The following is a 115343-nucleotide window of genomic DNA, read 5'->3' on the forward strand; positions in this document are numbered from 1 at the left end:
GCGTTGGCGCAAGACCTTTAGGTGTTTTGACAAACAAAGGATCATCGAACCAATGACGAAGTTTGTTGAGCGACTTACTTACGGTAGAGGGCGTAACGTTCAGCTTTTTCGAGGTTTTCGAGACGCTTTGCTCTTGCAACAATAATTGCAGAGTGAACAGTAAGTTTAAATCAAGTCGCGCTAGGGATTTCTTCATAATGGGTATCGTGAACAGGCTTTGGAATCAATAGTATTAGAGCAAGGCTGATTACGCTACCTAGCACTAAGATAAACACCAACATATTCAGTGCAGTAACGCCGATGAAACCCATAAACCAAATATAGAACGCGGAACTACAAACTTGAGCAATGCCCAGTAACGAGCTTGCCACGCCAGCTTGTTGAGAGAATGGGCTGAGCGCTTGGCTCATGGCCACGCCAAAGCCACAAGCGAAGCCTGCGCAAATCAGCCCAAGTCCGAACACATAGTAAAAAGGTTGTCCATCATGGAAATGGGCTGCACTGAGCACGATGGCTGAACAAACGAGCAATACTTGAGAGCTCATCATTAAGGTTCGCTGCTTGAAAATCCCCAATGCCAATGGCGCCGAGAACGAAATCAACATACTGATCGTCGCAGTCCCCGCCATGATGGAAGAATAGCCACCGCGATCAAAACCAAGCATACTCATCACAACAATTGGTGAAGCGTTAACAAAGGTCAGAATGGTGGTCACTCCAAGTGCAGTAATGATCAGCCTACTGATAAAAAATCGCTCGAAGAAAGTCTCTTGATGGCTCTCTGGCGCTGTCTGTTCTTCACCTTGTTGGCTGGGTAGTGATTCCTTGAGAACAAAAATGGCCAATACACTGACGAGAATGCCCATTCCTGCCATTGTGGTAAACAAACTCGGCCAAGGAAATTTCAGCATAATCAAGTGACCAATCACGGGTGCGATCACTGGAATGATACAGGTGATGCCATTGAGCATCGACAATACTTTCGCGCGGCGTTCATCGTCTAACGTGTCGCGTAAAATCGCGAATGCGACGACATAGCAAGATCCAGCCCCGATGCCTTGGCAAAAGCGAGCAATCAAGAAAGTGTTTGGTTGCTCAGCCATCCCGCCGAGAAAAGACGCGAGCACGAAGATCATCGCGCCGACGACGGCAACAGGCTTTCGTCCCACAGAGTCTGCAATTTTCCCCGCGAATAACATGGTGGTAGCCATGCCAGCTAAATAGATCGAAAACGCAATATGCAACTGAGATTCACTGGCGTTGAGATCTGACGCAATTTGAGGCAAACCAACAAGATACAAATCAATGGCAGTAGGGTAGAGTAAAACGAGTGCAAAACTACAAAGTAAAAAACGGGACATGGAAACCTCTCTATCGAATGGCGAGGATAATAGAGTGCTAAACGTTTGCCTGCGAGTGGGAAATACGACACTAGGTATTTCTATTTACGACATACCCTGTATGAATTGAGCATAAAAACAACAAGGAAGATTATGATTACTATTGAAAAGTATTCGCCTGAGCGACATGAACAAACTTGCGAACTTAGCGTGCTAGAAGAGCAATCGCAGTTTACGGTCGCGGATGTGGGTGAAATGCTTACGCGTCTTGAACCTACAGAACTTCCGCATCTGATTTTGACAGACGATGATGTGGTTGGCTTTTTTCTATTTGACGCAGCTTACAGTGAGAAATACGATTTTTGCCCGGAAAACAGTTTAGGCGTGCGGGCTTTGCTGGTGGATCTCCGTCATCAAGGCAAAGGCATCGCCAAGCAAGCCATTCAACAGTTTGCCGATTTCGCCAAACGCCATTATCCCGAGTTTGATGCGCTTTATCTCACTGTGAATTGCCGCAACATACCTGCTTATCAGTGCTATTTAAAATCAGGGTTTGAAGATACCAATGAGCTTTACCACGGCGGCCCAGTTGGACCGCAGCACATTATGAGACAGCCGCTTTAGCTATGAAAAACCAAGGATGGATATATGAGAATTGAAATCGACAATTTAGAACGGCCGCAAGTGATAGCGCTGTTGGAAGGACATTTACAGGACATGTACGCCACGTCACCACCAGAAAGCGTGCATGCGTTAGATTTAGATAAGCTCAAAGCGCCAGAAGTGACATTTTGGACAGGATGGAAAGGTGAGCAACTGCTTGGGTGTGCGGCGATTAAAGAGTTGGATGACCAACACGCGGAGCTGAAATCCATGCGCACCACGCCTACGGCAAGAAACCAAGGTGTGGCATCTCAATTATTGATTCATGTGATTGAGCAAGCGAAGCAAAAAGGTTTGCAGCGCTTGAGTTTAGAAACGGGCTCGATGGAGTTTTTTAAACCAGCGCGCCTGTTGTATGAAAAGCATGGCTTTGTGTACTGCGAGCCGTTCGGGGATTACGAACTCGATCCGAACAGTCAATTCATGACCCTAGAACTGAGCTAGGGCCATGAATTTTTAGAAGCTAAATCCAATCGATTTAGAAATTCAGATTCAAGTTGATGGTTGGCGACAAGAGGCTTGAACGCTCGTCAGCCAATCGCTTTCTCTTCTCTTTCAGTCTCTTGGCATTATCTTTGTCTGGATTGCCATCAAGCTGATTATCGATGACCGAGATTTCAGTATCGATTTGTTGGATGCGTTGCTGGCGTTGATATTCTTGATGACCTAACTGGTAGTTCTCAATAAACTCTTTGCTGCTGCATACACCGTAATATTCTTTGCCTTCGATACCGACAGTGTACCCATTGTCTGGTGAGCAATATTGGATAGTGCCTTTATCAAAGCCTTCTTTCCATTTCGCTCGGTCGGGTGTCACACCCGCTTCACCACAGTCTTCGGTATAGCTATTGATAATGTTTGGATCGTTGCCATCTCGGCCATCTTGATAACCTACGTTGTACCAGTTTGCCGTTTTGCACTCATCCGGAGACATGCTGGCGCAACCTGAGAGCAAAGTCAGTAAAGCCAGGGGGATTAGCGCTCTTTTCATCAGTGACTGTCCTTTAAATAAAATCGAATTGATAACTTGAGTTTAAAATGAACACTGTTCATATCAATGGTTGAAATCATTGTATTCACAATTGTGGTGACTCATTAATCTAAGTGATAAATTTATTATGCTGAATAGAAGTGTGTTTGATTAGTATTATCCATGAACTGCGCCTTTGCTGCATCAATCCACTAGCCTTGGCCCCAAATTAAGTGATAATACCAACATAAAGATAAACACCGTCAATGAGGCTAAGACATTGAGCGAACAACCCACCGTCCTTATTATCGAGGATGAATCTGCTATCGCAGAGAACCTGATTCATGTATTAGAGATGGATGGCTACCACGCAGAGTGGTTTGCAACAGCAGGAGAGGGCTTAGCTTTTTTGCAGCACAACTCCGCAGCGTTACTTGTCTTAGACGTAGGCTTACCGGATGGCAATGGTTTTGAATTATGCAAAACCATCCGTGAGTTTTCTGATATTCCCATTATCTTTCTCACAGCAAGAAGCGATGAAATTGACCGCGTCGTGGGCTTGGAGATTGGCGCGGATGATTACGTGACTAAGCCATTTAGCCCGCGCGAAATGCTGGCGCGCATTAAACTTCGAATCAAAGCTAAAGCGCCAATGATAGAGCACAAACCAGAGCCTGTAGCTGTTCCAGAACAGCCTCAATTGAACCAAGGTTTGGTTGCGCAAAACTTCGATTATGGTGTTGGCGGGCAAATGCTTGGGTTAACGGCGGTCGAATTTAAGATTCTCGATAAACTGATTTCCGTCTCTTCCAATGTATTGAGCCGAGAGCAGCTCATGGTCGCGGCAGACATGGCGCCAGAGGCTGCATACGAGCGCAATATCGATACCCACATCAAAGCCATTCGCCATAAGTTGAAGCCGTTTGAGATGTCTGAACGCATCTGTACCAAGCGTGGCTTTGGTTACTTTTACTGCATTAAAGGTGAATGATGAACCGCTGGCCGAAGATCCCTCTTGGACTCAGACTGTTTTTTCTCTACTTCATCTTAGTCGGAATGACGGCTTACATGGTGAGCAAAACGGTTGTCCAAGAACTTAAGCCAACCGTGCGTCAAACCACCGAAGAGACGCTGGTGGATATGGCGAACTTGCTTGCGGTATTGGCGGAAGAAGACGTTGCAAACGGAAAGTTGTCTGAGAGTCGCTTCTCCAAACTATTAACGGCTTATGGGCAGCGAGAACCTCAAGCGCGCATTTGGGAAATCGGTAAAAAAGCGATTAACCATCGAATTTACATCACCGATAAACAAGGGATTGTGATTGCGGATTCTTGGCAGCAAGACGTAGGCAAAGACTACTCGCAATGGAACGATGTTTATCTCACGTTGCGTGGTCAATACGGCGCGCGCAGTACCATCGAAGACCCGAAAGATCCGCTTTCAACCGTCATGCACGTTGCTGCGCCCATCTACCACAAAGGCGAAATCATTGGCAGCGTGACGGTGGCAAAATCCAATCGCTCAGTACAACCCTTCATCGATCTTTCTAAACGCAATGTGCTGTTTTGGATGGTATGGATGAGTGGTTTAGTGCTATTGGCAGGGGCATTGTTTGCTTGGCGAATTCACTCGGCATTGAACAAGCTAGAAGACTACGCGACCAAAATGGGTGAGGGCAAAAAGGTCTCTAAGCCGACATTTCGTATCTTTTATGAGTACGGCACGCTAAGTGATGCATTAGAGAAAATGCGCAATCAGCTCGATGGTAAGCAGTATGTGGAAGAGTACGTACAGACGCTGACTCATGAGCTGAAAAGCCCGTTATCAGCGATTAAAGGCGCGAGTGAAATATTGCAAATGCCGTTGCCTGAAGAAAAGGTCACGCGCTTTGCTGGCAACATTGAGCGAGAAAGCGACCGCATGCAGTCATTGATTGATAAGTTGCTCGAACTGGCTCGTCTTGAAAAGCGCCCCGAGTTAGAACAAGTCGAAGCTATCTCGCTAGAACAAATGGTCAATGAAGTGGTTGAGTCGGCGGATGCGCGTTTGAGTGCTAAGTCGGTCACTGCCAAAATCCAAATTGATGACCATCTCTCCGTACTTGGTGATGCCTTCTTACTGAAACAAGCCGTTTTTAACCTGATGGACAATGCGCTGGATTTTGTTCATTCAGAGGGATGCATTGAATGGAAAACTGAGGTCACGAAAGAAAAGGTGTGCCTGTCGATTTTCAATTCAGGTCCTCACATTCCCGACTATGCATTGCCTCGTTTAACCGAGCGCTTCTACTCCCTCGCTCGGGAAAATGGTGTTAAGAGCACTGGGCTCGGGCTGAATTTTGTTGAGCAAGTGATCAAGCTGCACAAAGGTCAGTTGCAAGTCGAAAACGTCGATGCTGGCGTGAAAGTGACCCTGATTTTACCAACTCCATAGAAACTCCACATTAGCTCCATTCGTTCTCCAAATTGCTGATTTAGATTACTTCCATCAGCAAATGGAGAATGAAACATGAAAAAGATCCTCAATAACCAACTCGGCACGAAGTTCGCCTTCGTGCTGTTTTTGTTTGTCTTACTGCAAATCCCGCTTTCAATGGTCACAGGACTGATCTCAGAACGCTCATATCGCCAAGATGAAGTCAGAAACGACATCGCACGCAGCAGCAGCGGCGAACAGCGCATCATTGGTCCATTCATCATGGTTAACTACACCGAAACCAGTTACCGAGATGACAAAGTACAGATTAAAGAGCGTCGTAAATTTCTTTTACCTAGCACTTTTGATATGAGCGCGAATCTGGACAGTTTTGAAAAGTACCGAGGCATTTACCGCGCGCGTTTATACAAAGCACAAGTGGCACTGAAAGGCGCTTTTGATGCAGACGATCTCGCGGCGTTGCAGGGGCTTGATATTGAAAACATGAGCCTAGTGGTTGGCATTGAAGACAGCCGTGGATTGATTCGTTTGGATGACATGACCATGGCGAGTGCTGACATCGAAGTCGCACCGGGAACGGGGTTAAATCAGTTGCCACAAGGCTTCCACAGTGATCTGACACTTGCAGACGTAAACGCAGAACAACCTTTGGCATTCGATCTTAACTTCTTGCTGCAAGGGATGGGTCAGCTTCAAGTCACACCAATCGGCAGTCAAACAACGGTTGAACTCTCTTCAACTTGGGCACATCCAAGCTTTATTGGTGATTACTTACCGGTGTCGTCAGAGGTATCTGAAGATGGATTTAACGCGCAATGGGCGAGCAACAACTTCTCAACCAATATCGCGCAGCTGTTCCAAAGCTGTTTGTCATCGAATCACGCTTGTCACGAGCTTGAACAGCGACAAATGGGCGTAGATTTGATTGACCCTGTTGATCACTATTTGAAGTCTCACCGAGCTGTGAACTATTCACTGTTGGTTATCACATTAGTGTTTGCGAGTTTTTTCTTACTGGAGCTGTTCCAAGCGCGTCCGGTTCACCCAGTGCAATACGGCTTTATTGGTCTGGCTTTAGCACTTTTCTATCTGTTGCTGATTTCGATGAGTGAACACCTCGGCTTTAACTGGGCATATGTGGTGTCGGCAGTTGCATCGACCTGGCTTTTAAGTGTGTACGTGAGCGGTATGTTGAGCAACACCAAACACGGCGCGATATTTGGAGCGTGTTTGCTCACTCTCTACGGATTACTGTTTGGCTTGCTACAAGCAGAAAGCTACGCATTGGTCATGGGGACATTACTGTGTTTCGCGATTTTGAGCTTCACTATGGTCATTACACGAAACATCGACTGGTACGCACGAAATAAGAAAGCGGAAGAAAGTGCAAAGGCGAATCATGAAGATGTTTAAACGAGCAATTCTCACTGAGCAGCCAAGCGATATGGTGGAAGAAACGTGTGCTATCCACCTGCGATTATCTGCAAAAAATGGACTGAAAAGCTTGGTGTGTTTTATCGCATTGGTCGTTATTGCGCTCTATGTTCGAGACAGCTTTATTCGTCCGACATTTGGTGATGTTCTGGTTGTGGTTTGGCTCTACTACTTTCTTGCAAGCTTGTTCTCCATGCCCGTTAACTGGATGGTTTCACTGGTGGTGTTGATTGCGTTTGCCGTCGAGTTGGGGCAATTGCTTCAGGTCGCAGCTTGGCTTGGTATCGAATCTTCATCGCCTCTGGCTGTAATTTTGGGCGCCACATTTGATTGGAAAGATCTGCTGGCTTACTGCATCGGAGGTCTACTGTGTTGGTGGATGGAAAAGAAATGAAAACCGAGATGAAAGCCATTGTGCTACCAAACCGACTACGCCATTCCAAACGAGGTATTCGTAAGAGGGTCAAAATCAGTTTACTCAAGCGCGTGTACCTTTGGTCACTGACCAATAGAGAACTTCTGTAAACCTCGCCTCTTTATATGAAATACAAAAAGGGAATCTTAACTCACCGGCGCACAGGGTGAGTTAAGATTCCCTTATTATTGACTAAGATATTGAGTTCTTACTTTTAATTAGCTTTCAAATGAAAGTTTCTCGCCGAACGTCTCTTTCCAGTCTTTATCGAACTGTTCAACCGCAGGTTTTACTGCTGGGTGAGCGAACATTTGCGCTGCCACATCGGTTGGCAATGTAATGGCTTCGATGCCCAGTTTCATCACCTCCATCGCTTGTTGAGTGTTCTTGAAGCTGGCTGCCAAAATCTTCGCTGGTAGTTGGTTTTGATCGAGCAACAATTGAAGATCCGCAACCACTTCAACACCGTTGCCGTTCATCGCATCAATGCGGTTTACGTAAGGTGCTAGGTAGTCTGCACCGCACAGTGCTGCAAGGAACCCTTGTTGAGCTGAATAGATAGCAGTAGCAAGAATCTGAATTCCCTCTTTTTTCATTAGCTTAATTGCTGCTAAGCCGGTTTCTGTTGCTGGCACTTTTACCACCATATCGTAAGGCAATTCATTCAGTTGGCGTGCTTCTGCCACCATGCCTTCGACGGTTGAACTCACGACTTGAGCGTGAAAGCGAGGTGTACCGCCAAGTGCTTCTTGCATGTCTGCTAGGGTTTCATTCAGTCCCTGCTTTGACTTCGCCAAAATGCTTGGGTTTGTCGTCACGCCTTTTAGCGGTAGGCACTGGTTAAAGCGTTTTACTTCTGCCACATCAGCAGTATCTAAATAAAGTTCAATCATGGTTTCTACCTTAAACAAAATCTTCGTTTTGATGATGGGATCACTATAGATCTGACAATCGAACGAGATCTTGATTTTGATCAATTGAAATTTCATTTGAAACTATAATAATTTCATTAAATGAAAGTTAAGTGAAACTTGTAAACGCTCAAATGAAGCTTTCAGTTCGAACAAAGAAAAGCTGTTCATAAGACTTAACCAGCAAGAAAGAAACGGATTAAGTACACAGCGGTAGCACAGACCAAGAGGCAAGCAGAGATGTATTTCAATATTCAACGATTCTCTACCCATGATGGCGATGGCATTCGTTCCATTCTTTTTCTTAAAGGATGCAGCTTGTCTTGCCCTTGGTGTCAAAACCCAGAAAGCCGCAGCGAAAAGCATTCACTGCTTTTTGATCAACGAAGCTGTATGGAAGGTTGCCAGCTGTGCGTTTCTGCTTATCAAGCCACAACTCAACCCACAGCGGGTAGCGAAACGGTGGGTGATGGTATTCAACGTATCGACAAACAAATCATCATCAATCGCAAAGCAATCAAAGAAGACCAACTGATCGCGCTGCGAAACGTCTGTCCTACGCAAGCACTGACCGTCTGCGGTGACGAAGCAAAATCAGACATGCTGTTCGACACCTTAATGAAAGACAAACCTTTCTATGACCAAAGCCAAGGTGGCGTGACCTTCTCCGGTGGTGAGCCACTAATGCAAGCGGATTTGGTGGCAGAACTCGCACAGCGTCTGCATGACAACCAAGTCTCGACTGCGATTGAATCGTGCATGCATGTGCCGTGGAAGAACGTTGAAAAAGCCGCGCCGCATATTGATTGCTGGTTGGCGGATTTAAAACACACTGATGAAGAAAAGTTTCTTAGCTGGGCGAAAGGTTCACTAAAACGCATCAAAGACAATTTCCGAAAACTGGCACCAATCGCGAAACGCATTGTGATTCGCGTTCCCGTGGTGCCGGGGTTCAATGACACCATCGAAGAATTGAAAGACATCATCGATTTTGCGGCTTCACTAGAAAGCTGCCAAGAACTTCACTTGCTGCCGTACCACACACTCGGCATCAATAAATACCGTTTGCTCGATATGCCTTACGAGTGTTCTGACAAGCCATTAAACAAACCAGAACTGCTAGAAAGCGCCATGCAATACGCAAGCGAAAACACCCAACTTAACGTGATTGTAAGAGGTTAACTATGGACCTGAATTACCTTCCTGAGCGTATCAAAGCGCACAAATCGGCACTGGTAAATATCGTAACGCCACCTGTCTGTACCGAGCGTGCAGAGGCATACACTCGTGCTTATCAAGCGAACGAAGACAAACCTGTAATTGTCCAACGTGCGCTAGCACTGCAAGAGCACTTACGCACTCGTACGATTTGGATTAAGCACGATGAGTTAATCGTCGGTAACCAAGCGAGCAAAGTGCGCGCTGCGCCTATTTTCCCAGAATACACTGTACGTTGGATTGAAGCGGAAATTGATGAGCTAGCCGACCGTCCTGGTGCAGGCTTTGCTGTTACTGAAGAAGATAAGCAAAGCATCCACAGCATCACACCGTATTGGCGTGGTAAAACCGTTCAAGACCGTTGTTATGGCTTGTTTACTGATGAGCAGCAAGAGATCTTAGCTAGCACCATCATTAAAGCCGAAGGCAACATGACTTCGGGTGACGCGCACCTTGCGGTGGATAACGAAAAAATCTTGAAGCTAGGCATGAACGGCTTGCTAGAGGATGTTCGTCAGCACCGTGCTAACAATGATGTTTCGACCTTTGAAGGCTTGAAGAAAGAGCAGTTCTACAAATCAGTCGAAATCGTGCTGCTTGCGATTCAAGATCACATGCTGAGCTACGCTGAATTGGCGGCAAAAATGGCGCTAGAAGAGACGCGTCCGCTACGCAAAGCTGAGTTAGAAAGCATTGCGGCAAACTGTCGTCATGTAGCAAGCCACGCACCAGAAAACTTCTGGCAAGCACTGCAATTGAGCTACTTCGTTCAGTTGATGTTACAAATCGAATCGAACGGTCACTCGGTTTCTTTCGGTCGTATGGACCAGTTCCTAAACGAATTTTATGTTCGCGATATCGAAAACGGCGCGATTGAAAAAGACTTTGCACTAGAGCTTTTACAAAGCTGCTGGTTGAAGCTGCTTGAAGTAAACAAGATTCGCTCTGGCGCGCACTCAAAAGCCTCCGCAGGTTCTCCGCTGTATCAAAACGTGTGTATCGGCGGTCAGAAGTTGAATGAAAAGGGTGAGCCTGAAGACGCAGTGAATCCCCTTTCTTGGGCGATTCTGGAATCTTGTGGCCAGTTACGTTCGACGCAACCTAACTTGAGTGTGCGCTACCACGAAGGTTTGAACCAAGAGTTCTTAATGGGTTGTATCGAAGTGATTAAATGCGGCTTCGGTATGCCTGCGTTCAACAACGATGAAATTGTCATCCCTGAATTCATCAAGCTTGGTGTAGAGAAAGAAGACGCTTACAACTACGCCTCTATCGGCTGTATCGAGACGGCGGTTCCGGGCAAATGGGGTTACCGTTGTACGGGCATGAGCTTCATTAACTTCGCTCGTATCCTGCTCGCTTCATTGAACGAAGGTGTGGATGCAACAACGGGTAAAGCCTTCTTGCCGCACGATAAGTCATTAGCAAAAGGTAACTTTGAGAACTTTGAGCAAGTGACGGCTTCTTGGGCAGAGCAAATCCGCTACTACATCCGTAAATCGATTGAGATTGATACGGTAGTTGACAGTGTGCTTGAACAGCAGGCACAAGACATCTTCTGTTCAACGCTGGTGGATGACTGTTTGGCTCGCGGTAAAACCGTGAAAGAAGGTGGCGCGAAATACGATTGGGTATCTGGCTTGCAAGTCGGTATCGCGAACTTGGGTAACAGCCTAGCCGCCATCAAGCACCTTGTTTTCGATGACGCGCAGATTACTCAGCCTGAGCTAGCAAAAGCATTGGCAGAAGATTTCGATGGCATGGAGAACGAACAGCTTCGCCAACGTCTTATCAACTTTGCACCAAAATACGGTAACGATGATGACGCGGTAGACCAACTCCTGGCAGACGCGTACCAAGTGTATATTGATGAGCTAGAGCAGTTCGTTAATACGCGTCATGGGCGTGGTCCAATTGGCGGCGGTTACTACGCAGGTACATCAAGTATCTCGGCAAACGTCCCATTCGGTGCTTCAACCATGGCAACGCCAGATGGTCGTAAAGCGAAAACGCCATTAGCAGAAGGTGCAAGCCCGTCGTCTGGCTCAGACCGTTTAGGTCCAACGGCTGTGTACAATTCGGTCGGTAAGATCCAAGCAAATAAGATCCTTGGTGGCGTACTGCTTAATCAGAAGTTAAGCCCGGCAGCGGTTGAGTCTGAAGGGGATAAACTCAAGCTTTCTATGTTGATTCGTACCTTCTTCAACCACCACAAAGGTTGGCACGTGCAGTACAACATCGTCTCTCGCGAGACCTTGTTAGCCGCGAAGAAGAACCCAGAGCAATATCGTGATCTCGTTGTGCGAGTTGCAGGCTACTCAGCTTTCTTCACCGCGTTATCACCAGATGCGCAAGACGACATCATCGCACGTACTGAGCACGAGCTGTAAGTACACTCACTAACTAAAACGAAAGGCACCGATTGGTGCCTTTGGTTTGAATACTTAATCCGCAAATGACTATACCTGAACGCATTAAAGCTTGTGCAAAATGGTCACGCATTTCTTCGTGATGTTGTCGTACTCTTTCGTCATGTAAGCGGTAGTGATCGCGCCCTCTTTCATGATGCAAATGGCATCGAGTAATGAAGCGTTTTCTGATTTGAGATAGCGTTGAATAAGCTCTCTGACTTGCTGTTTATGGTAGCGGCAATACGTTGCGATCTCGCCACTGTCGTCACTGAATTCCGCGGACGTATTGATGAAAAAGCAACCGCGAAACTCGCCCAACTTTTCTTCAGAGCCATGAAACCAGCCGTTGAGTGCTGTAAATAACTGATCGATCACCTCCGCGCACGTTTGTGCTGAAGAAAGCTTTTCCTCCAACCATTCCATAAATACTTGGTGGCGTTGTTCTAATGCGGCGATGATAAGCGCTTCTTTGCTCTCAAAATGGTTATATAGCGTGCGTTTAGCCACGCCGGAAACATTGAGGACTTCATTGATGCCAATAGAGTTGATGCCTTGTTTATAAAACAGTGACAAAGCTGTGTCGATCAATAACTGTTTCTTTTTGTTCATAACTATGTCCTCAAAAAGTTCCATAAACACATATTGACAAAGGTAGACAGGTTTGTCTATTTTATTTTGTAGACAATTCGGTCTACTTTGAGGTGTTTATGAATAATTTAATTTTATCGTTGGTTGCCGGGCTTGGCGCTACGTTGGCTATTGGCGTATTGTCCTACGCTGAGGTATCACTGACGGAGGTTGTACTCCTGATGGCACCATTTGGTGCTACCGCAGTACTGGTGTTTGGGGTGCCAGGAAGCCCTCTTGCTCAACCCAAAAACGTGATCATTGGTCACTTCATCACGGCCTCTATCGGTATTGCGTTTAGCCAGTATGTTGACGTCACGCCGGTCACGCTCGCGATTGCGACGGGGCTGGGTGTGTCTGCGATGCTGATTACGAAGACCACTCATCCACCTGCGGGTGCAAATCCAATTTTGATCATGGCGTCTGGGCAGGGATGGAGTTTTCTCTTCACGCCTGTCCTGATTGGCGCGATAGTGATTGTTCTGGTCGGTAAAGGGTTACAGTTGCTACAAAGTCAGTACTTAAACCCTCGACTGAATGGTCAGAAGACCTAGTCGGATTGTAGTTAGAGCCGCGAAAGGGAGTGATCTCTTTTGCGGTTTTATCTTTTGTCGGTTTGCAAAAACAAAATCTGATTCTCTCTTGGTATTCAGTCGTATACATCAACATGGTAGTTAAATTGGTACAATGCGATGAACAGAATCCACCCTAAGAAACTATTGCACAGTAAATGGACGGCAATTTCACCTAAAAACAAAGAGAAGCATTTTGTCGTGACGGAAATGGAACTAGATGAAGATGGTAACGTTGTGAGATGTGTCATCGAGGCAGTCATGAGTAAACGCGACCGAGAGATGAACTGGCAAGACCTAAAAGACTCTGAGCAATGGATGCAAGGGTGGAAGTGAGTGACGCTTCGTTGTTGGGCGAATCAAGCAGAAACGTGCGTTGCGAGTAGGCAAAAGTGGTGCTATCTGATACGTTGATAATTCGTTCTAACGCCCACTCAAAGGATTAATTATGATTGATTTCGACAATTCCTCTGTATTTAAGCTTAAGCCGATTGACGTTGCTAGTGCCAGAGAAGACTTCCTTAAGTTCTTGATTGATGGTGAGACTATTTTCGCTGCTTTTAAAACAGTTCGTGACCAAGTGGTGTTTACGAACAAGCGAGTGATAGCGGCAAATGTGCAAGGGATTACCGGCTCAAAAGTGGATTACACTTCTTTGCCTTACAGTAAGATCAATGCATTTTCTATCGAGACCTCTGGTACTTTTGATTTGGATTGTGAAATCGAGTTCTTCATGAGTGAGGTGGGAAGAGTGCGTTTTGAAATTAAAGGCTCGTTTGATTTGATTTCTTTCAACCGTATGGTTAGTGAGTATGTACTAGGTTAAGGGATTAGAAATGAGAGCTTCGCTGAGAGACAAAATTATAGAGATCTGTGACAAAAAGATCGCGAGTAAAGGTGAATTGGTTGGTCTCTCATTTTATGCGTTTTTCGCTAATAAAAATGACGACCCAGAGCTGTTGATGGAAGCGGCTACGTGGTGGATTCAGACTCATCAGCTCGACCACTTCGAAAAAGCAGTAAAAATAAAATCAATGGTCGAGTCGGGGAGCTAAATTAAAAAAAAGAAGTAAAGAAAGCAGACAAATGCTAATAACGTTGCGGACAAAACAGGGTAGATAATGTAAGAGTCCTGCTTGTTGGTTCGTTGAAAACATAGCGAAACAAGTAAGACGTTATAAACAACAAGTAACAAGCTGATCATGGTTCCGCTGTTTAGTGTCATACTTGATAGCTGAGTTAAGAAAAACGCCAATAAAAGGTAATCGAAGACAATGAGCCATAAAAAGGCTTTCTTCAGTAAGTCGCTTTTTCTTTTTTCGGATGATGTTATGTGCATATAGAACTCAACTAAAAAGTCACAGTAACAGAGGCTTTGGTTAGAGAGGTCACCATCAGAGTGGTGACCTTTTAAGATTATAATTCTTGAATTTTTACTTCGCTGGTGGCGGTATCGCCGGAGTAATTGATGACTTCTTGACGAATGACTGGTTGGTTAAATTCAGCCTTATCTTTCGCTTTTTGCAGTTCACTTTCTTGGTGGTTGCCAAAAAGGGTTTCAAGCACTTTAGCGGCAGGAGTCGTTAAAACAAACAGCTCAATACGACGGTTTTCGCTAGAATCTGGCTCATCAGGATTAAGCAGCGCTCTATCTGACATACCCGTTACCTGCATTACTCTATCGTCCGGCATACCGCCTTCAACTAACGTATTTCTTGCTACGTCTGCTCGAGAGGCTGATAACGCCCAGTTAGATTGACGACCAAAACGCTTTTTAAATGGAATTGCATCTGTGTGTCCGCTGATGATCAGAGGGTTGTTAACACGATGAAATACAGGTGCTAGTGCGAGCAGTAAATCTTCAAAAAAAGGAGTAAGTTCTGCACCACCACGGCTGAACATATGCTGTTTGTAATCATCTTGAAGGACGATACGCAAACCTTGTGGTGTCACCGTGACGTTTACATTTCCCTGCGCATTAATTTGGGCAGTCATTTGCTCAATTACTTTTGCTAGTGCGGCAAGTTGCTCTTGAGTATCGAAGTTACCAGGAATCAAAGAATCAATTTCTGGTCCATCCCCATCACCTTTAAAGTAAGAGCTTACCACATGGTTGGAGTTGTGTTTACTTGGCACAGAAGAGTCCTGTGCCAAGTCGATAGGAGAAATACTTTGTGACGTATCAAATGGGTTGCCGTAACTCTTGTCGAATACGCTTGAACTATGCAAGTGGGCAACAATCGCTTTACGCTCTTCTTTGTCTACCACCTGCATAACCCAAAGTACAAGAAACAGCGCCATTAGGGCGATCATGAAGTCAGCAAACGCGACTTTCCACGCGCCGCCATGAGACGACTCATCATGGCTGTATACTTTGGCACGTTTGAACACTACATGCTCTTGTTTTTGCATTATCCCTCCTGTTCAGCTAACCACTTCTCCATTTGGTTGAATGTTGGTTTGATGTCTAGCTGAATATGTTTACGACCAGCGTCAATGGCGAGCAATGTCGGCTTTTTCGCTACGTAGGCAACCAAGGTTGCACGAACGCACTCAAAAGCAGTCATATTACGTTTTACTCGCTGAGCCATGGCGTTACTTAGTGGATCTAAGCCACAGTAACAACCGAAAATACCAATGAATGTACCAACGAGAGCTGCCGCAACGTGATAACCAATCATAGCGATTGAGCCATCAATAGCTTGCATGGTGATAATGATGCCACCAACTGCTGCAAGAATACCGAAGCCAGGTAGTGCTTCAGCTGTACGCTGTAGTGAGCGTGAAGGTAAAAGCATTTCGTTCTGTATTGCTTCGATTTCTTGCTCTAGCAGTCCCTCTAATTCATGAGGCGACATCTGTCCCATTGCCATTAAACGTAAATTGTCAGTAATGAAAGAAATTAGGCGATGATCTTCTGCGATCGTCGGGTAAGCGAGGAACATAGAGCTTTGCTCCGGAGCCTCAATATGAGAATCCAGAAACTTGTATCCGCGGTTTCTCGCTGTCTCTAGCAAGTTGTTGAGTAGTGCCATTAATTCCATGTAGTACTCATGCTCTTCTGTTGGACCTTTAATGGTCGCTGGCACTTGGCGACGCATTTCTTTCAGTACATGAGGCGGATTACCGATGATCAAAGAACCAGCAGCGGCGCCAATAATGATAAGGAATTCGGCTGGCTGCCAGATAGCACCTAAGCTACCACCGGCCCACATATATCCACCGAAGACGCACACCAGGATAGTGAGCACTCCAAAAAACTTTTGCATCTTGTGACTCCTAAGAGGACATTAATTGGTTGAGTTGTTTCAGCGCTTGTTTGTGAAGCTGACATATACGAGGTGGTGTCAGATCCAATACCAGAGCTATTTCGTGTAAGTTGAGTTCATGTTGATAGAACAGAGTCAGGAGCAGTTGATCGCGCTTAGGTAATTTACCCAAAGCACTGTCTAAACTACGACGAATATGTTCATGTTCCATGCCATCGTATTGCCCGCCAATGTAGCTATCACCGCTGCTCTCCATCAGTTGGTCAAGGCTTTGCATCTCGCCTGCGAGAGCGGCATTTTGGCGGTTGTAATAATCTTGCTCATTCGTCCCTAAAGCCTGGATGATTTCGGCATCCGTTGGCATTCGACCTAACGTTCGAGTGAGATCTCGAGTCACGTCGTTGAGCTCGTGGGCTTGTTGACGAGTCTTACGTGAACGCCAATCTAGTCGGCGTAATTCGTCTAAAATAGCTCCCCGAACTCGACAAACGGCGAAAGCAGGAAAGTGAGGATCGTCAACATCGCCATATCGGCGTCCAGCCTCGACTAGAGCGATAAGGCCTATCTGCTGCATATCTTCAATACTACAGTGAGAAGTGGCATGAACGCGCAGCTGGTTAACTACGCGTTTTACCATGACCTGATGACGTTGTAGCAATGCGTTTTCATCAATTGGTCGTGACGGTGTTGTCACTTCCTCTTCTGTGGTGTAAGTGTCTTGTACATTCATGTCTAACATGGTTGTGCTCCGTTATTGCACAACATATTTAGTCAACAAAACATCGTCGATTTCTCGGACGATGTCTGTTTTAGCAAAAGCGAGTAGAAGCGTTTGCTTCACTTCGTCTTGCAGAATATCGATGGCACCCGCTTGCTGTAACTGATCAAACGTTTTGTCGCTAAACAGTTTTAATAGAGAGTTTTGTACCATAGGCATGTATTCATCGATCTCTTTGATACGCTCTGGGCGGCGTGTCTCAATTGCCAGTTCTAGCATCACAAAGTGAGTCTGTTTCTTGCCTTTAACGGTCAAAACGACTTTGTCCAAAGGATGGAAGCTAGGACCTTTACTTGTCGGTTGTTCTGTGACCAAAAAAGACAGTGGAGAGTCTTCGATCAGTGAACCAGAGTCAGGTGACTCTTGAGCGTGTTTGTTTAAGTACCAGATTCCGCCCATAATTGTGACGGCCGAAACGAGGGCACTGGTGATGATCATGGCGATAAACAGGGCGATCATTTGTTGTTTGGTCATAACCTTTTTCCTCGAAGATTCACTAAGCTTGAGTGCTTAGCCAGTGTTCTGAATAGTTAGTTGTTGTCGTGGTTTGGAATGCACCAGATTCTCGTGCGGCGAAAATATTGGCGTCTTCTTCGTTTGCATGTGGGTCATTTCGACCTTGGTTTTGATCAGAGCCAACATTGACATCGACATGAACGAAGTTTTGCTCTTGTAACTCAGTACGCAATCGTTCCGAAACTTGCATTAAAGCTTCTCGTGTTGCTGCGGCATTGGCGTTGATGTGGACACTCAATCGGTCACCTTCAACACGTACAAGTAAATCCAGTTTCCCCAAGTCTGGTGGGTCTAGGCGGATTTTTGCTTCTTGTACATTTTGTTGAGCTTGGAGCGTCACGCGATCATGTAAAACTTGCATCATTTGCTCCCCCCACTTTCCGGCAGTGGTATCAACACGCACCGCTGCCCACTCAGAGCCTTGAGCTTGAACATGACTCGTCGCAACCGGTGAATGTGCAGGTTGTGTTGTAGGAGCTTGTGCTTGAAGTAGAGATGCGGTTGGTTGGCCTTGAACAGGTTGATTCAAAAGAGTTTGAAACTCAGCACCGGAGATAGGCAAACGCGAACTCGATGAAGTCGGCAGACTTTGCTTCACATCTTGTTTTGATGATGTGTTTAACATAGCGTTAGACGAATCTTGAGTAACAGACTTAACTTCGCTCGCAGTCATTAAAGATGACGCTTTTCCTAGTTTCTCAGCCTGCTTCTCTGCCATGGTAATCATACCCTGGGTTAAAGCTTGAGCTTGCGCTGCAAGATCAGTCGATTCTGTTAACCCTGGTGTACTGGTCAAGTTGGCATCCGGATCTGAAGCTGAGCGGTCATCAGTATCAAAACCATGACTTTGTACTTTGTTTGCGCTGTTCAAAGTAGAGGCCGTAAGGTGAAAACTCGGTACCGCTGACGCAGAGTTAAAGTCTTGCTCACCATTCTGCTTGTTCCCTGATTTAAAACCATGAGAAAAGCCGTGTACCGAGTTCGCTTGCTTGATGTGACCCTCATTGTTAGCTGGTGAATTACCCGAGTGCTGAGTTGAAGAAGGTATGATCATTGAGTTAGCTCCATGGTCATTGCTAATTGATAGGCCATAGCGCGTTCTTGATGGTCATTGACCATGTTCATCTCTTTTTTCAACTCGTTGGTCGACTTCTCTAATACTGCGAAGGCATTAGCGTGCACTGTTTTCGCTCGCTGGATTTCAGGTGCAAGCTTAGGATCTTTCAAAAAAGGCTTGTGACTGATCAAAAGCTCACGCAACTGCAAGTCGTACCGCTTGAGCGCATGCCAATCGGCCGTTTTTGCGGCGAACTGGATGAGCTGAGATAAATGACGGAATCGCTCTGGCGATACTTTATGCTTGTTGTCCAAAATTCATCCAACCTTCACGAATGTTACCCATTACACGCTCAACGTTAACCAAGCGATTTGCATCGTTTTGCACGCTAGCGTAATAAAGTTCGACTTGGCAGAAGTCATACAGCTGGCGTAGGTTTTCCGCAATTTCACCGCCGTTTTCATCATCTAGAGCACTTGTTAGTCCAATCAAGATGTTCATGCATTTGTTGATTCCATTCCCTTTCTCGGCCAAACGATTTGCGGCTAGGTGGCCGCGAATACGTTCAACTTCATCGAGTAGGCCATCGATTAACATGATGACTAATTGGTGTGGATTTGCTGCTGCCGCTTGAGCGTCGAGATCGACTTGTTGGTACGAATCGTAACCAGAATCCATAAGCATGAATATTTCTCCTAAATTTGGAACCAAATGTCTTATTTTTGAGCATTAAACATGGACATGGTTTGGTTCATTTGGGTCATAATTGAATTCATTTGAGTGAATTGTTTGAGATAGCGGTTGTACGACATTTCGTACTTACGCTCTAAATTGGTTTGTTTATCTTTGATTCGGTCTAAGCTTGACTGTATTGCGTCTTTACGCGTGCTGAAGGTACCTGATGAGAACTTCAAGAAAGGCTCTACCATCGCGTCAAGAGAATCTAGCAAAGCGTCATCCCCATTAAACAACGCCTCTAAGCCTGCGCTGTTTGTTTGTTGAGCTTCTTTGAACTTTTCTTGATCAACTTTCATTTTACCGTTGCGGTCTAGGCTCACGCCGATTTCGCTTAGGCGCATACCATTGTGTTCACCTCGGATTAACCCCGTTAACTGACTCTCAATAGAACGCAATGTCGAGTCGCTAGCGAGCACGCCGCGTTTCTGATCTTCACCGCCAATTTGGGTGTACTGATCGATAGTCGAAACAAGGGCATTGTAGGTTTCCACAAACTTATCTAGTTGTTCTTTAGTGCCTTCGCTATCAGCTCCAATTTTTAAACCGATTGGCGAATCTCCCGCGGCTTGCGGTTTAGATACGGTAATGTCAACACCGTCGATGACACCTTCAAAAGTATTACTTGCGTTGGTTAGTTTCAGGCCTGAGTCTTTTGCACCTAGCCACATAACCGCATCTTGCGGAGCGTTGATTTGCTTGAGGTTGGTGAAGGCGTCTTCAAACCACGCTTGGCCAGTACCCGATGCAGATACGTTGATCTTATTTTCGACACCAGTCTCAGTGCTCGATAGCATAAAGTGTGTTTGACCATTCGAGCGAACTAGAGTGGCGTTAACGCCAGGGTTATCCGTGTGATTGTTAATCGCACTGGCTAAATCGCTGATCGTTGCAGTGCCGTCACCATTAACATCAACGGAGGACAAGTCTAGAGTCATTGTTTCACCGTTGATGGTGAATTCTAAAGATCCAGTTGTTGGTACTTCTGTCGTTGCCTCAAGGTCTGCAGGCATACCTGTAGATACTTGATGCGCCGTTGCCACTTTTTCTACAAAAATCTGATAGTTACCCGTTAGCGCTTTAGCATCCGCGTTTGCAGTAAAGTTACCTTCTTGAGAGAGTGTCGCACTGTTTTTGATGATGCTGTTTGTGCTGTTATTCATCTCTTTCATTGCAGTACGAAAATCACGTAGTGCGCTTTCAACTTTATTAAAAGCTGACAGTTGTGACTGGTACACATTAGCTTGCGCTTGGTAACGGTTTTTGAATGGGTTTGTGTCCAATTGTGCGAATTGGGTTGCCATTTTTACTGGGTCTAAAGAACTCATGAGGTGTGCTCCTCTCATCTCTTATTGGCTTGAATACTTTGAATGCTACGCCTTAGTTTAATTATCAGTGGCAAGATACGTGCCGTATATTAAATTCAATTAAAACAAAGGTTTAAAGCTATTTTGTTTTCTTGGGAGGAAGTGGTGTTTCCACCTTGTTTGTTCCGCCTTCCTCCATGGAAAAAGTAATTTCCTTATAAGAAAAGGCGACCTAAACAAAGAAAATATTTAATTGTATTGACGGTTCTAATTAGGAGAGATGTTTTAATTGGACGTTATATTCAGCCTTTACTTCAGCTTGATTCAGATAATTCTTACAGAGTGCATTAATTGCGTTCTGATATTATTTTTGATAGTGCGAAGTGCAAGTGTTCTCACTAAAAATTAAATTTTTTACGTTTCAAAGAATGTCAGTTATGAATGAATTTGCGTTGCGATTGATGAAATGTGCTCGTGCATATGAAGAGTTCATTAACAAAAAACTATTAAGTAAACAGAGCATCAATTCTGATGAGATAGCTAGTATCTTAAAGGAAGCTAAGTTCAATTTTCCTGAACTTAGAGATAGTAAAATAGGAAGCAAATTAGAGACGATAGAATTAGAACTGTTTAATAAGGTTTTATTTAATATTATGTTGAAATTCGGATTCAGAGTGCCTGAATCTCACAAAGATAATACGAGCTCTATTTATATTCGTAGATAAAAATAAAGCCTTCCATAGGAAGGCTTTATAATTAAGACGATTTAAATTAAGCGCACTATTAACTAAGTAATTAGCGTAGTAGTGACATTGCCATGCTTGGAAGCTGGTTAGTTTGAGACAGAACAGTTGTACCTGCTTGCATCAACATTTGGTTCTTAGTCATGTTTGAAGACTCTACTGCAAAGTCTGTATCCATGATACGACCTTTAGATGCTGTAACGTTTTCTACCATGTTACCAAGGTTAGCCATAGTGTGCTCAAGACGGTTGATGTTCGCACCGAAGTCTGCACGAGAGCTACCAATTTTTTCTACTAGACCGTCAGCGCCGCTGATTTTGTCTAGTGCTGCTTTTGCTTTAGTCGCGTCATCGATACCATCTGTAATTGCTGCATCAGCAAGGATAGTAGTGATTTCACCGATACCTGCGCTTGCGCTTACAGTCAATGTTTCAGCAGAAGATGCACCGATTTGGAATGTTACGTCACCTGCACCGAAGCCGCCGCCTTTAAGAAGGTTTTGACCACCGAACTTAGTGTTGTCTACGATGTTGTTTAGTTCTGCAGTAAGCTGTGTGAACTCTTTGTTAAGAGACGCACGGTCTGTTGCACTGTTTGAACCGTTCAACGATTGTGTAGCAAGGTCGTTCATACGGTAAACGATGTTTGTCATTTCATCCATCGCACCTTCAGCAGTTTGCATCATAGAGATGCCGTCTTGTGCGTTACGCATTGCTACTGACATGCCGCGTGTTTGCGCTTCTAGACGGTTAGCAATTTGAAGACCAGCAGCGTCATCAGCAGCTGAGTTCACACGGTAGCCTGTGCTTAGACGTTCCATTGCTGTATTTAGAAGTCCGCTTGTTGTGTTCATTGTGTTTTGAGTTACAAGCGAAGCGTAGTTAGTGTGCATTGATAAAGCCATCTTAGTCTCCTTAGTTAGTCACTATATCTTTCAGGCCTCGGGATATTCCCTTGTCACTAACTAGAGGCGGTCGGTCGGCTTTAATGATTAATTTGAAAATTAAAAAATTTCTAAAAAAGATAAAAATTGATGATTTTTAGTGATTTGTATTCCATGAAAACCGGGAAAATCATCATATAAGCCTAAATTTTTTAGTTAAGTTAAAGAAACTATTGCCCAATGATCTTGTGGTTATCCGTTATAAATAAAAAAACAGCACGAATAAATCGTGCTGTTTTAAATATAAATGGTTGAGTTTCAACTATTCCTCATCAAAAGACTGAAAGGAGAGAGAGGTTGGGATATCGCTGAAATAACCAAAATAATAACTGGCACCCAATAAACGATACCGGTTAAGTTCCGTTTGACTCGCTACACGTCCGGCAACCCAAGTATATTTATGCTTTCTTAAGAACTTAGCAATAGGTAGGAAAGCGTGTCTTTCTTCTTTATCTTCTAGTGTGACTGACAATTTGATCATATCGGGACTAAAGTCTGCGACGCGCTCGAAGTTCACTTGCGATGTCGCGACTTCAAACCAAAGTGAATATGCATTCTCTTTTAACTTTTTGGTGAGTGTGGCGACTTTATCACGATCACATAACGTTTCATCAGCTTGAAGAGAAGGAATCACATGTTGAAAAGCAGAAGAGTGGAATTGAATCGTCTGTTCGAGAAAATAAACCCCAGGCTCCCACAGTAATGCATCCACGCGAATCGGCACGACAACATTACTAATCAAGTCGTGATGAAAGGCTTCTAACTGAAATTGTGTTTGTCTTAGTGCAAGGTAAAGACTGAACAAATCCAGGCAGTACTGCATTTGTTCAGAGAGTTTGAATTGATAGACACTTTGTTCTCCACGCATACCAAATCTCAACGTCAGGTGTTGGAATTCTACTTCTCCTGATTGAGCTTCCCTAATTGCTTGGCATGCGTGTTGGACATCATTGTGTTTTAAAGCATCAAAGACTAATTGATCGTCATCCGTGACGATATGTTGTACTGCGAGACCAACCAAATGTTCGTACATCGCATGTGTTGAAATAAGATTAACCAAGGTTTCCTACCACATTGATTTGTTTGTTTTCTGGGATTTCGTTGTAAGACAATACTGCCAGCCCTTGCGTAAATGTGCGAGCGTAACGCGCTAGAAGAGGGCGCAGCTGTGGCATAACGAGAAGGATCGGAGGTAGCCCCTGTTGTTTAAGCTGTTGTCTAATCAATGGCAAGTTTTGTTGGAACTGACCAAGAATGTTTGGCTCAATTGGGAAGCTATCTAGTGTTACCGTACCAGAAGATTGTGCTTGTTGCAGTGAAGTTAGTAGCATTTGTTCTAACTCATCAGACAGTGCGTAGACATTTAATTCGTTCTTTTGTCCTGCAATTAAGTTAACAAGCGTACGCTTTAGTGCACAGCGTACATCAGATGCAAGTAGGATCGGGTCCTTTGTATTTTCCGCGGATTCCAACATTGTGTTGGCAATCGTGCGAATATCTTTTAGTGGCACTTGGTCCAATAAAAGCTGACGATATACTTTCAGCTGCTGTGCTGGATTAAGTGCTGCTGCTAATGCTTCTGCTAGTTTCGGGGCTTGTTGTGTCAAACGCTGGGTTATTGCTTCCACATCGTCGTGCGTAAACAATTCTGCAAGGTTTGTCTTCATGATTTTACTAATATGAGTGGCAATAACAGTGCCATCATCGACAACTTGGTAACCCATATTAAGTGCTTTTGCTTTATCTTGATGCTCAATCCACACAGCTGGCAACTGATAAGCAGGATCGCTACCCAAAATGCCATCTACCTCACCGTAAGTTTCGCCAACCGCTATCGCCATTAAACGTTCTGGTTCAATAAAGCCTTGCTCAATGACTTCGCCATTTAGAGAAATTGTGTATTGGTTTGGCTTGAGGCTCAGATTGTCACGAATACGAACTTCAGGTAATAAAAAGCCAACTTGTTCAGAAAGGTTTCGACGCACACCGCGAATTCGTTGTGATAAAGGTGCCCCTTGTTCTTTGTTGACTAGATGGACGAGTCGGTAACCAAGCGCAAGTGATAATGTTTGGACGTGAGGAATATCATCCCATGTCAGCGGTGTATCATCGTCTTGCATTGCTTGTGAAAGTGCTTCGACCTCTTCGATCTGGGAGTCTTGCACTGGCTTCTTGGTTTGACGCCACCCTGCGAACGCTAATGCGCCAGCAAACGCAAAAAAGGCTAGGTGTGGCATACCCGGTACCATACCGATTACCGCCATAATACCTGCGACAGTAAATAGCGTTGCAGGAGTTGCCAGTAATTGCTTTTGCATGGTTTCCGACATGCCATTATCGCTATCATTAATTCGCGTAACGATAATCGCGGCAGCCGTTGCCAATAGTAGTGAAGGAATTTGAGCAACTAGACCATCACCGATTGTGAGTAGGGCATAAGTTTTAAAGGCGTCAGACGCAGCGAGTCCATGCTCGAAGACACCAATACTGATACCACCAATGATATTGATAAACAGAATCAACAAACCTGCGATGGCATCGCCACGCACAAACTTTGATGCACCATCCATCGAACCATGAAAATCGGCTTCGTTGGCGACTTCTTTACGGCGTAAGCGAGCCGTTTCCTGATCGATAAGGCCAGCGTTTAAGTCGGCATCAATTGCCATTTGTTTGCCTGGTAAAGCATCCAACGTAAAGCGGGCTGAAACCTCAGAAATACGTTCACCACCTTTGGTGATTACGACGAAGTTGATGATCATCAAGATGACGAACACCACCATACCAACGACGTAGTTACCGCCAATGACGACTTCACCGAATGCTTGAATGACCTTACCCGCTGCGTCACCACCATTATGTCCTTCTAGGAGTACAATTCGCGTAGAAGCCACGTTCAATGTGAGACGTAATAATGTTGCGACCAGCAAAATAGTTGGAAAAACAGAGAAATCTAATGGTCGCTTTGCGGTTGTGCTGACCAGCAATACTAGGATTGCTAAGACGATATTAAAGGTAAACAGCGCATCCAGTAGCAGAGGAGGCAAAGGAAGAATCACCATTGCTAATATCATTAGCAAGACGATTGGAATGCCAACGTAGCCTTTGGTTGATGTTTGAAGTTGTTTTAACCGGTTAAGCATACTTTCGTGTCCTTGGATAAACGCGGGTTAATCAGTGCTGCAAATGTTTTGGAATCGAAAAATGAGGTAAAGGAATTGGCTCTTTTCCCTCACCTTTACGAAAGGCTTTCAATTGCAAAACGTAAGTAAGAATATGTGCCACTGCGATGTACAGTTGGCTTGGGATTGCTTGTTCAATCGCCGTCGTGTGATAAATCGAACGGGTAAGTGGCGGGGAGTTAATGATTTCCACTTTGTTTTCTCGGGCGATACGTTGAATGTGCATAGCAGTTTCGTCTACGCCTTTTGCGACGACAAAGGGCGCGTCAGAAAGCGAAGGCTCGTATTTCAGTGCGACTGCGTAGTGCGTTGGGTTTGTGATGATCACGTCAGCCGTCGGCACCATTTTATCGATCTTACGGCGCGCAAACTGTTGCTGTATTTGACGAATACGTTGTTTTACTTCCGGACGACCTTCATTATTTTTAAATTCCTCTTTCAATTCTTGTTTCGTCATGCGGAGTTCTTTTAGGTGTTCCCAACGCTGATAAGGAATGTCGATAACCCCAAATAACAACAAGGCGAAGCCCATTAAGAGTAAGCCTTCAAACAGAATGGACATTACTAGAGAAAAACCTTGGCTGAGTGGGAGGTTTTGCATGCCAAGTAATGGCTGTAAGTGGTTGTCTAAATAGCCATATAAGATGCTGAAGATCACGGCTACTTTGAACGTCGACTTTAAGAGCTCAACCACTGAGCGGGTCGAAAAAATGCGCTTTATCCCGCTCAAAGGATTAATTTTGCTGAGCTTTGGCATCACGTTCGCGGGACGGAACATCCAGCCGCCTAGCACAAGGCTACTACCACAGGTCACGATAATAATGACGGTAAACAATGGTAATAGCATGTCTATGATGACCGCTAAACTTTGTCCCAATTGCTCGACAAGTTGTTTAGGATTTTCTAGGTCGGCTCGCGTCAGCATCATGTTGTAGCGAAAGATCCCCGACATGCTTTCCCAAATACTATTAAGTTGAGAGTAAAAGTAGAGCGCCACCGCTAGAAATATAACCGCAGTAGTAAACTCTTTCGCGCGAGGAATTTGTCCTTCCTGGCGGGCTTTCTTTACCTTCTGCGGTGAGGCTTTTTCAGTTTTGTCTTGAGAAGATTGATCGCTCATGCTCCCCCCAACATAAAGTTACTCAAGTGTCTAATGGTGTCGTGAACGAGCGCCGTGTAGCGACCAGGAACACCAGAAACTGAGATTAATACGCTGAATAGACCCAGCAGCATCGTCATAGGAAAACCTAACGCATAGACATTAAGTGATGGTGCGGCTCGGTTCATTACACCAAAACTGATGTTGGCTAGAAGCATGGAAACAATAGCGGGCAAAGCCAAAGCTAGTGAAGAGGCAAACATCCAACCGAAAATATTGACAACACCTTGCAGAGAAAGCGATGTGATACCAGATCCGACTGGCCAAACAACAAAGCTTTGAATCACGATATCTATGACGAGTAAGTGTCCTTCTAGCGCAAGAAACAACAAGGTTGAGAAAATCAGAAATATGCGTCCCAAAATGGCGACAGAAAGCCCGTTAATAGGATCATTCATCATCGCCATACCTAAGCCCATTTGCAGAGAAATCACCTGACCAAGCATGGTGAAAACGTTAAAGAGCATGTGCAAAATTAACCCAAACATTACCCCCCAAATAGCTTGCTCAAAAGCAAGGAACAGGGAAGTCATAGAGAATAACTCGACTTGTGGCATGGGTGGCATTAACGGTCCAGTAATGACAACGATCGAGAGGGCCAGTAAAGTACGAACCCAAACAGGAATAATCGCATCACCAAAGAAAGGCATTGAAATAAATACGGCTCCCACACGAAAAAACGGCCACCAGAGTTGACCGAGTATCGCCGAGAGCTCTGCAAATGTGATGGCCATTAGCCAATCATCCCTGGTATGTTGTGGAACAAGAAATCAAACAGTTCCATGATCTTACGGAGCATCCAGTGACCTGCAAAAATCACCATTAATAAGGTAACGAGCAAACGTGGCAAAAAGCTGAGTGTTTGCTCGTTGATTTGTGTGGCAGCCTGAAATACGGCGATACACAAACCGACAATTAAGCCTGGAACAACCAATACGGCAACCATCAAAATGATCAGCCATACTGCATCGGAAAATAACGTTACGGTTAGTTCTGGGGTCATAACTGCTCCTAGTTAACCGAAGCTGGCAGATAAGGTGCCAACTGTCATTGCCCAACCATCCACGAGTACAAATACCACCAACTTAAAGGGAAGTGAGACAATTAAAGGTGATAGCATCATCATACCCATTGCCATCAGGACACTGGCGACAACCAAGTCGATGACCAAAAACGGGATGAAAAGCATAAAACCAATTTGGAAGGCGGTTTTTAGTTCACTAATGACAAATGCAGGCAAGACAACGGCAAATGAAATATCTTCAACGTTTTGGTCGAGAGGCTCATTGGCAATACGTAACATTTGTTCAAGAGAGCTTTGGTGCGTCTGTGCCAACATGAACTCTCTCACTGGTTTCTCTGCAACAGAAAAAGCCTGTATTAGCGTGATTTCGCCGTTGTCGTATGGCTGAAACGCATTTTCATAAATATCGCTCCAGACAGGGCGCATAATCAGTAACGTCAATGCGAGAGCGATCCCGACCAACACTCTGTTAGGTGGGCTTTGTTGAAGACCAAGAGCTTGGCGCAAAATCGCAAGGACAACGACAATTCGAGTAAAGCTCGTCGCCATCAAAATAAATGCTGGAAGAAAACTGAGCGCCGTCATCAACAACAGAATTTGCAGTTTAACGCTGTATTCTTGTTGTGTGTCGCCATCAGAAACGGACAAGATAGTTAAGCCGTTGTCAGCCGCCATTGTTGGGAAAGCAAACAAAAGTGACACCAATACCAAAAGAGGTAACCAACGGTGCCAAGCGCTCAGATTTTTCATTGTGATGCCTACCTAAGATTATTGACCAACGCCACTCAATGCAGAGTCATGTACATCGATCAGACGAAGTCCATACTTATCATTGACAACGACAACTTCAGCGTGGCCCATAAGAGAACCGTTTACTTTCACGTCTAAAGGCTCGCCATTGAGCTTTTCCAACTCGATAACCGTGCCTTCACCCGCTTTCATTAAGTCCCCAAGTGGGATCTCCTTACTCGCAACTTCCAGCGTGACTGTGACAGGAATGCTTTTGAAAAAGCTAAGGTCACGTTCCGCAGTGGCTGGTTCTTGTTGGAGCGTATCTTCGGCTTCAAAGTCTTCTAATTGAAAATCATCAAAGTTCAGTTCTTCTGCGTCGAATGCATTAGTTTCTAGCGCTTCGCTCATCGCTGCGGTTCCTTATCAGGGTTAAAGATCAAAACAAGTTGGCCGTCTTGCTCGGCAATACGACCTGTAAATAGAGATTGGTTGCCAATGCTTACTGGAACCGTGTTAAGAAGCTCAATAGGTAAAATATCGTTGGGTTGTAAGCCAACCACATCACTTAAAGGCATCTTCTTTTTACTTAGAACAACGTTCAGTCGAACGGGGGTCGTCTCTAAAGAACGACAGAAAGGTTGAAACAAATCGGTATCAGGCTGCAGTTCAAGCTGCTCGATTAGCGTTTGAATAAGATGACCATCTAGCTTGAGATGAATTGAGCCTTGATGATCGTCAAACGCAATGTTTAATTGAACGTTAATGCCAATACCTCTAGGGGTCTCATACTCACCCGTGTCCCACATTTCACCAGGAGCAAGCCAACCGATGATGATTCGACTGATGCGCTCTTGTAAACGTAAGTCACTGGCCGTCAGAGTAGCGGCTGAGCGCTCTGCACTTGCACCATAAAATCTATCAGCCAACTTTATTAGCGTGTGGGGGTTACCATGGATGAATACCATGCCGCCTTCCTGATGTTGATAGGTCGACGTTTGCTCTTTGTCCATCTCAACCGATGTAAAGCGGTGCAAGTCTACTGAGGTTAAGCTAGCTTCCACTTTTCCTGTGCTGAGCCAATTTTGTAATTCAGTCGTAAGGTTTGAGCAAGATTCTGAAATTAAATTATCGAGCTTCTCACGAATGATATGAATAGGTTTGCCTAATAATTCTACATCAAGTAGTTGACTATCAGAAATAGGCTCGCTAACTCTATTTTCCATTTATATTTTACCGTGCGTTAACAATCGAAAGTTTTTTAACTTAATGGCGTGTAGTCTACACAGAAATTTTAATGATCTTTTAGCTCCAAACTCTAAGATTGTGACTTTAGTTCACATGTTGCTTTGTTCATATAGTCATAATCTTTTAATGAAATTTAAAAAGAGTTAGTTTTCTTTATAAATCGCTTAATAAATAAAATAACAATGTTGAGCGTTTTAGTTGTTATAGATTTTTTAAATTGCCTTTATGGCGTAACAACAACTTCAAATAAATAAATTATAAGATACTGTTTTTTATGCTTAAAGCTTCCGTTGGAGGCTAAGCGTGCTCTCTTGAGCGTTTTGTAACCAATTTTAATATTCAGAATAGGTAATTAAAATGATTAGCTATGCCAGTTCTCTCGGCTTGGTGGCATATTTAATTAAACGGTTTAAGTCATGGGAATGTAAGATATACATGAATCATGTCCGTTTGATAATTTGTAACACAATTATTGTTATCAGTTTTATTTTTTCAAAAGTGTCATATTCAGAAGAAGTCTTAACAATCCCTATGGACCTCTCTAAATGGACATATGAGGGAAATAAATTCAAATGCAACTTGTTGCAATCAAATAAAGACTATGGGAAGTTTTATTTCCTAGCGGAACCTAATAATAAATTCTATTTTATTTCCGATATAGAATATGAAAACAATAAATGGAAAACGATTGCTTTAACAACTCAAAATGCTCCTTGGGGTGATGAGCTTTATAGAAAAGAATTTGGTTCCCTTGAATTTACTAAGCCGTCTCAGCGTTTCATCTTTAATAAAGGCGCTGAAGAATTCATGGATTCAATTGCTTCGGGTAGTTGGGTGACGCTGTCACTTAAAGGAAGTAATGCTTCCTCTGTTTCAGAGATTGTGATTCCTACTCTTCAAATTCAAAACGCATTGAAATCATTTAATGCGTGTCGCGCGCGATTGCCTAAATTGTCTTTTTCAGAGGCAAGGGATATGGCGCTCTCATTTGAGTTTGGTCAGAAGACGTTAAGTCGTGGACAGAAAGCAACACTAGAAGCGCTGTATAGCTATGTATCTGTGGATGATCGAGTGACCAAAATCCTCATCGACGGTCACACCGATAACGTTGGTTCAAGTTTAACGAACCTTTCTGTGTCACGTACTCGAGCAGAGCAAGTCACCAATGCTTTGATTGAGCTTGGGGTCGACGAGTCGATGATCGAAACACGAGCTCATGGTTCACGTTACCCAATTGCCAGCAATAACTCGGTTAATGGCCAAGCAAAAAACCGACGTGTCACCCTGCGTTTAGTGAGGGACAACGAGTATACGGCTACGAAACACCACCCAGATCTACAATCACAAAATCAACAAACGAAAGTTAAGGTTCAATGATGACGAAAACGAAAATTTTGTTGGTTGAGCCAAATGAAGCTCTTGCTCAACCAGTATTGGATGTGTTGCAAAATGCAGGTTACACCGCGAAACACACTCGTACTGGTCGAGGCGCTTTGCTTGAAGAGCGAGCAGAAATCACTTTAGTGAGCTCTACGCTGCCGGATATGTGTGTTCGTGAGTTTGTCGCGTGTCACCAAAAGCAGCGAAATTCGGGTGTTGTTATTGCGATTGTCGATCAAGAACAAGGCATCTTGGCTGCTGAGACGATGAAAGCGGGCGCTACTGATTATCTATTACGCCCATTTGAATCTAATCAGTTGGTTAATCTGCTTAAACGTGTTGAAGCGTTAGGTAAGCCAATGGCCAACATTGTTGCGGAGTCTTGGAGAAGCAAACAAGTTCTGCAATTGGCGCATCGTGCAGCATGTACTAACGCGAGTGTACTTATTACAGGTGAATCGGGAACGGGTAAAGAAGTGCTGGCGCGATATGTGCATGAGCACTCTCCGCGTATCAATGGTCCATTTGTGGCGGTTAACTGCGCCGCCATTCCAGAGTCAATGTTAGAGGCTGTGCTATTCGGTCATGTAAAAGGCGCGTTCACCGGAGCGACAAATTCTCAAAGCGGTAAGTTTGAAGAAGCAAATGGCGGGACGATTCTGCTTGACGAGATTGGTGAAATGTCACCTGCGGTTCAAGCGAAATTGTTACGCGTCCTTCAAGAGCGTGAAGTAGAACGTGTTGGTAGCCATAAAGCCGTTCAGCTCGATATTCGTGTTATTGCGGCAACCAACAAAGACTTACGTGAGGAAGTTCAAAAAGGCACGTTCCGTGAAGATCTTTATTATCGATTAGATGTGCTGCCTCTGCACTGGCCGCCTTTGCGTGAAAGAAAAGAGGACATTCTACCAATTAGCCAATTCTTTATTGAAAAGTATCAAGATAGCAGCCGCTGTCACCTATCCCAAGATGCGATTAGTGCGCTGAGTCAGTATCACTGGCCGGGCAATATTCGTGAGTTGGAAAATGTCATTCAACGCGCTTTGGTCATGCGTCATGGTGATTACATTACAGCCCATGACCTGATGCTGCCTATTGAGCTTGTCGCGTCAGTTCCTACAGCAGAGCCAACTGCAAGTTTTGGTCATGTAGAAGCGAAGAAGCAAGCTGAATATCAGTTTATTTTGGAAAAGTTACGTCAGTTTGGTGGAAACCGAACGAAAACCGCAAACGCGCTTGGAGTCTCTACTCGAGCGCTACGCTACAAGCTCGCAGCAATGCGAGAACATGGTATTGATTTACAGTCGGCACTAGGCTCGGCTGCCTAATAGGAGAAAAAATAGATGGCAAGTCAACCTACTCATGCGGTCTCGGCAGAGCAACTTATGTTGTCAAAAATGCAGGCGATGCAGGCACAAGTGCAGCCGCCAGAGTTTATCGTGAGTGCAAATCCTTTAGATCAACAATCACTAAACGCACCTTTATCGTTCTCACAAGCGATGACAAATGTGTTGGATACAGTGAATCAACATCAATCAGTGGCTAGTCAAAAAATGACGGCCGTAGAAACAGGAAAAAGTGATGACCTAGTTGGTGCAATGGTCGCGAGCCAAAAAGCCAGCTTGTCCTTTAATGCTTTGATGCAAGTGCGCAACAAAGTCGTGACCTCATTTGAAGATATTATGAAGATGCCGGTGTAATTCATGTCAGAACTAACCCCCCAAGTCGCCGGAAACACAGCTATGGCTACCGGCACAGCACAGACATTTTCTACTGCCAACGGCATGGACGATGTGACAACGAAGCTGAAGCAAATCTGGTCTAGCAGTCAGAGAAACTTAGTGCTATCTGCGGTGTTAGCTGCGATTGTTGCAGCGATTATTGTGGTTGCACTATGGAGTTCCTCGCAGAGCTTTCGTCCGCTATATAGCCAGCAAGAGCGTTTTGATATCGGCGAAATTGTGTCGGTATTAGAAAGCGAAGGCGTAAGCTACCGCATGCAAGAGCAAAATGGACAAGTTCTTGTACCAGAAGGTGAGGTTGCGAAGGTACGCATGTTGCTTGCATCAAAAGGTGTTAAAGCTAAGCTGCCGACAGGTTTGGATTCGCTCAAGGAAGATAGCTCTCTTGGTACGAGCCAATTTATGGAAACGGCGCGTTATCGTCATGGTTTAGAAGGTGAGTTAGTACGTACTATCATGTCTTTGAACTCAGTAGCGAACGCGCGTGTTCATTTAGCAATACCTCGTCAAACTCTATTCGTCCGCCAAAACAGTGAGAATCCTTCAGCATCTGTCATGCTTGAGCTCAAACCTGGTGAAGACTTAAAGCCTGAACAAGTTGAAGCGATCATTAACCTAGTGGTCGGCAGTGTCACGGCAATGAAGCCAGAATTTGTTTCTGTCATTGACCAGTATGGCCGTCTTCTTAGTGCGGATGTCGCTTCTGCGGAAGCTGGTAAAGTAAATGCGAAATATCTTGAATACCAGAAGAGTGTTGAAAAACAGATCATCCAACGCGCAGCAGATATGCTTACGCCGATTGTGGGGCCGAGTAACTTCCGAGTACAAGTCGCTGCCGATCTGGACTTTAGCCAAGTTGAAGAAACACAAGAAATTTTGGATAACGCACCGGTTGTGCGTAATGAGCACACCATTCATAACAACTCGGTTGATCAAATTGCGTTGGGTGTTCCTGGTTCTCTAAGTAACCAACCGCCAGTGACAGGATCTGGTGAAGTGGAAACGAACGATAGCCAAAACACGAATGCGCGATCTGAAGTGAATCGTCAATATGCTGTAGGGAGCAGTGTTCGTCGTACTCAATACCAACAAGGCCAAATAGAAAAGCTTAGTGTCTCGGTTCTGTTGAACTCCAAAGCTTCGCCAGATGGTGTGGCGTGGAGTGAAGCCGATAAAGAGCAAATCTCAAACATGATCATGGATGCTGTTGGTATCTCTGCCACACGTGGTGACAGCTTAAGTTTAATGAGTTTCAACTTCACCCCAATTGAAATTGATGCTCCTCCTGCACTGCCGTGGTGGCAAGACCCTACAGTACAGCAGCCAATACGCTACGTTATTGGTGGCTTGTTAGGCTTGGCGATGATCTTCTTCGTACTGCGTCCATTAATCATGCACCTAACTGGCGTTGATAAACCTGTGCCTGAGCTAAATTTTGCTGAGCCTCAGGAAGAGCCTGACTACGAAAACTTGCAAACGCGTGAAGAGCGCGAGCATGAAGAAGTACTTGATCGCCGCCTATCTGAAAAAGGCATCTCAGCCTCTTCAGGTTTAGATGTAAACAGCGACATGCTACCACCAGCAGGTTCGCCATTAGAAATTCAATTGAAACACCTACAGCTTATTGCTAACGAAGAGCCAGAGCGCGTAGCCGAAATACTGAAACAATGGGTAAACATCAATGAACACAGTTCTATCAAAGCAGACGCTTAGTTATGTTGAACAAACCGCGCTCGTGCTATTAGGCATGGGCGAGGATGCCGCAGCGAAGGTTTTGCAACACTTTAGCCGTGATGAAACCCAGCGTGTGACTCGTGCAATGGCGAAGTTAAATGGCATTAAGAGCGATTCTGCTCGTGGTGTTATTCAAACTTTCTTTGAAGATTTCCGTGAGCACAGCGGTATTCGAGGAGCCTCTAAGGAATACCTCTCTAATACATTGCGTAAAGCGTTGGGTAACGATTTGGCAAAAGGGTTATTGAATACGTTATATGGCGATGAAATTCGCAACAATATGCAGCGCTTACAGTGGGTGGAAGCAGAAACTCTCGCTCGTTTCATTGTGAACGAGCACCCACAAATGCAAGCAATTTTTCTAGCGTATTTGCCAGCGGACAGCTCTTCAACGGTATTGAAGCACTTGCCACAAGATTACCATGACGAAATTTTGTTCCGTATTGCTCAATTGCAAGATATCGATCATCAAGTTGCCGTTGATTTGCATGAACTCGTTGAGCGTTGCATCGAAAAAGTATCCGCGAGTCAAAGCACGCCGTTATCAGGTGTTAAGCAAGCAGCAGATATCATTAACCGCTTTGAAGGTGACCGTGGTTCATTGATGGAAATGCTGAAGTTGCATGATGAAGATGTTGTTAATGCAATCGAAGAAAACATGTTCGACTTTATGGTTCTTGGCCGACAACGCGAAGAAACCATGGACATGTTGGTGCAGCAGATTCCGCTAGAGTTGTGGGCAGTCGCGCTAAAAGGTTCCGATATTACCTTACAACAAGCTATTAAGCGTTCAATGCCGCAACGTATGGTGAAAGCGCTAGAAGATGACATGGACGCACGCGGCGCTGTTGCGTTAAGTCGAGTTCAAAAAGCACGTCAAGACATCATGCAAATGGTACGTGAGCTGGATGAATCTGGTGAAGTTCAGCTGCTTCTCTATGAAGAGCCAACGGTGGAGTAAGGTCATGCTAGAGACAAAATCAAGTACTATGCGATTGCCTCCGAGCGGGTATCGTTTACACCGTTTTCCGCCTTTAGCGCAACCTAAGACTATCGAAGACGAATTCGGGCTAGATAACCAAGGCTGGCAAGAACCTCAAATAGATATCCAACAGCAACTTGAAGAAGGTTTTCAACAAGGTTTGCAACAAGGACATGAGGAAGGCTTACGCCAAGGTATCGAACAGGGCAAGCAACAAGGTCTGTTGGAAGGCCAAAAAGAAGGTTTCCAAAAAGGCTTTGTTTCCGGTGAGCAGTCTGGAAAGCAAGGCTTTTTGGAGGCGGCGAAGCCTGTCAATGAACTTTTTCACGCCCTTTCTCGTTGGCAAGATGAAAAAGAACAGCAACAACGCCATATGATTTGTGAACTGGTACAAAAGGTAGCTCAGCAAGTGATTCGTGCCGAGCTCACTTTAATGCCTCAGCAGATCCTAGCTTTGGTGGACGAGACATTATCTGCCATGCCTGGTAAAGCGGAAACAGTAACTGTGCATTTAAATCCGCAAGATTTAGAGCGCATTACTCACATCAATGCTGATTTGCCGCAATCTTGGAAACTGGTCCCTAATACGGAGCTTCCTATTGGTGGCTGTCAGTTAGTGACTGATGACGCAGAAGCGGATGCGAGCTGCGACTCTCGTTTGGAAGCCTGTATGGACAATGTAAAGCAACACCTTTTGGATGAAGTCAGTATTCCACAGGTAGAGTCTGAGCATGAGTAATACCCTAAGCCATGAACTATTAAGTGAGCGTTTGAGCGAAGCCTTGGCTTCGCTCGATTCAATCCCTGTTGCTCGCGTAACAGGGCGATTGATAAAAGTAAACGGCTTAATGTTACAAGCCGTAGGGTGTCGGTTTAAGCTTGAGCAGCGTTGTCTCGTAGAAACCGCGGAAGGCGATATGATCGAAGCGCAAGTTGTGGGCTTTGAACACACCATTGCTTACCTCATGCCTATCCGCCGTTTAGGCGGTTTGTTTGCAGGTGCAAAAGTCATCCCTCTTGATGGTGACAGTACCGTGCAGCTAAGCTCTCAGTGGTTAGGACGCGTACTGAATGGTTTAGGTGAGCCGTTAGATGATGGGGCACCGCTTAAGGGGGGAGATCGAGTTTCACTTGAACCAAAACCGATTAACCCACTGAAGCGACGCCCAGTTGATACACCACTCAACGTAGGCGTGCGAGCGATTAATGGACTATTGACGGTAGGCAAAGGCCAACGTATTGGTTTGATGGCTGGCAGTGGCGTCGGTAAAAGTGTGTTAATGGGGATGATCACCAAAAACACGGAGGCCGATGTAATTGTGGTCGGGCTTATCGGTGAGCGAGGCAGAGAAGTACGTGAGTTCATCGAGAGAAACTTAACCCCAGAAGCGCGCAAGAAAGCGATCATTATCGCGGCTCCTGCTGATGAATCCCCGCTAATGAGGTTAAGAGCGACATTACTTTGTCATCGCGTTTCAGAGTATTTCCGAGACCAAGGCAAAGACGTTCTACTTCTGATGGACTCTCTAACCCGATACGCCATGGCACAGCGCGAAATCGCTCTTTCGCTCGGTGAGCCTCCAGCTTCTCGTGGTTATCCGCCCTCAGTCTTCAGCGTGTTACCTCAACTCTTAGAGCGAGCGGGTAACAGTGAAAATCAACATGGTAGCTTAACGGCAATTTACACCGTATTGGCAGAAGGGGACGACCAACAAGATCCTGTCGTGGATTCCGCGCGCGCCATCTTAGATGGGCATGTCGTTTTATCGCGTCAACTGGCTGAGCAAGGGCATTATCCCGCGATAGATATCAACGCGTCTATTAGCCGTTGTATGAATACTTGTACGCAGGACGCACACAGCACGATTGCGAATAACTTCCGTCAAATGTACTCCAACTACCTTCAGGTTAAAGAGTTACTGCCATTAGGGGGTTATCAACCAGGACAAGATCCTGAGTTAGATCAATCTGTTGCTATGTATCCAAATTTGCGTGCATATCTACAACAAGCTGCCAACGAGTCTGTAGATTACCCAACCAGTTTGACCGAGCTCGCGCAGCTTTTTCAAAGTGCTTAATCAAATGGGAGTGACAAGGCTGAAATGAAATCCAAGTTAAAAGCCGTAGGCAAGTTACAGCAAATGGAAGAAAAACAGCGTGACCGTGTGGGTCAACAACTTGATGCCATGCGTCAGCGTCACTCCCATCTTTCAATGCAATTGGAACAGTTGTCGGCGTTGAAAGGCCACGCTGGACAATCAACCCGAACCGGCCCGACGCTGACGAGCGCGGCTTTGATGAACTTTAATCGTGTTGACCAAATGCTACAAAGAATGCTTCGTCACCACGAGCAAGAGCAAGCCGTTATGCAAGCGGAATGTGCATCTGTACAGAAAACGCTAGAACACAAGCACGCACGCGTTCAAGGGTTAGAAAAAGTGCTTGATCGTTGGCGTACTAAGCAGAACTATGAAAAAGCGAAAAAAGAGCAAAAGATGATTGAAGACATCATTAACTCTCGCGTTAAGCGTAAGATATTATGATGTCTTGTTGACGCTACTAGGAGCGCGAATAATTTCTGCGGTGTCTTAGCCAACCAAACCAGCCTCCAAGCATGATCAACCCTGATCCGAGAGCACCGCCGCCACTGCTGCCGTTGTTACCAAAGCCAGATGTGTTGGTATCGACAGGCTCAAAGCCAGAGTCCCCTTCGCTATGATAATCTTCCGAACTTGCTAAGAGGGCGTTATAACTGGTTTTTACACCTGAGCTGGTTTGGGTCTCAATCCATGTTGCATAGTTCAAAATCTCGGTAAACACACTTGGAATCGCAGCGGATTCGCAAACTGAAGAACCGTAGCTCACAATGCCAATTTGCTGATACATGCCATTATTGTCTTGATAGGTGAGAGGACCGCCTGAGTCACCACGACAGATACCAGTGTAGCTTCGTTCAGGAAATCCATTCGCACATAAACTTTCCTGAGCGTTAAACCCTGTTACCAACGAAGCGCATTGGGTGTCGGTAAGGGGTTTTACTTCTGCCCAGCGTAAATAGTTAGGGGGGCTTTCATCATTGGTTGAGGTCTGACCTAAACCGAATATCTGATAAACTGACTTGCTGCTGTAGTCTCCAAAGTCTTGCGGTAAAGTGATGGATTGGACGTTATCGGTGATAGGTCTAGTCAATTCAAGGACAGCGATGTCATTAATCCATAAATCGCTAGGCACATAATCAGGATGAATCGTGATAGAGCGAACATCTTTGAATTCTTCAACAAACACGTCATTCATCGTAGGGTTTTTGACTAACACTCGTAGGTCGTTGATTGTCCAGCCGTCAGTAAAAACGCTTGGTTCTACGCAGTGAGCCGCAGTTAAAATGAAGCGGTCGTTTACAATGGTTCCCCCACAAATATTGGCAAACTGATTAGCGCCAGTTTTATGTAGAATAAGACGTGCAAAAAAAGGAAGTTGGTTTTGGGTAGCCTGCTGACCCCCAATAATTGCCGTGGAGATCCCTTGTTCTGAAAGGCGGTTATCATTTTCTACTTCAGCGGTCGTACTCAAAGATACTGCAAAACAGAGTGCGCTTAGCCATATTTGATACTGCTTCATAAACCATCCTTGGATGAAAAGTGCTCTTCTAACTTTATACTAGTTTTTCAGTGAATGTGCTTAACAAAAGTTTCTAATAGTTGAATGATTGTTGTAGCCAAGATCGCAACAGATGAAACGATTCAAGCTTTAGCTTGTGTGGCGGGCATACAAAGTAAAGCTGTTGATGAGGATTAATGACGGGTTCACCCAGCTCGATTAGCTGACCATATTTGATGTCATCCTTCACAAACAAGCGATGAGTGACCAATAACCCCAAACGACGAGTTGTGGCCTGGACGGCTTGTATCGACATGTTAAAAGTGATTGGTTTTTTATTTTTAGGTCGCTGGATACCCGTCGCGTCCAGCCACACGTTCCAGTCATTTTTCCGTCGTTCGTTAGTAACTTCAATGATGGGATACTGCTTTAAGAGTTGAGTGATGTTTGAGTCCTTGGTCTTCGCTATCAATTCAGGACTGCACACCAAAACCAGTTCATCTTCACTGAGCTTTTCGCAGTAGTAATCCTGCCATTCTTCGGGATTTCCATGCACCAAGGCCGCGTCGATACCTTCTTGTTCTAAATTGAATCTGCCAGACAGGTTTGATAAACGAACGTCTAATTGAGGAGCAAACCCTTGTAAATCTGACATTCGAGGAATCCACCAGTGAAGAGCCAATGAATTCACCATATTGAGCGTAACACGCTGCAAGTTCTGATCTTGGATGAGTGCTTCCGTTGCATCGACAATTTGCTCTAAAGCGGGTGCCACCTTCCTGTAATACTTTTTACCGTCCGCGTTGAGTTGAACTTGTCTGCCTATGCGATCAAATAGAGGCTTGTTGACTTGACTCTCCAGCGATTTAATTGCCTGACTTACGGCTGAGTGGCTCACACTTAATATCTGTGCTGCTTCTGTCATGCTGCCAGACTCAGCTACTGCAACAAATGCGTAGATGGACTTTAAGGGGACTAGTTTCCGCATAATTTAAAAACCGTAGCTGGTGATAGATAAGTTAAACTGTAAGTTTTTCTTACATCAATGGTTAATATTACTCGCTATTTACTATAAGTGATGTCTTTTAAAATGCTCCATATATTAAGGAGTATTGAATGAATGCTGTAAACAAATCTATCCTTTTCATGTTAATGTCTACGTTAAGCTTATCTGTTACTGGACTGTTAGCAAAGCAGTTGTCAGGCGAACTTTCCGTCACACTATTTAGCTTCTTACGTTTTTTGGTGCCTGCGCTTATCTTGCTTATCTTACTTCGTGTGAAAAACCTTACCTTTCCTAAAGCGGGCACGCTAAAGCCTATTTTATTGCGTGCTCTTTGTATCGGTTTGTCACAACTTTGCTTTATCGCGTCATTACAAACGTTAACGCTCGTTGAGGGGGTCGTTTTGTTTGCTACTGGCCCATTATTTATTCCCTTGGTTGAAAAGCTGTTCATGAGGGGGCGCATTCGTGTTTCAACATTGGCGGCTTTAGCAATGGCGTTCACTGGTGTGGTTATGTTGGCGGGCGGCGGAAGTGAGATCACATGGCGAGCGGATTTATTGCTCGGCTTGGCTGGTGGACTCTTCAATTCTGGTTCTCAGCTTACGTTATATAAAGTGAGTAAAACAAATATGTCGCCGCTAGAAATCAACTTTTGGGCGTTTGGTTTTGCTGCCGTATTTCTGTTGCCGCTAACTTTGTTTAACGACTTCGACGTGTTACTTAATATGAGTGTTATGGCGCCTGAGATTTCTTCAAATACGCTGTGGATCGGTATGATGTCTCTGATGATCATTAACACCCAAGTTTTTCGCTCCAAAGCATATAAACTGGCAAGCAGTGGCTCTCAACTTGCACCACTCATTTTTACTAACTTATTGTTCACTGCGGTTTGGCAGAGCCTGTTTTTTGAAGACCGAATGAGTCAAAGTCAAATTGTTGGGATGAGTTTAATAGTGCTCGCAATCATACTGAACACATGTTGGGTTCGCTTTAAGGCGCATCGCAGTGGCGGTTTACAAGCGAGAACTTCTTAGTCTGTCGGAAAATGAAGGGGGCAGGTAGATAAATTGGTCGTGTGGTTTGATTTTTCCTGAGTATGGGCTAGCGTCAAGAAAGGTTCAGGGAGAGAAATCATGCTTACGCTAAATTATTACGTCGAAATTTCGGCGACACCGCAACGAGTGTGGGAAGTGCTAACCGATGTTGAGTTGTATAAACGTTGGGCGCAAGCCTTTTCACCGCAGTCTCAATTTGAAGGAGCTTGGGAAGAAGGAGGTGGCATCACTTTTTTTGATCCAGATATGGGCGGGACAAGGGCGATCATAGATACGGTGCTACCGCTTCAAAAACTTGAATTTCATCATGTTGCCATTTTTAATCCGGATAATCGTCAACAACTCGATGCTGACCTAGCATCTAGGTGGATCGGATCGCGAGAGATCTACCAGATCGATACCAACAACGATCGTTTACTACTCAATGTTACCATTCATACTCACAATGACTTTGTTTCCATGTTTAATCACGGATGGGAAAAAGCCTTACCCTTGATAAAAGCCATTAGTGAAGAGCAAGCTTAGGGTTCTTGCCTATCTTGGGCTGACGATGCGTTGCCTGAAGGTATACAATAGCACGCAAGATAGCGCACCTTAGAGAGTGGATGATGGAATTTAAAGTTGATACCCATACACATACGTACGCAAGTGGTCACGCGTACAGTACCTTGATTGAAAATGCAAAGTTGGCAAAAGAGAACGGGCTGGATATGTTCTGCACGACCGATCACGCAGAATCAATGCCGGGTGCGCCTCATTACTGGTTCTTCTCTAACCAGAAAATTCTGCCTCGCTTTCTTGAAGGCGTTGCGATTATTCGCGGCGTTGAATCTAACATTATGAATACCGAAGGCGACATTGATATTCCACTGAGTGTGGACCGCAACTTAGATTGGGTGATCGCGAGTTTTCATGAACCCGTTTTTCGTCCTGCAAACAAGCAAACTCACACGGAAGCACTTGTTAATGTCATTCAGAGTGGCCGTATTGATGCGCTCGGTCATCTTGGTAATCCAAATTTCGACTTTGATTTTCAGACCGTTTTAGCGTGCGCGAAAGAGCACAATGTCGCGATTGAAATTAACAACACCACTCTGAAGGGCAATAGCCGAGTAGGCAGCGTAGACCGTTGCCACGAGATTGCACAAATCGGGAAAGATCTCGGTGTTTTCTTCACCACGGGCAGTGACGCGCATTTCTGTCACGATGTTGGTAATCTGGATTTGGTTGGAGAGTTAATGGACAAAGTGGGTATTGATAGCAAGAAAGTGATTACTCACACCGCTCAGCAGTTTTTGTCTTTCTTAGCTTTGAGAGGCCGTAAACCAATTGCAGAATATGACAGCATTCTCAACGCATAAACTTGATTACATTTAAGGTATGCACCCGACGCCAGATTGCTTTACACTGCGACCCGGAAATACTCAACTAAGCTAGTTTTTCGCCTCTTATGGCGTAGGTTATTTGGGTGAATAAAGCCGACACAGAATTCGGCACTATAAATGGAGAAGTGAAAAATGTTACGTCCTTTAGTCCTAGGGTGTGCGATTGCGTTTGGCTCAACATACGCAATGGCAGAAGCGGTTGATTTAAAACAAAACATGAAACAGATGAAGATGGAATTCAAACAGGCGGCAGAAGCATCTGATGTCGAAACCATGAAATCTGCGATTGATAGCTTGCAAGCTATTGTTGAACAATCTAAGCGTGGTAATTACCCACCAGAGAAGTTTGATACTTACTTAGAAGGCTTTAACAAGCTGACGGTAACGCTAGATAAGATTGAAGCGGATCTTGATGCGGGCAAGCTACAAGAAGCGAAAGACCAACTGCGTGAAATCGATAGTCTTCGTGAAGAGTACCACGACAAGCGCAATCCAAGCATTTGGAGCAAGTTGTTCGGCTAATTATCTACCGAGCGGAGCATTTGCTCGTGGCAGTGGATTACGTGTTATCTCTAAGTAATGAATGAACACATTATCAGCCTGCCATTTCGGCGGGCTTTTTTGCGCCTGTCAATCGATGCATTCAAGAAAACCTGTGAGGTAGCAACCACTTATTGATACTGTTTTTTGAGCTATCACTCAAAATTGGTTACGCTGTGTGAAATTTGTTAAGTCACCGTTATGCGTAGATTAATTCCTTTTTACCGCTCGATGTTATTTGCTAGTGCTCTCAGTTGGGTGCTAGTGACGCTGATGCCTGTTATCAATGCTCATGGTAACAGCATGGGCGTGTGGGCGACGCTATGTACGCTTAACGGATTTGAGTTGGTCCAAATAGAAGAGGGCGACAATTCGGTCAGCCACAAAGGCAAGCCTTGTCCGTTTAGCCACTTCTCGACTTTTCATCACGATACACTTCCAACGACACCGATACTTTCAAGACAGAGCTTGGTGACTTCTGACAGCTACGCTTATTTGGCTCTAAGTGTGCGATTTGAAACACCAGTTCCTAGAGCGCCGCCAGTTTCCCTTTTCTCATAACAAAAACAATTACACGATACCCAAGTAACCTCGAGATGCTTGGTTCAGCGAGAATGACTCGGTTTGTAGACGCGGCGGCGATTTAAAGGTCTAGTGGGTCTAAATCAAGATATCGACAACAAAGTATACAAGCCAAGGCAACTCGCCCTTCGGGAGCGTGTCATTGCTCCGATTGCTGCTTCAAACAACTTGGAAAGAGTTGTCTATTACACAGCGTTGTTTTCTTTGCACTCGAATCAATGACAACGCTCTGAATCCAGCATCTTGAAGTCACTTGGGTATATAGTCAGCAACACTGCCACTTCGAGCAGTGGTACTCCCAAATCTAAGTCAAATAACGCCGCATACGAATGCGTATGTGTAGGATGCGTTTGACTGAATTTGGGTGTTCAACAATGAAAAAAGGAAAATACACATGTTGAGAAACTCGGCAAAGCCTCAACTCAAGGAAGCCTCACGCGCAAAATCCATCTACTTTATGACGTGGCGATGGCACTTCTACGCAGGTTTGTTCGTCATTCCATTTATGCTGATGCTTTCCCTCACGGGATTGGTGATGTTGTTTGATGACGAAATCGAACTGGCTCGATACGAAGCGACATTACAAGTTTCACCACAAGAGCACATGATTCCTGTCTCTGCACAATTAGAAACCGTAAAGCAGACGTATCCCGATTTTAATGTCACTCAATTTGTACCTGCTAAAACGGCCGATATTGCCAACCGATTCTCGATTCAAAACCAAGAAGGCAGCTCGCTGATTGTTGCAGTAAATCCTTATACAGGAGACATACAGGGCACCATTAATCGTGGTGATAGCATCTATGAACTGATGAACAGCATTCACGGCACCTTGCTCATCGGCGACCTAGGCGACCGTTTAATTGAAATCGCCGCAAGTCTGGGGATTTTGCTGTTGGTGTCTGGTTTGTACCTTTGGTTACCGAGAGACAACGCCAGCCGCGCCGGCTTTTTGAAAATTCGCTTTAACAATGGCCCTCGGATTTTGATGCGTGACCTGCATGCGAATTTAGGTGGTGTGCTGTCGATTGTTCTGTTGTTCTTTTTGATTTCAGGTTTATCTTGGGCAGGGATCTGGGGTGCGAAAATGGTACAAGCTTGGAATACCTTCCCAACCTATTACACATGGGGTGAGAAACCGGAATCCACACTGACACACAAAGACCTGAATCATGGTGCATCAGAAGAGATGCCATGGAACTTAGAGCTTGCTGCTGTGCCTGAATCGAAAGACAAACCCGCTCATGATCATGCCAATATGAAAGAAGATATGGCATACGCAGGCAACCATGATGCGCTCTCTATTGATGATATTGTCCTCAAAGCTGAAATGATGGGCTTCACTGGCTATAAGCTGTTTTTGCCACGCTCTGAGACGGGCGTTTACACCGTTGCAGCTAACTCCATGGGTGGCGATATCTCCGACCCAAGACAAGATCGCACCAGCCACTTTGACCAGTATTCCGGTCGCTTGTTGGTGGATGTAACGTGGCAAGATTACAGCCTATTTGCCAAGTTCATGGCGGCAGGTGTGTCATTGCATCAAGGTGATGTGAGTATATTGAACAAAGTACTCAACGTAGTGTTCTGTTTGGCGTTCATCTTAATCTCAATCACAGGTGTGGTGATGTGGTGGATTCGTAGACCAAGTCGCAGTGCCGCATTGGGCGCGCCACCTAAGTTTCAACAAGACAGTATTTGGAAGCTTGGCTTAGTAACGTTAGTGATATTGTGTCTCGCGTTCCCGATGGGCGGTTTGGCAATTGTTACGGTTCTCGCACTGGATTGGCTGTTGTTCAACCGCGTTGAGAAACTGAAAACGGCGTTGAATTAGTAACAGACAAAGAATGGAATAATAAAAGAGCCTGCGAAGTCGAAGTGCTGGCTCTTTTTATTTCTGGTAAATCTCCAGTGGCAAGCCATCTGGGTCTTGGAAGAAGGTAAAGGCTTTGCCTGTAAATTCGTCAATACGAATTGGCTCAATTTCAACGTCATTCGATTCTAGGTAGACTTTCACTTGCTCAACATCATCAACCAAAAAAGCGAGATGTCGCAGGCCTTGCGCTTCGGGAAAGCTCGGTCTCTCAGGGGCGCCCGGAAAGCTAAACAGTTCAACTTGACTGCCGTCAGGTAAAGCGAGGCCAAGCTTGTAGGAGTCTCTGGCTTCACGATAGTTCTCGGCAATGACTTTCAGTCCTAACACTTCAGTGTAAAAGCGTTTTGACTTTGGGTAATCGCTGCAAATGATCGCGACGTGATGAATGGCATTAAACATGGTTAGCCTCTTCAAGCATGGTTAGTATCCTCGGAGACTAAATGCTCCTTAACGAAGTCGATAAACACACGCAGACGAGCGGGCATGTATTTGGTTTGCGCATACTGCATCGCGATAGCGCCATGATAGTTACTCTTGATCATCCAATCCGGCAGAACCTCCACCACTTCTCCTTGCTCTAAAGCGTCTTTGATCACGAAGTCATGGAAGATCCCAATTCCCAAGCCAGACTTAACCCCGTTCAAGCGCATTTGAGAATGGTTGACGGCGTAGCGTCCACTTACTGCAATCGAGTGGAACGCTTCCTCTTTAAAGAACGACCAGATGTTGTCTTTGTCGTTCTCGGCAAGGTAAATACAGTCGTGCTGCTCAAGTTCAGTGGGATGCTCAGGCATACCATGTTTGGCTAGGTAATCTGGAGAGGCGCACAAAACAAGGTTGGTCTTGCTGATCTCTTTGAGTACCAGATTTTCATCGGGTTTGTCGGTGAGCTTAAATGCGACATCAATGCCTTGGCGGAACAGATCGATCTCACCATCTGCTGCACGCAGCTTAAGCTGAATATTTGGATAACGTTCTAGGAATGGCAACACAAACGGTTGAAGCACCGAATTAAGAAATGCTTCAGGGGCTGCCACTGTGAGTGCGCCTGTTGGCTCGGCATGATCTTCCGCAGATAACTCAACGGCTTGCTGCGCGGCATTCACCATTGCGATGCTTTGGTCGTAAACCTTTTGCCCTGCTTGAGTGATGATCAATTTACGAGTCGTGCGCTCAAACAGCTTGACCGAGAGGGCTTGTTCCAACCGTGTGATCAACTTACTTAAAGCCGATGGCGTTACGCCGAGTTGTTTAGCAGCTGCGGTAAAACTGCCTTCGTTTACCACCAAGATAAACGAAGCAAGGTCAGGAAGTAGGGCAATGAGTTTTGGATTAACCATAATTGTTCAGTTCTGCGCAGCGGAATAACGATATTGTCTGGTACGGTTTCACGAGGTTCAAGTGTCACCGTCTCGCTTTAACGATATTTTGCCAAAAATGCATTGAGTGCAGGCAAGCCAGATTCACCAGCATGGTATTGCTGCCAACAGTGATAAATGGCCGTTTCGTGGTCTGCAATCAACTCGATAGCTTCTCGCTCAGCGATTGAATACTGCTGTGAAGCTTTCACTTCTTCATGCCACTCTCGATACTTGACCTCATAAGGTTCTACCCACTTCAGAAGAGTCGCCACCAACTCTTGCCATGGTAAACCAATCCACTTGGTTGCATCTGCCAAGCCTTTATCCAGCATCTCTTGGTGTCGACTTTCGATATCCATGCCATGTGTTAGCAGTACAGGTTTGAGCTTTTCTGCGGTGAGTTCTTCCACTTCAATCAAGGTTTGCCACAGTGTTTGTTGTTCACTTTGGGCGTAATGGCTCAAGTAGTGGTTGAAAAAAGCGATGCCGTAGATTTCGCCGTAGTAGGCAGACAGAACGTTATGAATCATGCTGAGAATCGTGATTTAAACAGAGAATACCGCATTGTAGGAGGGGAAAGCGCGACGTGTAAATACCTGATTAAGAGTAAAAAAGTGCTGCTGGCAGAATTCGAACAGAACTTGTGAGAATTTTATGAGAATTCGATGAAGTTGCTGATAGATTTGCTCGTCATTCTTAGAGGCAAGAACGCAAAACGTTCGAAACGTAATGCTTAACCTACTCAAGTCACGAACAAAGAAGTAAAGCCGTACACATGGGCTTGGGTAGTTCAACCCTCATTAAAGGATGGAATCACAATGAAAAAACGTACCCAACTCGGACTCGTCATGACTTCAGTCGCAACGGTATTAGGCTCTGCATCAGTGAATGCGGCGGAATTGGAAATCACCGTGACAAACGCAACCAAAGGCATCTACTTTACGCCACTTATTGTTGCTGCACATGGCTCTGACCTTCAAATGTTCAGAACGGGTCAAGCAGCAACGCCAGAACTAGAAGCAATGGCAGAAGGCGGTGATATCTCTGGTCTTGCTAGTGTGATTGGTAACGCTGGTGGTGCGGTGGTTGAGAACCCTGCTGGTGGCATTTTGAATCCGGGTGTTGCAACCACCTTCACCTTAGACAGTGGCGACCACGGATATCTTTCTCTGAGCGCGATGTTGTTGCCAACCAATGACGGTTTTGTCGGCCTAGATAGCTGGAAGATTCCAACGGAAGCGGGTACATACCGAGCAACGCTAAGAAGTTACGATGCCGGTACAGAAGCGAACGATGAACTTGCGTCTAGCATGCCAAACCCACCTTTCATTACGTTTGGTACTGGCGGCACAGGCGTTGAAGCAACGGTAACTAACGACAAAGTCCACGTGCATCCGGGTAACCTTGGTGATAGCGATCCAACCGGTGGCATCAGTGACCTAGACAGCAGTAGCCATCGTTGGTTAAACCCAGTTGCAACCATCACAATCGTTGTGAAGTAAGGGGGATGTATGAAATACAGAATCTTACTAGTAGCAGCTTCAGTCGGCTTGCTCGCCGGTTGCCCAAGCGATGATGATAATGACGTAGTGAAATCGTACCGCTACACCGTCAACGTGGCGAACTTGACTGCGAATCAACCAATGTCTCCGCTCGCGGTACTCACTCACAATGGTGACTACCAACTGTTTGAAATTGGACAAGCCGCATCTGTTGAACTTGAGCACCTTGCCGAAGGCGGCAGTAACGCTGAGCTGATTGAGTTGATGAACAGCAATGACAGTGTTTACCAAGGTATTTCGGGCAATGGATTGGTGTTGCCGGGTGCATCGGACGAAGTCACCATCACGGTTGACCCTAGTCGTTACGGTTACTTGTCTGTGGCGTCTATGTTTGTGAATACCAATGATGCCTTTGTTGGCGAAACGGGGCTATCGCTCAAATCGCTCGCAGTAGGTGAAAGCTACGAAATGAGCATGAACGTTTGGGATTCCGGTACAGAGCTAAACGATGAACTTGCTGCAACCATCCCGGGCCCAGCAGGTGGCGGTGAGGGCTTCAACGCCGCTCGTAATGACAGCAGTGACGCTGTTGCATTCCATGCGGGTGTTGTTAGCCAAGATGACGGATTAGCAAACTCAGCACTTTCTGCGAACCATCGTTTCTTGAACCCAGGTGCGAAAGTCACCATCACTCGAGTCGAGTAACACAGGCTCCGATGACGTCTCCTTTCCAAAGCGTTTGTAGCCGAGCGCTTTATCCCTCATGGCGTCATCGGAAACTTTTTTGAAAGATTTTCTAATTTGTTCCGGTCATGTGCAAAGTGAGGATACTCGAAGGCAAGGAAAGGACCATGGAACAACAGGCAATCAATTTAGTCGCGAACATCTTGTTGGTGGAAGATGACGATGATTTGGCAGAACTGGTTCAGATGCATCTCAAGTTTCAAGGACACCAAGTGTCGCGGGCCACAAATGTCGCCGATGCTAAAACGCAATACCAGCAACAACCCTTTGATTTATTGATCCTTGACCGAGGTTTACCAGATGGTGATGGTCTAGACATCTGTCATTATTTGCGTCAGCAACAAGATTGGAGTCCAGTGCTCATGCTGACAGCGAGAGACGGTGAAATGGACAAGGTTGACGGTTTAGAAGCGGGCGTTGATGACTACATCACTAAGCCATTTAGCGTATTAGAATTCCAAGCACGAGTGCGAAACGTGCTACGCAGAGTCAGCCAAACCGCAGAAGCAAAGGTGGCAAATGAAGTCCTCGACGATGCGATGGATTTTGGTCCGCTGAGAATCATTCCGGAGTTGCACCAAGTATCCCTAAACGACAAAGACGTCACTCTTACCGCGACAGAGTTTACTTTGCTGCAGTTTCTCGCGACTCGTCCGGGCAGAGTCTACAGTAAAGATGAATTGCTCGATCACGTTTGGAACACCAGTCATTCTGGTTATCACCATACGGTGTGTAGCACCATAAACCGTTTACGCAGCAAGTTGTCGTTGTCTGATTCTGATCATCACTTCATTCAAACCGTGTGGGGTGTTGGATATAAGTTTCAGCCAAGACTCTAATGTAAGAAAGTAAGTCAAAACATCAAGCCAAGACAGTAAGTCGGCAGTTGTTTTCACCGTCATTTTTCAATCATCACGGGTGTTGCAAAAACACCGCTGTTTAAGGAGGCGATAGGATGAGCTTCAAATCTCGCTTGGTAGTATTTACTAGCTTGTGGTTCTGCCTCGCGGCGGTGGTGATTGCACTGACTTACAATTGGCAAAAAGAAACCATTGAGTTACGCACCAAGCAAAGCTTGCATAAAGAGCTAGCCAGCCACATGCGTGATGATAACCCGCTGATGATCGGGACGGATTACAACCCTAAAGCGCTCAAGTCGATTTTTCACACGCTCATGCTGATCGGCCCTGACTTTGAAATCTACTTCCTCGATAGCCAAGGCAACATAACCACTCATGCAGCACCGGAAGGAGCGGAGATCATGGGGAAGGTGGATCTCAATCCCATTAAGCAATTCTTAAATGACCAGCCTTTTCCTATTTTGGGTGAAGACCCACGCAATCGTGGTGAGCACAAAGTCTTTTCTGTTGCGGCGATAGAGGAATTAGGCTCTACGGTCGGTTATCTCTACGTGGTGATTGGCAGTACCCGACATGACGCCATTGCCAACGCTCAAGTCGATACCCCTTACATCGCGCTGGCAGGATTGGTTTTAGTGTCCATTTTAGGCTTTGCCCTCGGGGCTTATGTGCTGGTCAAACGTAGTCTATTGAACCCGATTGAGCGTGTGACCAAGCAACTTCAACAGCAAGCTGAACATGATTTCCGCCTGCAACCTGATTTTACTCACCAAGTGCCGGAGCTCGTGCCGATTGCGCACTCTTATCAGATGATGGCAAAGCACATTCAGCAGCAGTTTTTACAGTTGGAGTATCAATCGTCTCATCGTCGTCAAAGCTTGTTGCAGCTTAGTCATGATTTAAAAACGCCGTTATCGAGCGTGCTGGGCTATTTGGAAACATGGCGTTTGCAACATCCGGAATCCGATCCTTTGATTGACGTCGCTTTCCGAAATTGTGAGAAGCTCTCAACTCAACTGCATTCTTTATTAGACGCCGCGCGCAAAGAAGCACCAATGCCAAACTACGAGTACCGCCCCGTGGATTTGGGAGCGTTGATGGCAGAATGTGCTGAAACGATGCAGAGCCAGTTTTCTCGTAAAGAAGTGGTGTTGAAAGTGGATATCGATAGTGAAATCCAAACCGTGGGTGATAAAGGACTCTTAGAGCGGTTGGTGTTGAACCTGCTTGAAAATGCATTGCGCCACAGCCCAATTGGCTCGGAAGTGCATTGCCAAGCGTATTTGAGTGAAGATAAGTCGCGCATCCACTTTACCTTCGTCAATCACATCGAGGAAGAAGCGGAGGGCGGTTCTTTGGGGATCGGGACGAAGATTGTCCAATCGATCTTAATGCTTCACCACAGCTACCTTGAGACCAATGCAACCTCCTCTCAGTATCAACAGAAGTTCACACTTCTCGCAATCTAAAGAGAAGTGTGAGACATAAAGTTAATGTTTATTCAATAACACCACATACGACGCGAGCGCCACCACCACCTAGCTTATTTGGGTGATCGGAGTGATTGTCACCACCTGCATGGATCATTAACGCTCGACCTTTTAAATCCGATAATTTTAGGCGAGGAGCGACAACGGGCTGATTGGCATTGCCGTCCATGTCCACATAGAGTGGAGGCAAGTCGCCTAAATGATTGTCATCGGTCCAAGGATAGCCATGCTTCCCTGTGTTGTTAGGATCATAATGGCCACCTGCTGCGCCGCCTAATACGGTTTTGTCATCCTTTTCTATGCTATCGCAAGATGGATTAGTGTGAACATGGAAACCGTGCACACCTGCTGACAAACCTGATAATTGAGGCGTAAAAACAACGCCATAATCACTTTGTGAAATCTCAATGGTACCAGCGCTCTCATTGGTGTTGAGAGCAGTCATTTCTACCGTTTTTGCTAGCGCGTTAGGGGCGGCGACAAGAGCGGATGCAACTGAAATGCATAGCAATCCTTTTAACATGGGACCTCCTTCTTTTAGGGTGTACGCTCAAGCACATATTAGTGAAAACCTGTTTTACTTATGTCTGTTGAGCGGTGAGTTTATGTCATAGAGTGATGTGTATCACTTTATAGTCTTAAACTGATATCTCGATCCGAAATCAGCTTTCTTTTATTTAGTCTTAACATGTTGAGATCGTTAAGATATAAAAAGAATAGACGCCAATCTTAAAATAGCCTGAATATTTTTAAATTAACGCAAAGTTAAATTTTTAATGACTTTATAACAAAGCTCATAATTGTTTTATAAAGAATTTGGTGGAATTGTCCGCAATAAAGAATAATCAAATTAACGAATATATTAATGTGAACATTGTTGTTTATAGATTTGTGGTCAAACTGTTGCTTATATCATCAAATAAGATAAAAAATTGGAACTAAAGTCACTTAATGGCAGAGGAAAAAATTAAACTCTGATTGTAATGGGTAATAATGTTTTAGTAACAGATAGTTACGCACTTAAAATTAATAATATGGCTAATTTCCGACAAGGATTGAAAAAGATGAAAGACAAGGAATCTATTCAGACTAATAGCAGCCGCCGTAATTTTCTGAAAGGCGCAACAGGAGCTGTTGTTGCTGGTGTGAGTGCTTCCGCTTTCTCAGGCGTAGCTCAAGCACGAGAACAGAAAATTGATTGGAGCAGCCGCGGGCTAGGTAGAAAACATGATAAGCGCTTCTGGCGTAAAGTGCGAAGACAGTTCGTTTTGGACAAACGAACCACTTACATGAACATTGGTACAACAGGTTCAATGCCAAAACATGTTCTTGAAGATTACGAGTATAACAACAAGCTGGTGGCTAAATATCCTTGGGACATGAAAGGCAAATTTGGCTCTTGGCCTTATGTTTCAGAGATGGTTAAAGACGTCGCACCAGGTTTTGGTGCTAACCCAGAAGAGATCATTCTCAGCCGCAACACTACTGATGGCTTATGCTCGATCATTAATGGCTTACACTTTGAACCAGGTGATGTGATTCTAACGACACACCATGAACATATTGCTGCAACATCACCTATGAACGTAGCGAAACATCGTTTTGGTGTGGATGTGGCAGAAATTCAACTACCAGTATTTACTGGTACCGAAAACGTTTCTGAGCAAGATTACATTCAAGCGTTCCGAGACGCGCTTGATGCGAATCAAAACGTTCGCCTAATTGTTTTCTCTCATATCACATACAAAACAGGAACCGCGCTACCAGCAAAAGCCATTTGTGCTTTAGCAAAAGAGTATGGTGTACCTACTCTTGTTGATGGCGCGCATACGGTCGGTATGTTTGACCTTGATTTCCACGATATGGATTGTGATTTCTATGCAGGATCTGGTCATAAGTGGCAGTGTGGTCCGGGCGCGACAGGTATTCTGTATGTTCGTGATAACGGTAACCGTTTGAATGAGTATTGGAGTGACCGAGAGAACCCGTTATGGTTGATCAACTCCTCACTTTCTCATGCTGATTACCTAGGTAAACAGCTGCAAATGCAATACATTGGTAACGATAACTATCCTGCGAAACAAGCACTAGTTGATAGTTGCAAAATGTGGGATGAGATTGGTCGAGACCGTATCGAAGAGCGAGTTGTAAGCCTTGGTAGTTTATGTAAAACCTTGCTTCAAGAGTACTTGCCACAAGCCAAAATGTATTCACCAAACGTGGAAGGCTTAACCAGTGGCTTAACGACGGTTAACCCGTTCTCCGATGTAACTAATGAAGAGATACTGACGGAATTCCGAGATCGTTTACGTGAAGAGTATGGTTACATCATCCGTACGACTAGCTTTAAGCTGCATAAGGATGATGACTTTGATACTTACGCGCTGCGTATCTCTACGCATTTGTTCCATGACGAACAAGATGTGGAAGGGCTCGTAGTGGCGATGACGAATTTGTATTACTCGTCGTTCTAACATCGTTGTTTATCACTCAAGCGCCCATTATTGGGCGCTTTGTGAAAGGTAAGGATATTATTATGTCAGTCATAACATTCAAAAGAACTTTAGCGACGGTGGCGCTCATGGTTACCTCTGTTGCGTCGTCTGCCGCTTGGTCAGACGATTTACAACAAATCCGTGAACGCGGTGTACTGCGTCACATTGGTGTCCCGTACGCTAACTTTGTCTCCTATATTGAACAAGGTGAAGTGGAAACTTTGACTGGCTTGGATGTAGAGATAATAAAAGGTTTTGCCAAGTCGTTAGGTGTTCAGTACCAGTATGTTCCAGCACAGTGGAGCGACGTGGTTGGTAAGTTGACAGGGCAAAATGTGCAATATCACAACAAGCAGGCTGTTGTCGGAGAAAGTGTTCCAATTGAAGGCGATTTGATCGCAAATGGCGTTACTATTCTTGATTGGCGTTCTGAGGTTGTCGATTTTTCACAAGATTATTTTCCTTCAGGTGTATGGTTGGTTTCCAGATCCGACTCTAGTCTGAGCCCGATTAAACCAAGTGGGTCGGTCGATGAAGATGTTAAAAACGTCAAGCAGCTGATCGATGGTCGCGAAGTGTTAGCTTTAGAACATTCTTGCTTGGATCCTAACCTTTATGACTTATATGACACAGGTGCAAAAGTTATATTACCTGATGGGGCGCGTCTCCTTAATGAGATGGTTCCAGCGATAATGAAAAATGATGCGGAAAGCACATTATTAGATGTTGCGGATACGCTAATTGCCCTCGAAAAATGGCCGGGTGAAATAAAAGTCATTGGCCCTATATCTGAGAATCAAAAAATGGCTGTTGCATTCCGTAAAAATTCCCCTGAATTACGCAAAGCATTTGATCGTTATTTAGACTCGATAAAACAAGACGGTTCATACGAAAAACTAGTAAAAAAATACTATCCATCTATTTACTACTTTTATAACGATTACTTTATAGAAGATAAAAAGAAACTCCGATGAATAAGGCCGTTAAAAAATTTTCCAGTAAAAGATTTATTACAATAAGCGCAATATTAGTTTCAATTTACTTAGCTATGCTTATTACTGTGACTAGCGTAGGTCAAAATAAGTTAAAAGAATCTCAATACAGAGAACTAGATTTAAAAGTAAAAAGTTATGCAAGCACACTCGATAATTTATTTACCATAGCGAGTGAAGATGTTGATAATCTAGCTACAGATAAAACAATACAAACATTCTTTGGTAATTTAGCTTCTGGCATGTCAATGGAGTATGGATTAGGAGCCAGTCTAATTAATTTAAAGCGTCGCTTCGATGAGAAGATAGACAGTAAGCTAATTAATAGCAGCCAAATCTATAAGAAGCTCACGCTGGTAGGCAGTGATGGAGTCACCATTGTCACCACTGGATCTGAAAACCTTGCCGAGCACAAAATGGACATACAAACCATAATGACTCAACACGGGCATCCCGAAGAGGTTTGTGCGACGCGATACAATGATGACGTTCGCATTCAAGTCATTAAGCAAGTTAAGTTCTCCGGAAAGCCTGTTGCTTTTTTAATTGCCGATCTTAATAAGAATATTGTTATTGACCAACTTACTAACCAAGAACACGAAGATAGTTATAGCCGAATGGTGCTAAAAATAAAAGACGTGGAAATGGTTGTATGGGATACCATAAATAAAACACCTTCTCACAATAAGGATGAGAACTATTTCGTTTCTGAGGCTGTAGACGGAAAAATTTACTTTGAAGTGCCTGTGGATAAACATCACTTTAAATTGATGGCGTGGTTCGAGCCTTTGAGTGAACGAGATATATTTACATCACGGCTCTTTATTATTGGTTTGAGTATTCTGGCCGTTATGATCGTCATTGCTTTATGTTATGCATTCATCACGAACAATAATAGGATTGAATTGAAAATTAAGCTTGAGGAAGAAAAAAAGCGTAAAGATATTCTTTCTCAACAGAATAAAAAATTAACGAACGAAATTGAACGTCGAAAAGCGTCTGAAAAAGAACTCGCCTTCCAAGCTAAATATGACACATTAACTAATTTGCCTAATCGTAGTTATGGTTCCGAGCGATTGGCTTTGGAGTTAATTAGGGCATCGCGTAGTGGGTCTAAAGTTTTGGTGATGTTCATCGACTTAGACCACTTCAAGCAGATTAACGATTCAATGGGACACTTTGTTGGGGATGAAATCCTTAAACTCAGTGCTCAGCGACTGTATCAAGTCGCGAGAAAAACAGACTTATTGGCGAGAATTGGTGGGGATGAGTTTTTACTCGTCATCCCTGATTTGCCTGATAATGATACTGCAAAGCGAGTTGCTTCAAGTGTACTTTCGGCGTTTAACGATCCGTTTGTTTGGAACAACCATGAATTCTTCTTGAGTAGTAGCGTCGGAATGTCTGTGTTCCCGGATGACGGAGACAACGCTGAGCAGCTTCTTGCATGTGCAGATATGGCAATGTATCGGGCGAAACAAGATGGGCGTGATGGCTTTTGTTTTTATAACCATAATATGAACCAAGATTTGCAACGCTATTTGGATCTGGAAAATCGTCTGAGAAGTGCGATCTCCAATCAGTTGTTAGAGCTGTATTATCAGCCAATTATTGAGCTGAGTAGTGGTAAAATCGTAGGGGCAGAAGCGCTAATGCGTTGGAATGATGACAAGTACGGATTCGTAAACCCTGAAGAGTTTATCTCTATTGCAGAGAAAAATGGTTTAATTCATCAAATTGGTGAGTTTGCTATTCAACAAGCGTGTCGACAAGCGGCACAATGGCAGAGTCTGACTCCGTTGTTTGTTTCTGTAAACTTTTCTAGTGTTCAATTTAGGTACTGCGAGCGCTTACTTACGTTTATTAAACACAGCGTTGAGGAGTCTGGTCTTCCGTCAGATAAGTTCGATATTGAAGTGACAGAAAGTCTCCTCTTCAATCACGATTCTGAGCTATTAGACATGCTTAATAACTTACGAGCGTTAGGCACCAAACTTACTATTGATGATTTTGGTACTGGTTATTCTGCGCTGAGTTACTTGCAGAAGTTTCCGTTCGACCGCTTAAAGATTGATCGTAGCTTTATGCAAAATATGTTCGAGAACGACTCAGACCGCGAGCTTGTGAACGTAATCATAGCAATGGCGAAAGCGCTGGATCTTAAGATCGTCGCAGAAGGCATCGAAGAACAGCGTCATGTGGATTACCTGAAAAACCTAAACTGTGAGTTCGGACAAGGTTTCCACTATAGCCGACCATTACCTGCTAAGGACTTTGAAGCACTTTTGGCTAAGCCTACCTGGCTATAATTCCTTTTATAACAAACTCATAGAAAAGCATTAATCGAATTTGTGCCTAGGATTCATTAATGCTTTTCCACCTTAAGGTATAATCCTTCCTCCTTCCTTGAATTACACTACAATTAATTGATGAGTGATAGCCCGTGACGCCCGTCACATAAAGGCTAAGCCTAATTCTAAACGAGTAAATACTCGCCAAAATAACTAGGAAGGAATTTCAAATGTCTTCTGCATTCTACCAACAGATTCAGCAGCAAATCGAAGAAGTAAAGGCGGAAGGCCTTTACAAATCAGAGCGTGTCATCACGTCTCAACAGCAAGCGGCTGTTAAAATCTCTACTGGTGAAGAAGTACTAAACTTCTGTGCGAACAACTACCTTGGTCTTGCTAACCACCCGGCACTTATCGAAGCGGGTAAAGCAGGCATGGACGAGCACGGCTTTGGTATGGCTTCAGTACGTTTTATCTGTGGTACGCAAGACATCCACAAAGAGCTTGAGCAGAAGCTTTCTAAGTTCCTAGGTAAAGAAGATACGATTCTTTACACATCATGTTTCGACGCAAACGCGGGCCTATTTGAAACTATTCTAGGCAAAGAAGACGCAATCATCTCTGACGCTTTAAACCACGCGTCAATCATCGACGGTGTTCGTCTATGTAAAGCAATGCGTTTCCGCTACTCAAACAACAACATGGAAGAGCTAGAGCAACAACTGATCGCTGCGAAAGAAGCAGGTGCTCGCCACATTCTTATCGTAACGGACGGTGTGTTCTCAATGGACGGCGTAGTAGCAAACCTTCCGGCTATCTGTGACCTAGCAGAGAAGTACGGCGCGTTGACTATGGTTGATGACTCTCACGCTGTTGGCTTCATGGGCAAAACAGGTGCAGGTACGCACGAGCACCACAACGTGGTTGACCGTATCGACATCATCACTGGTACGCTAGGCAAAGCAATGGGCGGCGCTTCAGGCGGTTACACATCTGGTAAAGCGGAAGTGATTGACTGGCTACGTCAGCGTTCTCGTCCATACCTATTCTCTAACTCTGTTGCACCAGCAATCGTAAGCGCTTCTCTCCGCGTTCTAGATCTACTAGAAGAGAGTGGTGACCTACGTGATCGTCTATGGGAAAACGCAGCACACTTCCGTACTCGTATGGAAGACGCGGGTTTCACAATGGGTGGTGCTGACCACGCAATCATCCCAATCATGCTTGGCGACGCAAAAGTAGCAGCAGAATTTGCAGAGCGTGCGCTGGAGAAAGGCATCTACGTAATCGGCTTCTCATTCCCTGTAGTACCAAAAGGTCAAGCACGTATCCGTACTCAAATGTCTGCGGCGCACTCTCGCGAGCAACTAGACCGTGCAATCGACGCGTTCATCCAAGTTGGTAAGGACATGGGTCTTATTTAAGATTCTAGGCCTTAGACAATAGGGCCTTTAATTAAGGTTACATTATGAAAATTAAAGCATTATCAAAGCTAAAGCCTGAAGAAGGCATCTGGATGACTGAGGTTGATAAACCAGAAGTTGGCCATAACGACATTCTGATCAAAATTAAAAAAACCGCTATCTGTGGTACAGACGTACACATCTACAACTGGGACGAATGGTCACAAAAAACCATTCCAGTGCCTATGGTTGTTGGGCACGAATACGTGGGGGAAGTGGTTGCGATTGGTCAGGAAGTTCGTGGCTTTGAAATCGGTGACCGCGTATCTGGCGAAGGTCACATCACGTGTGGTCACTGTCGTAACTGTCGTGGCGGCCGTACTCACCTATGTCGCAACACGATTGGTGTGGGCGTTAACCGTGAAGGTGCATTCGCAGAATACCTAGTGATCCCAGCGTTCAACGCGTTCAAGATCCCTGAAGGTATCTCTGACGATCTAGCGTCTATCTTTGACCCGTTTGGTAACGCAGTACACACAGCACTTTCTTTCGACCTAGTAGGCGAAGACGTGCTTATCACAGGTGCTGGCCCAATCGGTATCATGGCAGCGGCAGTAGCAAAGCACGTTGGTGCTCGTCACGTAGTGATCACGGATGTGAACGAATACCGTCTAGAACTTGCTCGTAAGATGGGTGTAACACGCGCAGTAAACGTGGCTGAAGAGAAGCTAGAAGACGTAATGTCTGAGCTAGGCATGACAGAAGGCTTCGACGTAGGTCTAGAAATGTCTGGTAACCCAGCAGCATTCAACTCAATGCTAACCACAATGAACCACGGTGGTCGTATTGCACTACTCGGTATTCCACCATCAGACATGGGTATCGACTGGAACCAAGTTATCTTCAAGGGCTTGGTGATCAAAGGTATCTACGGTCGCGAAATGTTCGAAACTTGGTACAAGATGGCTTCACTGATCCAATCTGGTCTGGATCTATCGCCAATCATCACGCACCACTACAAGATTGACGATTTCCAAGAAGGCTTCGACGTAATGCGCAGCGGCATGTCAGGTAAGGTTATTCTTGATTGGGAATAACTTATTCAAGTAAGAAATGCGCTCCTTTTTGGGGCGCATTTTTGTTTCATGAAGATTTTTGTTTCATGAAGATTTTTGTTTCATGAAGATTTTTGTTTCGGGAAGAAATGGTCGCCAATCTTTTCTAAACTTCTCGTATCGTTCTGCTACTTTTTTTAGATTTTTTCCACTCAACTTCACCCTACCTTCTAACTCATTGTCGATTCTGTATTTGGAATAAGATAATAACCATTTGTTTTTAGTGGTTATTTTTTAGCATTACATGCTTAAAAAACGTCATTTTTAAGTTTAATGTTTTTATTTTCCGTTCGTCTTTATCCTTATCCTGCTTCTTTTTATTGTTTTACATTTTATATGCATTTGGTTTGTCATAATTGAGCTATAACTAATAAAAAGGTTACCGATATACAGTGGAATGTAAAAATGGAGCTTTATATGAAAAGATTTTATCTGATGATGCCTCTGCTCTTAACCTCATTTAGTTGGCAAGCGAATGGAGCGTCAGTGAGCGGTACGATTGATGTTTCAATTAACCTTGTACAAGGTTGTGTGATTAATGGAAATAATGCGGTAGATGCAGCTTCTGGCGTTGGCTTTGGCTCACTTGCCTTTGGAGACGTGCCTGCAATCTTCAGTGAACAAGATGGTGTGGTAAATGGTGGTAGTGCGACGGGTATTGAAGTGCTTTGTAGTAACGGTGTGACACCGACGTTTACATTGGGCACCGGATTGTATGATGCAAGTGCGACCGTTGGTACCTACGCGATGTCAAATGGCGCGCAATTTATTGATTATACGTTGTTTACCGACTCAGACCGAAGCACACAAATTATACAAGGTGGGACGGTAGCTCTGTCTGAATTTACTAGTGCAACATCGCAAACTATTGAGCTTTTTGCGAAAGCTTACGGTACGAGCAGCATTGCCGGTACATACTCCGATACCATCAGTGTGACGCTAAGCTGGTAAAACGTGACGCTGGTTGTTAGGGGCTTTTCACTTGTCGCGATGAGTTTGTGCTCTTTAACTGTGCTGGCTGATGCGACACAAACTTTTCAGGTGTCTGCCACCGTAGATACAGGTTGTTTGATTAACGGCGCAGTACAAGAAGAAAGCGCAACCCAAGCCGGGCAAATAGGCACGTTAGATTTTGGTGAGCATTCTTCAGTTTACGCGACGGAAGTACAAGGCAGCATCACTTACAGTTCATCACTCACATTAAGCTGTACTCCGGGTATTACGATGAATGTTTCCGTAAATGGCGGGATGAATGCATCGGATGGTGTACGTAAGCTAAAGCACAGTGAAGAAGCGACAACGGTAGATTACTTTTTGTTCCAGGATCTAAATTACACGCAGGTGCTTGATATTGACACGCAATATTCCGTCGATACTGACCAAGACCCAGATAATATTCAGTTTCCTATCTGGGCAAAGGCGACAATAAATGGGAATGAAATGGCTGGAATTTATATGGATACGCTTACGCTGACATTAGAGTGGTAAGTGAACTTTGGAGGGGTGAAATGGAATTCATACTCAAAAAACTATTATTAATAGCCTTCCTTTTTGTTTTTTTCTCAAATGCCAACGCTAACTCATTATTAATTTGGCCGATTTACCCCAAAATATCAGAGGAGAGCAATGCAACATCACTTTGGATGGTAAATAAAGGCAGTGTTGATTCTTATTTACAGGTGAGAATTTTTAAGTGGGAACAAAACGAAGGAGAAGATAGTTATTCAAGTCAAAGCCAGTTAATTGCAACCCCTCCGTTTGTCAAAATTGAACCAGGTGAAAAGCAGTTAATCCGCATCATCAACCAAGATGAGGCCTCTGCGGGTAAGGAGTATGCATACCGAGTGATCATAGATGAATTACCGCCAACTCAAAACCCTCAAACAGAATTGACGGAAAATGAACTCGCTGTAAAAGTCCGAATGCGTTACTCGATACCTTTGTTTATTTACGGGAAAGGGCTGACTGATAATCAAAAACCAAACCGTGACAGTGAATTATGGGATGATTTACAGGCACAGTTTATTAAGAAAAATAATCAGCGTTTTGTTCACATTAAAAATTCAGGAAAACACCATGTTCGCTTAGTGAATTTACAGTTGAATCTACCAAATAAAGATCCTGTCGTTATTTCCGATGGACTAGCTGGCTATATTCTTCCTGAACAGTATAAGGTTTGGTCTATTCCCCATAGTAATGTCAGACCCTTGAGTTTGAGCGCGAATATTGGAGGTAAACGTTACCAAATACCATTGAAGCAATAATGAATAGATTTAATACAATGAATGCTTTCTTTTGGTTGGTATTACTTAGCGTAACGTGGAGCAGTATTGGTCTTTGTGCAAATTCAGCAAACCATTTCTCTGAGCTACCGAGTCCTGAAAATTTCTCATTAGAAAAGTTTGAGAATATTAGCCTCAATCTGGAGTTGGTGATCAATCAAAGAGCAACAGGGCTTGTTGCGAAAGTTGAGCGAGTTGGCGATCAGTTCTTTTTGCTCCGGGAGGACCTCATTTCAGTTGGGGTTACCGCCAAGTCGTTGCCTGGAACCGAAGAGAGACTTGAGGTTACGTCTATCCCAGGTGTTAACGTGCGTTACTTGCAATCGTCATTGCAACTCGCAATTGACGTACCGCCTAATTGGTTACCGATGCAGAATTTATCAGCGCAGGATATGGGGCGATTTTCCCCGGCTCAGTTTGGGCGTGGTGGCCTGCTTAACTACAACGTATTTGGTGTGTACGAGAACGAAAGCCAACAAAAGGAGGTTTCTATCAATCATGAAGTCAGAGCCTTTTCTGAGTTTGGCGTTTTTTCTACTACCGGGATATTTAAATCTAACTTTCATCTCGATGTTCAGTCCCAGCAAAGCAGCCAGTACACTCGTTTTGATACGAGTTACGAGTACGTCAATCAAGAGAAGCGAATTCGTATGGAGGTAGGGGACTATATTGTTCGCCCTTTATCTTGGAGCCAACCAGTAAGACTGGCGGGTATTCAGTTGTCACATGATTTCTCTATGCGTCCGGATGTCGTGACGACGCCGTTACCTGCATTTTATGGTGAGGTCACAGCGCCCACTACGTTAGATTTGTTTATCAATGGCTTTAAAACTGACTCAATGAATGTTGGGCCCGGTCCTTTCATTATTAACGATATTCCAATGCTCTCTGGTGCTGGGGAAGCAACGGTAATTGCAACGGATGCTCAAGGTAAGCAAACGGTCATGACCAGCCCATTTTTTCTCTCTTCCGATCTACTCAAGACCGGATTTACATCTTACAGTGCGAGTATTGGTGCGATCAGAGAAAATTTCGGTAATGCATCTAACGACTATGGAGACGGTGGCGTGGTTACCGCTCTGCGTCATGGCATGACTGATTGGTTAACACTAGAAGCTCAAGCTGAAGCAAAAGATGACCTGATCGTTGCGGGGCTGGGCTTTGTCACCAATGCTTTCAACTTGGGTACGGTGGATGCCTCGTTTCGTGTGAGTAATTTTCAGGATCAATCTACCTCATATGCGCTAGGTTATAGTTATCAGTCTCGGCTGTTTAGCTTCGCTGCTCGAACTCAAGTAGAACAAGCCGACTTTTATACCTTATCTCATTTACCAAATTACGAAATGCTCGATGAAGGCAAGGACGCTTCACTCGCGTCGCGTCATCTATCACAAATCAATATGGGAGTCCGTTTGGGAGATTGGGGCTCACTTTCTGGTGGGTACTTTGATATTCAACAATCCGACTCAGATTCACGTACCCTAAACCTTACTTATAGCTACGCTCTGCCTTTTAATATCAATATGTCCCTTTCTTACAACCATAGTATTGGTGGTCAGAGTGTTACGTTGGCGCAATTCTCTCTACCTTTCAGTTCTTTGGGGGGAAGTTCGGGGCTAACGCTGAAAAGAGAGGACGATGGCGATGTGCGAGGTCGAGTGGGTTACAGCCGCCTCGCGCCAATACGAGGTGGATGGGGCGTCAATTTAGCGCATGATATTAACGAAGAACCAGAAAACCGTAAACAGGCCGATTTGACCTACCGTGCGTCATGGGCGCAGTTCAGAGCTGGGTTAAATGGCACCAGTGGCGACTATGATTATTTTGCGGAAATGGCAGGTTCGGTCTCTACGTTGGATGGAGAAATATTCCCGGCGAATGAAGTGTATGACAGCTTCGCGGTGGTGAGCACCAGTGGTTTTGAAGGTATTCCGGTTAAATATGAAAATCAAATTGTCGGAGTGACAGACGATGAAGGTTACCTACTTGTTCCTTGGGCTACGGCGTATTACACCGCCAAATATGAAATCGATCCACTTAATTTACCAGCCAATGCTGCGTTTTCTGCGACAGAGCAGTTTGCTTCGATACATTCGGGCTACGGCTACCTGTTAGAGTTCCCAATAGAGCTACAAATTGCACTGAGCATGACGGTGGTAGACGAAAATCATTTGTTCCTTCCGATTGGTACATATGGCCGCTCAGAAACGGGCTTAACAAGCCAAATTGGTTGGGATGGTTTTACCTACTTTGAAGGCGTTGACCCAGGCCGCTACATTCAGTTTTATCCTCAAGGACAGCCGCCATGTAAAGTGTTTATTGAGGGGTTGTATCAGCGTGACAGTCAAAAAATACAAACATTGCCTGAGCAGGTTTGTATCAAAGCCGAAGAAGAGACCGCACTATGATTTTGCGCCGCTGGCTTGCTAGCCTACTTTTCTTTTTCTCGTGCTCGACAATGGCTTGTCAGCTCACGGCGGCAACACCTTTAATCTTGTTTGGCAATGTTTCTTCGTTTACTGTTTCAAGCTCTCAGCAGCAAAGCTCAGCTCAGCCTCATGCGGGGATTACGTGTGACTTTTCTACACTTGTGTCTTTGTTAAGTGGCGACTACGTATCAGCAACGTTTAACAGCATAAATAATGGTTTGCTATTAAATGAGGATGATCCGAGTTCGGAGCTCAGCTATCAGATTTTTGGCGATCCAGGTCTTTCAGAAGAGTATGTATTCGGCCAAACTTACAATTTTTTTGAAATCGGGTTACTCGATTTACTCGGGTTGTTTGGCACTCAAGCCGAGTTTCCGCTCTATGCTCGGACGGGAGTGGGTAGTAATCTTTCCGCTGGGACTTATAAAGACCAAATCACCGTATCCTGGATTTGGGATTACTGTAAGGGTATCGGGGTTCTAGGGGTATGCATTGGCCGCGCCAATGGCAGCGCTCAAAGCGTGATTACGGTTGAGTTGGAAGTGACCCCTGATTGTATGATCACGGCGCCAGATATTGATTTTGGTTCGTCCCCATTAGTGGCCGGTTTTGAGCCAGTCAGTCAGGTTATATCGTTAACTTGTACCAAGAATAGTTCCTTCTCCATTGGCTTGAATGACGGCCTAAATGCGTCCGGCGGTCAGCGGCGAATGATTTCTAGTGGTCACTATTTGGAGTATGAAATCTATAAGTCATCAACGATGGAGCGCTGGGGAGGAACCAGTTCTGAACGTCGTGAACACAGTGACGTCGATACTGGCGGCTCCATTCCGGATGGTATCACGCCACAGAATTATAATTATCGCGCGCAGATACTAACCAGCCAAACGACCCCTCCTGCAGGTACTTACACCGACTCAATAATCGTTGACGTTCAATTTTGAGCATCATGTCAATTACATCATTAGAGGCTTCTATTCCAAAAATCTTTTGTAATCATAGTTTTCACTCTGTCACTGCTTAATTTTGTGAGATTAGTATGGCTTTATTCTTACGGAATTTAACTTTCAGAAATAAGGAAAATGATGAAGAAGTCACTAACAACATTAGGTTTGGCACTGGTATTTACAGGAACAGCTTATGCAGCAAGCTGGGGCTACGAGGGAAACCATGGGCCAGCTCATTGGGGTGAGTTTGCATCTGAGTGCGCGAAAGGTCAAAACCAGAGCCCAATCAACATTGAATCGGCGACCGAAGCGAAGCTAGAAAAATTGAATTTCGACTACGAAGGTAAGGCAATTTCACTGCTGAACAACGGTCACACTTTACAGACTGGTTTAGAAGGTAAAAACACACTCACCATTGATGGTAAAGAGTTTATGTTGAAACAGTTCCACTTCCATACGCCATCTGAAAACCATGTGGATGGTAAAGAATACCCACTAGAAGTACACTTTGTGCATGCCGACAAAGTAGGTCATCTAGCTGTTGTCGCGGTGTTCTTTAAACTGGGTGACGCGAACCCAGATCTAGCTAAGATGCTAGCTAACATTCCAACTAAAGATCAAGATGTTACCATCAAGGTTCCATTTGATGCGGATGCCCTTATCCCAAGTGATAAAGACTACTACCGCTTTAACGGCTCACTAACGACACCACCATGCTCTGAAGGTGTGCGTTGGTTGGTGATGAAAGAAGCACAAACTATTTCTCCTGAGCAGATAAAATCTTTTTCGGAAGTAATGGGGAAAAACAATCGCCCAATCCAACCGCTGAATGCACGTATGGTGTTAACGCAACAATAACCACTTCATGCGAAGAAAAATAAAAAGCCCGCTTAAACACAGCGGGCTTGATTATTGGGGTATTGGTGAGAACTAGAAGCCGTGATCTTCTTGCTCTTCCGATTTTACCATTTGTATAGGGTCGAGCTTAAGCGTCTGAGTAGGAAACGCGATATCTGCATCGTGCTCTTTAATGATGTTGATTACCTTAAGCAGTATGTCCTGCTTAACCTCATGGTATCTCACCCAATTCACGGTTTTAGTAAAGGTATAGATAAAGAAGTGCAATGATGATGGACCGAATGTATCGAAATTAACGATAAGAGTTTGGCGTGCATCAATGTCTTTGTGATTTTTCAGCATTTCTTTTACCGCGGTGATAATTTGCGGCATTTTTTCAGCATCGTCGTAACGAAGTCCAATTTTTTCGTAGATACGTCGGTTCAGCATGCGAGATGGGTTTTCTACGACAATGCTGCTAAACACTGAGTTTGGTACATACAGTGGACGCTTATCGAAAGTTCGGATAATGGTCATGCGCCAGCCAATGCGTTCTACTGTCCCCTCTATTTGTCGGTCTGGAGAACGGATCCAATCGCCAACTTTAAATGGACGATCGAAGTAGATCATAAGACCTCCAAAAAAGTTAGACAGCAAATCCTTCGCCGCTAAACCGACGATCAAACCACCAACACCACCGAAGGTAAGTAGGCCCGATAGTGACAGACCAAATGCCTGCATTACGGTTAGAATTCCGACGGTAATAAAGAACAGGCGCGCGACCTTAGCTATCGCTTGTACTGTTGTTTCATCTCGGTTCTTTTGTTCGAGAACATGCTCTTCAACATTGGTAATGAGCCGCATAACGGTCCATACGAAGATGCTGATGATTAAAATCAGTTTCAGCGTACTCAACCAGTTTATTTTATCGTTGAGCTCGCTCTCTAATATGATGCCGATAGAGACGGTTGCTGGCCAACACCAAATGAGTGTACTGACTGGTGCTTTTAGCGCATCAAGCAACATGTCATCCCAGTGGAAGGGCGTTTTCTCTACGAGCGCAGCGAGGCGAGAGCGGATCAGCCGCCAAGCTATCCAAGCTATAAAGCTAGCGAGCGTAATGAAAAGGACGCTCCCACTCCAATTTTGATGAGACGTTTCAATGTAGCTTTGTAATTCGGTAAACCACTGTGGCATATGTAACTTATTTCTAGTGAACCATGGAAGGAAAGGTAGCAGATATTACTCCTTCACCCCAGTGATTTCCTTTAAATCATTTACTTATGTCTAAACCGTCCGAGATGGACTTTTCCTTCCGATGACAAGAGAGTCACCTCAATGTTCTGTTGAGCGACCGCTTCATGCATGTTCAGAGGTACGCTACCAATGATTGAGGGTTGATATTTGGACGATCAATTATAACTTCTCTGACTTATCGCTAACATTTATCTTAAGTAAGTGTGAGAGTGTATTGGCTCTTGAATTAGCGGAGGCAGATATGGAATTTACAGAGCTGGATCGAAACGCGCTCTACGACATCTGGATGTCACAAAAAGCCAAAATGCACATCACTCAAATGGAAATGGCGAAGCGCCTTGGTTTGAGTCTACACGAGTTTTCTGGCTTGTTACGTGGTAATTCTCCACTGACGCTAGGTTTTGTAAAACAGCTATGCGAGCAGCTACATGTACGTCCTGGTCAGGTGATTCCGTCTTTGACGGAGCGTGATCTATCTGCATCTGGTACCGTTTATTTACAAAATCGTGTGACGGTGGATGGCGATATCAGTAACGTGTTTATCGACGGAAACCAAGTCGTGATCGAGTACGTTCACCAAGTTAGCTAGCTTGCTCGTCAAATTATCGGGTTGAAGAGCAATAAAAAACGAGCCACTGTTGGCTCGTTTTTTCGTTTCTGTTTTGCTCGATTGCAAAGATTATGGGATTTTCACTAGCGAATCGCGTGAAAGATCCGCGATAGACTTAGCGCCAGTCAGCGTCATTGCTACACGCATTTCTTTATCGTACAGATCCAGTAGATTTTCAACGCCTGCTCCGCCTTGTGCTGCCAATGCGTACACAAATGAACGGCCAAGAAGCGTACAGTCTGCACCAAGTGCGAGCATACGAACGACATCAAGACCAGTACGAATACCAGAGTCTACGAAGATCTTAAGATCACCTTTTACCGCATCCGCAATGCTTGGCAGTGCTTTAGCACTTGAAAGTACGCCATCTAACTGACGGCCACCATGGTTAGATACCACAATGCCATCTGCGCCGAAACGTACCGCATCTTTCGCGTCTTCTTCATCTAGAATGCCTTTGATAACCATTGGGCCATCCCAAAAATCACGAATCCACTCAAGATCTTTCCAGGAGATAGAAGGGTCGAAGTTTGCGCCTAACCAGCCGATGTAATCTTCTAGCTTTGTTGGTTCGCCACGATAAGTTGAGATGTTACCTAAGTCGTGCGGTTTACCAAGTAGACCCACATCCAGCGCCCAGCTTGGGTGGCGCATCGCCTGGAATACACGACGCATGGCCGCGTTAGGGCCACTCATACCTGAGTGCATGTCACGGTAACGTGCGCCAGGAACTGGCATATCAACGGTAAACACCAGCGTTGTTACGCCTGCTGCTTTTGCACGCTCAAGTACGTTTTTCATAAAGCCACGGTCTTTAAGAACGTAAAGCTGGAACCACATTGGACGTTCAATTGCAGGTGCGACTTCTTCAATCGGACAAACCGAAACAGTCGACATAGTAAATGGGATGCCTTTTTTCTCGGCTGCTTTTGCTGCTTGCACCTCGCCTCGGCGCGCGTACATACCAGTTAGACCAACAGGAGCTAGCGCGATTGGCATTGCCAGTTTCTCACCGAAGATCTCGGTTTCGAGGCTCAAATCTGTCATATCGCGTAGGACGCGTTGGCGAAGAGCGACATCACCTAAATCGTCAGTATTACGCTTCAGCGTGCGTTCGTCGTAAGAGCCGCCATCAATATAATGGAATAGAAACGGGGGAAGCTTGGCTTTCGCGGCAGCGCGGTAGTCAGTAGAAGCTGAGATAATCATAATGGTGTCCTAGCGGTTATTCTAAGCAAAGTTGTGGAGCAATTTGCTCTTTCGTTGAGTCTTCATCGCAAAGCAGTGAAGACATCAAAATGAGTATAGTTACCTATGGTTCACTTACGTTTGAATCGGTGATGTTGGTAACCCATTTACATAATTGGTTGAAAAATTTTATTAAATCACTCAATCAGTTATGCAAACTGGAAAGGGTGACACAGCTGTCGGGGGAATTGATGTAGCAAGCTAAATCAACATGTCGGGGTAGTAGTGCAGACAGCTGTGTCAAATTAGGCAGGGCTGTAAACCCTGCATTTCGCGTTACTTCATTAAGACATCTGTCATTTGGAAGCCATAAATCAGCACCAATCCAATAATGCCTGTCATTACAATGTAGTAGAACGTAGGGATAATCGTCTTACGCAATGTTGCGCCTTCTCGACCAAGCAAACCTACCGTGGCTGATGCGGCAACAACGTTGTGAATCGCAATCATGTTACCTGCGGCAGCACCGACGGCTTGGAGTGATACAACAATCACACTCGAAATAGACAACGTTTGTGCCACTTCGAATTGGAACTGGCTGAACATCATATTTGATACCGTGTTTGAGCCAGCGATGAACGCACCCAGTGCACCAACGGTGGCACTCAGCGCTGGGAACGCAGAACCAACAAGGTCAGAGGCGAAGTTTGCGGTTGTGACGGGCATACTTGCTAGGTCAGCACCGTTGATGCCTGAGTTTATAAAGATACGAACCATCGGAATGGTAAACACCAAGACAAAACCCGCCCCAATCAGTGTTTTGCTTGACTCGCCAAACGCTTCACGCAATGGCTTTACACTACCGCTTTGTAACATTGCAGCAAGTAGTGCGACAAACACCAGAATGCCACCAGGAAGGTATAACGGCTGAATCGCAGCGCTAACGCCAGTCTCACCAAGAATGTTGCTGAACGACAAACTTACGCTTTGTACAAAGCCTTTCAGCTCAGGGCTTACGCGGCTTGCGACGAGAATAACTGCCAGCATTACATATGGAACCCAAGCTTTTACGATGCTCATTGGCTTGCCCGGATTGTCGTTTAGATCGACTTTTAGCGAACCTAACCACTCTGCAGGCCATTTGTCTTCGCTTTCGAAATCCCACTTAGTCTTTGGTACTAAAAAGCCTTTTTTCGCTGCGGTAACAACGATAGACAGACCAACCAAACCACCGATAAGTGAAGGAAACTCTGCGCCCAAGAATACGCCGGTTAACGCGTATGGAACGGTGAAAGAGACACCAGCGAATAGCGCAAATGGTAGAATATCCAGGCCTTCACTCCAGCTTCTGTTCTTGCCGAAAAAACGTGTTAACATCATCGCCATTAATACTGGGATCATCGTACCTACGACTGCGTGAATGACAGCAACGTGCGCTGTGATATCTTGCAGGTACATTTCCCACGTTGCACCTTGTGCGGCCAACGACTCACTGATGTTATGCGTGTCTAAACCTTTGTTTACACCTACGATGATAGGCGTGCCTACCGCGCCGAATGAAACAGGCGTAGACTGAATCATCATGCCCATTAGGACAGCGGCTAGCGCAGGGAAGCCGATTGCAACCAGCAGTGGTGCAGCGATTGCTGCCGGGGTACCGAACCCAGATGCGCCTTCAATGAACGAGCCAAAGCACCAAGCAATGATGATGGCTTGTACACGGCGGTCAGCCGAAATATCGGTAAATCCATTACGGATTGTGGTGATCGCTCCAGTGTGTTTTAAAGTGTTGAGCAAGAAGATGGCACCAAACACGATCCATAGAACAGAGACAGTAATGCCCAGTCCTTGGAATACGGAAGCCAGTACGCGATTGGCTGACATATCCCAAAACATAAGTGCGATAGCGACGGTTAGACCGAACGCAACAGGCATGGCTTTTTTAGCAGGCCAGTTGAGACCAACCAATAAGATGGCGGCAACAACAATTGGCGAAAATGCCACTAGGGCAAGTAGGGTTTCACTCATTTGTACATCCTTCGTACGCTGACTTCTCGAACGGTGTCAATCCGCTGTAGAGGTGACTTTTTGTTGTAATGGTTTTGTTAATTTGGCGTGAATTTACTCCTTTATTTTTTGTTGATATAGGGAAATAATGAAAATAATTAATTCCAAAAGTGACATAATGGTATGAGAGCAGACGACTTAATCCTATTTTCTCAAGTAATCGAACTTGGCAGCTTTAGTAAGGTTGCAGAGGCAAATAACCTTACAAATTCGGTAGTTAGCAAAAGAATGGCGAGGTTGGAGGAAGAAATAGGGGCTCAGCTATTATATCGAACAACGCGCAAATTAACCTTGACCGAGGCAGGTAAGGTGTTACTCCACAGTGCTAAAAATGTGAAGCAGGCCACTCAGGAGGCTATGGATGCTGTTGCAGGCTTTGGAGAGAATGTGAGCGGTCATATAAAAATGTCCGTGCCGTGTATCTCTGGAGATTTGATACTTGCTGATGCTGTTGCCGAGTTTTGTAACCTTCATCCGGGTCTGACCGTGGATATGTCATTGGATAATCGCTTTGTCGATTTAGTGGCTGATGGTTACGATTTAGTCATTCGAACTGGCTACCTAGCCGACTCTAGTTTGATCGCACGACATATTCTCGATTCCCAATGGGTGGTATGCGCGTCACCTTCTTATATTGCGAAAAATGGGAAACCGATCGAGCCGATTGATCTCACCACGCACAATTGTCTGCAATACGCTTACCAAACCACAGGTGCAACGGATTGGGAGTTTAAAGGAGAAGATGGCAATTACATCGTCAAAGTATCGGGCTGCTTTTCTACTGATAACGCGACCGCATTACGTAAAGCCGCTCTGGGCGGCCATGGTATTGCTTACGTCCCGCGCTGCTTGGTGTATCACGATATTCGTAACGGTCAACTGGTGGATATTTTTCCTGAATTAGTAGGTAAAAAGTTGGGTATCTACGCGGTGTATCCGTTTACTCGTCAACCACCGAACAAAGTGAAGTTGCTTATTGAGCACATTCGTGACCGATACTTAACGATATCTCATTATTTCTAGGTTCTTCATAGATTTAAAACAATGTCGTTGAAATCAAAATTGGGTGCTCTAAGGTAATCACCGCAATAAAACGATTGAAGATAAACAACTTAATAAAAACAACGGAGTAACACGGACGTTATGCATTACCCAAAAACACGTAAAGATTCTGTCGTGGACACTTATTTTGGTCACGACATTGCCGACCCTTATCGCTGGTTAGAAGATGATCGCAGTGAAGAAACCGCTCAATGGGCTTCGGGTCAAAATTCGGTCACCTTCGATTTCCTTGGTCAGATACCGTACCGCCAACAAATCCGTGACTTAGTGGCGAACAGTCAAAACTACGAAAAATATTCCCAGCCATTTGTACGTGGTGACTACACCTACTTCTACAAAAACGACGGTTTGCAAAACCAAAGCGTATTGTATCGACGTAAAGGCGAGGGAGAAGCCGAGGTTTTCCTTGATCCAAATACTTTCTCCGAAGAGGGCACGACCTCTCTTGGCGAAGTCAGCTTCTCTAAAGACTACCGTTTGGTCGCGTATTCCATCTCGGAAGGGGGCAGTGATTGGCGTAAGATCTTTGTCATTGATACGGAAACCAAAGAACAGTTAGAGCCTGAGATTGTTGATGCGAAGTTTACGTCGATTTCTTGGCTGGGCAGCAAAGGCTTCTATTACTCAAGCTACGATAAGCCGCAAGGCAGTGAGTTGTCTGCTCGAACTGAGCATCACAAGCTTTATTATCATGAACTTGGTACCCCTCAATCTGAAGATGAAGTGATTTTTGGTGAGTTGGATACGCAAGTTCATCGTTATGTGTCTGGTACGACGACGACAGATGATAGCTTCCTCATTATTTCTGGCGCAGAATCTACATCGGGTAATCGTCTGTTTTATATCGATTTACAGTCTGACTCCCAAGCAATTGTGACGCTGCGCGATACAACGCAAGGCGACACCTACTTAATTGATAGCCAAGACGCAACCTTGCTGCTTTACACCAACCTAGACGCGCCGAATGGCAAAGTTGTCAGCTACAACACTCAGACAGAACAATGGGCTGACGTGATTGCTGAACAAGAACAGCCGTTAGAAATCAGCAAAGGTGGCGGTTATCTGTTTGCGACTTATATGGTAGATGTGCTTTCTAAAGTGCAGCAGTTTAACTACCAAGGTGAGTGGATTCGAGATGTACAATTGCCGGGAGAAGGCACGGCTTATGGTCTGGCGGGTAAAAAAGAAGAAACCACACTTTATTACACATTCACTAACTACGTGACGCCTCCGACGATCTTCTCATTTGATGTCGAATCTGGTGGATCGACACTGTTTCAGGAATCAAAGGCACCGTTCGATCGTAATGAGTATGAATCAAAACAGGTGTTTTACACCTCAAAAGACGGCACGCAAGTTCCGATGATCATTTCATACAAGAAGGGCGTTGCACTTGATGGTAGAGCACCAACCATGTTGTATGGTTACGGCGGTTTTAACATCAGCCTTACTCCAATGTTTTCTGGCAATGTAGCCAACTGGCTAGAGTTGGGTGGTATATACGCTGTCGCCAACATGCGAGGCGGCGGTGAATACGGTAAAGCCTGGCACAACGCAGGCACTCAGCAGCAAAAGCAAAACGTGTTTGATGACTTTATTGCGGCGGCGGAATACCTGATTGAAAACGACTACACTAGCTCGGATCGCCTAGCGATTCGCGGTGGTTCTAATGGTGGTTTGTTAGTTGGAGCGTGTATGACGCAACGCCCTGAACTATTCAAAGTCGCGCTGCCTGCGGTTGGCGTGCTTGATATGCTGCGTTATCACACGTTTACTTCTGGAGAAGGCTGGAAGTATGACTATGGCACGTCGGAGCAAAGTGAAGCGATGTTCCAATACTTGCTTGGTTACTCTCCTGTTCACAATGTAAAAGAAGGCGTGCAATATCCTGCTACCTTGGTGACAACTGCTGATCACGACGACCGAGTTGTGCCAGCACATTCGTACAAATTTATTGCGGAGCTGCAAGACAAACAGCAAGGCGCTAATCCAGTATTAATACGCATTGATGTCAATGCAGGTCATGGTGCAGGAATGCCGCTGAGTAAGCAAATTGACCTCACCACAGACGTGTATGCATTTACGTTACATAATATGGGTATTGAGTCGATTTAATGCCCTAGTTGTTCGAAGCTTCTGAGAATAAAAAAATGCCGCGACAGTGTCGCGGCATTTTTCATGGTTGGGGGAACTCAATTCATACTGTTTGCCAGTATTTGAGCCAGGTTGACTAAGTCTGACTCTTGAACCAACCAGTCTCGGCGGCCAAACCGAAAGGCAGCTACGCCATTCTTAAGACAAGATGAATTTATCACCTTTTCTTAATCCTAGTTTATGAATATGAAACTGTGATGAACCTAAGCCGCATTGTGCTGATTTTCACTGTTTTCAAGATCAAATGAGGCATCTATCAGTTTTTTCGTGTAGTCATTTTTAGGGTTTTGGAAAATCTTTTCGGCCGTACCTTGTTCCATGACCTCGCCCTTTTGCATGACTAGAACACGATCAGAGAGTGCTTTAACTACTGATAGATCGTGGCTAATAAACAAGTAGCCAATATTGTGTTTTTTCTGCAAATCTTTCAGAAGGTCAATCACTGTCAGTTGCACCGAGCGGTCTAATGCAGAGGTTGGCTCATCAAGCAGAATAAACGAAGGTTCAAGGATCAGTGCTCGCGCGATAGCAATACGCTGACGCTGGCCTCCTGAAAACTCGTGCGGATAACGGTTGATGGACGCGGGATCTAAGCGGACCTCACGGAGCACGTCGCGCGCTTTCTGCATACGTTCTTTTTTACTCAACATTGGTTGGTGGACAGTTAATCCTTCTGTGATGATCTCGCCGATAGTCATACGAGGAGAAAGCGAACCATAAGGGTCTTGGAATACCATCTGAACGTCTTTTTTCAGCTCAAAACGTTCTTTGTTTGTCAGCAAGGCCATATCTTGGCCTTTATATTCTATTTTGCCAGTTGAGGGCAGTAGACCTATCAAAGCTCGGCCGAGTGTAGACTTACCTGAACCGGACTCCCCAACGATCCCGAGGGTCTCTCCTTGTTTAAGATCAAGAGAAATGCCTTTTACCGCTTCGAAGTACTCATTCTTGCTCGCAATAAAATGCGACTTTACCAAGAATTTGACTCGTATATCGTCGGCCTTTAAAAGCTGTGTAGCACTTTCGCTAATAGGCTCCTTACTGCCTTTAGGAATCGAGTTGATTAGCATACGTGTGTATTCGTGCTTTGGGTCCTCGAAGAGTGTTTGCGTTTCGCCTTCTTCGACGACTTCTCCTTTACACATCACAATGACACGGTCTGCAAAGTGTTTTACGACGCCTAAGTCATGAGTAATAAATAGGATTGCCATGCCCATCTGAGTCTGAATTTCTTTAATCAGGTGCAACACTTCTGCTTGAACCGTGACATCCAACGCTGTTGTAGGTTCGTCGGCGATCAAAATATCGGGCTCGTTAATCAGTGCCATCGCAATCATGATGCGTTGCAATTGACCACCAGAAAATTCGTGTGGGTACTTGTTGTACGCTTTTTCTGGGTTTGGCATATGAACCAATTCAAACAGCTCTAACACCTTTGCTTTTGCTGTTCGTCTGTCGACCGGGCGGTGACACATGATGGCCTCAGCGACTTGGATACCCACCCGCATGTACGGGTTTAGTGAGGTCATCGGCTCTTGAAAAATCATGCCAATGCGATCACCGCGAATACTTTGCATTTCACGCTCTGTTTTATCCAAGATGGAGCTACCCTCAAACATGATGGATGAGCTTTCATGCAAAATAGCGTTGTCTGGCAATAGTTTCATCAGTGCATTGGTTGATACTGACTTGCCAGAGCCAGATTCGCCAACGATGGACAGCGTCTCGCCTGCTTTTAAATCGAAGCTAACATTCTTTACTGCATCGACGATCCCATCGTTTGTCGTAAAGCTGACTGATAGGTTGCTCACCGAAAGAATGGTTTTAGAAGACATCACAGATCCTTGTGGTTGATAAAGCAAATGATACTCAAGCAATGGACAGCATAAATCTAGCTGGCCTCAATGCTTGAGCTTTAGATTAATTATACAGGTGAGAAGGCGAAGATTTTGCCGAACTCATTGCTTGCAAATGTAAGAACTGCTCATGCGCCCGCGTTACGTGCTCGAGTTCTATCATCCATTGAGCATTACGTTGGGCAGAGCAAAATGCCGCCATGTGAGCTAATAAGTCTTCGCTCTGTTGACCAAGTAGGTGACCTACGCGCTCAATCAGTTCATGGCTCTCTAGCTGCAAAAATTGAAATAGCGCGTAAGTTTGATTGAGTATTGAGAACGCATCATGTTGTAAGCCGAGTTTGTTGAGAATCTCTGATTGCGTCACGCTGGCATCTCTAAGCCCCGTAATGAGGCATGCAAACTGGCAAGGTTTAGTTTGTGCATTTTCTAGCGCTAAATGAATGTGGTTGGGTAGATTGTTGAGCACGTCGTCATATAAACGATGAGCTTCTGGCCAATGGCCTTGTTCCATCAGTTGCTCCGCTTTTAAGTAGCGCATCCAGCATTGCTCAATATTCATATCCATCTCCACAACATTTGATTTGTTTAGATATTAAATGAAATTGATTATCAATTGCAAGTGCGTGTTAATATCACTTATGTGTTCATAAAATGTCCAATCAATCTAGGGTGGAAGGTAAATCACTTAAAATTAAGCAAATAATCTCTACACTCAAATAACGAAAATAAGAAAAAAGGAAGTGGATATGGCAATACTAAGATTGGAAGCTAAGCAGCTATATTCTGTAGCAGATCTAGAGAATATGCCATGTAAGTCGACCAAGGAGTTACCTCCAATTGATGAAATCGTGGGCCAAGAGCGCGCGCAAAAAGCGGTCGAGTTTGCGATGTCCATCAAAGAGAAAGGGTATAACATCTACGCCATTGGTCAGAATGGGCTAGGTAAACGCACCATGATCTTGCGCTATCTGAATCGTCACCAACACGATGCAGCAGCCCTGTTTGATTGGTGTTACGTTGCGAACTTTGAGGATACCCGTACACCAAAGGTATTAAAGCTGCCTTGTGGTATCGGAAATAAGCTACGTGTTGATATTGAAGCTTTAATGGGCAAATTATTAAATGCTTTACCCCTAGCATTCGACAATGAAATGTACTTTAGCCGCGCTGAGCGATTAAAAAATCAATTGGCAGCTAAGCAACAAAACGAGCTGGATCGTATTAGTCGAGAGGCAAAAGAAAAGGGCATCAGCCTAACACTGACTACGCAGGGGGATTATCAGTTTGTCGCCATGAACGGTGATGAGCTTCATACGGAAGAGTCTTTTGATGTACTAAGCAAAAAAGAACAAGAGCAATTCAGCGATGCTATTGATGAACTCGAAGTGCGATTGCGCTCGATGGTTCGTGAGCTTACGGAGTGGGAAGAGACATACAGCGATAAAATCAAAAAGCTCAATGATGAAGTGACGCTTGATGTGATTACTCACTTCATCAAAAAACTCAAAGTGGATTACGCGCAATATTCCGAAATCAAAACCTACTTAACTGAGCTGCAAAAAGATATTGTTGAAAACGCAGATATCTTCCTTGACCAAAGTGGCGAGCAAGGCGAAATTGCGACGGCATCCTTGGATAAAAAATTGCCACGTCGTTATAAAGTGAACGTCTTGGTAAGCCGTAAAAGCAGCGACTTTCCTATCGTTGTTGAAGAAAATCCCAACTATCATTCACTCTTCGGGTCGATTGAGACTGCCACTTTCAAGGGAACGGTGTTTACCGACTTCTCGCTGATTCGCGCAGGGAGCTTGCATAAGGCGAATGGCGGCGTTCTATTAATGGATGCTCAGAAAGTACTTGAACAGCCTTACGTTTGGGATGGTTTGAAGCGCGCATTGCGTGCTCGTCAATTGAGTTTTACGTCTCTAGAAAAAGAAGTCACATTGACGGGGGCGGTATCACTCGATCCTGAACCGATTCCGCTTGATATCAAAATCATCTTGTTTGGTGATTACCGAACTTACCAATTACTCCAACATTACGATCCAGAGTTCAGCGAGTTGTTCCGTGTGACGGCAGATTTCGAAGACGAAATGAAACGTACGCCGGAGTCTGAGCTGCATTACGCGCGCTTTATCTCTAGCGTGGTGCATGACAACAATATGCTGCATTGCGATCGCAAAGCCATTGCTCGAATCATCGAATACAGCTCACGTTTGTCTGGCGACCAATCCAAGCTATCTCTACATTCGGCTAATATCGCCAACTTGCTTCGAGAGTCGAACTACGTGGCTCGTCAAGCCAACTCCAACATGATCCGTATTGGGCATGTTGAAGAGGCGCTCAATAACCAAGAAATGCGAGTAAGCCGATTACGCGATAACGTAATGGAAACCTTTATTAACGGCACAACGCTGATTCGCACCGAAGGAGAAGCCGTAGGCCAAGTGAACGCACTTTCGGTATTGAGCACTAGTGACTACATGTTTGGTGCACCGAATCGCATCACAGCGACGACGTGTTACGGTGATGGGGAGGTTATCGATATCGAGCGCAGCGTGGATTTGGGTGGCAGTATTCACTCTAAGGGCGTAATGATTTTGTCTGCCTACTTATCTTCCGTATTTGGTAAAACGGCACGAGTGCCATTAACGACAACCATTACCTTTGAGCAATCTTATGGTGGTGTTGATGGTGATAGTGCCAGCATGGCTGAGTTATGTGCGGTTGTGTCTGCTTTTTCAAAGCAACCAAACCGACAAGACATTGCGATAACAGGATCGATGAATCAATTTGGTCAAGCTCAGCCTATTGGTGGCGTAAACGAAAAGATCGAGGGCTTTTATGATGTGTGTGTAATTAAAGGTCGTCATGACGGGCAGGGGGTCATTATTCCGCGCTCTAATGTTCACAATCTAATGCTTCGTTCCGACATCGTGAAAGCAGTCGAAAAAGGCGAGTTTAATATTTGGGCGATTGACCATGTTACTGAAGCTATCGAATTGTTTACGGGGAAAGTTGCTGGTGAGCCAACCGATGAAGGCTCTTATCCAATCGATACCATTTTTGGCCTTGCTCAAGCTAAGCTCAATTCGTTGAGAAAATAGGCTGAAACCGTCCTAAATGTGAATGTATCTCATCATAAGTGATCATAATTTATCATAACGACAATATCCCGACGCCACTGTCGGGATATTGTCAATAACAGATTGAAAATGGAGAGTTTTTGTACTAGACAAAAGTGTGATCGACCTCTAATATTCGCCACTTGTTTATTCGTCTGGGATTTATCCCGTCGCAAGGAAGCATAGATATTCAAACTGCCGAAAAGTAACGTTGTTATAGGCACTGCTCGAGTTTGTTTGGATATAGACATCACGCATACAACTGAGGCCCTGTCATGCAGTTATCACTGAAAAATTTGTCAGTACGAACGCAAATTTTGGTTCCGGTATTATTTACCGCGATTGTTTTGTTTATTGCTCTTTGGATTACTAAAAACAATCTTCAAGCAGAGCAAGATGTTATTGCTTCCAACCAAGAATCTTTGGTTTTTCACAAAGACACATTGGCGAGTATTGACGACCAAATTTACCCTCTGCGCATAAGCGCGGTTTACGCTATTTACGATGCTTCTCGTCGTGAGAATTTTCTAACCGAATTGAAAGAAGGCTTAAAGCAAGTTGATGCCGATTTAAGCGCAATTGAAGCCCGAAACCTATTCCGTGACGATGCCGTTAAAGTTCGCCAAGCAATTGAATCCTATGTGCGATATTCAGAGCGCTCAGTTGCTTTCTTCAACCAATACGATCAAGGTTTGAAATCGGATAGCGAGTACCGTGCATTTGTCAAAGAGTATCGCAATGTTGGCCGAGAAATGGTCCAACAAATTAACACACTATCAAAGCATGTAAACGAGCAAGCTGAACAATCTACTATCAGAAGTCATCAGCAAAATGAACGTGTGCAAAATAACGCTATGTTGACGGTTTTAGCGGTATTTGCTTTCTCATTGATAGGCGCTTGGTTCCTATCTGGCATGATTGTTACACCAATCCAAAAGCTGCAAGAAGTGATGCGTCAGTTAGCAATGGGTAATCTATCAGTACGTGCAGATGTCGATGGGGACAATGAGATCTCTAAGCTGAGCAAAGATGTAAACCAAACCGCAGAGCAGTTATACAACACTGTGGACCAGTTAACCCGTATTAGTGAGGAAGTTGCATCTGCATCGACCGAATTAGCTGCGGTAATGACGCAAGCGGAAGCGAACGCTCAACAAGAGTTAGCGGAGATCGAGCAAGTTGCATCTGCGGTTAACGAGCTTGCAAGCACTGCGAATAATGTGAGTGATAACGCGACCTCTGCTGACGCAACCGCGCGTGAAGCTGATGGACTTGCTCAATCAGGTTTGGCTATCTTCCAAGAAAGTGCGGAAGCAAGTGCGCAAATGTCTCAAGCATTGAACGATGCAGCGCAAGTTGTTTTGCGTCTAAAAGAGCAATCTGTACAGATCAACGATGTTATTGAAGTGATTCGCGGCGTATCTGAGCAGACCAACTTGCTAGCATTGAATGCTGCGATTGAAGCGGCGCGAGCTGGTGAATCTGGTCGTGGTTTTGCGGTAGTAGCTGATGAAGTACGCATGCTAGCAGCGCGTACTCAAGACTCGACACAAGAGATCCAAACGATCATTGAAGAGCTTCAAGCGCAGTCTGGGCTTGCGAATGACAGTATGCAAGTCAGCCTTGATATGCTTAGCCGCAACAACGAGCTGACGCAACAAGCGAATGAGGCGTTGGTTGGAATTACCGAGTCGGTCGCCAACATCAACGATTCAAACACGCAAGTAGCAACCGCAGCCGAAGAGCAGTCTCAAGTTACTCAAGATATCAATCGCAACGTGGTTAACATGTCGGAGCTTGTAAACCAAAACGTAGCGGGCATCAGCCAGAGTGCAAGTGCGAGTACTGAGCTTTCATTACTTGCAGAGAAGCAGAAAGAGCAATTAAGTTTCTTTAAGCTTTAATTCATCATCTACTTATCAAATCTCTAAATCCCTGAGTGAATGCTCAGGGATTTTTTTGTTTGTAATAATCGGATTTATTATCAATAAGTCTATCTAAAACAGTTAGTTAACAAGATTTTTTTGCGGGCAATGTCACGTTTTGTGATATTGTTTTTACATTTTTTTCGTCAATTTTTTTTTGACGCGAACATTTTTTTTAACTCAACCGATAACTTGATGGTTGAGAGGTATTCATATCGTCATTTTAAGTGGTGTTTTCTTCTATAAGCGCTGTTTATTCAACACGTTGCGTGAAAAATAACAGCTGCTACTATGCCGCCAGTTTTCTCGTTGGTACAGAAAAGTCCTGTTTTTCTGGTGAGAAAACACATATAAAACAATGATATGGAAAATAACAATGAAATTAAAAACTTTAGCTGTAGCAGTGGCGCTAATGGCATCAGGATCTCAAGTTGTCGCTTCAGAACTATACAACCAAGATGGCACTTCTCTTGAGATGGGCGGTCGCGCTGAAGCGCGTCTTTCTATGATGGATGGTAAGGCAGAAGACCGTACTCGCATCCGTCTTAACTTCCTAGGCAAACAGGAAATCAATGAAAACCTATACGGCGTTGGTTTTTGGGAAGGTGAGTTTGTAACTAAAACTTATGATGTATTTGATTCTAAAGGTAACAAAGTTGGTGAGACAGATAGTCTTGAAACTCGTTACGCTTATGCGGGTCTGGGTGGCAAATACGGTGAAGTAACTTACGGTAAAAACGACGGCGCACTAGTGGTTCTTACTGACTTTACTGACATTATGGCTTACCACGGTAACACAGCAGCACTTAAACTGCCTGTTTCTGACCGTACAGATAACATGCTGTCTTACAAAGGCCAATTCGAGCAACTAGCTGTACGCGCTAGCTACCGTTTTGCTGATCGCACAACAGATGCACAAGGTTTTACAGACAACGAGGAAGATGGCTTCTCTCTATCTGGTGTTTACGCGTTTGCTAACACTGGTTTTGAACTAGGTGCTGGTTACGCAGATCAAAACGACAGCGATGAGTTCATGCTGGTAGCTGCATACTCTGTAGGTGACTTCTACTTCGCTGGTAACTACACTGGCGCGGATATGGATGTTGCAGGTAAGACTTTTGATTACAAAGGCTACGAACTAGCCGCTGCTTACACTATGGGTCAAACTGTATTCACTTCTACGTTCAACAAAGGTGAACTAGAAGACGCAGATACTGTAGAAAACCTAGCTGTTGATGTAACTTACTACTTCAAGCCTAACTTCCGTGGCTACGCATCATACAACTTCGATCTAATGGATAACGAAGGCGCGGCTGAAAAAGATGAGCTAGCGCTAGGTCTACGTTACGACTTCTAAGTCATGACTCTTATCTAAGATACTGCCTTATTCTTAGTAAATAAAAACCCCTTACTGAAAAGTAAGGGGTTTCTTGTTTTCTAGCACTTCAAAGCTTCTTGATAAGCGATAGGGGTTATCAAATCTATCTTTTTAGTGTGAGCTTAGTCCCATCAAATTTGAGGTGACTGAGGAGGTTTTTAGCGTTGTTTTTACCAACCTCATCAAACTCCATTCCGTAGCGAGCATAATGCGTTGATTTTTGTAAATTACAAATACGACCTCGCAACGGCGCTAGCATACGACTTTCTCCGGGCATCGTTAGATCCAATGAAACGTGGTCACCAACCTGAAGTGGTCGGCTCATTGGTGATGTTACAAAACGACAGCCACTACGAGATAAATCTCTTATTTCGCATTCAGTTCGATAGGCTTCTAAACAAACACGCGCTCTCAAATTTACTTCGTAACGCACTTCTTTGCGAAGCTGAAAGACCTGCATAGTGTTGGGTAGGTCTAGCACCAAAATTGGGTACGGATCGCCTAGTCGATGCTGTAATTGGGCCCGAAATGGGATAACGGCCCCTTCACCTCGATGAGAGTAGGCTTTTACATTGATCCAAAAGCCTTCTTGAAAATAGAACTTCAAGTCTTCATCGGAGATGTTCGGAACCTCTATCAATGCAGTATTATTTGAGTGACAGCCAACAAATGTGCTGGTTGTAATAAACTTTGTACCAACGGGGGTGGTGACGTTTAAGCTCACTTCACTGCCATGTTCGACCATTGCCATTGCATCGGTGCTATTTAATGTACTTGCCTGACGTTCTGGTGCCTTCTTGCTTTGCAGAGGTAGCTTGCCGTCTCTGGCAATTGGGCTCATATTTCTCATTATAATTGTCGTACCTGATGTAAGAACGTAATCGCGTGAGGCGAAGCAGCACTCTCGCATGGTATCGATTTTATTCAGTGATATAGTTTGATTCAATCAATCTGTAACAAAAATTAGAGAGCAAGATATGCATAAAGTAACTCATGAGACCACGAATAGTACATTCTGGGTTGATTTAGAGCAGGGTTATAAAGCCAAGGTGATTTATCAGCTTAAGGGTAATGTCATGCACATTACATCAACGGTTGTTCCTGAAGCACTGCGAGGTAAGGGGTACGGAAAAGTGATGATGGAAGCGGTGTTGCCAGAAATTGAGTCACTCGGTTATCAAATCAAACCAGTTTGCCCATATGTTATTCACTATATGGAGAAGAACCAAACGTGGTCACATCTGATCGCATGATGAGTAACAACCACCAATGCTACCAAAATATTGGCCAGGAACTCAATCTCGGTAATTACCGCTCTGTAGAAGTCATACAATCGCTATGGGGAGGCTATGGGGAGTTAGTCCGAGTTACTTATTCTACTCGTTCGGTGATCATTAAGCATGTAAAACTCCCTAAGCCTTCAGAGCATCCTAGAGGCTGGAATACGGACCGTTCTCATCAAAGAAAGTTGCACTCTTATCAGGTGGAAGTGAATTGGTATGAGTATTTTTCCGGAGGGGTGGATACTCGCTGCCGAGTACCGCAAGGTCTAAAAACGTTCCAATCGGAGAATGAATGGCTCATTGTGATGGAAGATCTCGCCGAGGTGGGCTTTCCAAAAGTCATCACAGATGCACAGCTAAAGCATCTACAAGCCTGCCTCACTTGGTTGGCGAACTTTCATGCGCGATACATCGATGTTCGTTCTGATAAGTTGTGGCATATCGGTACATACTGGCACTTAGCAACCAGACCCGACGAGCTTGAAGCATTGCAAGACACTGAGCTACAAAATGCGGCTCAATTGATTGATCAAACGCTTTCGCAAGCTAAGTTTAAAACACTAGTACACGGTGATGCCAAATTGGCGAACTTCTGTTTTGATGAAGAAGAATCAAACGTTGCTGCGGTTGACTTTCAATACGTTGGATGTGGGTGTGCCATGAAAGATGTGGCACTGTTTATGAGTAGTGCCGTTAAGCCAGAACGTTGTGCAGAGATGGAAGTTTGGGTTTTGGATACGTATTTTGCTCAGTTGCAACACGCGCTAATGGGCTATCAACCGAATCTTGACCCTAATGAAGTCGAGCGTGAATGGCGTCCTTTGTTTGCTGTGGCTTGGGCAGACTTTCAGCGCTTTGTGAAAGGTTGGAGTTCCGACCACTGGAAGATCAATCCCTACACAGAAGCATTGACTCGCAGAGCGTTGGCTTACTTACGAAAGTGAGTCGAAGTTTAAAAAGAAAAGCCTCCAATTAGTAGGAGGCTTTGTTTTATCTTTGGCCTGGTCTGATGCGCGCCATGTAATAGGTATTGATGAATTCACCATCACGGAAGGAACCGTCAATCGCCTCACCTTCAATTTGAAATCCATGCTTTTTATAAAGCCCAATGGCGGCGTCGTTATCGGCATTGACCTCTATCTGAATTCTTCTCACATTTAACCAGTTATCTGCTAGTTCAGTGACTGTTTCTATCAATTTGCTACCAATACCGAGTCCATGGAAACTATCATGTACTCCGATGCCAAACGATGCCGTGTGCATCGTTCTTGGACGTAGAGAGTGGTGAAAGCCAATATTTCCGACGACTTTACCATCAATTTCAGCGACATAGCTATAAACACCATCAGGTATGTTTGACAATCTTTCCACCCACATCGCGAGCGAAGGCTTTGGGAGTTGCAGGGTTTCACGTTGTGCTTTTGGTTGTGAATAGATTTCTACGAGTGCCGCTGCGTCTTCGACGGTCGTTGGACGTACGATAATTTCCATGCCTCTCTCCTTCGCTTTTTAGTTTTAATTTTTAATCTAACCACAGTTTTCTTATTTGGATAGTGTTTTTTTATGTTTAATGGATAAATGCCTTTTAAATTAGCTTGTTATGATGTCATTTTTTGAATTTTTAGTAGTGATTTATCATCGAATTGAGCGAGTAGATTGCAAAGGTGTTGAATTATTGTACTGAGAATGGCGCGTACTGCAGAGTATCGTGGTGAATTTCATGTCGCAGTAAATAAACGCATTTAGTCAAACTGTGACGACGGCACTGTGCGTCAGTTGACTTGAATCAATAGAGGATGGGGTTACCTCCTATGAGGTATAGGGAAACGACACGTTTAGGGCTATTTATGCTTAACTTGATAAGGGAGTTTTGTTGAGGAAATAGCATGAAATCCTCTCAGTCTAAAATATCGCAAAGTCGGCGCCGATTTTTGCGTGATACAGCTCGAACTGCGGCTGGTGTTGGCGCAGCTGCGTGTGTATTGGGCTTACAATCGCTACAAAGCCAAGCTCGAGAAACCAAAGGTGTGCCTATTCGTCCGCCTGGTGCACTGCCGGAAGGCGATTTCGAATCAGCTTGTATTCGATGTGGCTTGTGTGTTCAGGCATGTCCTTACGATACCTTGAAACTTGCGACATTACTTTCACCCGTCGCGACTGGCTCACCTTACTTTACTGCACGCGATATTCCCTGCGAAATGTGCGAAGACATTCCTTGTGTTGTCGCTTGTCCGAGTGGGGCGCTGGATCCGAAACTAACCGATATTGATGATGCTCGAATGGGTACAGCGGTTCTTATTGACCATGAAACTTGCCTTAACTGGCAAGGGTTACGATGCGACGTTTGTTATCGCGTTTGTCCGCTGATTGATGAAGCCATCACATTAGAGATGGTTCACAACGACCGAACCGGTTATCACGCCAAACTTATCCCAACAGTGAATTCCGAAGTGTGTACCGGATGCGGTAAGTGTGAACAAGCGTGCGTGTTGGATGTCGCTGCTATTAAAGTCGTCCCGACGGATTTGGCGAAAGGCAAAGTGGGCAGCCACTACAATTTTGGTTGGAAAGAGATCGACAAACCACTCGAAAATATCCTTCCTAGTGAGACGCCTGTGCCGGAAGGTGCGCTTGAATCGCTAAAAGGAGGTAAGTAATGGCAAAGAATTTAGCTCAAAATGCTGGCAAAGAAGCGCTTGAAAAGCTTGGTTGGTGGCGCGCGCATCGGTTTTTGATTTTACGTCGGCTATGTCAGTTCACCATCATTGCGCTGTTTATGGCTGGGCCGACGTTGGGAATTCTAACTGGTAATCTGTCATCAAGTATGTTGCTCGATACCGTGCCGTTAAGTGACCCGTTAATTGTGCTTCAAGCTTTGGCGACAGGGCATGTTCCGGAGTTTAATGCGTTGTTAGGCGTAGTGATTGTCGTTGCGTTTTACGCGATTTTGGCGCCGCGCGCATTTTGTGCTTGGGTGTGCCCGTTGAACATCGTTACAGACTTGGCGGCGTGGCTGCGTCGAAAGCTCAACATTAAAGCGAGCTATCGTTGGTCTCCCGTGATTCGTTATTGGCTGATCCCTGTTTTGATGTTGGGCAGTGCGCTGTCTGGCGCAATTCTTTGGACATGGTTAGATCCGGTGGCGGCACTGCATCGCGGGTTGGTGTTTGGTATGGGCGCAGGTTGGGTGTTGATCGCCCTAGTGTTCGTGTTGGATTTACTCTTGGTTGAGCATGGGTGGTGTGGGCACTTATGTCCACTGGGGGCTACCTATGGCGTGATAGGCCGAAAAAGCCTGTTGCGCGTTACTGCTGTTCGGCGCGAAGATTGCACCAAATGCATGGATTGCTTTTACGTTTGCCCAGAACCAGAAGTGCTTCGGCAGCCTTTGAAAGAGGGAGATCGTCGAGTTATGGATCAAAACTGCATTAGCTGTGGTCGTTGTTTGGATGTATGTCCAGAACATGTGTTTGAATTTAAAAATCGCCTATCAGTAAAAGTCATTGATTAAGCCACTGAGCACATTTACTCATGCTTTATTTCTCTTGATACTTGAACATCGCGCTTAGCCAAGGAGTTAAGCGCGATGTTTATCTTCATAACAATATCCCTCAGCCATATCTGCTTGCTCTGGGCTGAAAATAATAATGATATTGCGAATTTGTTACATTTAAAGCTATGATGATGCCTTCATATTTAAAGGAAACATCATGACTGCCTCATCGCACGGCTGGAGAACGCCGCAAAATTTCCTCCTGTTAATTTCCATTATCGTGCCCATTGCTTTTTCTACCTGGATGGCGTTGTTGAACAACTTTGTTATCGAGAAAGCAAACTTTGATGGTGCCGACATAGGCCTATTGCAAAGTGTGCGCGAAATTCCGGGTTTTTTGGCCTTTACCGCCGTGTTTGTATTGCTGTTTATCCGAGAGCAACGCTTTATGCTCGTCTCTTTGGCGATGCTTACGCTTGGTACGGCATTAACAGGTTATTTTCCCACTTTGTACGGTCTACTTTTTACAACCTTGTTAATGTCCACCGGCTTCCATTACTTTGAAACACTCAAGCAGTCTTTGTCTTTACAATGGCTATCTAAAGAAGAAGCGCCAGAAATGCTGGGTAAGTTTATTTCTGTTGGAGCTTTGGCTTCTCTGTTTACCTACGGCGCCATTTGGGTTTCGCTCGAACAGCTCAAACTTGATTTTAAAACGGTCTATTTAATGGCTGGTGGTTTAGGTTTTGTGCTCATTTTGGTGATGGCATTTGCCTTCCCACAATTTAAGACAAAAGTGCCTCAGAACAAGAAGCTCATCCTGCGTAAACGTTACTGGTTATACTATGCGCTTACGTTTATGAGTGGAGCACGCCGTCAAATTTTTACGGTGTTCGCTGGTTTCTTGATGGTAGAAAAGTTTGGTTACTCCGCCGCAGATATTACGTTGCTGTTCCTGATTAACTATGTCTTTAACTTCTTGTTTGCGAAGCGAATAGGCCGTTTTATCGGCGTTGTAGGTGAGCGCAAAGCGTTGATGTTTGAATACGTCGGTTTGATCTTCGTGTTCGTCGGGTACGGTTTGGTGCAAACGGCAGAGTGGGCGGCAGCATTGTATGTTGTCGATCATTTATTTTTCGCGTTAGCGCTTGCGATTAAAACCTACTTCCAGAAAATTGCCGATCCTGCCGATATGGCGTCGACCGCAGGCGTTGCGTTTACGATTAACCATATTGCTGCAGTTGTAATACCTGTTACGTTTGGTGTCATTTGGCTTGTTTCACCTGCGAGCGTATTTTACATCGGCGCTGGTATGGCAGCAGTGAGCTTGCTGTTGTCACTCAATATTCCAGCGAAGCCGGAAGAAGGCAACGAAACTCGCTTGTTGAAGTGGAGTTAAGTTGGCACTCACTATCTAATCATTAAAGCGAATACCTGTAATTAGACTCGCTAAAAAGGGTGCTTATGCGCCCTTTTCTTTTTATTGCAAATAGATAATCCCTCCAATGGTTGTCAATGCATGCCACGTCCGTTAGGGTTTAGAACTAAGTATTTCGAAATAACTTGGGCATAACTGACGCGAAACAATAAGAGGGGAGCTATACAGTGCAGATACATGGCAGAGAGTTGGATTTAGATCTAGGAAGCCGTCACATCGTTATTCAGCGCCGCTATGAGGCGTTAGGTGCTGCAAACGACCTACTCATTGCTATTTGGTTTTTAATTGGTAGCTTTTTCTTTTTGAATGATTCGTTGATTGAAAGTGGTACTTGGCTTTTCATTGTAGGCAGTGCGCAGTTGATCATTAAGCCCCTGATAAAACTGATGAGTTTAGTTCATGTTGGTCGTTTGAATAAGCAACTTTCTGGCACATCAGCGAGCCGCTGAAATTACCGCTTCTTTTGAATACTTGCAAGCAAGAAGCCAACAGGCGAGTTATCGAGGGGAAAGCGGGAAGATAACGTGGTTACAACACTAACCACGTTATGTTCAGTTTGAAGCTTCAGAATTTAAAACGGATACCAGAACAGTTGTGTGTCCATCACACGCTTGCTGATCGCAGCAATCACTATCACCGCAATTACCGCCATGCAGATCATATCGGCTTTGGTCAGTGGTTTTAAGCTGTACCAAGTGCGAGAGGAGTGGCGGCCAAAACCACGTAGCGTCATCGCGTTTGAGATTTGATCGGCTCTGTCCAAACTAGAGAAAATCAGAGGGCCAAGAATCTTCGCCACGTTCTTCATACGAGTGAGCAACGGAGCCTTCTTACTCAGTTCTACTCCGCGTGCTTGTTGCGCGTGCATGATGTTAACAAAGTCCTTTTTCACTTCCGGCAAGTAGCGCAGCGTTAAGCTCACAGCATAGGCGATTTTGTAAGGCACACCTAAACGGTTCAAGCTGGCTGAAAACTCTGTCGGATGAGTGGTAAATACAAACACCAACGCGATTGGGAACATGCTGAAGTACTTCAACGTCACCGTTACTAGGTAAAACAATGTCTCTTGAGTGAGCGAGTAATTACCGGGTAACGAGAGTAAAACCGTTGATGAGCCCATGAACTCAGTACCTTGTTGCGGCGCTAACGCGAACATAAACAGGGCATTGATCAGTAATACCGTGCCTGTACCGAATAACAGCGGTTTGTAGACATGAAAGGGCACTTTGGTCATTTTCAGTAAGCCTAAACCAAGCACGATCAACAGCGCGATGATTCGCAAGTCAAATGTGGTCAACACCACCGTTACCCAAGCAATGAAAAGCAAGAACTTAGTAATGCCATTCAACTTATGAAGTGGTGATTGGGTATCGATGTAGTTGATACCAAACTTCATCTTATTGTCTTTCATGCCACCGCTTTCTCTAGTTGGTTTACGTCGTCGCTTTTTTGTTGGCGGTGCGCTTTTTCTACATTGATAAAGTGCTGCATAAAGCCATTGGTGTCTTCGATGCCAACTTTCGTAGCCAACTCAAACAGACTTGTTGTGGTGAGGTTTGCTTGGTCTAGTAGCTCTGGACTGCTGAATACCTGCGTCATTGGTGCATCCGCGACTAATTTACTGTCTGCAATCACGATAGAGCGCGAGGTGTATTCCAACACTAAATGCATGTCATGAGAGATGATCATTACGGTTACGCCCAACTCGCGATTGAGCTTTTCGATGAAACTCAGCATAGACGTGTAGTTTCGATAGTCCTGACCTGCCGTCGGTTCATCAAGGATCAGAAGCTCTGGTTCCAAGACCAAAATTGACGCAATGGTTACGCGCTTTTTCTGGCCATAACTCAATGCTTCGATTGGCCAGTGACGGTATTTGCTCAAACCGCACAGCTCTAGGACTTCAAGTACTTTAGCGTCTATTTGTTTCTCTTCAACGCCACGATTACGGAGGCCGAAGGCCACTTCGTCGAAAATCATGTGATGGGAAATCATGTGATTCGGGTTTTGCATCACCACACCCACTTTCTGGCTACGCTCGAAGATGGTCAGTTCGTTAAGAGCTTGACCATTCATGCTCATTGAGCCGCTATCCGCTTCAATAACGCCCATAATCAGTTTGGTGATGGTCGATTTACCCGAGCCATTTTTGCCAAGTACAGAGACAAACTCGCCACGCTTGATGTCAAAACTCACGTCTTCTAACGCATTTTTCTCACCGTCGTAAGAATAGGTGAGGCCACGGACTTCAAGCAAAGTCTCGGCTGGCGTTTTGGGCGGTTGTGCTGTTGAACCATCAAACCATGCTTGTACTGCCGGTTTATATTGCTCCAACGGTAAGGTAGTTAAGCTAGAAGGTTTTGCATCGCCCTCAATCGCGCAGCCTGCTTCTTTCAGTGCTGAAATATAAAGCGGTTCGCGGATGCCGTAATCTTCTAGCAGAGGCGACGCTAAAATTTCATCTGGCGTTGTATCGGCAATGATTTTGCCGTTTTCCATCAAGATAATACGGTCAACTGAGCAATGCAGAACGTCTTCAAGACGATGCTCAATGATTACGATGGTTTTGCCCGTTTCGCGGTGTAGATCATCGATGATCTCGATGGTTTTTTTACCCGTTTTAGGGTCAAGCGCAGCTAGTGGTTCATCAAACAAAAGGATATCGACGTCATCGACGAGAATGCCCGCCAAAGAAACACGCTGTTTCTGGCCGCCTGATAAATCGTGGGGTGAGCGTTCTAGCATCTGTTCCAAGTCGACCATTTTGGCCGTGGCTTTGACCAATGGGTACATGTCGATATTTGAAGTTAGCTGGTTTTCCAGCGCAAATGCAATGTCTTCGCCAATGCTCAAGCCGACAAATTGGCTGTCCGTATCTTGCAGTACGGTGCCAACTTGCTCAGTGTATTGGTGCATGTCGAAAGGGGCGGTGTCTTGACCATTGATGGTCAATGTTCCACTGGTTTCCCCTTTTATTGCGTGTGGGATCAGTCCGTTAAGACATTGCCCAAGGGTAGATTTACCACTACCACTTGGACCGATAATGACGATTTTCTCTCCTTTCTCTATCCTTAGATTGATATTTTTTAGCGTCGGTTTGTCCAGCGACTCATATCTAAAAGAGAAGTTAGAAAATTCGATTGTCATTCGACATTAAGCCTCTGTTAAGTTACGGCTTTGCTTGTTACGTTTAGCGACAGACTTAAGAATGAAGAAGCCAACAATAGCAATAAGAATGGTGTTACCGATCGCGATAATAGAAAGCTGGGTAAACACTTTAGTGAACGGTTCTGCGTATAAAATCGTGTCGAGGAATGCAGAGCAACCGTAACCAAATACGTTGCCTAATAGCGCAAGTACTACGAATAACGCGAAGTCTTTCATATTGAACTCACCTTTCTCCAAACGGTAGCGCGTTAGAGAAGGGAATAGACCGATAATCAAACCAACAATACCTGAACCAAGTACCCAAGTGAGCCATACGCCCCAACCTGCAAATAGGTCAGTAACCCAGTGACCAATAAAACCAACCAAGAAGCCAACAAGTGGTCCAAATAGTACTGAGAACAATGCTAATACTGCCATTGCTGGTTTTAGCGTTGTGTTTGCAAACACAGGGATGCCAAACATAGGTAAGCCGCCGATACCGTAAAGAGCAGCACCGATTGCAATAACCACAACAGTTTTAGCGGAAAGATTCATAGATAACCTCAGTTCAATAGTCGATTTTAAAGAACGTTCATTTATATTGTTGGAAAGCGTTAGTTATTTGATTGTGTAACATATATTCAAAACAACCAAGCTGCTTATTGTTTGCTCTATTTTTCTTCAGGAAATGTGTGATTTGATTCACGCATCCCTTTGACTGGCTTTGGTTTTAGCAAGCATTAAAAATAAGGCGCGCATTATACAGAATATTAATAAAAGTGGGAATGCTATCTATCTGGATGGCTAGAATGAATCAGGGGCTGATCGTCAGCCCCTGATTACACGGTTTGATGTTATTTTTACCGATAAATGAATGCGCTATATGTTCATTAATGGTCGAGGTATAAATAGTTCTGCCAGCTCTTCATACGAATAAGCACTTTGCGCATCACTGATACGTGAGTAAAGCTGTCTGAATAAACTGCAACTTCAACTGCAGTACCCATTGGCAGGTGGTATCCACTCAAGTCGTCGGTAATTTTCAGCTTCGCAAACACACGTCCGCTCGTGCGCAAGGCATCAGTCCCGAGCAGAGCGCCTCGCGCTTGAATTTGGCTTTCACCAATGGCTGGAATCACGTCAATGACTTCGCCACGGAACACTTTGCCCGGGATAGCGCGGAACATAAATTCTGCTTCAAAGCCTGGCTTCAAGCGTTGTAATGAGTTTTGTCTGAATGCCGCGGTGTACGTAATGTCTTCGGTATGGACGAAGGTCATTGCCGGGGCAAGCGGTAACGGCACAGCCATAACACCAGGACGTAAAGCCAATTGCGTAACGTAACCATCGGTTGGCGCACGAACGACGGTTTGCTCTAAGTTAAACTCTGCTTTACGCAGCTCGGCAAGAAGTTGCGCGACTTGGGTATTTTCGCCTCCGATTTCAGAGTCCAGAGCGATTTGAGCTTGTTCTTGTTGCAAAATCGCAACGTCTAACATGGCTTCTGCCGCTTTATACGCTTGGCGTCGAGTATCCAAATCTTGTTCAGTAAACGCGCCACGATCAAAGCCCCTTTGATATCGGCTAAATTCCCTTTGTGCTTTATCTCTGTCCGCTTGCGCTTTCAATACAGCAGCTTCTGCTTCTCTTAGATCAGACTCTAAGCCCAACGCACCTTGGCTTGCTTCTTTAACTTTCGCTTCCAGGCGAGCAACTTCTGCTTCAAAAGGCACAGGATCGATTTTGAAAAGAATATCGCCCGTTTTGAGCGGTTGGTTGGCCTGGACTGGCACTTCCACCACGCGGCCACGCACGCCAGAGACGATAGGCGTAGTCGGGAACACTTGGTTACCCAATTGCGTAAATGGGTGGTTGTAGTTCATAAGCAGCACGAGTGTGCCCACTAACACTACGCCGCCAAGTACGGCGGTTGGAACGGTCCATTTGTTTAGAGGAATATTGAAAATTTTAAAAATGGCAATACAAAGAGCTGCGTAAGTCAGAATCAGCAATAAGTCCATTATTCGTCCTCTTTACTTTGTTCAGGCAAAGGCTTTTGCTGAATCTTTTGTTGTTTCAACATCGATACTTCGTTTTTGAGTTCGTTGACTTCATCGATGAGTTCTTCAAGGCGGTGATGAATGTCGTGTGTTTCTTGTTCTAGTTGTTTAAAACCCCAGCCGCGTTCCTTGCGCCATAATGTTGCCCATATCCATAAAAATGGCCACAGCGCATGCAAAGTGAAAAGGCTGACCCAGCCAGCGTAGTGAATTGCGTCTTGGTGCGGGTGCTCTCTCTCTTTGGCGATTTCATATGGAATATCATGAATGACAATGATTCCGTAAAAGATCACTAAAGCAACGAAGATGAGTAACCCAAGTGCAAAATAGTCTAGAAACATCTTACCTACCTGTGCGTATTGCGAAATGGAAAATCTACGTAAATTAACAATTTAAGTATTTGTCTTAACTACAGATGAATCAAGCGGTTTTTATGTAGGAATTATGTTTATGCGATGTAAGTATCCACTGATGTTTATTGGCAGTTAAGGTGTTGCTGAGTACTTATTTAAACAAGCAGTGAAGTGATATAGGAAGGATAAGTAAAAAGTATACTAAAGCCCCAGGTGTCAACCGGGGCATGGTTTAAAGTTCGGTACAGACTTGGTTTCTGCCATTGGCTTTGGCGCGATAAAGAGCTTTGTCTGCACGATAAAAAGTTCGCTGAGTATTCTCGCCTTCTCGATGCAAGGTAATCCCTATGGATACGGTCAGCCCCCGCTCACCAAGAATATCGTCCCAACCATATTGATAAATCCGTTCACGATAATTCTCGGCATGCATTTCTGCGCGTTCCAGTTGGGTATTCTCAAGGATCACGAGGAACTCTTCACCACCAAATCGTACGCACGATGCGCCTTTAAATCTGAAGTAGGACGCCAGTTCCTGTGACACACTTTTGATCGCTTTGTCGCCCACCAAGTGGCTTAGTTCGTCATTGATGGATTTGAAGTGATCGATATCGATGACCATCAATGCAAATGCAGTATCGTGCAGAAGTAGATCTTTTAGTTTAACTTCTAACCAGCGTCTGTTGTGTAAAGACGTAAGTGGATCGGTAAAGACGTCCTGCTGTAGCTGAGCAACAGTATTTTTATGCTGCTTGGTGGTTTCTTTTAGTTCTTTGTTTTCTAGCTCTGACAAAATGAGTTTGAGTTGTAACTCAAAGCGTGAAAGTCGGCGTAGTTGAGCAGACCCTAACTCACCGATCGGAATATGTTTTACAAGATCAGATTCGATTCTATGCGCTTTTTTTTCACAATTTAATGCTTCTTGATACAACCCTTGAGAGGCGTAAACTTGACTCATCGCGTTATAAAAATGCTGAGTAACGATAGGAGATAGTTGCTTTTGAATCCTTTTACTGATGGAGTCCAACGTTAAATTAGCTAAAGAAGTGTGCCCTACACCGTTTAGACAATACGCAGTCTCAATTTTGACCATCGTGGATAACCAGTATGTCGTGGCACTACCCGTTGTATACTGAACATTCGAAATAGCCAGCAACGCATTGGGGTAGTCTTCTTGCAGACGATGTAATTTGGCTCGGTAGAGGTGAATTTGTGCGGCGAGGTTTTTATCACTGACGAGAATGCTCAGTTCTTCACATTCACTCAATAGTTCTTTGGCGTCTGCGGTACGGTTCAAGCTGATATAACAGGCAAGCATGTACAGCTTGTAACGAAGGCGTAGGGATCGACTGCCAATAGCGTGATCGATAGCATCTATTTTTTGATAATAACGTAATGCACGTTGGTGATCCCCATGGGCATCGCACAAATTACCCATTCCAATAATGGCCAATACGTACTCATCAATATAGCCGTACTCGACGGCGATATTGGTTGAAGCAACATACTCGGTTAATGCCGCATTGTAGTCACCTACTTCAACCAAACGCTCACTCAAGCTTGCTTTCACAGAAAGAATATCTTCTACATCCTCTGGTAAAACAAGCAACTCAAGCGCTTGTTTCAATTCACTAATGCTGTCGTTGAGCTGTTTGATCTCTCTTCGATACTCGGCGCTAATGATATAGCAATGCGCTTTCTCTCGGTTTGTTGACGCAATATGTAACCCTATGTGTTCCCATAGCGTAATCGCTTCTTCACCTGAAACGGAAGAAGGATCGATACCTGCGTCAGTCACCTTGCTAAGCAGTTGTTCCATTCTTCATTACCTCAATATAACTTTCTTCGAGCTGTTCTAACGTGAATGGGAAGGTCAGGATATCTTGCAAATACAGTATCGGTTTCGGGCCTTTGATTCCGCGTCGCTTCCATGGATAGATGTCTAACATCGCTTGGACAGTGCGGTAGACCTCTTCTGCTGCTTGACCTTTTTCTGCAATTAACATTGCTAGCCTGTTACTGGAAATTCTCGAGATGAGGTCGCTGGAGGTTGTCAATGCATGAACGAGCTCGGTACAAACATCGAGAACTTCGGGGTTTGAATGCTGAATCATAATGATGGCGTGGTTAGAGCGTTTGAGCTCCGTTTTAAACAAAACTAACTGTTCCCACCAGTAGGTCTCAGAAACGACATTAGAGAACTGTTTTTCAGGGTCGTATTCGTGTTGAGAGCGAATATGATTGATCAGCTTACGTGCTCGCTGCTCTAGTTGGCGTTTAGAGCCTCTTGCTTTATCCATGCTGATTCGATGAGTTTGTTCTTTGAGCATTTTGAGTGCGTGCTTACGGTATTTCTTGAACGCGTTAAACGCAGACTCAAAGTCACCTTGTTCTTCAGCGACTCGTGATTGTTGGAAGCAAATTTGGCTGAGTAGCTCACCGTGGTCGAAACTGAGTGCAGACTCTTCTGCTGCAAGTAGCAACTTGGCAGCGCTGTCTGTATTTTGGCGCAAAAGCTCAAGTCTTGCTCGGCTAATAAAAGAGTGTGCTTTCATCCAAACGAGGTCATGCTCAATGGCGAGCTGGTGGGCTTTTTGGGTGGCTTCTTCGGCCGCATCAAGGCGTTCTAGTCCAAGCAGTGCTAACCCTTTAAAGTCCCAGATCTCGGCTTGCCACGTACTGTCATCATGATCTTTTAAGACTTCGGTTGCTCCATCCAGTACCGTAAGCATCTCGACAAACTTATTTAGTAAGTAATAGTCCCAAGCTAATAGGATGCGCGCTTTGCCTTCTAACCAAGCAATACGAACATTGTTTGCCACTTTAACGGCTAACTCATGAGTTGAAGCGGCAAGTTGGTGTTCATTAGTGATGCGCCATACATTACCAAGCCCAATTAGAGATTCGATTTGAATTTCAACATCATCAACAAGAGCAGATTGTTCGAGCGCATTAATCCAATATTGTTGCGCGGAATAATACTTTGCTTGGCCCCAATATTGGAGTGCAAAAAGATGGAGAATTTCCGGGAGATGATCGTCGGTTTCAAGCTGTGTTTGTTTGCTGTAAGCGTCTTTGACGAGTTTTAAGCCTTGTCGGTAATCCATTAGGCACCAACAGCATTGCGCCATGATGAGTAAGGCTTTGATCTCTCCGTCCACAAATAAAATTTGTTCCGCGCGGATACGATATTGCTGCGCAATATTAAAGGTATGTTTAGGGGCCGATTTTATTTGGCCTTTAAGCTTAGTGAGATCATCTTCTAGCTGAATTTGGTTTTTATCCAACGTTCACATCCATGACTATCGAACTGGAAATCACACCTAATATTAAGTGGTTAGATGCATGTTTCTTTACCAAAGCGATGCGGATAACGTTTTGGTAAACGATCAGGGGCCGTAATGTATACCGTTACAACCCCTAATTACTACATCTAAATTACCAATAGAATAGCTACGATAGGAGCTGTTTGATTGTCAAAGGTGCATCAGAGACTTCCAACCTTTGTGCAGCGGTAAGACCTTGTTTATCCTGATAGCACAAATTATGCCAAGCTCTGAATATATCTAAAAGAGGTAAAATACCAGCAGGTCGTAATTTGCGACGTGGCTCGTTAATGAAGCTTTCGAAAAGAATCTGAAAGCGGTTTTGATAAAACTTCACATGACGAGTTGTCGCAACGTTAAACCATTTTTCAGGCTCATTTTGATCGCCAGCGAGGTAGCAAATGCCTTTGTGGTTTTCGTTTTGACTAGAGATTGCCCAACGATCGCGCCACCAACTCATATAGGCGATATCGACTTTGCCAAAGGGAGTGCTCATGTCCCAACTAGCGTCCTCTTCTACATACATCAAGTCGACACTTTTCTCTTTAATACGAGGTAAACAAACGCTCAATGCAGCTGAACGTAGTAGGGGATCTTGAGGCATGTATAGAGATACACGTTTGTTTGGGCAGCACATATCAAGTACGTGCAAATAGTGTGCATACGAGGTGTATGGCGGACGGACTAATGCCCCTTTTGAAGGGTAATGAAATACAGATAGATTACCAAGAGGGTCTTCTACGTTACCGCGAGCCAAAATTGTTTGGTATTTTTGGTCAATTCGCTCTCTGAGGTGATGAGAAGGTTCCGCAAGCGGCTCACTTGCTTCCGCTACGTACTCCTGGGAAACAAAACGAGACACCTCATCGTAAGGATTATGATCGAGAGTTGCGATTGGCTCTTCATCAGCGGAATAATTGACGTGCTGGCAAAGAATATAGCCAGAATGCGCTTCGCCAGAAACAATCCAATACACACCATTATTGCTGTTCGGTTGCAATGCAATATAGTTTGAGGCCAATTCATAATGCGTTGCGTGGTTTACCCAGCGCGCATCAATGGTTGCCAGCTTGCGGCGGCAGCGGCTAGCTATATGGTCAACATGATCGTAAAAGGTTTTTGGGTTAATACTAAGCTTGCGGCAGATTTCTCGTACGGAATATCCCGTAAACAATAAACCCATCAAGTTCTCTTGAAATTGAAGCTTCTTGTTGGCACCAGACCACTTGTCGACAAAGGTACTTTGACACACTTTACAGCGGTAACGTTGGCGATCGCCACTGTAACCGAAAGCGTGATAGAGGTGTTTGTGAGTGTGGACAGAAAGTCCAAAGTTGTCGCAATCATCATTACGGCAAGCAGGCAACCCGTCACTGTGGACGTGCCGCAGGCGATGAAGTTCGTTCACGACATCGCGATTATTAAGTAAGGGGGGGAAAGCTCCACATTCACGGCATACCATCGCCGGACGCTTAGGGTTCGCATGTTGCAGAACGTAACGCTTTGCATCACTCAATCCAAAGTTGTCACACGCCAATGTTTTACAAAAGTTGAGTTGTAACCCATCTGCGTCTTTTGGCAGTTCGCCGTTAGACACAATCGCCCCCTCGGGATAATTCGGGCAGCCAGCATAACTCTGGCTGCAAATTATTACTTACTATTTGTTCTTAGATGTTGATTGCAGTTTCTAGTGCAACTTTCATCATGTCGTTGAACGACTTCTGACGCTCTTCTGAGCTTAGTTTTTCACCACGGATGATGTGGTCAGAAACTGTCAGGATAGTCAGTGCTTTCGCGCCTAGGTCAGCTGCTACGCCGTAGATACCAGCCGCTTCCATGTCTACACCTAGGATGCCTAGTTTTTCCATCTTCTCGAAGATGTCTGCTTCTGGTGTGTAGAACAGGTCTGCAGAGAATACGTTACCTACTTTTACAGGCACTTCCTGAGCGCGCGCTTGGTTAACTGCTTCTTCTAGAAGACCGTAATCAGCGATTGCTGCGAAATCGTGGTTGTTGAAACGGATACGGTTAACTTTAGAGTCTGTAGAAGCACCCATACCGATAACAACGTCCATTAGTTTCACGTCGTCACGTACTGCACCACAGCTACCCACACGGATAACGTTTTTCACGCCGTATTCAGCGATTAGCTCGTGTACGTAGATACAGCAAGACGGGATACCCATGCCGTGGCCCATTACAGAAACTTTTTTGCCTTTGTAAGTGCCAGTAAAGCCGAACATGTTGCGAACGTCACAAACTTGTTTCACATCTTCTAGGAACGTTTCAGCGATGTATTTAGCGCGCAACGGGTCGCCTGGCATTAGAACTGTTTCAGCGAAATCACCTGGTTGTGCGTTAATGTGTGGGGTTGCCATAAGTGCTCTCCAAAGTTTTGTTTTGATAAAACGCCTCTATTATAGAACGCTATTACCAATTCTGTTGAACTTGTTCGTTTTCGTTGAGGCAATAATAACGGGACGTACAGTGGCCCCTTGAGAGCTTAGTCACAAAAACCACGCATTTAGAAACTGCAACTCCTATTGATAACCAAATCTGTTGAAATCAAAAGAGCAATCGATTTGCTTTTGAGCAGTTTGTCGATTGCGCGCACAAATTCTTTGTTTTTGGGCCAAACTTTTTTCTGACAGCTGGTTGATCGAAATACTTTCGAGTGAAGTAAAACGATTAAATTGTACAACTTATTTTCTTGTACAATCTGGAAAGGCTTGCTATAAGTTATACAACAAAACTTTTTGTATAGGGATGCGTCATCATGGAATCTTCGATCAAAGTAGGTATCAGTTCGTGTGTTTTGGGTGAACGAGTGCGTTTTGACTCTGGTCATAAGGTGAGCAACTTTGTGACTAAAGAGCTTAGCCCGTATTTTGACTTTATTTCGGTATGCCCTGAAGTCGGCGTAGGTATGCCAGTACCCCGTCCAACCATTCGTCTTGTTTCTAATGAAGAGCGTGTTGCATTGGTTGAAACCAAAAATCCAGAAAATGATCATACCGACAATATGCTCACTTACTCGGCCAATAAAGTAGATGAACTTCAAAGCGAGCAGCTTTGTGGTTACATCGTTTGTGCTAAGTCACCAACTTGTGGCATGGAGCGAGTCAAGGTTTACAGCAAGAACAGTGCTGCGAAAGAAGGTGTTGGCTTGTATACACAAACATTGATGCAAAAAATGCCTTGGTTGCCTGTTGAAGAGGATGGCAGACTTAACGACCCTGTATTGAAAGAAAATTTTATCACTCGAGTATTTTGTCTAAATGACTTTTACGACTCGATGGATGGTGAGCCTACTCGTGGCAAAATCATCGACTTTCATTCGCGCTACAAACTGACGTTAATGGCACACCACCCAGAGTCATACCGCTCCCTTGGCCGCTTAGTCGCTGATGTCGCTAATTATGAAATTGAAGACTTTTACCAAGAGTATCGTTTAGGACTGATGAAGGCGTTAACGAATCGGGCTAGCCGCAAAAATAACACAAATGTGTTGATGCATTTACAAGGGTACTTCAAACGCTCACTAACTAAAGAAGAAAAAGAAGAGTTAGCGACAGTGATTCACGACTACCGTATCGGAATGCTGCCTCTGCTAGCACCACTTACATTGATTAAGCATTACTTAAATACTTACCCAGACGAATATTTAGCAAAACAGAAGTTTTTAGAACCGTATCCGCAGGAGATGAGATTACGCTATGGTTTGTAGTTCAGAAGAAAAACTATACGCGATCCGAGATGTCGCAGAAATCACGGGTGTAAAACCAGTTACGCTGAGAGCTTGGCAACGAAGATACAACTTGATCCAACCTCAGCGAACTGAAAAAGGACACAGACTTTATCGCCAGCAAGATCTCGATACGATTCGCGAAGTCCAGAGCTGGCTCGCGAAGGGGATTTCGATTGGTAAAGTGAAGGGGCTGCTAGGAAAAAGCGCCGATGTCGAAGTCAAAAACGAGGTTCGCACACTCGAAGAAGTTGAAAACATGCTGCTTGCGCTGTCTACCCTGAATCGAGGAAAAGCAGAGAGTTTACTTGCCTCTGTTCTTAAAGAGTATCCACTAAAACTCGTTATTGATCAGTTTATTAGCCCAGTATTTGATGCGCTAGACATGGTGAAAGGATCGCTGCGATCTTTACAAGTAGGGTTATTTCAGACTTGTTTGATCACTCGACTTGTCCTTGTAATCGATTCTGAAAACAAAGCCGCTTCCAAAGGAAAGTGTCTGCTCATTAGCTTTGAACAAAACAGAGAGTCTGAGAGTTGGATTCAAGCAGCGAAGCTTTGCGAACAAGGGTATCACACGACTTTGATCGATAAGGTTGATGATGTTTCTGGTCTACTAGATCACGAGGTCGTTGAAAATGGTTCGTTTATCTACCTTTTCTCCAACAAAGCGCTAGCTGCTAAACAAGTAGCGTCCATCAAAATGCTTCACGCACAACTAGGTGATCGGATGGGGTGCTCTGAAGTGATAGAGAAATTACACCTAACTTAGTAGACAAAAGATAGGAGCTACCATGATTTTAGTATGGTTTCGACGTGACTTACGTACGTTAGACCACACGGCACTCAAAGCGGCATTGGATTCAGGTCAGCCTGTCGTCGCTTGCTTTATCGCGACGCCAGAGCAGTGGCGGGAGCATCACATGGCGCCGATGCAGGCAGACCTCATTGCTCGTCGCTTAGCTTGTCTTAACGAGGAGCTTGAAAGCCTTAATATTCCCTTTTTGTACAAAGAGGTGCCGTCGTTTTCCGATTGTACAGATGTGATTAGTGGGTGGGCGGAAACACTTGAAGCCACGTCTGTCATGGCAAACATTCACTATGAGGTGAACGAACGAGAGCTCGATACACAAGTAAGTGAAGCGTTAGCTTCTCACGATATCGAATTTGAACTGTTTCATGACAAATGTGTGCACGCGCCAACGACGGTTCTTAATAAGCAAGGCGAATATTTTAAGGTGTTTACGCCATTCAAGCGTGCTTGGTTAACGCAGTTCCATATGCCGACGGTAGTAAAACCTCACGAGCAAGCGCCACTCAATAAAAAGGTACTCGAACAATTAGAGTCGGCTCGATTTAATTCAAGCTTCACATTTAGCTATCCTCGAGAATCCAGTGAAGACTGGCTGGCTTCGACTAATGATATTTTGAAGCAGCTTAGGGAATTTGCACGGGAGCGCAGTGACGCGTATCAAAGCGAGCGAGACTTTCCAGCTATTGATGGCACTAGCCAACTGTCTCCATACCTTGCGATTGGCGCGCTATCACCAAGGCAGTGTATTGCTCGTTTGTATGCTGAAAATCAACAAAATGACCTTACAGAAGGGAAAGCAACTTGGTTAAGTGAGATCATTTGGCGTGAGTTTTATCAGCACCTATTGGTTTTCGAACCAAAACTCGTCAAAGGCAAAGGATTTATCGATTGGGAGGATAAAATCCAGTGGTCCTATGATGAGAAAGCCTTTGAGCGATGGAAGACAGGAACAACAGGATACCCAATCGTTGATGCAGCAATGCGTCAGCTCAATCAAACAGGCTGGATGCACAACCGATTACGTATGATTGTCGCGAGCTTTCTTACCAAGGACTTACATATTGATTGGCGATGGGGAGAAGCGTACTTCATGAGTAAGCTGGTGGACGGCGATTTTGCAGCGAACAATGGTGGCTGGCAATGGTCTGCTTCTACGGGTTGTGACGGGCAGCCATACTTTCGTATTTTCAACCCGATAAGCCAAGGCGAAAAGTTCGATGTTAATGGTGAATTTGTGCGCCACTGGGTACCAGAAATCAAAAGTGTACCGAACAAATACATCCATAAACCTTGGACTTGGGAGGGCTTTTCTTTACTGGAATATCACAAGCCGATGGTTGATCACAAGACAGAAAGAGAGATAACCTTACAGCTCTTTAAAAGTGCCAAGGAATAGAGTGAAATGCTTAGCAAAAAGCGATCAATGAGTTTCGCAAAACGTACCCTGCTATCTGTGTCGTTATCTTTAGTGAGTGGTCTATCATTCGCTAAGATGTACGAATTACCAGAGGATGGAAGCCGTTTAATTGGTCGCCTTGAAAACCACGTCGTTCAAGAAGGCGAAACCATGGCAAATATCGCTAAGCTCTACGATGTGGGTATGCTAGGTTTAATGGCCGCAAACAAAGGAGTGGATCCCTTCTTACCAGAAGAGGGGCATGTTCTTACTATTCCGACACAGCTAATCCTCCCAGACGTACCTTATAAAGGTATCGTTATTAATCTAGCCGAGCTGCGCTTATATTACTTTCCGAAAGGAGAGAATATTGTCCATGTATTTCCTGTCGGAATTGGCCGAATAGGGCGCGATACCCCAGTAATGACAACGCGTATCAGCCAAAAACGACCGAACCCTACATGGACTCCTCCAGCCTCTATTCGTGCCGAGTACAAAGCAAAGGGCATTGACCTACCAGCCGTTGTTCCTGCGGGGCCTGATAATCCACTTGGTATGTTTGCATTGCGTTTAGCTTACGGGAATGGCGAATACCTAATTCATGGTACCAACAAGGACTTTGGGATTGGTATGCGAGTCAGCGCGGGTTGTATTCGTATGGACCCAAGTGACATTGAGTGGTTATTTGACAAGGTTCGTAACGGCGAAGACGTTAATATCATTAACCAGCCTATCAAAATGACACTTGAGCCTGACAGAAGTGTGTTCTTAGAAGCACATGAGCCTTTGACTCGTAGTAATGGCGAGAAAGATGAACTGAAAGTGCCGAAAGAGTTAAAGTGGTGGTTGGATGAATTCGGTATGAAAAACGTGAAGGCTAAAGCAGCAATCGCTGCACAGAATGGGGTTCCTATCGAAATAACCGCGCCTTAACGGGCGTTAAGACGCGGTATTAAATCTTACTTAGTGTAAGACTGAGCGATGTTATCGATACGCTCGTTAGCACGCTCAGCTTCTTCTTGAGCAGCCATTGCTGCTGCGCCTGATTTTTGAACGTCAGATTGAAGAGCTTGTACGTCTTGGCTTAGTTGGCTAACTTGGTTGCTTAGTTCGTCTAATTTTGCTGCATTTGCTGTAGCTGCGTCATCAGAAGAAGCACAACCGGCTAGTAGAAGTACTGAAGTTGCTGCAGCTGCGATCAACGTTTTGTTCATATAAGAACTCCTTGCTTATAGTGAAAGTCTCGCTACTAACTATTATTTTATACAGTAGCGAGGTTAAATGTGGTTACATTTTATCAGTACATGATGTAGCAAAAGTCAAAAAAACCCAAGAATTTCATGGAGTACCTGACGTCAACTTTTACCTGAACTTAACAAAGTTTAACTACCTATCCTTTATTTCGTTCTCACAACAGTTTTCATAGCAGGTGTATTTGCCACGTTCCTGATATCAATAATTTAGACGATATTGACACAAATGAAAGTTTATTGGCCCAAATAACTGCTATTTAAGTCGTTTTGTTGATGGATAGAAGGCATATTTGAACGGCTTTTCTCTAAACTTCCTGTCCAGCTGCTCATCAAAAAGGCTAGTCTTTACTCTGAACTGAGCCACAAATGATGTTTTACCGTTACCACAGGGAATTAGTTTGTGTGATCTCTATCTATACTCCTATGATTTGCGGTATTATACCGAGCTTTATTTTTTTGCTGCGTTAGAGCGGAAACGACACTACAGAGCGCTCAGACGCTGACTGATTTATTGGAGAATACTTTGCAATTTAAAGATCTAGGCCTAGACAACCGATTGTTGAAGAACCTAAAACACTACGATTTTAAAAAAGCGACTGACATTCAGCAGCAGGCGATTCCTGTTGCGATTGCAGGCAAGGATCTATTGGCATCTTCGAAAACAGGTTCGGGCAAGACTTTGGCGTTTGTATTGCCAATGCTTCATAAGTCTTTAAAGACAAAATCGTTTTCTGCGAAAGACCCTCGCGCGGTAATCCTTGCTCCTACTCGTGAGCTAGCGAAACAAGTATATGGTGAGCTTCGTTCTATGCTAGCTGGCCTATCTTATGAAGCAGCACTGATTTTGGGTGGTGAGAACTTTAACGATCAAGTAAAAGCTCTGCGTCGTTACCCGAAATTTATCGTGGCGACACCAGGACGTTTGGCTGATCACTTAGAGCACCGTTCGCTTTATCTGGATGGTTTGGAAACGCTAATTCTGGACGAAGCAGACCGTATGTTGGATTTGGGCTTTGCACCAGAGCTTCGTCGCATTCATAAAGCAGCCAAGCATCGTCGTCGTCAAACGTTGATGTTCTCTGCGACATTAGATCATGCAGACGTCAATGAAATCGCGGCTGAAATGCTCAATGCGCCAAAGCGAATTGCTATCGGCGTTTCTAACGAAGAACATAAAGATATCACGCAAAAATTTTACTTGTGTGATCACCTAGATCATAAAGAGGCAATTTTAGATCGTGTTCTTTCTGAGGCTGAATACCGTCAAGTTATTATCTTTACGGCAACGCGTGATGATACTGAGCGACTAACAGAAAAGCTGAACGAAAAGAAACTGAAGGCTGTAGCACTAAGTGGTAACTTGAACCAGACTCAACGTAACACCATTATGAGTCAGTTTGAGCGCGCAGTATTTAAGATCCTTGTAACGACTGATGTTGCTTCCCGCGGTTTGGATATTGCAACTGTGACACACGTCATCAACTTCGATATGCCAAAGCATACCGAAGAATACGTACACCGAGTTGGTCGTACTGGTCGTGCTGGAAATAAAGGGGATGCAATCTCTCTTGTTGGTCCAAAAGACTGGGATAGCTTTAAACGTGTAGAAGCATACCTACAACAAGATCTTGAGTTTTCATTGTTCGAAGATTTGAAAGGTAAGTTTAAAGGCCTTAAGCCACCTAAACCAGATTTCCGCAATAAGAAAGCGACCGCAAAGAAAGCTCGCCCTCAAGCGAAAAAATCGGCGAAAAAACCAGCTAAGCGTGACAAGAGCTTCTACAAAAACGTATCTGTGGGTGATGATGTCTTCATCCCTAAGAAAAAACCAGCGGCACCGAGCTCTGAAGAGTAAAAGCTGCTGTAGTTTCCCATTGATTTTAGTTCTTAAAAATCCGAGTGTTCGCACTCGGATTTTTTATGTCTGTCGCTAGGTGAAATAGCGTCTTTCCATACTCACTCGTTAGTCAGCTTTTATATCTGTCTGGTTGTATATAAACAGCATAGAACGCTAATTTAGGAAGTTATTAAGTTTTATAACCTCGGTCAAAGCAAACGTTTTTCCTCACACACTAGATAAAAATCTTACATGATTATGAAAATGATAATTGATCTCATTTTTATTTGAGGGCAGAATACGTGCCATTGTATTAATCCTATAAATGAATTCGCTCTCTATATGAAATTTACTCATGTTTTTTTAGGGCTCATAATTACCTCTAGTTCTGGCTTTGCTGCTGATGATTTCAACTGGCTTCGAGATGATGCTCGTAAAGATGAGCGAGTTCTTACCTACCTAACAGAACAAAACCACAAAACTGAACAGCACCAAAAAAGTTATCAGACGTTGACAAAAAACCTACTCACGCAGTGGGATACCATGGTGGCAGACAAAGGTGATAAGCCATGGTCGATCGTGAGTGGAAGAGAATGGACGCTAACGCGTCGCGATGGTCGTTACTTACTATTATCCCGTGCGAGTCAACATGCACCAGAAAACGTGGTGTTCGATTTCGATGAACGACAATCTGCGCATCAGTACTACCAACTTGGTCAATGGCAAGTGAATGGTGACACGCTCCTTTTCACGGAAGATATCGACGGTAGCGAACAATATCGTGCTGTGGTTGTTGATTTACTCTCCGGCCAATCTACGGAACTGGCGACGCACGTCGATAGTGGCGTATTGTTGTCACCTAACGGGAAAGTGGCATTCCTCGTTGCAAAGGAAAAGCGCACTCAGCGACCTCATCAGATCTTACGTATTTCCACTGAATCTTTGGCAAAAACAGTCCTATGGAATGAACCCAAGTCAGATTGGTTACTTTCTTTCTATCGTGCGGCAGATAGCCGTTATGCTGTGCTGCAAAGCAACAACGAGTCAACAACAGAGCAGAAGCTTGTCGATCTAGAAACGGGCACTGTCTCAGATTCATTGCGAAAGCCTGAAGTGGGTGTGGAATATTACGCGGATGTGGCGAAAGGTTACATTTATCTGAAAAGCAACTTTGAAGGAAAGTTCGCCCTTTACCAAGCCGAACTCGCACCGCTTGGCGCAACATGGCAACGCTTCACCAATCCTCGTGAGCCGCTTGAACAGTTCTACCTTTATGATGCAGGAGTTGTGGCACTTAGCAAGCCAAACAATGTGTCGACTTTGACGGTGTATTCTTACCAAGGTCAGGAAAAAGTGATACTGCCATTGGAACACGATGGTAATGTCGCTTGGCTAAGCACGTTGGGCGATTTTGAATCAAACAAGATTCGTATCCGAAGCATGTCGATGACTACGCCTCCTCAGTGGGAAGAGTTCGATGTAAAAACGCTGAATAAATCCTTGTACTCTCAAGATGCTTACCAAGACTTTGATAGTCAGCGTTATGTATCCCAACGTATTTTTATTAAGCACGACGGCGTTTCTGTCCCTGTCTCTTTGGCGTATCGCAAAGACAAATTGCACCCACAATCTCCTGTGATGATTTACGGTTACGGCGCGTATGGTTTTACGATGAAACCGTACTTTATGCCTCAGGTTATCAGTTTACTCGACCAAGGTGTGATTTACGCTATCGCCCATGTCCGTGGCGGTGGGTACTTTGGCGATGAATGGCACGAGCAAGGCCGTGGTGTGCGAAAAGCCAATTCTATTGGTGATTTTGTCGCGGCCGCGAAGGCGCTGCAAACATTCGAACGTGGCAATAGAGAGGTTTTCGCCATCGGTTCTAGTGCTGGTGGCACGTTGGTGGCCGGAGCGGTTAATCAAGATCCTAAATTGTTTTCAGGTGTCGTACTTAAAGTGCCTTTTGTTGATGTGGTTGCAAGTATGTCGGATACCTCACTTCCGCTTACCACACAGCAGTATGGCGAATGGGGTAACCCAACCAAACCTGGACAATTGGCGTTAATGAAGGCGTACGATCCGATTCTCAATATCCATAAAGACGCTTACCCACCCATGTTTGTTCAAGTCGGTTTAATCGATCAGCGCGTGCCATATTGGGAAGGCGCTAAGTATCTCGCTAAAGTTTCAGCGTTAAGTGAGCGCAACGGGCCGTACTTGTTGCAAACTGATTTTAATTCGGGCCACCAAATGGACCCACGACAAGCGCAAGAACAACAAGCAAAAGAATACGCATTTCTACTATCACTCATTAAAACATCTAAAGCGGAGCAGTAAATGAAGCTTACCCCAGTGTCAGCGGCAGTACTTTCGGTACTTGCTGCCAGTCAAGTGCACGCCGAATCTAAGGTTTTCTCAATGGAAGAGGTGGTGGTAACCGCCAATAAAATCGATCAGCCATTGTCAAAAGTGGCAGGTAGTGTCGCGGTTATCACAAACGAGCAAATCGAAGAAAGAGGCGAGACCGAGCTATATGACGTGCTGCGTAACGAACCTGGTGTAAGCGTGACGGGCGGTGCAGGACGTCCGCAAAACATTACCATCCGTGGTATGACGGGTAACCGCATTATGATCGTTCGTGATGGCATTCGTTCTGCGGATGGCTTCGGTGCGAATGACATTAATGATGCGGTTGGGCGAGATACTTTTGATTTATCCAATTTTGAATCGCTGCAAATCATTAAAGGTGCAAGCTCTTCGGTACATGGCTCTGGCGCGATCGGCGGTGTGGTGATTTTAGAATCCAGTCAGCCGGGTGATTTCTTAAATGACAAAGACTTCTACACCGATGTTTCCGGTACTTACACCGACATCAGCAACAAGTACAAAGGGACGAGTAACCTAGCTTTCCGTTCCGGTGATACTGAGAGTTTGTTTAACGTTTCATACTGGCAAGGGCAAGAGACACGTAATTTTGATGAGGATTTGTATAACCGCGATCTAGATGGTTACAGCGGTGCTTATACGATCAACCACTTTTTCAATGAAGAGGTGATGTTGAAAGCCAAAGCGGAACTCTACACCCAGAATCAAGAGCGTTTGGAGGGTTCACCGTCCATTCAACCTGATGGCATCTGGCATATTGAAGACTTTGCTGAAGATGAAACCTCTGAAGAGTACAGCGCTTACATTGGTGCAGAGGTGACACCGATTAATCCAACTTGGTTCGAAGAGTTGGATACCAAAGTTTACTGGCGTCACACCGAAGTCGTGGAAGACACCAACCGTTTAATGCGCCAAGTGGATCACAATGGTTTGATCACCAAACGTCGCGAGCTGGAACACAAAACCTTCATCGACGAAACAATAGGCTTCCGTGGTGACTTCACCAATACGATTTATGCAGCAAATGCAGAGCACCAATTGGCTTACGGTGTCGAGCTTTCTACTGACTATTACGAACGCACAGATAGCGATTCCAAGATTGATTGGAATGGCGTAACGCCTTCGACCAAACAACCTTTCGCTCCTGCTCGTGCTTATAACATTGGTTTGTATGTTCGAGACATGGTGGAACTGGATAAATGGACCATCACAGGCGGCCTGCGCTTTGATGCGCACCGTCTAACGCCGGACGGTGAGGGAGAAGTGGGCGGCTTCCCATTAAAGGACATGGATAGCTCAGAGGTGTCTCCAAGCCTGTCGGTTTCTCGTGAAATGTTTGCCAACAACATCGTTTATGTATCGTACAACCACGGTTACCGTGCTCCGGAATACGATAAAGCATATGGCTTCGTGAACCATGATTTCGTACCGCTAACGCCTTTTGTTATCGCACCTAACTTAGACCTAGAAGCCGAGACTTCGGACTCATTTGAAATTGGTAACAAGTTCGATAACGGTCGTGCGCATGTCTATGCGTCTGTGTTCTACAACAAGTTTGAAAACTTCATCGATGTTGTGACCACAGGCTTTGACTCAAGCACTGGTAATTACATCAAACAGTACCAAAACCTTGATGGCGTAGAGACTTATGGCGCAGAGCTTTCTGCGGGTTACGCGCTCACCAAACAATGGGACATCAGTACTAAGTTTGGCTACGTAGATGGCAAAGACGCGGAAGGCGAATACGTTCGAAGCATTACGCCATTCGAAGGTAACGCTCAACTGAAATACGCCAACCAAGACTTCAACGCTTACGTGGCTTGGAACTGGGCTGCTGCCATGGATCGCGTTCCTAAATGCCAGACCACGCTTGGCCTAGCGACAGAGTGCGCGCAGACAAGTGCGTGGAATACGTTTGATATTGGCGCAACTTACCACGTTTCCAAAGACTTTCGTGTTAGCGCAAACATCGTCAACCTGTTCGACAAAGAGTACATCCGATACCAAGACGTAGCCGGTATCGCTGAGGAAAGTAAGCGTTACTCAACGGAGCCTGGGCGCTACTTCACGCTAAATGCAAAATACGAATTCTAGGACGAAATCATGAAGCTAAAACCATTGGCGTTATCACTGCTTATTGCATGTATCCCTGCGGTGCAGTCTGCTGAGTGGGATTATCCCGAAACGGACTCTGTGGTAACGAATGAAGCGCAAGCGAAAACTTATCTAGACAGCCACTACTCAGAAGCGGGTGAGTTTAAGTTCCGTTACAAAACCCAGTCTCAGCTTGGTGAGCATTACAATTTTGATGTTTGGGTTAACGGTGAATATCAAGCGCAGCGCGCCCTCGTGGTCACAACCGATAAAAATCATCACGTTGTGCGAGTGTTTAAGAGCCTTGAAGATACGATCATTCGTAACGGTAAGCCAACGGTTGCAATGGAATTGGAATCACCTCGCCAACTGCAAGCACAAGAGCCACCTGCTTTGAGCTCTGGAAGTCTGGTTGATGTTGAGGTTTCTTTATTCAACCCAGATCTTCGCACCATGCAACAGCAAGCGGCACCAGAATCGACGTGGTCAGCACTATCCGATTACCCTCAGCCGATCGAGTACGTAACCAAGTCGATTGAGGTTTTACAGTCCGGCGGTAAGTTCTATCTCTCTAACCAAAGATTGAAGCAAGTGGATGCGACGGGCTTATTTGCAGCCCCAGCACCTGGTGAAGCGCCTGTACTCGAGACGTTGGACTTTCTCAGCGCAGAAGGGGTTCAAGCGTTTGACAGTGTTGAAGAGATGCAAAGCACCGAGTTTGGTGACAATGCGTTCCCACAGTTGATGGCTTTTTATCATCTTGATCGCTCGATCCAATATCTGACAAGCCTGACTTACGACTTGTTTGATGAACCACTTCGTTTTGACGCTCGCGGTTTATCAAAAGATAACTCTACGTACTATTACGGTCCGAAAGCTCTCATGCTGGGTGTCGGTGGTGTTTCTCCGGATGCAGTCGATGCTGATGTCGTGATACATGAGCTCGGGCATGGCATTCATTACCAAATCGTACCGGATTGGGCGTACGGTCACACTGGTGCTATCGCAGAAGGTTTTGCTGATTACTGGGCGGGCAGCGCGAGCTACCGCACTCAATATTTGGATGCTTCGCGTCGTGGTCAAGAATTCGAGTTAGATACGGTGTTCAACTGGGACGGTGTGTTCGGAACACGCAAAACAACTCGTAGCTTATGGAACCAAAGAGCGCGTTACTTCGAGGGTTCAGAGTATCCAGCGCACGTTAGTGTGGGCGGTGAACTAGGCGACGAGCTATGGTCAACGCCACTGTTCCAAGCGCTTAAAGCATCGGTTGAGCGATACGGTGATGATACCGATAACGTGTTCCGCGAGTTTGACGCCATTGTTCTTGAAGGAATGTATGGCATTGGTCGTGGCGTGAAAATGCATGATCTGGCGGAATCGACCGTGTTTGCCGCAAGCACCTTGTTCCCAAATAAAGATTACGCCCAATTCCTGACGGACAGCTTCAACAAACACAACTTACTTAAAGCGCCTCTTCGCGTTCGCTATGACGCTCGATACATCGCACAAGGTCAAAACGTGGGTGTGAACCTAAGTCAAACTGGCCGCGAAGCGAGCATCAAAGGGCAATGGCAGCTAAACAACGCATCCGTTTTCGACTTTGATGAAACGCTTTCTGACTCGACCTCAATGAAGGTGGCGTTACCAAGCGGTCTGACGTGTGGCACGCAATTCGATTCCTCTATTTCATTGGATTACCAATTTGCAGAAGGCTTAAAGACTCACCAGTGGAGTGAACAGGTGATGCTGGTTAATGGTACGCCAGAGCTTGATATCCAGCCTCAATCAGTGAATTCCGCTTTGCCAGAGCAGGGCGACAGGCTGTTCTCTCAGACGCTATCGGACAAGTCACTCACGATTGATGACTCGTTTGCGGTTTACCTAAACATCGAACATGACTCACTGCAGGATCTGCAAGTGACGCTTGTGTCTCCACAAGGCAAATCGGTCGTGCTACTTAGCCATCAATCAAGCAATACCAATGGATTTAAAGGTTACTTCACAGCTCAGTATGACGATGAGTTACAAGCACTTGTCGGTCAACCGAGTTGGGGTACTTGGCGTCTCGAAGTGTCTGACCGTGTGTCAGGAAACTCTGGGGTGTTGAAAGAGTGGGGTGTGAGTCACTTTGCTCAGTATCAGTGTAGTGCTGATACCACTAAAGAAAGCAGTGGTGGTGGTTCAGGTGGCGGTGGTTCGCCTTGGACCTTGTTAGGACTTTTCCTGCTTTCAATGGTGAGAGTGATTCGCTCTCGTTAATTAAAATCAAAAGAAGATAAAATCTATGAAGTTTCAATATTCTTTCGTTGCTATGTCACTAGCCCTAGCTGGCTGTGGCGGTGGTTCTGGTGGTGACACGTCGGCACCGACCTATGATGTAGCTGGCACCATTGTTTCTGCAGGTACACTTCTTGATACGCCAGTGTGCATCGATTTAAACCAAAACTACGTTTGTGATACTACTGAACCGAGTGCTAAAACGGATAATGCTGGTAAATTTAGCCTGACTTCAAGCGATAAAAACGTACTAACCAGCACCATTCTTGCTCAAGTTGAGCAAGGTTCGAACCAAACGTTGCGTCTTGCGGCTCCGGGCCAAAATTTAGCAACGGGTAACACGGTCAATGGTGTAACAACGTTGCTCGCAGGTCTTGTGGTTGACGGTAAAACCGTTGCTCAAGCTGAAGAAATTGTGAAAGCGCAACTCACCGATGCCGGCGTTTCTCTGTCTGGTACGGTGATGTCTAACGCAGAAGCCAGCGAGCTAGATAAGCTAGAGCAAAACACGGTTGCGCTATTAGCTGCGATGCAGCCACAACAAATGACCAAAGGTGTAGCGCTGCTTGCTCAAAGCCTTAGCTTCCAAGGTAAATCGTTGGCCTCTGATCTTCTGTCTGAAGCTCAAGTGAGTGCATTTGCTGAAGAAATTGCAGCGGTTGCTGAACAAACGGTTGGCAGCAACGATACGGGTGCCGTTCTTCATTTTGCTGATGGCGCAGCAGACGTTGCTGAGGTTCAAGCTGCTTACCCTGGTCAAGATGCGGAATACGGCTTCGACAAAGAGGACAAGCAAACGTCGACAGGCGCTGGCTTTAAGTTCGTTAAGCTAGATGCACAAGGTGCTGCTTTAGCTGCAGATGCGACTGAGTGGGCTTGTACTATGGACGAGCGTACTGGTCTTGTTTGGGAAAACAAGAGTGCGGATGCGAGCTCGGTTCAATTTAAAGATCGCCTATTTGCGTTTGAGTCTGAAACATTTAAGCCATTTAGTAAAGATGTAGAACTTGCAGGTTGTAAAGACGCTGGTGATGAAGTTTGTACCACTAGCCAATATGCGGAGCATATCAATAAGCAATCTTTGTGTGGCATCGCTGGTTGGCGCTTACCTACTTACCGCGAGACTTATGACTTATTAGACTTTGGTGAACAAACACTGTTCGCTCCGAACGATGAATATGCTCCATACAACGTGTATGGATTTAATGTTAAATACTTCCCACAGCAAACGATAGGCAGTCCTTATTTAAAGTATGGCGCGTTTTGGCATAGCGACTTTACGTTTGTGAATACATCATCACAGCTCGTTGATGCTGAAGTTTATTTCCCTGCAATTATCTCTCGGGGCGTAGATAGAGGCACTATTTCACTCGTCGATATTCGCTCAAGCAACACAAGTGCAGACGCCGATGACTCATACCAATTCCCAATCCGTCTAGTAGCAGTAAAGGGCCAATAAGATGAAGAAATTAATAACTGTACTATCTCTTGCTTTGGCTT

At 44.9% G+C, this 115343-nt stretch carries 111 protein-coding genes (2 of these 111 running past the window's edge); 65 read left to right on the plus strand and 46 right to left on the minus strand.

The window, feature by feature from the left end; translation table 11 throughout:
• Both yidZ and R8N28_RS04285 read right to left on the minus strand, forming a co-directional pair.
• Positions 1-196, minus strand: the 5' portion of a protein-coding gene (gene yidZ / locus R8N28_RS04280) for an HTH-type transcriptional regulator YidZ (RefSeq protein ID WP_065275498.1). The gene continues 773 nt to the left of window position 1, outside the view; the window shows 196 of its 969 coding nt (coding positions 1-196); it begins with the start codon at positions 194-196; its stop codon lies off the left edge, out of view.
• Positions 171-1361 (minus strand): MFS transporter, encoded by a 1191-nt coding sequence (locus R8N28_RS04285; RefSeq protein ID WP_054574896.1) that lies wholly within the window; start codon positions 1359-1361, stop codon positions 171-173. The genes yidZ and R8N28_RS04285 overlap by 26 nt, the downstream gene beginning before the upstream one ends.
• A gap of 132 nt (positions 1362-1493) precedes the next feature.
• Between R8N28_RS04285 and R8N28_RS04290 the strand changes: the two genes are divergently transcribed.
• The gene (locus R8N28_RS04290; protein ID WP_065275497.1) at positions 1494-1964 is read left to right on the plus strand and encodes a GNAT family N-acetyltransferase; all 471 of its coding nucleotides are present in this window, start codon (positions 1494-1496) and stop codon (positions 1962-1964) included.
• 24 nt (positions 1965-1988) lie between these two features.
• Positions 1989-2447: a GNAT family N-acetyltransferase gene (locus R8N28_RS04295; protein WP_005386911.1), complete on the plus strand. Its 459-nt coding sequence runs from the start codon at positions 1989-1991 to the stop codon at positions 2445-2447.
• A gap of 34 nt (positions 2448-2481) precedes the next feature.
• On the opposite strand, the gene R8N28_RS04300 is transcribed toward R8N28_RS04295, so the two are convergent.
• The gene (locus tag R8N28_RS04300; RefSeq protein WP_005374970.1) at positions 2482-2994 is read right to left on the minus strand and encodes a DUF2799 domain-containing protein; all 513 of its coding nucleotides are present in this window, start codon (positions 2992-2994) and stop codon (positions 2482-2484) included.
• Positions 2995-3253: 259 nt separating this feature from the next.
• On the opposite strand from R8N28_RS04300, the gene R8N28_RS04305 reads away from it, so the two are divergent.
• From R8N28_RS04305 to R8N28_RS04325, 5 genes are all read left to right on the plus strand, one after another.
• The gene (locus R8N28_RS04305; RefSeq protein WP_025768607.1) at positions 3254-3964 is read left to right on the plus strand and encodes a response regulator; all 711 of its coding nucleotides are present in this window, start codon (positions 3254-3256) and stop codon (positions 3962-3964) included.
• Positions 3964-5406, plus strand: coding sequence for a two-component system sensor histidine kinase CreC (gene creC / locus R8N28_RS04310; protein WP_025768606.1), 1443 nt, complete (start codon positions 3964-3966; stop codon positions 5404-5406). The genes R8N28_RS04305 and creC overlap by 1 nt, the downstream gene beginning before the upstream one ends.
• 75 nt (positions 5407-5481) lie before the next feature.
• Positions 5482-6822, plus strand: coding sequence for a cell envelope integrity protein CreD (gene creD / locus R8N28_RS04315; RefSeq protein WP_065275496.1), 1341 nt, complete (start codon positions 5482-5484; stop codon positions 6820-6822).
• A complete protein-coding gene (locus tag R8N28_RS04320) occupies positions 6809-7237 on the plus strand; it encodes a DUF2809 domain-containing protein (RefSeq protein WP_065275495.1) in 429 nt (142 codons plus the stop codon). Before creD ends, R8N28_RS04320 begins: the two co-directional genes overlap by 14 nt.
• Positions 7234-7368, plus strand: a complete 135-nt coding sequence (locus R8N28_RS04325; protein ID WP_257739471.1) for a hypothetical protein — start codon at positions 7234-7236, stop codon at positions 7366-7368. The genes R8N28_RS04320 and R8N28_RS04325 overlap by 4 nt, the downstream gene beginning before the upstream one ends.
• Before the next feature lie 108 nt (positions 7369-7476).
• Here R8N28_RS04325 and R8N28_RS04330 read toward each other — a convergent pair whose 3' ends face one another.
• Positions 7477-8151 (minus strand): fructose-6-phosphate aldolase, encoded by a 675-nt coding sequence (locus R8N28_RS04330; RefSeq protein ID WP_065275635.1) that lies wholly within the window; start codon positions 8149-8151, stop codon positions 7477-7479.
• A 258-nt stretch (positions 8152-8409) separates the two neighbouring features.
• Here R8N28_RS04330 and R8N28_RS04335 point away from each other — a divergent pair, with 258 nt between their 5' ends.
• Both R8N28_RS04335 and R8N28_RS04340 read left to right on the plus strand, forming a co-directional pair.
• The gene (locus tag R8N28_RS04335; RefSeq protein ID WP_065275494.1) at positions 8410-9351 is read left to right on the plus strand and encodes a glycyl-radical enzyme activating protein; all 942 of its coding nucleotides are present in this window, start codon (positions 8410-8412) and stop codon (positions 9349-9351) included.
• Between the two features lie 2 nt (positions 9352-9353).
• Positions 9354-11777, plus strand: coding sequence for a formate C-acetyltransferase/glycerol dehydratase family glycyl radical enzyme (locus R8N28_RS04340; RefSeq protein WP_065275493.1), 2424 nt, complete (start codon positions 9354-9356; stop codon positions 11775-11777).
• Positions 11778-11861: 84 nt separating this feature from the next.
• On the opposite strand, the gene R8N28_RS04345 is transcribed toward R8N28_RS04340, so the two are convergent.
• The gene (locus R8N28_RS04345; protein WP_065275492.1) at positions 11862-12407 is read right to left on the minus strand and encodes a TetR/AcrR family transcriptional regulator; all 546 of its coding nucleotides are present in this window, start codon (positions 12405-12407) and stop codon (positions 11862-11864) included.
• Between the two features lie 98 nt (positions 12408-12505).
• Here R8N28_RS04345 and R8N28_RS04350 point away from each other — a divergent pair, with 98 nt between their 5' ends.
• The 4 genes from R8N28_RS04350 (at position 12506) to R8N28_RS04365 (ending at position 14052) form a co-directional block, all read left to right on the plus strand.
• Complete coding sequence (locus R8N28_RS04350; protein WP_064369614.1) at positions 12506-12979, plus strand: HPP family protein; 474 nt, start codon at positions 12506-12508, stop codon at positions 12977-12979.
• 138 nt (positions 12980-13117) lie between these two features.
• Positions 13118-13333: a TIGR02450 family Trp-rich protein gene (locus tag R8N28_RS04355; protein WP_005374999.1), complete on the plus strand. Its 216-nt coding sequence runs from the start codon at positions 13118-13120 to the stop codon at positions 13331-13333.
• A 112-nt stretch (positions 13334-13445) separates the two neighbouring features.
• Positions 13446-13823 (plus strand): PH domain-containing protein, encoded by a 378-nt coding sequence (locus R8N28_RS04360; protein WP_065275491.1) that lies wholly within the window; start codon positions 13446-13448, stop codon positions 13821-13823.
• 10 nt (positions 13824-13833) lie between these two features.
• On the plus strand, positions 13834-14052 hold the full coding sequence (locus R8N28_RS04365; RefSeq protein ID WP_065275490.1) for a DUF6500 family protein: 219 nt from the start codon (positions 13834-13836) through the stop codon (positions 14050-14052).
• On the opposite strand, the gene R8N28_RS04370 is transcribed toward R8N28_RS04365, so the two are convergent.
• The 9 genes from R8N28_RS04370 to fliD form a co-directional block, all read right to left on the minus strand.
• Positions 14049-14336 carry a hypothetical protein gene (locus tag R8N28_RS04370; protein WP_005375002.1) on the minus strand — a complete coding sequence of 96 codons (288 nt, stop codon included), beginning with the start codon at positions 14334-14336 and terminating at the stop codon, positions 14049-14051. The two genes, R8N28_RS04365 and R8N28_RS04370, sit on opposite strands and share 4 nt — an antisense overlap.
• A 77-nt stretch (positions 14337-14413) precedes the next feature.
• A complete protein-coding gene (locus R8N28_RS04375) occupies positions 14414-15409 on the minus strand; it encodes a flagellar motor protein MotB (RefSeq protein ID WP_005375003.1) in 996 nt (331 codons plus the stop codon).
• Positions 15409-16266: a flagellar motor stator protein MotA gene (motA, locus tag R8N28_RS04380; protein WP_005375006.1), complete on the minus strand. Its 858-nt coding sequence runs from the start codon at positions 16264-16266 to the stop codon at positions 15409-15411. Before motA ends, R8N28_RS04375 begins: the two co-directional genes overlap by 1 nt.
• A gap of 10 nt (positions 16267-16276) precedes the next feature.
• A complete protein-coding gene (locus tag R8N28_RS04385; protein ID WP_005375008.1) occupies positions 16277-17005 on the minus strand; it encodes a FliA/WhiG family RNA polymerase sigma factor in 729 nt (242 codons plus the stop codon).
• Between the two features lie 12 nt (positions 17006-17017).
• Positions 17018-17518, minus strand: coding sequence for a flagellar basal body-associated protein FliL (gene fliL / locus R8N28_RS04390; protein WP_005375011.1), 501 nt, complete (start codon positions 17516-17518; stop codon positions 17018-17020).
• A 22-nt stretch (positions 17519-17540) separates the two neighbouring features.
• Entirely contained in the window at positions 17541-18614 is a 1074-nt protein-coding gene (locus tag R8N28_RS04395; RefSeq protein WP_065275489.1) for a flagellar hook-length control protein FliK, read from the minus strand.
• Positions 18611-18931, minus strand: coding sequence for a hypothetical protein (locus R8N28_RS04400; RefSeq protein WP_005375013.1), 321 nt, complete (start codon positions 18929-18931; stop codon positions 18611-18613). Before R8N28_RS04400 ends, R8N28_RS04395 begins: the two co-directional genes overlap by 4 nt.
• On the minus strand, positions 18915-19301 hold the full coding sequence (fliS, locus tag R8N28_RS04405; protein ID WP_005375014.1) for a flagellar export chaperone FliS: 387 nt from the start codon (positions 19299-19301) through the stop codon (positions 18915-18917). Before fliS ends, R8N28_RS04400 begins: the two co-directional genes overlap by 17 nt.
• Positions 19302-19333: 32 nt before the next feature.
• The gene (fliD, locus tag R8N28_RS04410) at positions 19334-20680 is read right to left on the minus strand and encodes a flagellar filament capping protein FliD (protein ID WP_005375015.1); all 1347 of its coding nucleotides are present in this window, start codon (positions 20678-20680) and stop codon (positions 19334-19336) included.
• Between the two features lie 416 nt (positions 20681-21096).
• On the opposite strand from fliD, the gene R8N28_RS04415 reads away from it, so the two are divergent.
• Positions 21097-21384, plus strand: a complete 288-nt coding sequence (locus tag R8N28_RS04415; RefSeq protein WP_005375016.1) for a hypothetical protein — start codon at positions 21097-21099, stop codon at positions 21382-21384.
• 70 nt (positions 21385-21454) lie between these two features.
• Here R8N28_RS04415 and lafA read toward each other — a convergent pair whose 3' ends face one another.
• From lafA to R8N28_RS04460, 9 genes are all read right to left on the minus strand, one after another.
• On the minus strand, positions 21455-22306 hold the full coding sequence (gene lafA / locus R8N28_RS04420) for a lateral flagellin LafA (protein ID WP_005375019.1): 852 nt from the start codon (positions 22304-22306) through the stop codon (positions 21455-21457).
• A 301-nt stretch (positions 22307-22607) separates the two neighbouring features.
• Positions 22608-23378, minus strand: coding sequence for an EAL domain-containing protein (locus R8N28_RS04425; RefSeq protein ID WP_005375023.1), 771 nt, complete (start codon positions 23376-23378; stop codon positions 22608-22610).
• 19 nt (positions 23379-23397) lie between these two features.
• A complete protein-coding gene (gene flhA / locus R8N28_RS04430) occupies positions 23398-25488 on the minus strand; it encodes a flagellar biosynthesis protein FlhA (RefSeq protein WP_005375024.1) in 2091 nt (696 codons plus the stop codon).
• Positions 25489-25519: 31 nt separating this feature from the next.
• Positions 25520-26647: a flagellar biosynthesis protein FlhB gene (gene flhB / locus R8N28_RS04435; RefSeq protein ID WP_053307938.1), complete on the minus strand. Its 1128-nt coding sequence runs from the start codon at positions 26645-26647 to the stop codon at positions 25520-25522.
• Entirely contained in the window at positions 26644-27420 is a 777-nt protein-coding gene (gene fliR / locus R8N28_RS04440; protein ID WP_005375027.1) for a flagellar biosynthetic protein FliR, read from the minus strand. Before fliR ends, flhB begins: the two co-directional genes overlap by 4 nt.
• Positions 27420-27689 (minus strand): flagellar biosynthesis protein FliQ, encoded by a 270-nt coding sequence (gene fliQ / locus R8N28_RS04445; RefSeq protein WP_005375036.1) that lies wholly within the window; start codon positions 27687-27689, stop codon positions 27420-27422. Before fliQ ends, fliR begins: the two co-directional genes overlap by 1 nt.
• 12 nt (positions 27690-27701) lie before the next feature.
• Complete coding sequence (gene fliP / locus R8N28_RS04450) at positions 27702-28460, minus strand: flagellar type III secretion system pore protein FliP (protein ID WP_005375037.1); 759 nt, start codon at positions 28458-28460, stop codon at positions 27702-27704.
• An 18-nt stretch (positions 28461-28478) separates the two neighbouring features.
• Positions 28479-28850: a flagellar motor switch protein FliN gene (gene fliN, locus R8N28_RS04455; protein WP_005375038.1), complete on the minus strand. Its 372-nt coding sequence runs from the start codon at positions 28848-28850 to the stop codon at positions 28479-28481.
• On the minus strand, positions 28847-29665 hold the full coding sequence (locus tag R8N28_RS04460) for a FliM/FliN family flagellar motor switch protein (protein WP_005375039.1): 819 nt from the start codon (positions 29663-29665) through the stop codon (positions 28847-28849). The genes fliN and R8N28_RS04460 overlap by 4 nt, the downstream gene beginning before the upstream one ends.
• Before the next feature lie 379 nt (positions 29666-30044).
• Between R8N28_RS04460 and R8N28_RS04465 the strand changes: the two genes are divergently transcribed.
• From R8N28_RS04465 to fliJ, 8 genes are read left to right on the plus strand one after another with little or no spacing between them, the layout of a single operon-like run.
• On the plus strand, positions 30045-31064 hold the full coding sequence (locus R8N28_RS04465; RefSeq protein ID WP_021707593.1) for an OmpA family protein: 1020 nt from the start codon (positions 30045-30047) through the stop codon (positions 31062-31064).
• Positions 31064-32395, plus strand: a complete 1332-nt coding sequence (locus R8N28_RS04470) for a sigma-54 interaction domain-containing protein (RefSeq protein WP_017820535.1) — start codon at positions 31064-31066, stop codon at positions 32393-32395. Before R8N28_RS04465 ends, R8N28_RS04470 begins: the two co-directional genes overlap by 1 nt.
• Positions 32396-32410: 15 nt before the next feature.
• A complete protein-coding gene (gene fliE / locus R8N28_RS04475) occupies positions 32411-32767 on the plus strand; it encodes a flagellar hook-basal body complex protein FliE (protein WP_005375045.1) in 357 nt (118 codons plus the stop codon).
• Positions 32768-32770: 3 nt separating this feature from the next.
• Positions 32771-34522, plus strand: a complete 1752-nt coding sequence (fliF, locus tag R8N28_RS04480) for a flagellar basal-body MS-ring/collar protein FliF (RefSeq protein WP_005384024.1) — start codon at positions 32771-32773, stop codon at positions 34520-34522.
• Positions 34491-35504: a flagellar motor switch protein FliG gene (locus tag R8N28_RS04485; protein ID WP_065275488.1), complete on the plus strand. Its 1014-nt coding sequence runs from the start codon at positions 34491-34493 to the stop codon at positions 35502-35504. Before fliF ends, R8N28_RS04485 begins: the two co-directional genes overlap by 32 nt.
• 4 nt (positions 35505-35508) lie before the next feature.
• Positions 35509-36264 (plus strand): flagellar assembly protein FliH, encoded by a 756-nt coding sequence (gene fliH, locus R8N28_RS04490; RefSeq protein ID WP_005375050.1) that lies wholly within the window; start codon positions 35509-35511, stop codon positions 36262-36264.
• Entirely contained in the window at positions 36257-37603 is a 1347-nt protein-coding gene (gene fliI, locus R8N28_RS04495; RefSeq protein ID WP_005375057.1) for a flagellar protein export ATPase FliI, read from the plus strand. The genes fliH and fliI overlap by 8 nt, the downstream gene beginning before the upstream one ends.
• Positions 37604-37627: 24 nt before the next feature.
• Positions 37628-38068: a flagellar export protein FliJ gene (gene fliJ / locus R8N28_RS04500; protein ID WP_017820533.1), complete on the plus strand. Its 441-nt coding sequence runs from the start codon at positions 37628-37630 to the stop codon at positions 38066-38068.
• Positions 38069-38084: 16 nt separating this feature from the next.
• Here the strand turns inward: fliJ and R8N28_RS04505 are convergent, their stop codons facing one another.
• Both R8N28_RS04505 and R8N28_RS04510 read right to left on the minus strand, forming a co-directional pair.
• Positions 38085-39143 (minus strand): S1 family peptidase, encoded by a 1059-nt coding sequence (locus tag R8N28_RS04505; protein WP_025768593.1) that lies wholly within the window; start codon positions 39141-39143, stop codon positions 38085-38087.
• Positions 39144-39216: 73 nt separating this feature from the next.
• On the minus strand, positions 39217-40110 hold the full coding sequence (locus R8N28_RS04510) for a LysR substrate-binding domain-containing protein (RefSeq protein WP_033906699.1): 894 nt from the start codon (positions 40108-40110) through the stop codon (positions 39217-39219).
• Between the two features lie 128 nt (positions 40111-40238).
• Here R8N28_RS04510 and R8N28_RS04515 point away from each other — a divergent pair, with 128 nt between their 5' ends.
• The 6 genes from R8N28_RS04515 (at position 40239) to R8N28_RS04540 (ending at position 45524) form a co-directional block, all read left to right on the plus strand.
• Positions 40239-41162, plus strand: coding sequence for a DMT family transporter (locus R8N28_RS04515; RefSeq protein ID WP_033906700.1), 924 nt, complete (start codon positions 40239-40241; stop codon positions 41160-41162).
• Between the two features lie 99 nt (positions 41163-41261).
• On the plus strand, positions 41262-41708 hold the full coding sequence (locus tag R8N28_RS04520) for an SRPBCC family protein (protein ID WP_005375065.1): 447 nt from the start codon (positions 41262-41264) through the stop codon (positions 41706-41708).
• Positions 41709-41791: 83 nt separating this feature from the next.
• Positions 41792-42544, plus strand: a complete 753-nt coding sequence (locus tag R8N28_RS04525; RefSeq protein ID WP_005375066.1) for a phosphatase — start codon at positions 41792-41794, stop codon at positions 42542-42544.
• A 156-nt stretch (positions 42545-42700) separates the two neighbouring features.
• Entirely contained in the window at positions 42701-43090 is a 390-nt protein-coding gene (locus R8N28_RS04530) for a cytochrome b562 (RefSeq protein WP_005375067.1), read from the plus strand.
• 219 nt (positions 43091-43309) lie between these two features.
• Entirely contained in the window at positions 43310-43669 is a 360-nt protein-coding gene (locus R8N28_RS04535; RefSeq protein WP_080276971.1) for a hypothetical protein, read from the plus strand.
• Positions 43670-44084: 415 nt separating this feature from the next.
• Complete coding sequence (locus R8N28_RS04540; RefSeq protein ID WP_065275487.1) at positions 44085-45524, plus strand: PepSY-associated TM helix domain-containing protein; 1440 nt, start codon at positions 44085-44087, stop codon at positions 45522-45524.
• A gap of 57 nt (positions 45525-45581) precedes the next feature.
• Here R8N28_RS04540 and R8N28_RS04545 read toward each other — a convergent pair whose 3' ends face one another.
• The 3 genes from R8N28_RS04545 to R8N28_RS04555 form a co-directional block, all read right to left on the minus strand.
• Positions 45582-45965: a VOC family protein gene (locus R8N28_RS04545; protein ID WP_065275486.1), complete on the minus strand. Its 384-nt coding sequence runs from the start codon at positions 45963-45965 to the stop codon at positions 45582-45584.
• An 11-nt stretch (positions 45966-45976) separates the two neighbouring features.
• Positions 45977-46906 carry a LysR family transcriptional regulator gene (locus R8N28_RS04550; RefSeq protein WP_033906703.1) on the minus strand — a complete coding sequence of 310 codons (930 nt, stop codon included), beginning with the start codon at positions 46904-46906 and terminating at the stop codon, positions 45977-45979.
• 77 nt (positions 46907-46983) lie between these two features.
• A complete protein-coding gene (locus R8N28_RS04555; protein WP_005375082.1) occupies positions 46984-47457 on the minus strand; it encodes a hypothetical protein in 474 nt (157 codons plus the stop codon).
• A gap of 288 nt (positions 47458-47745) precedes the next feature.
• Here R8N28_RS04555 and R8N28_RS04560 point away from each other — a divergent pair, with 288 nt between their 5' ends.
• From R8N28_RS04560 to R8N28_RS04575, 4 genes are all read left to right on the plus strand, one after another.
• Positions 47746-48429 carry a spondin domain-containing protein gene (locus R8N28_RS04560; protein ID WP_005375085.1) on the plus strand — a complete coding sequence of 228 codons (684 nt, stop codon included), beginning with the start codon at positions 47746-47748 and terminating at the stop codon, positions 48427-48429.
• A gap of 9 nt (positions 48430-48438) precedes the next feature.
• The gene (locus tag R8N28_RS04565; RefSeq protein WP_005375087.1) at positions 48439-49134 is read left to right on the plus strand and encodes a spondin domain-containing protein; all 696 of its coding nucleotides are present in this window, start codon (positions 48439-48441) and stop codon (positions 49132-49134) included.
• A 146-nt stretch (positions 49135-49280) separates the two neighbouring features.
• Positions 49281-50012 carry a response regulator transcription factor gene (locus R8N28_RS04570; RefSeq protein ID WP_005375088.1) on the plus strand — a complete coding sequence of 244 codons (732 nt, stop codon included), beginning with the start codon at positions 49281-49283 and terminating at the stop codon, positions 50010-50012.
• A 116-nt stretch (positions 50013-50128) separates the two neighbouring features.
• The gene (locus tag R8N28_RS04575; RefSeq protein ID WP_065275485.1) at positions 50129-51502 is read left to right on the plus strand and encodes a sensor histidine kinase; all 1374 of its coding nucleotides are present in this window, start codon (positions 50129-50131) and stop codon (positions 51500-51502) included.
• A 28-nt stretch (positions 51503-51530) separates the two neighbouring features.
• On the opposite strand, the gene R8N28_RS04580 is transcribed toward R8N28_RS04575, so the two are convergent.
• A complete protein-coding gene (locus tag R8N28_RS04580) occupies positions 51531-52046 on the minus strand; it encodes a superoxide dismutase family protein (protein WP_017635497.1) in 516 nt (171 codons plus the stop codon).
• Positions 52047-52587: 541 nt separating this feature from the next.
• Between R8N28_RS04580 and R8N28_RS04585 the strand changes: the two genes are divergently transcribed.
• From R8N28_RS04585 to R8N28_RS04635, 11 genes are all read left to right on the plus strand, one after another.
• Positions 52588-53997 (plus strand): aminotransferase class V-fold PLP-dependent enzyme, encoded by a 1410-nt coding sequence (locus R8N28_RS04585; RefSeq protein WP_065275484.1) that lies wholly within the window; start codon positions 52588-52590, stop codon positions 53995-53997.
• Between the two features lie 62 nt (positions 53998-54059).
• Entirely contained in the window at positions 54060-54992 is a 933-nt protein-coding gene (locus tag R8N28_RS04590) for a transporter substrate-binding domain-containing protein (protein ID WP_017820522.1), read from the plus strand.
• Positions 54989-57319, plus strand: coding sequence for a putative bifunctional diguanylate cyclase/phosphodiesterase (locus tag R8N28_RS04595; RefSeq protein ID WP_065275483.1), 2331 nt, complete (start codon positions 54989-54991; stop codon positions 57317-57319). The genes R8N28_RS04590 and R8N28_RS04595 overlap by 4 nt, the downstream gene beginning before the upstream one ends.
• Before the next feature lie 212 nt (positions 57320-57531).
• The gene (locus R8N28_RS04600) at positions 57532-58725 is read left to right on the plus strand and encodes a glycine C-acetyltransferase (protein ID WP_065275482.1); all 1194 of its coding nucleotides are present in this window, start codon (positions 57532-57534) and stop codon (positions 58723-58725) included.
• Positions 58726-58769: 44 nt separating this feature from the next.
• Positions 58770-59801 (plus strand): L-threonine 3-dehydrogenase, encoded by a 1032-nt coding sequence (gene tdh / locus R8N28_RS04605; protein ID WP_033906709.1) that lies wholly within the window; start codon positions 58770-58772, stop codon positions 59799-59801.
• A gap of 423 nt (positions 59802-60224) precedes the next feature.
• Positions 60225-60770 (plus strand): spore coat U domain-containing protein, encoded by a 546-nt coding sequence (locus tag R8N28_RS04610; RefSeq protein ID WP_021035866.1) that lies wholly within the window; start codon positions 60225-60227, stop codon positions 60768-60770.
• 39 nt (positions 60771-60809) lie between these two features.
• Positions 60810-61307: a spore coat U domain-containing protein gene (locus R8N28_RS04615; RefSeq protein WP_017820521.1), complete on the plus strand. Its 498-nt coding sequence runs from the start codon at positions 60810-60812 to the stop codon at positions 61305-61307.
• 20 nt (positions 61308-61327) lie between these two features.
• Positions 61328-62083, plus strand: a complete 756-nt coding sequence (locus R8N28_RS04620; protein WP_065275481.1) for a molecular chaperone — start codon at positions 61328-61330, stop codon at positions 62081-62083.
• Positions 62083-64509: a fimbria/pilus outer membrane usher protein gene (locus R8N28_RS04625; protein WP_412079905.1), complete on the plus strand. Its 2427-nt coding sequence runs from the start codon at positions 62083-62085 to the stop codon at positions 64507-64509. Before R8N28_RS04620 ends, R8N28_RS04625 begins: the two co-directional genes overlap by 1 nt.
• Positions 64506-65474: a spore coat U domain-containing protein gene (locus R8N28_RS04630; protein ID WP_065275479.1), complete on the plus strand. Its 969-nt coding sequence runs from the start codon at positions 64506-64508 to the stop codon at positions 65472-65474. The genes R8N28_RS04625 and R8N28_RS04630 overlap by 4 nt, the downstream gene beginning before the upstream one ends.
• Positions 65475-65615: 141 nt before the next feature.
• A complete protein-coding gene (locus R8N28_RS04635) occupies positions 65616-66335 on the plus strand; it encodes a carbonic anhydrase (RefSeq protein WP_065275478.1) in 720 nt (239 codons plus the stop codon).
• Between the two features lie 72 nt (positions 66336-66407).
• On the opposite strand, the gene R8N28_RS04640 is transcribed toward R8N28_RS04635, so the two are convergent.
• Positions 66408-67511 carry a mechanosensitive ion channel family protein gene (locus R8N28_RS04640; RefSeq protein WP_065275477.1) on the minus strand — a complete coding sequence of 368 codons (1104 nt, stop codon included), beginning with the start codon at positions 67509-67511 and terminating at the stop codon, positions 66408-66410.
• A gap of 301 nt (positions 67512-67812) precedes the next feature.
• On the opposite strand from R8N28_RS04640, the gene R8N28_RS04645 reads away from it, so the two are divergent.
• Positions 67813-68160: a helix-turn-helix domain-containing protein gene (locus R8N28_RS04645; protein WP_005375109.1), complete on the plus strand. Its 348-nt coding sequence runs from the start codon at positions 67813-67815 to the stop codon at positions 68158-68160.
• A gap of 90 nt (positions 68161-68250) precedes the next feature.
• Here the strand turns inward: R8N28_RS04645 and lldD are convergent, their stop codons facing one another.
• Positions 68251-69390: an FMN-dependent L-lactate dehydrogenase LldD gene (lldD, locus tag R8N28_RS04650; protein ID WP_005383962.1), complete on the minus strand. Its 1140-nt coding sequence runs from the start codon at positions 69388-69390 to the stop codon at positions 68251-68253.
• Positions 69391-69705: 315 nt separating this feature from the next.
• Complete coding sequence (locus R8N28_RS04655) at positions 69706-71397, minus strand: L-lactate permease (protein WP_005375111.1); 1692 nt, start codon at positions 71395-71397, stop codon at positions 69706-69708.
• A gap of 162 nt (positions 71398-71559) precedes the next feature.
• Here R8N28_RS04655 and R8N28_RS04660 point away from each other — a divergent pair, with 162 nt between their 5' ends.
• Positions 71560-72459, plus strand: coding sequence for a LysR family transcriptional regulator (locus R8N28_RS04660; protein ID WP_005375112.1), 900 nt, complete (start codon positions 71560-71562; stop codon positions 72457-72459).
• A 120-nt stretch (positions 72460-72579) separates the two neighbouring features.
• Positions 72580-74613, plus strand: coding sequence for a prolyl oligopeptidase family serine peptidase (locus R8N28_RS04665; protein ID WP_065275476.1), 2034 nt, complete (start codon positions 72580-72582; stop codon positions 74611-74613).
• A 242-nt stretch (positions 74614-74855) separates the two neighbouring features.
• Here R8N28_RS04665 and R8N28_RS04670 read toward each other — a convergent pair whose 3' ends face one another.
• Complete coding sequence (locus R8N28_RS04670) at positions 74856-76487, minus strand: ABC transporter ATP-binding protein (RefSeq protein ID WP_065275475.1); 1632 nt, start codon at positions 76485-76487, stop codon at positions 74856-74858.
• A gap of 85 nt (positions 76488-76572) precedes the next feature.
• Positions 76573-77070 (minus strand): hypothetical protein, encoded by a 498-nt coding sequence (locus tag R8N28_RS04675; RefSeq protein ID WP_054574915.1) that lies wholly within the window; start codon positions 77068-77070, stop codon positions 76573-76575.
• A 187-nt stretch (positions 77071-77257) separates the two neighbouring features.
• On the opposite strand from R8N28_RS04675, the gene R8N28_RS04680 reads away from it, so the two are divergent.
• The 3 genes from R8N28_RS04680 to R8N28_RS04690 all read left to right on the plus strand — a co-directional run bounded on the left by R8N28_RS04680 (position 77258) and on the right by R8N28_RS04690 (position 82918).
• A complete protein-coding gene (locus R8N28_RS04680) occupies positions 77258-79618 on the plus strand; it encodes a Lon protease family protein (protein ID WP_065275474.1) in 2361 nt (786 codons plus the stop codon).
• A gap of 293 nt (positions 79619-79911) precedes the next feature.
• Entirely contained in the window at positions 79912-81540 is a 1629-nt protein-coding gene (locus tag R8N28_RS04685; RefSeq protein ID WP_005375120.1) for a methyl-accepting chemotaxis protein, read from the plus strand.
• Positions 81541-81937: 397 nt separating this feature from the next.
• Entirely contained in the window at positions 81938-82918 is a 981-nt protein-coding gene (locus R8N28_RS04690; RefSeq protein ID WP_025768571.1) for a porin, read from the plus strand.
• Positions 82919-83042: 124 nt separating this feature from the next.
• On the opposite strand, the gene R8N28_RS04695 is transcribed toward R8N28_RS04690, so the two are convergent.
• The gene (locus R8N28_RS04695; protein WP_042521645.1) at positions 83043-83789 is read right to left on the minus strand and encodes a flagellar brake protein; all 747 of its coding nucleotides are present in this window, start codon (positions 83787-83789) and stop codon (positions 83043-83045) included.
• 127 nt (positions 83790-83916) lie between these two features.
• Between R8N28_RS04695 and R8N28_RS04700 the strand changes: the two genes are divergently transcribed.
• Positions 83917-84192 carry a GNAT family N-acetyltransferase gene (locus R8N28_RS04700; RefSeq protein ID WP_017820514.1) on the plus strand — a complete coding sequence of 92 codons (276 nt, stop codon included), beginning with the start codon at positions 83917-83919 and terminating at the stop codon, positions 84190-84192.
• Positions 84189-85166 (plus strand): phosphotransferase, encoded by a 978-nt coding sequence (locus R8N28_RS04705; protein ID WP_114139541.1) that lies wholly within the window; start codon positions 84189-84191, stop codon positions 85164-85166. Before R8N28_RS04700 ends, R8N28_RS04705 begins: the two co-directional genes overlap by 4 nt.
• A 46-nt stretch (positions 85167-85212) precedes the next feature.
• Here the strand turns inward: R8N28_RS04705 and R8N28_RS04710 are convergent, their stop codons facing one another.
• The gene (locus tag R8N28_RS04710; protein WP_017820512.1) at positions 85213-85713 is read right to left on the minus strand and encodes a GNAT family N-acetyltransferase; all 501 of its coding nucleotides are present in this window, start codon (positions 85711-85713) and stop codon (positions 85213-85215) included.
• A 395-nt stretch (positions 85714-86108) separates the two neighbouring features.
• On the opposite strand from R8N28_RS04710, the gene napG reads away from it, so the two are divergent.
• The 4 genes from napG (at position 86109) to R8N28_RS04730 (ending at position 89602) form a co-directional block, all read left to right on the plus strand.
• Entirely contained in the window at positions 86109-86879 is a 771-nt protein-coding gene (gene napG, locus R8N28_RS04715; RefSeq protein WP_005383947.1) for a ferredoxin-type protein NapG, read from the plus strand.
• Positions 86879-87733 (plus strand): quinol dehydrogenase ferredoxin subunit NapH, encoded by an 855-nt coding sequence (gene napH, locus R8N28_RS04720; protein WP_065275473.1) that lies wholly within the window; start codon positions 86879-86881, stop codon positions 87731-87733. Before napG ends, napH begins: the two co-directional genes overlap by 1 nt.
• Before the next feature lie 199 nt (positions 87734-87932).
• Complete coding sequence (locus tag R8N28_RS04725; protein WP_262635460.1) at positions 87933-89114, plus strand: MFS transporter; 1182 nt, start codon at positions 87933-87935, stop codon at positions 89112-89114.
• A gap of 206 nt (positions 89115-89320) precedes the next feature.
• Positions 89321-89602 carry a YrhK family protein gene (locus tag R8N28_RS04730; RefSeq protein WP_025768568.1) on the plus strand — a complete coding sequence of 94 codons (282 nt, stop codon included), beginning with the start codon at positions 89321-89323 and terminating at the stop codon, positions 89600-89602.
• Between the two features lie 122 nt (positions 89603-89724).
• Here the strand turns inward: R8N28_RS04730 and R8N28_RS04735 are convergent, their stop codons facing one another.
• From R8N28_RS04735 to deoD, 9 genes are all read right to left on the minus strand, one after another.
• Positions 89725-90564: an energy-coupling factor transporter transmembrane component T family protein gene (locus R8N28_RS04735; RefSeq protein ID WP_065275472.1), complete on the minus strand. Its 840-nt coding sequence runs from the start codon at positions 90562-90564 to the stop codon at positions 89725-89727.
• Complete coding sequence (locus R8N28_RS04740) at positions 90561-92300, minus strand: ABC transporter ATP-binding protein (protein WP_065275471.1); 1740 nt, start codon at positions 92298-92300, stop codon at positions 90561-90563. The genes R8N28_RS04735 and R8N28_RS04740 overlap by 4 nt, the downstream gene beginning before the upstream one ends.
• A 6-nt stretch (positions 92301-92306) precedes the next feature.
• Positions 92307-92855 carry an ECF-type riboflavin transporter substrate-binding protein gene (locus R8N28_RS04745; protein WP_065275470.1) on the minus strand — a complete coding sequence of 183 codons (549 nt, stop codon included), beginning with the start codon at positions 92853-92855 and terminating at the stop codon, positions 92307-92309.
• 335 nt (positions 92856-93190) lie between these two features.
• A complete protein-coding gene (locus R8N28_RS04750; RefSeq protein ID WP_005375134.1) occupies positions 93191-94321 on the minus strand; it encodes an HlyD family secretion protein in 1131 nt (376 codons plus the stop codon).
• Complete coding sequence (locus tag R8N28_RS04755; protein ID WP_005375135.1) at positions 94321-94701, minus strand: DUF3302 domain-containing protein; 381 nt, start codon at positions 94699-94701, stop codon at positions 94321-94323. The genes R8N28_RS04750 and R8N28_RS04755 overlap by 1 nt, the downstream gene beginning before the upstream one ends.
• A gap of 244 nt (positions 94702-94945) precedes the next feature.
• Complete coding sequence (locus R8N28_RS04760; RefSeq protein WP_017820511.1) at positions 94946-96529, minus strand: GGDEF domain-containing protein; 1584 nt, start codon at positions 96527-96529, stop codon at positions 94946-94948.
• A complete protein-coding gene (locus R8N28_RS04765; RefSeq protein ID WP_005375137.1) occupies positions 96513-97997 on the minus strand; it encodes a hypothetical protein in 1485 nt (494 codons plus the stop codon). Before R8N28_RS04765 ends, R8N28_RS04760 begins: the two co-directional genes overlap by 17 nt.
• 166 nt (positions 97998-98163) lie before the next feature.
• The gene (locus R8N28_RS04770; RefSeq protein ID WP_005383936.1) at positions 98164-99633 is read right to left on the minus strand and encodes a hypothetical protein; all 1470 of its coding nucleotides are present in this window, start codon (positions 99631-99633) and stop codon (positions 98164-98166) included.
• Between the two features lie 70 nt (positions 99634-99703).
• Positions 99704-100414: a purine-nucleoside phosphorylase gene (gene deoD, locus R8N28_RS04775; RefSeq protein ID WP_005375140.1), complete on the minus strand. Its 711-nt coding sequence runs from the start codon at positions 100412-100414 to the stop codon at positions 99704-99706.
• Between the two features lie 398 nt (positions 100415-100812).
• Here deoD and R8N28_RS04780 point away from each other — a divergent pair, with 398 nt between their 5' ends.
• From R8N28_RS04780 to R8N28_RS04795, 4 genes are read left to right on the plus strand one after another with little or no spacing between them, the layout of a single operon-like run.
• Complete coding sequence (locus R8N28_RS04780) at positions 100813-101763, plus strand: YbgA family protein (protein WP_017635475.1); 951 nt, start codon at positions 100813-100815, stop codon at positions 101761-101763.
• The gene (locus R8N28_RS04785) at positions 101753-102553 is read left to right on the plus strand and encodes a MerR family transcriptional regulator (protein ID WP_065275469.1); all 801 of its coding nucleotides are present in this window, start codon (positions 101753-101755) and stop codon (positions 102551-102553) included. Before R8N28_RS04780 ends, R8N28_RS04785 begins: the two co-directional genes overlap by 11 nt.
• Positions 102554-102575: 22 nt before the next feature.
• Entirely contained in the window at positions 102576-103991 is a 1416-nt protein-coding gene (gene phrB / locus R8N28_RS04790; protein WP_033906725.1) for a deoxyribodipyrimidine photo-lyase, read from the plus strand.
• Positions 103992-103997: 6 nt separating this feature from the next.
• Positions 103998-104924 (plus strand): L,D-transpeptidase family protein, encoded by a 927-nt coding sequence (locus R8N28_RS04795; RefSeq protein ID WP_005375144.1) that lies wholly within the window; start codon positions 103998-104000, stop codon positions 104922-104924.
• Between the two features lie 26 nt (positions 104925-104950).
• Here R8N28_RS04795 and R8N28_RS04800 read toward each other — a convergent pair whose 3' ends face one another.
• Complete coding sequence (locus tag R8N28_RS04800; protein WP_005375145.1) at positions 104951-105205, minus strand: Lpp/OprI family alanine-zipper lipoprotein; 255 nt, start codon at positions 105203-105205, stop codon at positions 104951-104953.
• A 550-nt stretch (positions 105206-105755) separates the two neighbouring features.
• Here R8N28_RS04800 and R8N28_RS04805 point away from each other — a divergent pair.
• The 6 genes from R8N28_RS04805 to R8N28_RS04830 all read left to right on the plus strand — a co-directional run.
• Positions 105756-107099, plus strand: coding sequence for a DEAD/DEAH box helicase (locus tag R8N28_RS04805; protein WP_017820508.1), 1344 nt, complete (start codon positions 105756-105758; stop codon positions 107097-107099).
• Between the two features lie 324 nt (positions 107100-107423).
• Positions 107424-109421: a prolyl oligopeptidase family serine peptidase gene (locus tag R8N28_RS04810; protein ID WP_065275468.1), complete on the plus strand. Its 1998-nt coding sequence runs from the start codon at positions 107424-107426 to the stop codon at positions 109419-109421.
• Entirely contained in the window at positions 109422-111563 is a 2142-nt protein-coding gene (locus R8N28_RS04815; protein WP_065275467.1) for a TonB-dependent hemoglobin/transferrin/lactoferrin family receptor, read from the plus strand. It begins immediately after the preceding gene.
• 9 nt (positions 111564-111572) lie between these two features.
• Complete coding sequence (locus tag R8N28_RS04820) at positions 111573-113825, plus strand: proprotein convertase P-domain-containing protein (RefSeq protein ID WP_065275466.1); 2253 nt, start codon at positions 111573-111575, stop codon at positions 113823-113825.
• Positions 113826-113850: 25 nt separating this feature from the next.
• A complete protein-coding gene (locus tag R8N28_RS04825) occupies positions 113851-115302 on the plus strand; it encodes a DUF1566 domain-containing protein (protein WP_065275465.1) in 1452 nt (483 codons plus the stop codon).
• Position 115303: 1 nt separating this feature from the next.
• Positions 115304-115343: the start of a DUF1566 domain-containing protein gene (locus R8N28_RS04830; RefSeq protein ID WP_065275464.1), read on the plus strand. The gene runs 536 nt beyond the window's last position; only the first 40 of its 576 coding nucleotides appear in the window; its start codon is at positions 115304-115306; the stop codon falls past the right edge of the window.

It is taken from the genome of Vibrio sp. Vb1554 (genome assembly GCF_033344235.1).

What these genes read in the sequence shown, in the direction of transcription:
- R8N28_RS04285 (WP_054574896.1), bottom strand. Translation starts at nt 1,361, where the DNA reads ATGTCCCGTTTTTTACTTTGTAGTTTTGCACTCGTTTTACTCTACCCT.
- R8N28_RS04290 (WP_065275497.1), top strand. Translation starts at nt 1,494, where the DNA reads ATGATTACTATTGAAAAGTATTCGCCTGAGCGACATGAACAAACTTGC.
- R8N28_RS04295 (WP_005386911.1), top strand. Translation starts at nt 1,989, where the DNA reads ATGAGAATTGAAATCGACAATTTAGAACGGCCGCAAGTGATAGCGCTG.
- R8N28_RS04300 (WP_005374970.1), bottom strand. Translation starts at nt 2,994, where the DNA reads ATGAAAAGAGCGCTAATCCCCCTGGCTTTACTGACTTTGCTCTCAGGT.
- creC (WP_025768606.1), top strand. Translation starts at nt 3,964, where the DNA reads ATGAACCGCTGGCCGAAGATCCCTCTTGGACTCAGACTGTTTTTTCTC.
- creD (WP_065275496.1), top strand. Translation starts at nt 5,482, where the DNA reads ATGAAAAAGATCCTCAATAACCAACTCGGCACGAAGTTCGCCTTCGTG.
- R8N28_RS04320 (WP_065275495.1), top strand. Translation starts at nt 6,809, where the DNA reads ATGAAGATGTTTAAACGAGCAATTCTCACTGAGCAGCCAAGCGATATG.
- R8N28_RS04325 (WP_257739471.1), top strand. Translation starts at nt 7,234, where the DNA reads ATGAAAACCGAGATGAAAGCCATTGTGCTACCAAACCGACTACGCCAT.
- R8N28_RS04330 (WP_065275635.1), bottom strand. Translation starts at nt 8,151, where the DNA reads ATGATTGAACTTTATTTAGATACTGCTGATGTGGCAGAAGTAAAACGC.
- R8N28_RS04335 (WP_065275494.1), top strand. Translation starts at nt 8,410, where the DNA reads ATGTATTTCAATATTCAACGATTCTCTACCCATGATGGCGATGGCATT.
- R8N28_RS04340 (WP_065275493.1), top strand. Translation starts at nt 9,354, where the DNA reads ATGGACCTGAATTACCTTCCTGAGCGTATCAAAGCGCACAAATCGGCA.
- R8N28_RS04345 (WP_065275492.1), bottom strand. Translation starts at nt 12,407, where the DNA reads ATGAACAAAAAGAAACAGTTATTGATCGACACAGCTTTGTCACTGTTT.
- R8N28_RS04350 (WP_064369614.1), top strand. Translation starts at nt 12,506, where the DNA reads ATGAATAATTTAATTTTATCGTTGGTTGCCGGGCTTGGCGCTACGTTG.
- R8N28_RS04355 (WP_005374999.1), top strand. Translation starts at nt 13,118, where the DNA reads ATGAACAGAATCCACCCTAAGAAACTATTGCACAGTAAATGGACGGCA.
- R8N28_RS04360 (WP_065275491.1), top strand. Translation starts at nt 13,446, where the DNA reads ATGATTGATTTCGACAATTCCTCTGTATTTAAGCTTAAGCCGATTGAC.
- R8N28_RS04365 (WP_065275490.1), top strand. Translation starts at nt 13,834, where the DNA reads ATGAGAGCTTCGCTGAGAGACAAAATTATAGAGATCTGTGACAAAAAG.
- R8N28_RS04370 (WP_005375002.1), bottom strand. Translation starts at nt 14,336, where the DNA reads ATGCACATAACATCATCCGAAAAAAGAAAAAGCGACTTACTGAAGAAA.
- R8N28_RS04375 (WP_005375003.1), bottom strand. Translation starts at nt 15,409, where the DNA reads ATGCAAAAACAAGAGCATGTAGTGTTCAAACGTGCCAAAGTATACAGC.
- motA (WP_005375006.1), bottom strand. Translation starts at nt 16,266, where the DNA reads ATGCAAAAGTTTTTTGGAGTGCTCACTATCCTGGTGTGCGTCTTCGGT.
- R8N28_RS04385 (WP_005375008.1), bottom strand. Translation starts at nt 17,005, where the DNA reads ATGTTAGACATGAATGTACAAGACACTTACACCACAGAAGAGGAAGTG.
- fliL (WP_005375011.1), bottom strand. Translation starts at nt 17,518, where the DNA reads ATGACCAAACAACAAATGATCGCCCTGTTTATCGCCATGATCATCACC.
- R8N28_RS04395 (WP_065275489.1), bottom strand. Translation starts at nt 18,614, where the DNA reads ATGATCATACCTTCTTCAACTCAGCACTCGGGTAATTCACCAGCTAAC.
- fliS (WP_005375014.1), bottom strand. Translation starts at nt 19,301, where the DNA reads ATGCTTATGGATTCTGGTTACGATTCGTACCAACAAGTCGATCTCGAC.
- fliD (WP_005375015.1), bottom strand. Translation starts at nt 20,680, where the DNA reads ATGAGTTCTTTAGACCCAGTAAAAATGGCAACCCAATTCGCACAATTG.
- R8N28_RS04415 (WP_005375016.1), top strand. Translation starts at nt 21,097, where the DNA reads ATGAATGAATTTGCGTTGCGATTGATGAAATGTGCTCGTGCATATGAA.
- lafA (WP_005375019.1), bottom strand. Translation starts at nt 22,306, where the DNA reads ATGGCTTTATCAATGCACACTAACTACGCTTCGCTTGTAACTCAAAAC.
- R8N28_RS04425 (WP_005375023.1), bottom strand. Translation starts at nt 23,378, where the DNA reads ATGTACGAACATTTGGTTGGTCTCGCAGTACAACATATCGTCACGGAT.
- flhA (WP_005375024.1), bottom strand. Translation starts at nt 25,488, where the DNA reads ATGCTTAACCGGTTAAAACAACTTCAAACATCAACCAAAGGCTACGTT.
- flhB (WP_053307938.1), bottom strand. Translation starts at nt 26,647, where the DNA reads ATGAGCGATCAATCTTCTCAAGACAAAACTGAAAAAGCCTCACCGCAG.
- fliR (WP_005375027.1), bottom strand. Translation starts at nt 27,420, where the DNA reads ATGGCCATCACATTTGCAGAGCTCTCGGCGATACTCGGTCAACTCTGG.
- fliQ (WP_005375036.1), bottom strand. Translation starts at nt 27,689, where the DNA reads ATGACCCCAGAACTAACCGTAACGTTATTTTCCGATGCAGTATGGCTG.
- fliP (WP_005375037.1), bottom strand. Translation starts at nt 28,460, where the DNA reads ATGAAAAATCTGAGCGCTTGGCACCGTTGGTTACCTCTTTTGGTATTG.
- fliN (WP_005375038.1), bottom strand. Translation starts at nt 28,850, where the DNA reads ATGAGCGAAGCGCTAGAAACTAATGCATTCGACGCAGAAGAACTGAAC.
- R8N28_RS04460 (WP_005375039.1), bottom strand. Translation starts at nt 29,665, where the DNA reads ATGGAAAATAGAGTTAGCGAGCCTATTTCTGATAGTCAACTACTTGAT.
- R8N28_RS04465 (WP_021707593.1), top strand. Translation starts at nt 30,045, where the DNA reads ATGATTAGCTATGCCAGTTCTCTCGGCTTGGTGGCATATTTAATTAAA.
- R8N28_RS04470 (WP_017820535.1), top strand. Translation starts at nt 31,064, where the DNA reads ATGACGAAAACGAAAATTTTGTTGGTTGAGCCAAATGAAGCTCTTGCT.
- fliE (WP_005375045.1), top strand. Translation starts at nt 32,411, where the DNA reads ATGGCAAGTCAACCTACTCATGCGGTCTCGGCAGAGCAACTTATGTTG.
- fliF (WP_005384024.1), top strand. Translation starts at nt 32,771, where the DNA reads ATGTCAGAACTAACCCCCCAAGTCGCCGGAAACACAGCTATGGCTACC.
- R8N28_RS04485 (WP_065275488.1), top strand. Translation starts at nt 34,491, where the DNA reads ATGAACACAGTTCTATCAAAGCAGACGCTTAGTTATGTTGAACAAACC.
- fliH (WP_005375050.1), top strand. Translation starts at nt 35,509, where the DNA reads ATGCTAGAGACAAAATCAAGTACTATGCGATTGCCTCCGAGCGGGTAT.
- fliI (WP_005375057.1), top strand. Translation starts at nt 36,257, where the DNA reads ATGAGTAATACCCTAAGCCATGAACTATTAAGTGAGCGTTTGAGCGAA.
- fliJ (WP_017820533.1), top strand. Translation starts at nt 37,628, where the DNA reads ATGAAATCCAAGTTAAAAGCCGTAGGCAAGTTACAGCAAATGGAAGAA.
- R8N28_RS04505 (WP_025768593.1), bottom strand. Translation starts at nt 39,143, where the DNA reads ATGAAGCAGTATCAAATATGGCTAAGCGCACTCTGTTTTGCAGTATCT.
- R8N28_RS04510 (WP_033906699.1), bottom strand. Translation starts at nt 40,110, where the DNA reads ATGCGGAAACTAGTCCCCTTAAAGTCCATCTACGCATTTGTTGCAGTA.
- R8N28_RS04515 (WP_033906700.1), top strand. Translation starts at nt 40,239, where the DNA reads ATGAATGCTGTAAACAAATCTATCCTTTTCATGTTAATGTCTACGTTA.
- R8N28_RS04520 (WP_005375065.1), top strand. Translation starts at nt 41,262, where the DNA reads ATGCTTACGCTAAATTATTACGTCGAAATTTCGGCGACACCGCAACGA.
- R8N28_RS04525 (WP_005375066.1), top strand. Translation starts at nt 41,792, where the DNA reads ATGGAATTTAAAGTTGATACCCATACACATACGTACGCAAGTGGTCAC.
- R8N28_RS04530 (WP_005375067.1), top strand. Translation starts at nt 42,701, where the DNA reads ATGTTACGTCCTTTAGTCCTAGGGTGTGCGATTGCGTTTGGCTCAACA.
- R8N28_RS04535 (WP_080276971.1), top strand. Translation starts at nt 43,310, where the DNA reads ATGCGTAGATTAATTCCTTTTTACCGCTCGATGTTATTTGCTAGTGCT.
- R8N28_RS04540 (WP_065275487.1), top strand. Translation starts at nt 44,085, where the DNA reads ATGTTGAGAAACTCGGCAAAGCCTCAACTCAAGGAAGCCTCACGCGCA.
- R8N28_RS04545 (WP_065275486.1), bottom strand. Translation starts at nt 45,965, where the DNA reads ATGTTTAATGCCATTCATCACGTCGCGATCATTTGCAGCGATTACCCA.
- R8N28_RS04550 (WP_033906703.1), bottom strand. Translation starts at nt 46,906, where the DNA reads ATGGTTAATCCAAAACTCATTGCCCTACTTCCTGACCTTGCTTCGTTT.
- R8N28_RS04555 (WP_005375082.1), bottom strand. Translation starts at nt 47,457, where the DNA reads ATGATTCATAACGTTCTGTCTGCCTACTACGGCGAAATCTACGGCATC.
- R8N28_RS04560 (WP_005375085.1), top strand. Translation starts at nt 47,746, where the DNA reads ATGAAAAAACGTACCCAACTCGGACTCGTCATGACTTCAGTCGCAACG.
- R8N28_RS04565 (WP_005375087.1), top strand. Translation starts at nt 48,439, where the DNA reads ATGAAATACAGAATCTTACTAGTAGCAGCTTCAGTCGGCTTGCTCGCC.
- R8N28_RS04570 (WP_005375088.1), top strand. Translation starts at nt 49,281, where the DNA reads ATGGAACAACAGGCAATCAATTTAGTCGCGAACATCTTGTTGGTGGAA.
- R8N28_RS04575 (WP_065275485.1), top strand. Translation starts at nt 50,129, where the DNA reads ATGAGCTTCAAATCTCGCTTGGTAGTATTTACTAGCTTGTGGTTCTGC.
- R8N28_RS04580 (WP_017635497.1), bottom strand. Translation starts at nt 52,046, where the DNA reads ATGTTAAAAGGATTGCTATGCATTTCAGTTGCATCCGCTCTTGTCGCC.
- R8N28_RS04585 (WP_065275484.1), top strand. Translation starts at nt 52,588, where the DNA reads ATGAAAGACAAGGAATCTATTCAGACTAATAGCAGCCGCCGTAATTTT.
- R8N28_RS04590 (WP_017820522.1), top strand. Translation starts at nt 54,060, where the DNA reads ATGTCAGTCATAACATTCAAAAGAACTTTAGCGACGGTGGCGCTCATG.
- R8N28_RS04595 (WP_065275483.1), top strand. Translation starts at nt 54,989, where the DNA reads ATGAATAAGGCCGTTAAAAAATTTTCCAGTAAAAGATTTATTACAATA.
- R8N28_RS04600 (WP_065275482.1), top strand. Translation starts at nt 57,532, where the DNA reads ATGTCTTCTGCATTCTACCAACAGATTCAGCAGCAAATCGAAGAAGTA.
- tdh (WP_033906709.1), top strand. Translation starts at nt 58,770, where the DNA reads ATGAAAATTAAAGCATTATCAAAGCTAAAGCCTGAAGAAGGCATCTGG.
- R8N28_RS04610 (WP_021035866.1), top strand. Translation starts at nt 60,225, where the DNA reads ATGGAGCTTTATATGAAAAGATTTTATCTGATGATGCCTCTGCTCTTA.
- R8N28_RS04615 (WP_017820521.1), top strand. Translation starts at nt 60,810, where the DNA reads ATGAGTTTGTGCTCTTTAACTGTGCTGGCTGATGCGACACAAACTTTT.
- R8N28_RS04620 (WP_065275481.1), top strand. Translation starts at nt 61,328, where the DNA reads ATGGAATTCATACTCAAAAAACTATTATTAATAGCCTTCCTTTTTGTT.
- R8N28_RS04625 (WP_412079905.1), top strand. Translation starts at nt 62,083, where the DNA reads ATGAATAGATTTAATACAATGAATGCTTTCTTTTGGTTGGTATTACTT.
- R8N28_RS04630 (WP_065275479.1), top strand. Translation starts at nt 64,506, where the DNA reads ATGATTTTGCGCCGCTGGCTTGCTAGCCTACTTTTCTTTTTCTCGTGC.
- R8N28_RS04635 (WP_065275478.1), top strand. Translation starts at nt 65,616, where the DNA reads ATGAAGAAGTCACTAACAACATTAGGTTTGGCACTGGTATTTACAGGA.
- R8N28_RS04640 (WP_065275477.1), bottom strand. Translation starts at nt 67,511, where the DNA reads ATGCCACAGTGGTTTACCGAATTACAAAGCTACATTGAAACGTCTCAT.
- R8N28_RS04645 (WP_005375109.1), top strand. Translation starts at nt 67,813, where the DNA reads ATGGAATTTACAGAGCTGGATCGAAACGCGCTCTACGACATCTGGATG.
- lldD (WP_005383962.1), bottom strand. Translation starts at nt 69,390, where the DNA reads ATGATTATCTCAGCTTCTACTGACTACCGCGCTGCCGCGAAAGCCAAG.
- R8N28_RS04655 (WP_005375111.1), bottom strand. Translation starts at nt 71,397, where the DNA reads ATGAGTGAAACCCTACTTGCCCTAGTGGCATTTTCGCCAATTGTTGTT.
- R8N28_RS04660 (WP_005375112.1), top strand. Translation starts at nt 71,560, where the DNA reads ATGAGAGCAGACGACTTAATCCTATTTTCTCAAGTAATCGAACTTGGC.
- R8N28_RS04665 (WP_065275476.1), top strand. Translation starts at nt 72,580, where the DNA reads ATGCATTACCCAAAAACACGTAAAGATTCTGTCGTGGACACTTATTTT.
- R8N28_RS04670 (WP_065275475.1), bottom strand. Translation starts at nt 76,487, where the DNA reads ATGTCTTCTAAAACCATTCTTTCGGTGAGCAACCTATCAGTCAGCTTT.
- R8N28_RS04675 (WP_054574915.1), bottom strand. Translation starts at nt 77,070, where the DNA reads ATGAATATTGAGCAATGCTGGATGCGCTACTTAAAAGCGGAGCAACTG.
- R8N28_RS04680 (WP_065275474.1), top strand. Translation starts at nt 77,258, where the DNA reads ATGGCAATACTAAGATTGGAAGCTAAGCAGCTATATTCTGTAGCAGAT.
- R8N28_RS04685 (WP_005375120.1), top strand. Translation starts at nt 79,912, where the DNA reads ATGCAGTTATCACTGAAAAATTTGTCAGTACGAACGCAAATTTTGGTT.
- R8N28_RS04690 (WP_025768571.1), top strand. Translation starts at nt 81,938, where the DNA reads ATGAAATTAAAAACTTTAGCTGTAGCAGTGGCGCTAATGGCATCAGGA.
- R8N28_RS04695 (WP_042521645.1), bottom strand. Translation starts at nt 83,789, where the DNA reads ATGAGAAATATGAGCCCAATTGCCAGAGACGGCAAGCTACCTCTGCAA.
- R8N28_RS04700 (WP_017820514.1), top strand. Translation starts at nt 83,917, where the DNA reads ATGCATAAAGTAACTCATGAGACCACGAATAGTACATTCTGGGTTGAT.
- R8N28_RS04705 (WP_114139541.1), top strand. Translation starts at nt 84,189, where the DNA reads ATGATGAGTAACAACCACCAATGCTACCAAAATATTGGCCAGGAACTC.
- R8N28_RS04710 (WP_017820512.1), bottom strand. Translation starts at nt 85,713, where the DNA reads ATGGAAATTATCGTACGTCCAACGACCGTCGAAGACGCAGCGGCACTC.
- napG (WP_005383947.1), top strand. Translation starts at nt 86,109, where the DNA reads ATGAAATCCTCTCAGTCTAAAATATCGCAAAGTCGGCGCCGATTTTTG.
- napH (WP_065275473.1), top strand. Translation starts at nt 86,879, where the DNA reads ATGGCAAAGAATTTAGCTCAAAATGCTGGCAAAGAAGCGCTTGAAAAG.
- R8N28_RS04725 (WP_262635460.1), top strand. Translation starts at nt 87,933, where the DNA reads ATGACTGCCTCATCGCACGGCTGGAGAACGCCGCAAAATTTCCTCCTG.
- R8N28_RS04735 (WP_065275472.1), bottom strand. Translation starts at nt 90,564, where the DNA reads ATGAAAGACAATAAGATGAAGTTTGGTATCAACTACATCGATACCCAA.
- R8N28_RS04740 (WP_065275471.1), bottom strand. Translation starts at nt 92,300, where the DNA reads ATGACAATCGAATTTTCTAACTTCTCTTTTAGATATGAGTCGCTGGAC.
- R8N28_RS04745 (WP_065275470.1), bottom strand. Translation starts at nt 92,855, where the DNA reads ATGAATCTTTCCGCTAAAACTGTTGTGGTTATTGCAATCGGTGCTGCT.
- R8N28_RS04750 (WP_005375134.1), bottom strand. Translation starts at nt 94,321, where the DNA reads ATGGACTTATTGCTGATTCTGACTTACGCAGCTCTTTGTATTGCCATT.
- R8N28_RS04755 (WP_005375135.1), bottom strand. Translation starts at nt 94,701, where the DNA reads ATGTTTCTAGACTATTTTGCACTTGGGTTACTCATCTTCGTTGCTTTA.
- R8N28_RS04760 (WP_017820511.1), bottom strand. Translation starts at nt 96,529, where the DNA reads ATGGAACAACTGCTTAGCAAGGTGACTGACGCAGGTATCGATCCTTCT.
- deoD (WP_005375140.1), bottom strand. Translation starts at nt 100,414, where the DNA reads ATGGCAACCCCACACATTAACGCACAACCAGGTGATTTCGCTGAAACA.
- R8N28_RS04780 (WP_017635475.1), top strand. Translation starts at nt 100,813, where the DNA reads ATGGAATCTTCGATCAAAGTAGGTATCAGTTCGTGTGTTTTGGGTGAA.
- R8N28_RS04785 (WP_065275469.1), top strand. Translation starts at nt 101,753, where the DNA reads ATGGTTTGTAGTTCAGAAGAAAAACTATACGCGATCCGAGATGTCGCA.
- phrB (WP_033906725.1), top strand. Translation starts at nt 102,576, where the DNA reads ATGATTTTAGTATGGTTTCGACGTGACTTACGTACGTTAGACCACACG.
- R8N28_RS04795 (WP_005375144.1), top strand. Translation starts at nt 103,998, where the DNA reads ATGCTTAGCAAAAAGCGATCAATGAGTTTCGCAAAACGTACCCTGCTA.
- R8N28_RS04800 (WP_005375145.1), bottom strand. Translation starts at nt 105,205, where the DNA reads ATGAACAAAACGTTGATCGCAGCTGCAGCAACTTCAGTACTTCTACTA.
- R8N28_RS04810 (WP_065275468.1), top strand. Translation starts at nt 107,424, where the DNA reads ATGAAATTTACTCATGTTTTTTTAGGGCTCATAATTACCTCTAGTTCT.
- R8N28_RS04815 (WP_065275467.1), top strand. Translation starts at nt 109,422, where the DNA reads ATGAAGCTTACCCCAGTGTCAGCGGCAGTACTTTCGGTACTTGCTGCC.
- R8N28_RS04820 (WP_065275466.1), top strand. Translation starts at nt 111,573, where the DNA reads ATGAAGCTAAAACCATTGGCGTTATCACTGCTTATTGCATGTATCCCT.
- R8N28_RS04825 (WP_065275465.1), top strand. Translation starts at nt 113,851, where the DNA reads ATGAAGTTTCAATATTCTTTCGTTGCTATGTCACTAGCCCTAGCTGGC.